Below are 115343 nucleotides of genomic sequence, written 5' to 3' on the forward strand. Positions count from 1 at the left end.
ACCGTCCAGGGTCGCAAAGAGCGCCAGGTGCAGGGTGCCCGGGTCTTGATGCAGGTAGTCGGCGCTATCGGGGTCGGTGCCCTCGATGTAGTAATAGATATCCAGACGATAGGTCTGGCCCAGCGCCAGCGTGGTGAGCGAGTTTTGCGGGCGCTCGGCCGTCTCGCCGGCGTCCAGGGTAAAGGCGGCCGGGTCCTGCGTCACGTTGGCACCGCAAGCGAGCTGGCCGTTTTGCCAGCCCAGCAGCATGCCATCGGCGTAGCCCGCCAGGCCCGCAGGCGCGGTCGTGGGATGCTCGCCGCGATGGCCGCTGTCGGAACTGTCGAGCTCAAAGATGTTGGCGGCAAGCACCTGGCTGCCGCTCGAGATCTTAATGCCTACGCGGGCTGCACGCAGCAGCTCGGCGTTGGCGTCCTGCGGGACCAGCGGTTCGGCCAGATACAAGCTGACCTTACCCTTTACTTTGCTGGCGCCCGTGCCCGTAATGGTGGGACGCAGGTCGATCCAGCCGTGATAGTAGGTGGAGCCGTTGTCTTTTGCCTGCTCAAATACCGTGGCATCGCCGGCCGAATTGTTTTGCGCGCAGGCAGCAAAGCCGTTGAGGTCAAAGGTCGAGACCGGGTAGAGCGTCGCGGCCCCGCTCGCGGTGGAGGCCAGAGACGCATCGCCCTGCTGCGACCAGCTGCCGCGATCGGCATCGCCCAACTCCAGCGCCAGCTTGGACGTGTCGCTGTGCACGCTCACCGAGTTGGTGTTGACCTTCATGTTGCTGGTAAACCAGGCGTAGGTCGCGGCGCCCAAAGTGGCGGCGAGCGCCACCATAACGAGTGCGATGTAGGCACGCGCGCGGCGGGCGTAGCGGCGGGCGACGGCGCCCTCAGGGCGTGTGCGCTCGGCGACCGCGCTGGAGGGGACCGCGGGGCTCGTGCCCTCGGTTTTGGTCTCGCGGCTATCTGCTGGCATGTGCTGCTTATCTTCCATGACGATTCGCCCCCTTATGCCTTGGCCGCGGCAAAAGCAAGCTGCAGCACCACATCGCGGGCCTGGGCCTCGTCGATGCAATTGGCGTCGCAGCCTTCCATGTACACAACGTAGCGAACGCTTGCCACCTCGTTGGCGGCCAGCGTGCAGATGGGCGTGACGCCTGCGCGCGCCGTGGGCGTGTCGCCGGTGCCGTCCATGCTGTAGGCGCTTATGGCGCGTGCGGGATCGGCGGTGTAGATCCAGCCCGAGGCGCCGGCTGCCGCAACCACGCCGTCTTGCGCGGTGGTGCGCCTACTGGTGGCGCCTGCGGTGTTGCCCAGGTCATCGCAGGTAAAGATATGCGTCTGCGTGCCCGACTGGGTCGTAATGACCAGACCCAGGCGCAGCGCGGCCAGCAGCTGCGGATCGCTCGTCACGCTCATCTGGCCCTGATACAGGTACACGTTGAGCGCGCTATCGCTGCCCTTAAGGTACAGCGTGCCCGAAAGGGCGTAGTCGTCCAGCTGCGCGGTGCAGTCGGCGTAGTCGGTCGTAACGCCGGCGGCGTTTTGGAACGTGCCGCGCCAAAAGCGGGAAAGGTCTGCCGTCGAGATGGGATAGAGTGTCTTGTCGGCGGCGGCAAGCGTTGCCGTCGTGTCCCAGGGCCCGTTGGCCGAAAGGCCAATCTGCAGGTCGGAGCCCTCGTCGCTTACCGTGTGCGCCACGGGCGTCACGTTGGTATAGCGCGAGTTGCTAAACCAAGCGTAAGTGGCCGCGCTCAGGGCTGCCACCAGCACCAACATCCATGCAGCCGCAGCAACCATGCGACGGCGCGAGTTTAGGATGTCTTTGATGTTCGAAGCACTCATGTCCAGCCCCCTTACGAACGCTTGCCGGCAAAGCGCAGCGCCAGCGATTGCAGGCTGGTGGCGGCCAGGTTGTTGGTGCAGTCGGGGTCACAGCCTTCCAGCCACACGTACACATCCACGCGCACGGGCGTGCTGCGGTTGGCGCCCTCGGCAGCGGCGGGCAGGCTGCAGATCTTGGTCGTGGCCTCCTTGAGGCTCACGACACCGGTGTCTTCGTTATAGTCGCAGAAGTTAGCGCTGGTCAGCTGGTCAAAATGAACCGTGGCGCCATCGGAGCGGGTGCTGTCGAGCACCAGGTGGTTCTGCTCGCTCTCGCCGGCATCCTTGCCGTCGAGCGTGTTGTAGCGCGCCTGGGGATTGTGCTCGCCCGAGACCTCAAAGACGTACTGGCCCGTCACGGTATCGCCCTGCCCTGACGCATAGGTAACCAGTCCCACGCGCAGGGCGGTGGAGATGGGGTTTGCCGGATCCTGCTCGGTAAAGTCGATGCCCGACAGGTACACGTCGGTCGCGGCCGAGTTGGTGGCCAGGTACAGGGAAGTCTTGTAGTAGTCGGAATGCTCGGCGGCACCAAACATGTTGGCAAAGAGCGAGTCCTGGGTGGTTCCACCGGTAAAGCCCGTTACCTTTTGAAAGCCGTTGAGCACGTTGTCGGTCGAGACGGGATCGAGCAGACCCGTAAAGCTCAGGCCGGCGTTGGTTTTGTATTCGCCGTCGTACTCGTTGGAGATAAGGAAGGTCACGCCCGTGCCCGCCGCCATCTTGACGTCGGTTATGTGGCGGTTGGCGTTATAGATGTACCAGGCATACGTTACGGCTCCGGCAGCAGCAAGCGCCACCAGCAACGTGGCGAGCATGCGATTGAACTGTTTTTGCAGCGAACGCGCGTCCGACATGCCCCTCCCCCAGATGCCGTGTTGTAAACCGCCTGGACATCATTTGCCCATAATGGAGTTATTTTACGCGAACGTGCAGTTCATCGGGGGTACAAACGCGACTTTTCGTGTGCTGTTCGCGCCGCATCGAGACGGAGAGGGTCGCAAATCGCCGCTTTTTAAAAAATAGTTCTTGCCACTGGGTGGGAGCTCCGTTATATTATTCCGTGCGCACTCGCGCACCCTTGATCGGGCGTTTAGCTCAGGGGGAGAGCGCTTCCCTGACACGGAAGAGGTCAGAAGTTCAAATCTTCTAACGCCCACCAAATGTTCGCAGCTCAGAGGCTTCGCCTCTGAGCTGTTTTGTTTTACGGCGACCAAGCCCAGAGGATGCCACGGCACCCAAAGCGCCCAAACAGCCCCGGTGATTGCCCCGATCAGGCGCGGTTGGGTCTCGCAGCCATATATAAATAACCCCCTATAAAGTGAGGTTTAATACTTTTCCCGAGAAGTGAACGAGCTTATTTGGACCCCCGGAGCATCCACACTTTTTGACGTTAAAACCGCAGGATTCCAGCAGCAAAACCGCAGGAAACAAGCCCCTAAAAGTGTCGATGTTTCGGGGGTCCATTCTGACTCGTTCACTTCTCGGGAAAAGTATTAAACCTGGATATATGGCCGCTAATTCTAACCCCCTGTTACCGCCCCTACCAATACTGATGCGCATCGATAACGGCTTGCCAGAGCCAAAATCGCTTCGTTTCGGCACGCGCATGGGCAAAATATCGCTGCTCTGCACTCATCGCCTTGTTAAAGATGGGGCGCTTATTCCGATGCAGCTTCCGTCGGATGCGTTCGCACAGCCGAACGAGCTTGTCGTAGTCATTTGCTTGGTCGGTTGTCACCGTAAAATACGCTACTCCCTCAAGCAGTTCCAACTCGTTGCGGCGCTCGGCATCCTTGTGGATCTTCTCGCGGCCGTCATGAATGGCATCGCTGTCGTAGTCGACCATCGCGGTCAGCACCTCTGGCAGCAGCCCGGCCTTTACTTTATCCCTGCCCACCTCGACTTTAGCCGTAAGCGTAATGTCGGGCGTGCGCTCCAACACGCGCAGTTTGCGCTCGCGCCCATCGTTGAGTCCATCGCGAATGAAAGCCTTCTTGTTGAGCTCGGCCTTGCCCAATGCATACCCGCCGTAGCGCGCAGGCAGCGACATAAACATGCACAGCCCCGACTCCCTCGGAGAGCGCGATCCCTCGATCACATACGCAAGCAGCGCCTTTGCCTTCGCGAGACCCCTTACCTTTGGGGACGCCTCGATATACGCCGCAATGAGCTCCTTCGTCGTGAGCCTGCCATCGCGCATGCCCCCATCCCTGCTTGTCACCCCACCGGGAGCAAGGTTATCCAACCGGTAGTTCGATGTCACGGCATAGCCGGCATAGATGGCCTCGGCCGCAGAGCTGTCGTGCGCAACCTGCACAAACGCCAGCTCGGGGGAGCACACATACGCATCCAGGCCGCCCATCCAGTGGCCCAGCGAGATAAACGAGCCCGCCGGGAGCTCGTTGGTGCACAGGTGCGTCTTAACATGCTTGCTCTGCCGACGGTCGGCACGCGATGGCACCAGCAAATCCAGCGTTTGGGTCCCCAGATCATAGCGATCGATAAAGTCCTGCGCCTCTTGGTCCAACAGCGCACAGGCACCTGCAATCGACACGACCTCTGGTTCCGAATCCCCAAAACGAGGGTTCGGCAGGTGCGCCAAAAGCGCCAACGCAGCGTTATGTGAAACGATAAAGTAACCCATGGCGCGAAGATAGCACGCGCGTCGGCGGCCGCTGGCGGTCCTGGCGAGTTTTCGGCAAACGACCAGCAGTTTTTTGCCGCGGCGCAACCAAAGTGTTCATTCGTCGACGTCTAGCTGCAAATCCGTCAAGCTCTTGGCAAGGTTGCCGCTCAACTGACCAAAATCTGACCATTTGCTTGCCCATTTGCTTGACGGCGCGCCCTCGCCAAAATGCTCCGCGACTTCTCGGGCGGTCGAAGTGCTCGTATAGCGACCACACACCCGTCGCTGGGGTATCCTTGGAGCACATGCACCACAAGCCGCACAAAGGAGCCGCCATGCGCACCGAGCTCGATGTTCCCTTTTCGCACAAAGACGAGGCCAAGGCCCTGGGCGCCAAGTGGGACCGGGTCAAGAAGATCTGGTACGTGCCCGACGGCGTCAACCCCGAGCCCTTTGCCGCGTGGCTGCCCGGCGTGGATCGCTCCGACCCCAGCGCGCCCTACATCTATCTGGTGCTGGGCAAGCGCGAATGTTGGAAGTGCCACGAGCAGACGGCGGTCGCGGCCTTTGGCATTCCGTATCGGGCGGCCGATGGCTCGGGCAGCAAGGCTGCGTCCAGCACCGCGCCCTCCATAGACGGCACGGGTCACATCGCGATCGACACCGCCCACGCCAACGCCATAGCCATCGTCCCCGCGCTGGGCTGCGTGCCGGCCGAGATCCGCGACTACCTGCGCGAGCGCTGCGGCTACAAGCCCACAACGTCGCGCACCACTAAGACCGTATCGCTCGTCAGCACCTGCACCGGCTGCGGCGCGCTGCAAGGCAGCCATTACCTGTTCGAGGAGCCCACGTCGCCGTTTGCGCTCACGGCCATCAACAAGCTGCCCGCGCTGGAGTTCGTGCGCGTGGATGTCGCCGGCGTCTACGGCATCCCCACCAGTCAGAGCAACTTTGACCAGGCGCTCTTCACCTGGGCACGCGACCACCACACCCAGTTCCACAGGAGCCTGTTCGAGGGAATTTACCTGTAAGGCAAAACTCGAAAATCGAGTCCAGATATCCTCGGAAATCGAGTATGCGCAGGTGGCTGAGTTGCCTGAGCACCCGACGGCTTCGCTCGAGCGTGGATAATCTCCCGTTTTTGACAGCTTTTCAGCCCAAAATCGTCCGATAATCCACGCTCAATTTTCAATCGTCCAAAAGTCCTCGCTCATCAGCAGGCAACTAGACATCCGCCTCGTCATAAGTAATGGTGCATCCGCAGGTTGGGCATTGTTGAGGATAGACTGGAAGGCGCAGGCCTGTTCGAGCCCGCAGCTCGGTAGCGTGTTTGTCGCGGGCGTCGATGAAGCTGATGTCTAGGCATGGGAGGTCTGCGCCACAGCGAGGGCAAGGCAAGCAGATTTGACAGCAAGTGGCCTCAACGAGCGGGAACAGGCTCCGGTCCATTAACGCTCGCGGTAAGTTTCCATATGCGCCGCGCGCGATATCGCTTCGCCATCCCATGGCCCCCCCCTTCCCGTTTTAACCGTTGAGGAGAGGATGGCAGGATCGCGCGGATTCGGGTGGCGGTCCGCTGCGATCCGATCAATCGACATGATCAGAGCAGTAGACGGTGGCTCGGTTAATACAAAGCGACCTTCTCCGCCCGACGTCGCGATTCCGAGAAATCGAACTCGGCGCGGTGGGCTTCGAGGAATCGGGCATTGGGGCGCAGGCGATGCTCATCCGGCTCGCGCAATACCGACCCTGCAAACGCGGCATAGTCCGTATGCTGCAGAAGGTACGACCCGCAAAGCTGATAATCGCCGCGCACCAACTCAAACGAAACCAGATGAGCGTCGAAGAGCGAGTGCAGATCGCGGCGCAGCAGGATACCGTTGCTGACAACCTGAGATTTGGGACCCGAGTAATTCTCGATATGTGCAGCTTCGAGCGCTTCGTTGACGTTGCAACCCGAGACGGCGCATCGACCGGTATAGGCCTCAAAGAGCTGAGTGCGAAAGCGCTGCTGGCCGATTCGCTCGCGACGCAGCGCGTAGCGAACCTTTTCATCGTCGCTCGCCGAAGTGCCGGAAAACTCCGCCGAGATCGGAGCCTCCTTCATGTAGCTCATATCGGGGAAGAAACGCGCGTCGGGTCCACCCTTATGGACGGGGCCATGCAGCACAAACCAGCTATTCTCGGGCTCGTAACGCTCAACGAACGCTAGGCCCAGCACCTTGTAGCCAGCGCTCGTTGCAAAGAACACGCCAACGGGAACGCCGCATTCCATGCAGTTGATCATCTTTTGGTTGTAGTCCTGGTCGCGCCAGTTTTCGACCGAAGCACTTTGCGACGAGTACTTGAGCACCCACGTGCCGTCCTCAAGATAGAGCGGCGGAACATCGGGGTAGGCGCCGCGCTTGGAATTGTGCACCGAAAGGGCAAAGGTCTTCTCGCGCGGATGCTTAACGCGCCCGCGACCAGGCCAAAAGATGCCCGAATCGCGCGACACCGGAAAGAGTTCGGAATCAATCGTCAGACGGAAGGGATATTGAGGGCTATCGGCATTGGTGCGATGCGGAAGCTTGTCCCACAGGCCGCCACGCCGCTCCTCGCGCAAAAACCACTCCCAGGCCTGGACATATTCGGACGGCACAAAGCCGCAAGCGCGGTCGAAACTCGGCCGAGCAATCAGCGGAACACTAGAAGCGATGCCGTCCATAAGGAACCTCCAGAAAGAACAGTTCCCCATATTATCGCCTACGCGACGATCGCGCCGCACGAAAAGGGCCCACTTCCTTCGAAGCGGGCCCTTAGGACAGACCTAATTTATGAATTAAATCCAACTCAATTCTATTTACCGTCCGGCACGATGCCAACCAGGCTGACCGTTACGTCGAAGGTCGGAGCAGTGGTGTTCTTGTCCTGCTGGACCAGTTTTGACAGTCGGAGTCGATGCCTTCCATCCAGATGATGATCTTCATGTTCGTGCCGTTAACGAAAGCCGTAGCTTTATTGCGAATTCGTGCCAACCATTCGCAGGGTTACGTCGTAGGAAAGACCCTCGTCGACAGCACTCGCAGCCGTATTAACGCAATCGGCGTCGGTGCCCTCGAGCCAAATATAGACCTTCAAAATTACGCCATTGTAGTCAACATGCGTGGCAAGCGCCGCTGGATTATCCACGGGTGCATCGAAGTTTTTGCCGTTTTTTGTCGCAGCCCAGTTACCGCCATTTTGGTCAACATACGTCGTGCCGAACAAATGCTTATACGTTACAACCTTTGTACTCGAAGCGTCAGCAACCGCCGTCCAACCCGCGATGCCATTCTGCCTCGAGTACGCATCGTTGCCCGACCCGGCAGGCTCGCTTGGAGCATAGACAACTTTCAACGTCTCGTTGCCCTGAGCGTCAACCGTCGAAATGCCAATGCGCATGCTGCGCGCAACCTTATCGCTCAGCGGCTGCCCATTCGAGGTTACGGAAACAGCACCCTCATCCGCCGAACCGTCCAAATACACATCGGCAATACCCGTGTCACGCACGGTGTAAACCGTATAGGTGCTTACGTTATATGCGTAAAAGGTCTTGCCGCCTACGGCATATTGGCCCGTTGCCGCGTCGAGCCCATTGGCGAGCTGGTACGACGTAACCAAGGCTCCATCGCCCCACGACGCGGGAACGAACCACGTTTTGGCGTCATCGGTCGAGGAAGGGCTGATTTCATGGGCGGTCGTACTATCGAACGCAACCGTGTCGTTGTCTTTGCCGTGATCGGGCGTTGTGCCCGCAACAATTTGCAGCGTCATGCCATTGGCCATGGCCGTCACGGTTGCCGTTCTGGCGGAGACGGTGTTATTGAATGCGAACCACGCATATGTTGCCGAGCCTAAAGCAACGCACGCCATGATCACCGAAATGGCGGCGACGGCTAACTGTTTTCTGAGTTGCTTCACGCGCGATGACATACGAAGTTGTTTCCTTGTTGCAATTCGGTCGATAAGACTAACGGGGCGCAGCGCCTTGCGCCGAACCCCGTTATTAAGCAAATGCTTCAATATGGCTTATGCCCCAGCAGAAACCGTCGTAGGCTGAGTGGCGCTGAACTGAATCGTAACGCCAACGGAGTCGAGAATCTTTTCCAGATTAGCAGTGGTCACGGCGGCATCATTGCCGTCGTAGTAGACGTACACGCTCACATGGGTATCGGCATCTTTGGCAACCTTGGCGGCAAGAGCCTTATCGGTAGTGCCCTCGAGCTTCTTTCCGTCAGGACTCCAAACTTGCCAGTTATCAGGACCAACGACAAGAACGCGAATTGCATCCTTCAAGCCCTTATCGGCACCCGTAGTAACATCAATCTTATCAATCTTAAGGTCGCTAAGATCGACGCCAGCAGAGCTGATGCTGTAATTATTCGCTTCGCCTACAGCATATTTATCCGTCACAGCCTTAGCGGCATCGCCAACTTCGGTGTAGTCACCTTTCTTGGCGCCATTGGTCGTCGTGGTGCCATATGCAGTCACGAACTTCGGGGCCGGAGCTGTGGCGCCATCGGATTGAACCTCGGCAGGGTAAAGAGCAACCTCAGAATCGGTCCAGTCAACGTTATTGGTCGTCGTAGTGCCGATTGCAGACTTCTTGTATTCGATGCTCATGAACGCCGTATTGGACTGCGCCTTCACGCCCGTCGTTTTAGCGGTAACCGTGTTGTTGCTCACAAACCATGCGAAGGTGGCGGAGCCGAGGGCTACGGCTGCCACGAGGACCATGGCGATGGCGGCGCCCATCTGCTTTTTTAATGCCTTGGTATCCATGCGGACCCCTTTCTTTCCCCATTCATCCCAGATGACCCTCGAGAAGCCCGGAAGGGGAGCCCGCGCTTTCGTGTTGGATGTTGCTTGCCCATCCTTTAGACATGGAATTGAGAATACCATAATTCTTACGATTTCCTTATGAGTTTTCGGCAGCCTACATTCCGGCAGATTCATAGGTCTACCTCTGGTTATATGCGGTGCTATATGAACATCGTTTACCTTATTTGACCTCTCTCCCGCGCAGTCATAAGCCCCTCTTAAGCCTTGCAACCGCAGCGCCATGCCAACGCACACATTCACCCTCCACCGAGCTTTGCCCCTAGCCCTTCCCCACTCGCTATACTGGTGCAGAACGTGTATTTTTGCCTGCTTGTGCGGGCTATTTGCCGGGAGGACTCTATGGCTGCCGCCAATCAACCCAAGGGAAGCGTTTCTACCGGATCGATCAAGCCGGTGACGCGCAAGGCCGTTCGTTGCCAGCGCGAAGTCGCCTGGCTGGTCACGCAAGCGGCCGGTAAGCTCGTCGCCACCACCGACGACGTCAACGCGCCCACGCCCAGCTTTGTGCTGGCCGCGGCGCTGTCGTTCGCCCGTGAACAGGAGCAGGCCGCACGTGACCGTGGCGCCGTGATCGACTACGACGCCGTCATGGGCCCCGACCTCGCGAGCTTTTGCGCAGCCGCGGGGCTACCCGCGGCACCCAACGCGCTTTCTGACACGGGCTACATGTTCACCCTCTCGGGCGCAGACCTCATCCGCGACCTTTATGCCTACTGTAATGACCTGGACGAACGCATGGGAGACGCGGCGCAGGTCAAACCGGGTTACGCGATCAAGCTCGCGCTACGGTTGTTCTTGCTGGACGGCGCCGCTGGCGACGTCGCCTCCTCCAAAGACAACGCCTCCGCATAACAAAAGCGCCGGGCCGGGAAATCACTCCCGGCCCGGCGCTTGTTCGTTCTACTTGTCGCCATCTTTCACGGGCGAGTTCTTTTGGTTGCGACGGTTACTCCAAGTCACGTTGTGTTCCTTGTAGTAATCGGGCGCCTCGTTGCCGCTCGCGCTAATGGGGTCGCTGCCGGTCAGGGTATCGGCAATATCCTGCACGAACTTAACGAACAGGCTCGAGTCATCGGTCTCGGACGAATCAAAATCAAAACCGAACTCCACAGCGCCGCCGATGATCTTGTCCACGCACTCCGGGTCGTCGCCGTCCAGCCAAATGACCACGGTGTACTTGTCCACATCGCCCACGCGGAAGTTGTTGTGGCTGATGGTGGTCACCACGTCTTTGGACGCAAACGGCTCGGTGTTGGGCTCGGGGTTACCGTCGGCCGCGGCGGCCGCGTAGGTGGTGGGCTCGCCGTTACGATACACCCTCACGCGCGCCGCCTTCTCCACGCCCTTGCTGGCGCTAACCACCTTGAGCTTGGCGCTGTAGCCCAGATCGGTCTTGCCGGCGTTGCGGATATAGAAGGTGTACGCCACGTAGTTCTTGCCGTTGTGGCTGCCGTCGATGTCGTCCAAGTTGTCGGGCAGGTCTTCGGCAGCGATATTGGTGCCATTGTCCAAGGCGTCGGCGGCCAGGCGCGCGGTGGCGTTGTTAAAGTCACCGTTGTCGGCGATGGCCACGCCGCGGCGGAACAGCTCCAGACGGTTGAGGTTGATGGTGAAGTTACCCATGTTTTCCTGCATAAACGACAGGGCGAACAGCACGCCGAAGGCAAGCGCCAGCACCACAAGGGCCTTTTGCAGCTTGTCCATACGCAGCAGTGCCGCGCCGATGCGTTCCATGCGGCGCTTGGGCATATACATGGACACAACCGCGTCGGGGTCGATGTCGTCAAGGTCCTGGTCGGCCAGCGCCTGCTCCAGCTCCTCGATGCGCACCACGCCGCGCAGGTCGCGCTTGGGCTTGCGTTTGGGCTTGCCGAAGCGCTTGCGCGGGGCGGGATCGGTGCTGGGGGTGTCCTCGGGCTGACCCTCGGTCAAATCCTCAGCCATGCCCTCGGCATGATTCTCGGCTATACCCTCGGGCAAATCCTCGGCAGTTTGATCTTTGTTGTCGTTACGCTTGAACAGTGCCATGGCGATCAGATCTTATATTTGGTGCGAATGTAGCCGACGTATTCTTTGACGAGCTCGCGCTCCATGTCGTCGGCGTAGCGAAACTGCAGGCCGCAGACGTTGCGGTACAGGCTGCCCTTGGGCGCGCGGCGCACCCAGCACACGATGCCCAGCTGCTCGGGCAGCTCGTGGCGCTCGCCCTGCAGGCGGATCGTGGGCATTTGCACGGCCAGGGCCTCGCCCACATCGGGATAATCGTTGAGGTAGACGGCCAGGCCGCCGGCCGAGACGTCGATGGTCATGGCGTCCTCGGGCTCGGGGGTCGGCGCGTTGTCGCGCTGGTAGGTCAGGCGCATGGCGACCTTAAAACGCTCGTCGCGGCGCTTGACAAAGGTGCGCTGCTCGGCGACTTTGCGCATTTTCCAGTAGGTGCGGATGCCCTTTTTCTCGACCGACTCGGGGTAGCCGGCGAGCACGAACGTCTCCTCGCCCACTTTGTATTGCAGCAGCAGCTTTTGGTTTTCGTCCATGATGAGCGGCTTGCCGGCGAGCATGGGCGCGCTCATAAGAAAGTACGCGTCGTCCAGGTTCTCTTTGTACGTGGCGAGCATGTTGAAGTCGGTTTTTTGGCCCATGGGCACGTCGAATGCCACCTGAAGCTTGGTCCCCGGCGTTATCTGTTGCTCTGCCATGTTGTCTCCCCCAGTCGCGGGCGCCGATATCATCGTCGTGCGCGATGCACATTGGGCTATTGTACCTGCTTTGCTGGAGGTTTCGGTGGGCAGTACGCGAAATGGCGGGATGCAGGGCGCGGGTGAACGTGCAGCTGCTCCGCGCGCGGCATCAATCTGACAGCGATGCATGTCCCCGACAGGCCGTCTGTCTATCTCTCAGCCATCTCTCATTTATCTCTCAGCTTAGAGATGAGTGAGAGATGAGAGACAAAAATGCCGTTATCGGTTCAAGCAAATCACGTTCGCGCAGGTAAACTCATGTATACCGGAACTTTGACTCGATCCCCTAGCCACCTTGCAGCATTGTTATCTCTCATATTTATCTCTCGTCTTTCTGTTATCTCTCGTATTAGTGACGAATGAGAGATGAGAGATGCGTGAGTGATGGACGAGTGTGATTTTTTGGACGGTCGGAAAATCCCTCAAATAAAAAACGGGGCCGGCCTTACGCCGAGCCCCGTTTTCAAACGGTCAGTTAGTTATCCAACGCGCGAGCATAGCAGTCAACATTACGCCGCCGCGAACACTCCCAAGCCCGTTCCGATGATGCAGATTGCGAAGATGCCCAAGATGATCCAAATGGTCTTGACGCCCTTTTTATAGAGGGCAACGCAAGCGAACGTTGCCAGCAAGGGCAGCAGACCGGGGAAGATCGAATCGAACAGATCCTGCAGGACAATCTCCGAACCACCCACGTCAAAGGTCAAAGCCGTGGACAGCGAGACCTGTGCCGCAATCATGGCGCCGATAACGGTCATTCCGAGAACACCGGCAGCATGCGTCATGCGAGACATAAGGTTGCTCTCTTCGGACTGCTGTAAAAACTTGGTTCCCAAGTCGTAACCCAGATGGGCGGCGACGATACGCGTTGCAAAGTTAATCACGGAGTAGATGAGCGCGTACACGATTGGGCCGAGCGGGTTGCCCGTCGAAGCGATGCCAATACCAATGCCGGCGGCAACCACGCGGAACGTACCCCAGTAGAACGAATCGCCGATGCCGGAAAGCGGTCCCATAAGGCCGACCTTCATGGCGTTAATCGAGGACGTGTCGAAGTTCTTATCGGCAGCCGCCTGCTCTTCCATCGAAACCGTTAGGCCGGCTACAAACGGAAGCACATGAGGCGTGATGTTAAAGAACTCGGTATGGCGATCGAGCGCCGCATAGTAATCGTCGTCGTTGGGATAGATCTTTCGCAGGGGCTTCTGAATGGTGTACATGAAGCCCATTGCCATCATCTTGTCGTACGACTGCGAGCACTGGCTCGTAAACTGGCGAAGGAACATGCTCCGATACATATCGGGAGTCATAATCGCGTCCTTCTTGGCCTCTTTGAGGTCGGTGTTCTGGATAGCCATTAGAAGTCCTCCTCTTCATCTGCAGCAACCGTCTGCGGACCGGACGAGCCCTCGCGGAAGGCCAGGAGCAGCGCGACGCAAATGGCAGCTGCGGCGACGCCGACCACGTCCATCTTGAGGTAGATGACCATAATGAAGCCCAGGAACAGCCAGGGAAGGAGCTTGTTATCGCCCATGGTCCTGATAAGAAGAGCGAAGCCGATGCAGACCATGACGCCGGACGCAACGTTGAGGCCGTCCATCACAAACTGCGGAATCGCGTTGAGCGCATTGTTGATAAGGTCGGCACCAAAGAACAGCGAGCCAAACACCAGCAGTGCAGACGGAATGCCAATCGACAGCGGCACGATGGTCAGATGGTACAGATTCGCCTTGGCAAGATCGCGATTTGCCAGAGCGGTCTCAATCTTCTTGCAGGCAAAGGCACCCGGAACGGCGTAGCAGAAGTTGCGCCACACCTGAAGGAAGACGGAGACGGGAAGGGCGAGCGCGACGGCAGTTGCCGTGCCCGTACCCGTAATGACGGCAAACGCGCAGCCAAGCACGCCGGAGGCATAGACCTCGGGAGGAACCGCCGCGCCGACCATGATGGCGCCCATGAACATGGACTCCAAAGCAGCGCCGACGATAACGCCCTGCTGGACATCGCCAAGGATCAAGCCGACAAACAGGCTCGTAAACAGCGGACGACCAAGCATCGTAATGCCAAATAATTGCTCGTCCATGGACGCAATAAATGCGACCAGTGCAACTAGAAGATACTGGACAACCATTTCGATCAACCCCAGAAACAGGTCTGCAGGCGAGGCATTCTGCGCAGCTCGCCTGCAGACAACCGCAGCAATTTGAGAGGATTAGTAGTTCATCTGGTGATAGTAACGACGCGTGGTGAGCGGGTGGTTACGGACGTGCTCGAGATGGCAGCTCAGACGCTCGGTGATGGTGTAGGTGACCATCGGGGAGACGATCTTGCGGAACTCGGGGTCGCTGAACGGCAGCTCGACCTCGGCGGTGTCAAACTTGTTCACGCGGACGTTGACGCCCTTCTCGTCGGCGAGCATGTGAGTGAAGTTGTCCACGCGGTCCATGAGCTTACGGGTGTCGTCCTCGCCGTAGAGCATGATGAGGCTCGTGCCTTCCTCGCACAGCTCGATGGTGCCGTGGAAGAACTCGGCGGCGTGGATGGACTTGGTCTTGATCCACTGCATCTCCTCGAGGATGCACATGGCGTAGTCGTAGGCCTCACCCCAGAGCATGCCGGAGCCAATCACCATGTGGTAATCGGTGTCCTTGAAGTCCTCGGCCATGGCGGCGCAGCGCTCGTCCTGAGCGTCCTTGGCCTTGATGAGGTACGGAGCGATGTTGCCGAACTCTTCCATGAAGGTGTCGTACTTGGGGAAGGCGCCGGCGTTCTTGAGGAAGCGGGCGACCAGCGTGATCTGGTAGGTGTAGATGGCCTCGCACAGAACGTCGTCCTCGGCGAAGCTGAAGAACTTGTAATCGGCGTACTCGGTGGCCGGGGTGTTGTCGTTGGAGACATACATCAGCGTGCGGGCGCCCTGCTCCTGGCAGAACTTGGCAGCCTCAATGATCTCGGGGGTGGTGCCGGTACGGGTGGAGAAGACGCAGACAGAATCCTTGTTGAAGGTCTTGGGCGGGCAGGCGAGGAACTCTGCGGCGATCTCGCAGTGGACATCGACGTCGGCCGTGGTGGTCTCGACCCAATACTTCATCGGGAGCGTGTGGGCCCAGGTGCCGCCGCAGCCGATGAAGAAGATGTTGGAATAACCCTGCTCGCAGACCTCGTCCACGGCAGCCTCAATCTGAGGACGGAGAGCGAGGGCATCGCTCACAACCTTCTCGTAACGAGGCTCATCGAAATTGAACATCCCTTACTCCTAACTCACTTGGATGAACCCTTCATTCATCCCATGACGTTATAATACTTTATATAACTAACTATGCAAGAACTATTTCAGATTTTTTTGATTTTTCTTTAATAAAAAGCCCGCCGATCAAATGATCGACGGGCATAGGCATAGAGCATTGGTTCAATAAATGCCGAGCATCAACGTGTTTCCGGCTAGAAAACGTCCTTGGCAAACACCTTAGCGTCATTGGGAACCTGACGGATTTCGATGGCCACGCCATCGCCCAGGAGCTCTTGGATATGCTCGGCATCTTTCTCGGTCGCAAAGATCGCAGGGGTCGGATGAAGCGTGGTCTCAGGGGTCTTTCGGGTTCCGCCCAGATTGATCTCTTTGATGTCTTTGCAACCCTTAGCGAGACGATAGACATCTTCAATCGTCTCAGTGATGATAAACAGCGAATACTTGTCGGTAACGCCGCTGTTGAGCGCCTCGATAGCAGCGTCAACATCCTTGATGACGAGTTTAACGCCGTTGGGGCGGGCGAGCCTCAAGGCCGCCTTCCTCATGTCGTCTTTTGCCACAGCATCGCTGGCAAGCAAGATGCAATCTACATCCAAAGCGTGAGTCCAGGACATGGCAACTTGGCCGTGAATCAGTCGGTAATCAACTCTCGTAAGCTTAATCATCGTTATCATCTCCGCACGTGATAAAGGGAATGACAGGTGTGGCCCCTAGCTAGGGCTCGAACCAGAACTAACTAGAACTCTTCTTCCTCGGCGCCGGCAAGCATGTCCGCCGCCTCGCAAAGCTGAATAAACGAACGCGATCCCTCGACCGCGGCTTTGGCCTTGTTCGCATCCAGGGAGTCCAGCTGTGTAACCATTTCCACCAGCAGCGGCAAGTTCATTCCAGCGATTAACGTAAACGATCCGTCGGTCTGCCTCTGAATGAATTCGTTGTTTACAGAGCCGCCAAAGATGTCAGTCACGACAAACCAAGAGTCGGCAGGGTCCCTCGTCTCCATCCATGCATCAATCAACGCCGCGACGTCCCTTGAATCGTCATCGACATAGGCGCACAGGCACTCGATTCGGTCGTTGGTGCCCATCAGAATCTCCAGAGAGCTTTTCATGCCTTGGGCGAGATAACCATGACTCGCTAGCAATATCTTATTCATAGTTCTCCAATACCAATAGGACGTACTATATTGTCATAACAAAGTATATTAGCAATCTACCCTACGTGGTGTGTCTATTTTCCAAATCCGCGAACGGTAACAATTGGTCGGTAAATCGACCAATCTACCGCTAATTTACAGATAGAACTTCAGTCGCTCGGTGCAGTACACCTGACGGGAGATGAAAAGCGGCTCGCCACTTGGGGCATAACGTCTATCGACAAACAGAAGCAGCGAAGAGCCCAGCTCCACGTTAAGGTATGCCGCCTCGAGCTCGCTCGCATAGCAGACCTCGAGCGTACGCGTGTTGGGACCCATCTTGATCCCCTGGCGATCGAGTACCGCCATCAGCGAATCATCGAGGGACTCATGCTCCAAAAAAGAAAGCGCAGCGGAATAGCTATTGGTTTCCAGCATCGTGGGCTTGCCATCCACAAGGCGCAGACGACGGCTACGCAATACCTTTTGGGTATCGTCTACGCCCAGGAACTTCGCGTCTCGCAGACTTGGGAAGTCCCAGCCCATTTCGAGAACCCTGGTAGACGCCTGTTTGCCCGCAAGCTGGCACGAATGGGTAAAGCTCTCACGGTCGTCCGCGGCATACATCTGCGTGTCCGACGAAACGAACGTGCCCTTGCCGCGGGCCCTCTCAACAAGCCCAGCATCTTCCATTTCTTTAATTGCGGAGCGAACCGTTATTCGGCTCACGCCAAATTGCTCGATAAGCTCCGCCTCGGTCGGAAGCTTATCTCCCGGGCGGTACGTGCCGTTGGCGATTGAATCAGAAAGCGCACGAACAATCTGTTTGTACAGGGGGATAACGCTATTTGCCTCAACCATATCAACCATACCTTTACAAGAAATCAGCAGTTTATAGATAGATGACTTATATTGTATTAGAACTTTTTAGGAGTCCATATATTTCCTAAATGATTCGGTAAACGGGGTGTTATTTCACTTTAGCGGGATGCAGCGGCTACCCGCGGCATTCGCCGTCAACCCAGTTAGGCTAGTCCACCCACATCGTCTTCAGTTCGATGCAGAGCCGCGGCCCCATATGGGTATACTCTCGGGGATTCGACTCGATTCGCCCCCGTTGGGGCGCCAAAGGAGACTGCATATGCCCACTACCTCAACCGACCCGCGCGCCGCTGCCGCCGCGCTGCTGGTGCCCGGTACCACCTGCCATGGTTTTGCCGTCGAGCGCTGCGAGACCGTGCCCGAGCTCGACTCGGACGCTTACGTGCTGCGCCATACCACCTCGGGCGCTCGCCTGCTGCACCTGGCGTGCAACGACGAAAACAAGGCCTTTGCCATTGGCTTTAAGACGCCGCCGGCCGATTCCACCGGCGTGTTCCATATTCTTGAGCACTCGGTGCTGTGCGGATCGGCCAAGTTCCCCGTCAAGGAGCCGTTCGTGGACCTGATCAAGAGCTCCATGCAGACGTTCCTCAATGCTATGACCTACCCCGACAAGACCATCTACCCCGTTGCCACTACCAATGAACAGGACCTGTACAACCTGATGGACGTGTACCTGGACGCGGTGTTCAACCCGGCCATCTATACCAAGCCCACCATTTTTGAGCAGGAGGGCTGGCACTACGAGCTGGACCTGCCGGAGGGCGCTGGCGGCGACGGCAGCGCCGCCAGCCTGCGCGAGGGCACGCTGCGCTATAACGGTGTAGTGTTCAACGAGATGAAGGGCGCGCTGTCCGACCCCATGAGCGTGCTGGACGACGCCGTCAACGCCGCGCTCTACCCCGACACCGCCTATGCGCACGAGAGCGGCGGCGATCCGCGCGCGATTCCCGCGCTCACCTACGAGCAGTTCCTGGATACGCACGCGCGCCACTACAATCCTTCCAACTCTTATATAACGCTCTACGGCGACCTAGATGTGGACCGCGCGCTGGCGTTTTTGGACGAGCGTTATCTGTCGCAGCCGAGCGCTGCGAGCCGCCGCATGGACGCTGCCGTTGCCGCCGGCGAGGACCCGTCCGCGCTGGCACCCAATCCGCTGGGCGTGCAGACGCCCGTGACCTGCGAGTACAAGCGCGTCGAGATGGCCACCACGCCCGAGAACGCCCTGGTGGGCCTGGGCCTTGTGCTGGGCAGCGCACTCGACCGCAAGCGCACGATCGCGGCGGATATCCTGTTCGAGGCACTGCTGGGCTCCAACGAAGCACCGGTTAAGAAGGCCATTCTGGCCGCCGGCCTGGGCGGCAACGTGGTGAGCTACACCGCGGCCGAGTGCCTGCAGCCCTACGAGCTCATCATGCTGCAAAACGCGCAGCCCGGCGTGGCGCGCGAGCTGCGCCGCGTGTTCCAGGACGCCTGCCGCGACCTGTGTGAGCACGGCGTTCCGCGCGAGCGCCTGGAAGCTATCATCAGCAACAACGAATACGACCTGCGCCAGCGCGACTACGGTATCGCCGACGGCGTGGCCATTGCGTGCGACGCGCTGAGCACGTGGCTCTACGATGACGACGCCGCGACGCTGGCACTCAAGTATGGCCCGGTGTACAAGGAGCTGCGCGGCGAGCTGGAAGGCAGCTACTTTGAGGACCTTCTGCGCGAGCTCGTGCTGGAGAACGACCACATGGCGCTGGTCGAGCTGGTTCCGGTGGACGCCGCTGAGGGTTCGGAGGGCGCCGAAGCTGCCGAGCTGGCAGCCAAGCGCGACGCCATGACCGATGCCGAGCTGGCCGACGTGGTCGAGCGCACGGCTGCGCTGCGTGCCGCGCAGGAGGCCGAGGACACGCCCGAGGACAAGGCCACGCTGCCGCGCCTGCGCGTGTCCGACATTGGCGAGGCGCGCCCCGAGCCGCCGCTGGTCGTAGACACGACCGCGCCCATCCCCTGCCTGCGCCACGGCATCCCCACCAACCGCCTGGCCTACGCCATGCAGTATTTCGACCTGAGCTGCGTCGCATTTGAGGACCTGCCCTATGTGACGCTGCTCTGCCGCCTGCTCAAACAGCTGCCCACGAGCGAGCACTCGGCCGAGGAACTCGACAATCTGCTCGCCGGCAAGCTGGGCTTTTTGAGCTTTACGACCGAGGTCATGACACAGCCCGACGTGGACGGCGTGCGCCCTTATCTGCTGGTGAGCGCCGGCGCCCTGTCCGAGAAGATCGATGCGCTGGCGAGCCTGCCGCGCGAGGTGTGGTCGAGCACGCTGTTGCTCGATGCTGACGCCGACCGCGTGCGCGACGTGCTCACGCAGATTCGCATTGGGCTTGAGCAAGGCTTTATCAACAACGGACACTCGGCGGCACTCGGCCGCGCGATGAGCTACACCTCGCCTTCGGCCGTGGTGCGCGAACAGCTCTCGGGCGTGGACTTCTACCTGTTCCTGCGCGATCTGCTCGAGCACTTTGACGAGCAACTGGACAATCTGCGCGCCAAGCTTGCCGAGCTGGCAGACCGCATCTTTGTGGCCGACGGCTGCCTGGCGAGCTTTACCGGCAGCGATGAGGACTTTGACGCGTACTGGGATGCCGCGGGCGACCTGGGGCTTGGCGCAGGCGACGGCGCTGGCAGCGGCACGCTCGTGGTACCGGAGCCGCGCGACCGTCGCGAGGCTTTCGTTATCCCCAGCGACATCTGCTTTGCGGCAAGCGCGTGCGACCCGCGTCGCCTGGGCATCAACGTGACGGGCGCTTGGGCGGTTGCCGCCAACGCGCTCTCCTACGACTACCTGTGGAACGAAATCCGTGTGAAGGGCGGTGCGTACGGCTGCGGATTCCGCGCGGCCGGCGAGCGTCAGGCGGCGTTCTACACCTACCGCGACCCGGCGGTCGATCCTTCGATTGAGCGCGTGGAACGCGCCGGTGCATGGCTCGGCAGCTTTGAGCCCGACGAGGCCGCCTTTGAGGGCTTTATCGTGAGCTGCGTGAGCGGCATGGACGCGCCCGTGAAGCCGTACGCGCTCACCAAGCGCCGCAACACGACCTACCTGGCTGGACTCGATCCGCATGCCCGCGAGGAGCGCCGCGCCCAGATGCTCGCCGCCACACCCGGTGAGCTGCGCTCGCTCGGCGCCGACGTGACGCGCATCGCAGCCGCGTCGCCCACCTGCGTCTTTGGCGGCCGCGACGTCATCGCCAAGAGCAACGCCGGCTTTAACGTCGTCGACCTGCTGGGCTAACCACAAAGGTAGATTTTTGGGACATGCCTAAAATCTACCTTTTCTTTTTCCGCCGCTTGGGCGGGCCAGCTCAGACCGTCCCACCAGTTTTGTCTCGATCTGTAACAGCTAGGCGGCAATATCGGCTCCAGATGTTACAGATCGAGACGTTTCCGAATGGCGCTGGCTCTTTGTCTCAATCTGTAACAGCTAGGCCCATTTATGCCGAGTTACTGTTACAGATCGAGATAAACCGCCGCAGACACCCGCCCTTCAGCAAAAACCACCCAAAGGTGTCTGTCCCTTTGGGTGGTTTGCGAGTGGGCCGCTACTTGATAAACGGGTTCAGCCAGGCCTCTAACGGATTGAGCTCGTACATGGTTGCAAAGCGCTCACGACCATAATCGGAGTCGTTGTTCCAGCTACCCTGGTCGACGTCGTACTCTGCATCCAGACGAATCCACTCCTCCGGCTTGTTCTTCTCGTGCTTGTTGCAGAAGTAGCGCTGGTACTCGACCTCGTGCTCAAACTCAAACTCGGCATCCGAACCGCGGCCGGCATACTCGTCGACCGACGTCAGGTTGCCGTGGTCGTCGTAATAGAACTCCGCATAGCCGCCGCGCTCGGAATCGATCCTGTCGAGCTTTCCGTCGCTGTACGAATAATCCACCGCGGCATACGAGTTCAGCGAGCCGTAATCGTTGCCGTGCGAGTCATAGGCCACAGGCGAGATACGCGAAATGTTGCCGTCCTTGTCATACTCGTAGCCCGCGGTGATCGTCCACCTGGTGCCCACGGTGTCGCCCTGACAGTCCAGCGTAAAGGACGTCACGCGATCCTTGTCGTATCCGTACGAATACACGACCGTCCGAGGATTGGCCGGGCTGGTATCGGTGTTGGTCACCATGTTGCCGTCCTGGTAGACATACGTGCTCGCGCTCTCGCCGTAACCCGCATGGGTCGTCTTGTTGATCAGGTTTCCGTCCGCGTCGTAGGTAAACGTCGTGGTGCTCGACGAATCGCTCATGTCGGCATCGCAGTCGATGCGCGTGACGTTACCGTCGGCGTCGTACGTAAACGTGTTGACGTTCACGTAACTGCCCGCCAGATCTTCCTCAATCTCCGAGATACGATGCGACTCATCGTGCTCGACGCTGTAGCTTACGCCGCCACCTTGCTTGACGGCAGACGTGAAGCCCGTGACGTAGCCGTTTTCATCGCGCTCGATCTCGTAGATATCGCCGTACTGGTCCGATTTATCGGTGCCTTCGTAGGACACCGGCAGCCACAGTTCGTCAAGCTGTGTGTCCTTAATGCCGCTGACCTTCGTATCCTGCGGCAGTGCCAGTGTGGCGAGCTTCTTTTTACCCGAAAGATCAACGTTTTTGAGCTCCCCGGCATTTGAAAGGTCAAGCTTCTCGATGTTGTCGCAACCGTCCAGGTTAACGACGGTGACGTTACTCGCCGAGTTAAGCTCGACGGTTTTAAGGTCTCCGCAGCCCGAAAGGTCCAGGTTGACGAGTTTATCCCCACCGTATTCCACACTGGTAACGTTGGGGAACACCTTGCCCAGGCCCTGCGTCGACGCGACGCCGTCCAGCTCGACCGACGTCACCGCCTTGGCCTCGTCGCGCGAGATGCGGCCGTCACCGTTAGTGTCGTACTTGGTCGAGACAAGCGCACGCATGCCGCTGTCCGGGAAGGTTTTCTCGTCGATAGGCGTGGTCGCGATCTGGGTGAAGTAGAACAGCGCTCCCCCGCCGACACCCGCCGCCACGGCAAGCACCGCGGCAAGGGCGATGAGGGGCTTCTTGGAACGCTTGCGCCGCGCGGGCTGCTGCACGGGCACGTATTGCCCAGGAGCGGGCGCAGCAGGCTGGGGTTGCTGCGTGGCCGCGACCTGGTCAGGTGCTACGGGCGCACCGCATACGGGGCAAAAGAGGACGTCGTCGACAAGCGGCGTGCCACACGAGCGACAAAACATGGCGGGCTCCTTTCGATTCATTCCTTCTACGATGAAGGTACACCCAAAGCCGCAGCCCTTGTTGCGCAACATTCAGCCCAAACCGCCGCAAAGGGGCGCAGTTCACAGGTGCCTTTGTGGTGGTTCGAACACTTGTTCATACGTACACATGTTCTATAGTAGAGATGCTTGCATCGGACCTAAATTGCAACTAGGATATAGTTGCAGAATGTGAGGCGGGATGACTCGGCCCGATAAACTCATCGCCCAACTGCTTAGCTGCCCTTCGACGTATCGGTATACCGATTTTTTAAAAGTCATGGCTTCATATGGCTTTGAAATGGACAACAAAGGCAAGACATCCGGATCGCGCGTTCGCTTCTACAGGCCATCAGATGGCAGGATGTTCGTAATGCACGCGCCACATCCATCTGGCGAATTGACAGCGGGGACTATTCGAAACATCGTTCGATTTCTGCAAGATGTCGGAGGTAGTCATGAGTAACGTTTTGGCATACAAGGGCTATTTCGCCCCCGTTGAGTTCGATGTCGAACAGCATGTGCTAACAGGTATGGTCACCGGCATTAGGGACGCAATCGTATTTGAAGGCTCTACGGTTAAAGAAGTGGAGCAATGCTTCCACGACGCCGTCGACGATTACCTTGAGTTTTGCGCCGAGAAGGGCAAGGAACCCGAGCGGGCTTTTAAGGGGTCGTTCAACGTAAGAACGGGCTCTGAGCTCCACAAGCAAGCGGCGCTGGCGGCGGCAAAGAAGGGTGAGTCACTCAATAAGTTTGTGACTGAAGCAATTGCTGCGGCGTTATAGCATTAACGCCTAGGCCCAAACAACCACAAAGGGCGCAGTTCGCAGGCATATTTGCGGTGGCTTTACTGCTCATATCGCGTTTGCCCAGATAAAAGCTGCCAAAATAAACCTGTCCCTTTTTGGTAGATTTGGGAGATGAGGCTGGGATGGATAAAGCTGAGCTGCGGCGGGCGGTGATTGCCCGGCGCGATGCTATTGATTTGGATGTTCGGGCAGCGAAGTCTGCTGTTGTATGCGCGCGGCTTGTTGAGCTGTTGGATCGCTTGGATGCCGCGGCGCCACACACCGTTGCTGTCTATGCTGCGATGGGTTCCGAGGTCGACCCAGCCGCGTTTGTCGCTGCGGCCGCCAAACGCGGCTGGCGCGTGGCCTATCCGTGCATGCTCTCGGCAAGCGACGCCGCCGCATGCGGCCAGCGCATGTGCATGCGGGCAGTCTCTGCCGGCGATGCGTCCGAGGCCCCGTTTATCGCCCACCCTACGCGGGCCTTCGCAGCCACGGACGTCGACAGCGGCCACTTCCCCATCGTGCCCGCCAAGGCCCTCGACATGATTATCGTGCCGCTCGTGGCTTTCGACCGCACCGGCGCGCGCCTGGGCTACGGCGGCGGCTGTTACGACCGCTACCTGCCCACGCTTTCGGCAACATGCCAGGTCGTCGGCATCGCCTTTGACGAGCAACGCGTCGACCACGTTCCCACCGATGCGCACGACCTGCCGCTGTCCCACATCGTCAGCGCCTAGCCGCCGCTGTATCGCACCCGCAAGATGAGCGTGGAAAATCTCCCACTTTGAGCCCCCTTACGAGCTAAAAACGGGAGATTATCCACGCTCATTCAACAAGCGTCCGAAAATCCACGCTCGTCCGTCCGATTTTCCACGCTTGTGCAGCCAAACGCTCTGCAACTGCCTCAGCACGCACGCGGCACGCCGGCGACCTTGAGCTTGCGATCGAACTTTGTCGGATCCCTTAGATCATCCCAGCACAAGCGCACGATCTTGCAGTTATCAAGCAGCGAAAGCCTCGACTCGCGCTGGCGCTCATCGAACTGCGTCTTCGCGAGCTTGCCCTCCTCCGCTGCCTTCTCGCTTTTAACAAATCCGTCGAACTCCCCGATAATCAGCCGGTCGCCCACGCGCCACAAGTAGTCGACGCGATACGGTCGTCCCGGCTCAACCGGGTCGAACAGCTCAACTTGCAACTCCGGCGTCTGCCAGCCGCGCTCGATCATCAGGGCACGCGCCTTGGACTCGCCGCCACTTTCCGACAGCCCATCGGCACATCGTGCAACCCTGCGCGCCGTCACAACACCGCGACGATTCAGGCCAAGCTTGTCGACAGTCTCAACGAGATGCTCCTTCGACAAAAGTTGCTCATGGAGCGCCGAATCCGCGATGATCAGTCCCTCGACAAACGATGCATCGACCAAGCAATCCGTAATCGTTTGATCGATATCGGTTACGGCGATATCCATCTGGGTGGCCCGTGTTTGACGAGCATAGCGATGACGAATGACCTGAGAGCCCGGCGTCGTCGATTGGGCCGGCATCGCGGCGATATGGATGTGCGTCAAATTGGCATGCGAAACCGAAAGGCCATAGATAACAGCCGCCGTATAGGAGCAAAATGTCCAGTCGGGGTGCTTTTGCGCAAGCGCCCGCACCCGATGCAGATAACGCTGCCGAAACTTGAGCTCGGACCAGTATTCCGGACGCGCATACAGCCCCGGCATGACCGCTTCGAGACTTCCCGCCTCCGCCCGCCGCTGAATCTGCTTTGCCTCCGCCGCCGTGCGCGCGTACACGCAGCTCATCTGCTGTTCGCATGCTTTAATGTGACTTGCAAGCCTTTGATTCGCCGTCATGTTTCCCATGTCGCCTCCCAAATCTTGGAACGGCGCAAACGTACCAGACGGTTTCATGCGAAGTCTGACCAAATACCGTCCAGGCGCTGACCAAATGCTTGACGGTTTTGGACGTTTTAGGCTGATGTCTTATATCTGCAGGTAGGGCGGTTGTCGAGAGGTCCCTGTCTCCACATTTTGAGGCCTTGGTCCATCGGATTATCAGAAAGAAAAACCCGTCGAGATTCAAGACTACGCCAAATGCGACTTTGCCTCTGCACGCACCGTCGCTTAGCCGAGCCATCGGCATCTACATGCCTAAAAAATGAGCGTGGATAATCTCCCGTTTTGAGCCTAGTTTCAAGCCAAAAGTGGGAGATTATCCACGCTCGTCACGCCGCCGGCACAGCAGCAGCCGTAGCCTAGTGCTCCTCGCCGGCGCGGGCCAGGTCGTAGGGTGTGGTCTGGTAGACGTAGTAGTTGAGCCAATTGGTGTAGAACAGCTGAGCCTGGCTGCGCCAGACGTTACGCGGCTCGGCGGTGGGGTCGTCGTTCGGGAAGTAATGCGCCGGCACCTGAGGGTTGAGGCCGCGCTTAACGTCGCGCTCGTACTCCAGACGCAACGTGTCGGTATCGTACTCGGGATGGCCAAAGACAAAGAAGCGACGGCTGTCGGTCGACTTGACAATGTACAGGCCTACCTCGTCGGACACGGCCACGACTTCAAGCTGCGGCTCGGCCTCCACGTCCTCGCGACGCACATCGGTGTTGCGCGAATGCACGGCATAGAAACGGTCATCGAAGCCGCGGACCAGCGGGCTTTGCGGCTTCACCAGATAATGCTCGAACACGCCGCTCGCCTTTGCCGGCAGGTCGTATTTCTGAATACCGTAATGATGATACAAGCCGGCCTGTGCGCCCCAACAAATATGCAACGTAGAGTGCACGTGCGTGGTGGACCAATCCATGATCTGGCAGAGCTCGGGCCAGTAGTCGACCTCCTCGAACGGCATCTGCTCCACCGGCGCGCCCGTGATGATCAGGCCGTCGTAGTGGATGTCGCGGATGTCGTCGAACGTGCGGTAAAACGTCTCCAGGTGGCCGGCGCTCACGTGCGTGGCCTCGTGCGTTTTGGTGCGCAGCAGGTCCACCTCCACCTGCAGCGGCGTGTTGGAGAGCTTGCGCATGATCTGCGTCTCGGTGGCGATCTTGGTGGGCATGAGGTTGAGGATGAGCACGCGCAGCGGACGGATGTCCTGGTGCAGCGCGCGGTACTCGGTCATGACAAAGATGTTCTCGCTCTCGAGCTGCGCGGCGGCAGGGAGGGCGTCGGGAATGCGAATGGGCATGGATGCTCCTTACGAGTCAGTTGCAGCTATGGTACAACGAGCAGCCCTATCCGCGCGAGCACATCGCCCAGCGATGCCGTCAGCGGCCCAAATCACCCCAAAAGTAGAGATTAAGGCATGTCCCAAAAATCTGCGGCGCTTTATCCTAGCAAAGTGGTAGCAGGACGCTACAATGGTTCGACGCGAAAAACTCGGCCGAAAGGATACATATATGTACCAGACGCGTAAGATCGGTGTGGTCGGCCAGGGCCACGTAGGAGCACATGTCGCCAACAGCCTGCTCATGCAGGGCATTGCCGACGAGCTGTACCTGTGCGATATCAACGAGGCCAAGGTGACGTCCGAGGTCCAGGACCTGCGCGACTCCCTTTCGTTTGTCCCGTACAACACCAAGATCGTCAACTGCTACGACCACTACGAGGAGCTGGCCTGCTGCGACGTCATCGTCAACGCCGCCGGTAAGGTCGCGCTGGCCGCTGGCAACCGCGACGGCGAGCTGTTCTTTACCACCGACGCCGCCCGCTCCTTTGCCAAGCGCATCGTCGACGCCGGCTTCGACGGCATCTTCGTGAGCATCTCCAACCCCTGCGACGTCGTGTGCACCGAGCTGTGGCACCTGACCGGCTACGATCCCAAGAAGATCATCGGCTCGGGCTGCGGTCTGGACTCCGCCCGCCTGCGCACCGAGATCTCCAAGAAGGTCGGTGTGAGCCCCAAGTCCATCGACGCCTACATGATCGGCGAGCATGGCTTTAGCCAGCTGGCCGCCTTTAAGGCCGCAACCATCGCCGGCAAGAGCCTCAACGAGCTTCAGGCCGAAAACCCCGACAAGTACGCCTTTGACCACATGGAGGTCGAGGAGCTCGCGCGCAAGGGCGGCTATGTGACCTACCAGGGCAAGCAGTGCGCCGAGTACGCCGTCGCCAACTCCGCTGCGCGTGTCTGCGCCGCCGTGCTGCACAACGAGCATGCCGTGCTTTCGGCCTCCACGCTCATGACCGGCCAGTATGGCGAGGAGGGCATCTTCACCTCCCTGCCGTGCGTGATCGGCGCCGAGGGCGTCGAGGAGGTCTACACGCTCGACCTTTCCGAGCACGAGCTCGAGGGCTTCCACAAGAGCTGCCAGCACATTCGCGACAACATCGCCCAGCTCGACTGGTGGGATGCCGAGGCCTACGACGCAAAGTAGTTCGCCGGTTGACGCGGCAACTCGCTCATAACGGACGCAATGCAGGGCGGGCCGTGCCGGAAATCCCCGGCACGGCCCGCTTTTTTGGCTCACGCGACACGCTCGCAGATTCAGGTCTAATACTTTTCCCGCAAAGTGAGCGAGCAAAATCGGACCCCCGAAGCATCGACACTTTTCAGCTGCTATTTCCTGCGGTTTCATCGAGATTTTCCTGCGGTTTTGGCGCCAAAAAGTGCGGATGCTTCAGGGGTCCAAAATAGGTCGTTCACTTCTGGGGAAAGTATTTGACTTCGTTATCAGACAGCTGGGACGGGGTGCCGCGACGCAAACGGGACCCTCGTTTGGTGAAGGCCCCGTCGTAAAAGATTGCTTTCCCAGCTACTTAGTACTGCTCGATGCCCATGTAGCGACGAACCTCGGGGCTGTGGTCGAACACCTTGCCGCGAGCGGCGCGCAGCTCGCGGCTCATCGCGTAGAAGAAGATCGGCTCTAGGAACGAACGCACGCTGGCGGGCACCTCACCCACGCCGTACTCGAGCGCATCGAGCACCATGACCGTATCGGTATGCGTGTTGAGGAATGCGAGCGCCCGCTCCTCCATGGGGCGACACTCGCCCGATCCGAGCTGTACAAAGTAGAACACGCCGGGCTCGGTGGCTTCGAACGGGCCGTGGAAGTACTCGCCGGAGTGGATGTAGCAGCAGTGCTGCCACTGCATCTCCATGAGCGAGCAGATGGCCATGGCGTAGGTCTGGCTAAAGTTGGGGCCGGATCCCAGGATGTAGAAGAACTCGTGCTGCTGGCAGAGCTCGGCAAAGCGATCGCCCAGCTCGGCATTAACCTTCTCGCGGGCAGCGGGCAACAGCGCATCCATCTGCTTAAGGCCGGCGTACATATCGGCGAGCGCCTCGTAACCCTCCTGCTGGTGGAGCAGTTCGGCGGCGATCAGAGCGCCGATGCCCTGCGGCACCTCGGCCTGCGACACGCCCTCGCCCCAAGGGTAGACCCAGGTGGTCCACTTGCCGTTATCAATCTTGGAGCCCTCGCAGTCTGTCATGGCCACGACCTCGGCGCCGGCTGCCAGCGCCATCTCGCAACCGTCGACGACCTCCTGCGTATTGCCGCTGTGGCTGCAGGCGATGACGAGTGACTTCGGCCCTAGGCTCTTGGGGGCCATCAGGCAAAACTCGCGCGCTGTGTAGACCGTCGAGGTAAACGTGGTGGCCTCGCGCTTGAGCAGTTCGTTAGCCGGCATGAGGTCGATCATCGAACCGCCGCAGGCGATCCAAAAGACATTCTCGACCTTGCCCTTGCGCTCGATGATTTCCTGAATCAGATCGTGTGCGTTCACGGTGACGCTCCTCCTTGTGTGGCGGCTTTGGACGACGGCAGCTCGTACCTGCAGTCGTTCTATGTTGTTCTATTTATAGCATGCAAGCAGGTGCCCGTGAAGTCATTTCAGCAAATTTGTTCTATGTTGTTCTATCTATGGACGTTAGATGTCGAACACGTAGCGCGAGCCCACGATCTTTTGGCGCCCGAGCAGCAGGGGCCGCCCGTCCGCATCGGTAAAGTACGCCTCCATATAGAAGAGCGGCTCGCCGACCGGCACCTCCAGCAGCGGGGCCGCCTGGGCATCCGCCAGCGCAATCTCCACGGTGCAGGGGTCGGACTTGAGCGGCGCGCGGCCCGAATGCTCGGCAACGAGTGCAAAGATCGAGTTATCGGCAAGGTCCTCGTCGGCAAGCGTCTGCAGGTAGGGATGGTCGGCCAGCACAAAAGAGTTGTTCTCGAGCATGACGGGCACGCCATCTGCCGTGCGCACGCGCTCGACTACGATGAGCTCGCAGCCGGGCTCCACGCCAAAGAACGCCGCGTCCTCGCGCGTCGCCGCGACCACCGTGCGCGACACCAGGCGCGCTCCGGCAACCATGTCGTTGGCAGCGCAACCCTCGGAAAAGCTCTGAACGTCACCCTTCTGGCGAATCTTGCGCTTGAGCTTGGGAGCGCACACAAAAGTGCCCCTCCCCTGTTGGCGGTTGAGATACCCCGCGCGCGACAGCTCCTCGATGGCGCGGCGCACGGTGATGCGCCCCACGCCGTAAGACTTCGCGAGCTCCATCTCGGAAGGAATGCGCGAGCCGGCCGCATACACGCCGCGCGCGATCTCGCCCTTCAGGTCGTCCATGACCTGCTGGTACAGCGGTACGGCGGATACGCCAGCGCGGTCGGTTTTATCGTCGGTTGCCATCGTTACGCTCCATCCCGCGCATGCTCGGACTCAAACTCTTCAATCGCCGCCATAAACTGCTCGCCAAAGGCATCGGCCTTTTTCTCGCCGATGCCGTTGACCTGAATCAGCTCGTCGCGCGTTTGCGGGCGCAGGCGGCACAGGCCGCGCAGGGCCTTGTCGGAAAAGACCATGTACGGCGCCATCTCGAGCTCGGTCGAGATCTCCTTGCGCAGGGTACGCAGGCGCTCGAACAGCTCGGCATCGTCGCCCACGCGCGGGCGCTGATCCAGCTCGGCCTCCTCGCGCAGCAGATCCACCGCACGGCGAGCACGGGCCGAGGCCTTGCGCTTGGACGCGCGACGCTTAACGGTAAAGGCAAACGCCTCGTCCTCGACCTCGCCGGCACGCGGACCCAGGCCCACGACCGGGTACTGCCCCTGCGAGGTGGCCAAATAACCGCGGCCGCACAGCTGGCCGATGATGTCCTTGATGCGGCCGACCGATTCGCTCGACAGCCCACCATAGCCGCGGTCCTCGTCCAGATGCATCTGGCGAATGCGCTCGGTGTTGCCGCCGTGAAGCACATCGGCGATGAGCGACTTGCCAAAGCGCATGGGGCGCGTGGCCACATAGCGCACGGCGGCGCGAGCCATACCGGTGACGTCCTCGACCTCGAACTGCGTGAGGCAGTTGCTGCAGTTGCCACAGCCCTCGGCCTCATCCGCGGCGGCGCCGCCCACGGCCGTATGCTCGGCCGCGGCCTCGTCGCCAAAGTAGCGCAGCATGTATTCGCGTAGGCAGCCGGTGGTGTTGCAATAGCCTTCCATCTGACTGAGCAGGCGATATCGGTTCTGGAGCGCCCACGCGCGCTGCTCGTCGTCGAGCGTCTCGTCGGCCGCATCGCCGCGGTCGATCAAAAAGCGGCGCATGCGAAAATCGTTGCCGTTCCACAGCAGGTGGCAGCTGGCCGGATCGCCATCGCGGCCGGCGCGGCCCGCCTCCTGGTAGTAGGCCTCGATGCTCTCGGGCACGTTGTTATGGATGACGTAGCGCACGTTGGGCTTGTCGATGCCCATGCCAAAGGCGTTGGTGGCAACCATCACCTGAATATCGTCGTCGATAAAGGCGCGCTGGCTTTGGCGGCGGGCGTCATTACCCATGCCGGCATGGTAGCGGCCAACGCGAATGCCGCTGGGACCCAACGCCTCAGCAAGCTCTCCTGCCAGCGCATCAACCGTCTTGCGAGTCGAGCAATACACGATGCCGCTCTCGCTCGAATGCGCGATCACATAGTCGCGCACCCACGCGGTCTTAGCCTTGTCGCCCATCTCCTCGCAGCCAAAGTAGAGGTTCTTGCGATCGAAGCCCGTCACCACCGTCGCCGGGTTTTGCAGGCCGAGCATCTGCTGAATGTCCGCACGCACGCGCTCAGTCGCTGTAGCGGTAAAGGCCGCCACGATGGGGCGCTGCGGCAGGGAATCGATAAACTCGCGAATCTGCAGGTAGGCGGGGCGGAAATCCTGACCCCATTGGCTCACACAGTGGGCCTCGTCAATGGCCACGAGCGGAACGCCGATGCCGCCTTCGGCCGCAGCTTCCTGCGCAAAGGCCAGAAAACGCGGCTCGAGCAGGCGCTCAGGTGCCACATACATAAGCTGGTAGCGACCCTCGCGCGCCCGCTTGCGCACGGTATTTTGCTGAGCCGGCGTAAGGCTGGAGTTGAGATAGCTGGGGCGCGCGCCCGCCGCAAGCAGTGCGCGGGTCTGGTCCTCCATAAGCGACAGCAGCGGACTCACCACAAAGGTGATGCCGGGCAGCATGAGCGCAGGCACCTGGTAGCAAATGGACTTGCCGGCGCCCGTGGGCATAACGCCCAGCGCGTCGCGGCCGGCAAGGATCGCATCGACCATGCGGTCCTGCCCCGGGCGAAACGAGGTGTAGCCAAAATAGGCGCCGAGCGTGTCGAGCGCCATCTGCTGCATGCTATCGGTCATGGTTTCCTAACGTCCAAGTCATCTGCCGCCGATTATACGCCGCCACGCGGACCGCTGCCGTACGGCTGTCAGCCACGCTCATTCTGCGGGTAGTCATTGGGGACGTTCTTGAATGACTAGTCGTTTAAGAACGTCCCCAACGGCTAAGCTCTTGACAGGCGTGGAAACGTCTCAGGTTGAGCATAAGTCAGCGAAAACGCCCCTAAGCGAGCAAGGTGACGTGAAAGAGGAGGGAAGCGTACTTCGGTACGCGACCGACGATTGAACGTCAGATTGCCGCTTAGGGGCGTTTGCAGCGTCGACCGGTCCGCCGTTCGCTAGAACGGCGGAACCAAGGGCGCAGCGTCGGCCCGTTGCGCGGTTTGGAAAACCGCGCAACTAGAGCTACATGACCATAACGTAGCGCGATCCCACGTAGTACTGCTTACCCATCAGGACCGGCTCGCCATTGGGTCCGATAAAGCCGGCGCGCAGGTTGAGCAGCGGATCGTGCGGAGCAATGCCCAGCTCAGCCGCCTGCTCGGCGTTGGCGCGAACGGCTTCGACCGTACGGTAACCAACCGAGACAATCGGCGTTCCGCCAACACGCTCGACCTCGGCAAAAATCGACTTGTCCTCAAGATCGGCCGTCAACAGCTCACGGTAGGCGTCAAACGGCACAAAGATGTTCTCTTCAAAGATGGGCTCGCCGTCGGCAGTACGCACGCGCTTGATGTGCAGCAGCAGCGCATCCTTCTGCAGGCCAAAGAACTCCATCTCGTTTTGGCGCGCCGGCACAATCTGGCGATCGATTACGTGCGCACCGGCCTTCATGCCGTTGCCGGCACACAGCGCGGTAAACGTCTGCAGCGTCGAGGCGTGAAATTGGCGATTGATGTGCGGCGTGGAAACAAAGGTGCCACGGCCCTGCTGCTTAACCAGGTAGCCATCGGAGCACAGCTCCTCGACGGCGCGACGCACCGTAATTCGGCTCACCTCGTACTGCTCGGCTAGCTCGAGCTCGGACGGAATACGCTCCTTGGGTGCATAAACACCTTTCTCGATCGCATCCTTGATCTCGTCGTAAATCTGCTGGTAAAGCGGTGCATTTTTGGGTGCAGGCATATCTAATCACTCTTATCGAAATATTGAAATAACTAATACGTATATAACGTCTAGTTTCATGTTACCTCATAATGATAAAACGATACACCGCATACAGCAAATCCTTACCTGCCGTCGTCCTGTTGCAGGCTGTCCTGATCGATGAGGCGCGCCTGCCTGCTGGCCATGCGCGCGGGCTTGTCGGGATCGGGCACGGCCGTGGGCATGGGCTCGTCGACATGACCGCCCCACCAGCCGCCCACAAAGTTGAGCGTATGGAACACATTGATCACGGCGCCGGGATCAATGTCGCACACCAGCTTGATAATGTCCTGGCTCTCGTAGGTCGAGACAACGGCATGCAGCAGGTACATCTTCTCGCGGCTGTATCCGCCAATGACCTCGGCACAGCTAATGCCATGCTGAAAATGGTCAACATAGGCGGTCATGACCTCGTCGGCCTTGCGCGTCGTGATCTGCAGCGTCACGCGATCGTAGCGACGATAGAAGCTGTCGATGGTCTTGGTCGAAATAAACTGGAACACGATGGAGTACGCCGCGTTGTCCCAGCCAAACATAAAGCCAAAGATCGCCAGGATAAAGCAGTTGAAACCAAAGATAACGCCCCAGATGGTCTTGCCCGTGTGGTTGGAAACCCACAGCGCGATAAAGTCGGTGCCGCCGGTGGATGCGCCGGACTTAAGCGCGATGGCAGCGCCCAGACCCGAGACCACGCCACCAAAAATGATGAGCATGATCTTGTCGCCCAAAAACGGCGCGAAGTGAAAGACGTTGAGGAACAGCGACGAGAGCATGACCTGCATCATCGAGAAGATGACGAAGCGCTTGCTAATGCCGCTCCAGCACAGGAGCGCCACGGGGATGTTGAGCGCGAGCATGCCGAGCGAGATGTCGATGTGAACGCCGCCGAGCGAGGTGACGCGATCGAGCAGGACCGCGACGCCGGTGAGGCCGCTCGGAAGCAGGTCGGCGGGGCGAATGAACGCCTGAATCAGAAATGTCTGGAGAACGGCGGAGATGGTGACCGCCACGGCAGTAATGGCGCGGCGGACGATGGTGAGACGGCCGAGCACGAGCACGCGGTCCGTGAGCTGATCGATGGCGTTCGCCACGTAGGCTCCTTTCGAAGGCAGATGTAATTGTGGGGCATGCCGGCGATTGTAGCATGGAGCGCGAGAGGGCGCTTCAATTCACCCTCTCTCGACAACCAAAACGAGCCAGCAGCTCCCCAACCAAAGAGCCAAATTCTAAGTGAGTAGACTTTTCGCGATCTACCAAGCGCACTCAAAACAGCCACCTCTCCGACCTGCGGTTTTACTAAGGCAGATACGCTTTGTGCTCGGCATGTGCCAAAAAGTCTACTCACTTAGTCCGAGTCGAAGCCAAACGGATCTAAATCGAAGCCAAAATGAGCCAATCCACCGCAAGAGACGTGTGAATCCGCACTTCTTGCGGCGAATTGACGCTACAAAGCGGTCAGAATGTCGGCGAGGTTGTCGATGACGGCGTCGGCTCCCGTTTGGTCCAGGTTAACGCCCTCGTGCGGACGCAGTGCCAGGACGCGCGCGCCGGAGCGCTTGCCGGCCTCGATGCCCAAAGGCGAGTCCTCGATAACCAGGCACTCGGTAGGCTCCACACCCAGCGCCTCCATGGCACGCAGGTAGATCTCGGGGTCGGGCTTAAATGCACTGCACTCGTGACCGCTGATGGTGTAGTCCAGCACGTCGGTGATACCGGCAATCTCCACCAGCTCGTCAATGAGCTCGCGATAGGACGAGCTCGCGATGGCACACTTGACGCCGCGCTCGTGCAGCTCACGCATCACCGGCTCCGTCTGCTCGTTGAGTAGCTCGGCATACGGAACGGGATGGTCCGGGCTGTAGACCTGCTTGTACTCCACGCGCAGGCGCTCGCGCAGCTCAACATCGTCGGGCACCAGCGCCTCCCAAATGGCGGGCTCGTTAGACCCCGAAAGATCGGGGATCTCGTCAAAGTGGAACCCCTTCTCTTCCATAAACGCCACGCGACGACGGTTGTAGAACCACTCGGTATCGACCAGCACGCCGTCCATATCAAACAGCACTGCCTTGATCATACGCATCTCCTCCCACCTGCCAAAAAGGGACAGGTTTATTTTGGTAGGTTTTATCTGGGGTTTTATGACGCAACGGACACGCCCCCAAAGCAAAAAGGGGACGGGGCGCAAACCCCATCCCCTCTCAATCAACCCGTAAGGTCTACTTACTTGTGATTAGTAGGAAAGCTTCCACATGTAGCGACGCATGGTCAGCGGGTGCTGACGGGCCTCGGCGATCTGGTTGCCGTACTCGCGCATAACGGCGAGGTGCAGCAGCGGGTTGAAGTAGGTGACGACGCTTGCCGGCACGGCGTCGGCCAGACCGTAGTCCTTGGAGTCGATCAGAGCGACCTTGGCGCCCATGCGCTTAAGGAAGGTGAGGGCGCGGGCGTCCATCGGACGGGTGGCACCATCGGACATGAAGAAGACGTAGGGCTTACCCTCGGTGGAAACCTCGAACGGGCCGTGGAAGTACTCGCCGGTGTTGTAGGCGGCGGCGTCGATCCACTGCATCTCGGTGAACAGGAAGGCGGCGTGAGAATAAGCCATCTTCTCGGAGGCACCAGAGGCCATGAAGTAGATCATCTTGTCGTCCTTGAAGTCCTGGGCGAACTGCTTGGCGAGGCCCTTGGCGGACTGAGCGGCGTTCTCGCAGAGCTCGAAGACGTTGGTGAGGCCGGTGATCATGTCCTCGTAGTGGTCATAGCCCTCGGTCTGCTGAAGGATCTCGAGAGCAAGAGCGATGGCGTAGCCGGGCTTCTCGCACTTGGCAGCGTAGTTGGCGTGGAAGCCGTGAACGATGACGTGGTCGGCGTCGACGGTCAGAGCGGAGCCAGCCTTGTTGGTGAGGGAGACGACCGGGCAGTTGTGCTTCTTGGCGGTCTTGTTGGCCTCGACGGTCTCGGGCGTGGAGCCACCGAGGGAGCAGGTGATCACGAAGGTGTGCTCGTTGACCCAGGAAGGCGTGTCGTAGTTGAACTCGTTAGCGGTGAAGATCTGAACGTTCAGCTTGTCCGTGTTGTTGGCCAGGAAGTACTTGGCGGGGTAAAGGTCGGACATGGAAGCGCCGCAGCCGACGAAGGCGACGCTGTGGATCTCGTGGTTGGACAGGACGTCAGCGACGATCTGCTTAGGGAGGTTAAGGTCGATCTCGTACATCTGACACATTCCTTTCGATTTTTGCGGCGCCACATTGCCGGGCGCTCGCAGGGTTACCGTGATTTGGACCGAGTCGCCGGCCCGTTGAGGATGTGACAAAGGAACTGTCCCTTTGACACATTTAGGGATGGAAGCCTGCCTGGGGTATGGGATGCCAGGCAGGCCCCCGGGGGAAAGCGATTAGGCGCTTGGTCGCGACTAGGCCAGGATGCCGGCCGCGGAGAGGGCGATGCCGCCCACGATGGCGATCACGAGAAGCCAACCGGTGTTGACGTTCTTCTTGATGAGCCAGTACATAAGGCCGGTGAGGCCAAGGGAAATCATCTGGGGCATCATGCCGTCCAGGATGTCCTGGATCACGACGGTGCCCTCAGCGAACTGCAGCGGGGTGGTGGCGCCGATCAGCGTAGCGATCATGCCGCCCACGGACATAAGACCCACGATGCCGCAGACATACATGAGCTTCTCCATGAGGTCGCCGCCCTGAAGCTTGCTCAGGTACTCGTGTCCGCCCTGATAGCCCATCTTGGCTGCGAACCAAGTGATCAGCACAGAGGGGACGATGGAGATGAGCATAGCCAGGATCGGGCCCATGATGGAGCCCTGCTGAGCCAGCTGAACGCCCAGGCCAAAGGCGATAACGCGGATGGTGCCCTGGAAGAAGGAGTCACCGATGCCGGAAAGCGGACCCATGAGGGAGGTCTTGACCGCGTTGATCGAATCGGGATCGAAGTTCTCGGGATCCTTGGCGTACTCCTCCTCCATGGAGGCGGAGAGGCCCAGGATGAAAGCGCTCGTCTGCGGGGTGCAGTTGTAGAACGCCATGTGACGGTGGTAAGCCTCTTTCTTAGCAGCGAGCTGCCTGGGGTCGGACTCATCCGGATAGAGGCGATCGAGCGTGGGAACCATGCCGTAGAGGAAGCCCATGTTCATCTGACGCTCGTAGTTCCAAGAGGCCTGGATGGCCCAGGAGCGCCAGAAGAACTGGCTGACCTTCTTGTTCAGGGACACGTCCTTGGTTGCGGTTGCCATAGTGTGTTCCTCCTTAGTCTTCGTCGTCTTCGAGCGGATCGTAGTCGGAATCGACACCGGCGGCTGCATGGGAACCGTTGAACTTGAAGCCCATGAAGACGACAGCCAGGCACACACCGATCAGAGCGACCGCGATGACGGACAGGTTGAGGTAAGCGGCGAGCAGGAAACCGATGAACAGGAACGGAGTCATACCCTTCTTGATCATCATGGTGAGCAGCAGGGCCAAGCCGTAGGCGGTCATGATCTTGGTCGAAACGTTAAGACCAGTGGACAGCCACTCGGGAACCATGTTGACGATGGCCTGAACCAGGTCGGTGCCAACAAAGACGGCGAGGAAGATCGGCAGGAAGTACATGACGGCGTACAGACCGGAGCCGGCGCAGATGTGCATACGGTAGGCGGTCTTGAACTTTCCGTTATCGATCGCGTTATCTGCCACATGGGTGAGGGCGGCGATGATGGAACGGAACACGATGCCGAGGAGCTGACCCAGGACGGCGACCGGGATGGCGATCGTCATGGCGGTCTCGGCGGAAGCATCGGTCAGGCATGCGAAGGCAGCGGCCACGATGCCGCCCAGGACCATATCGGGCGGAACGGCGGCGCCGACCTGCACCAGGCCCATGGACACGAGCTCGACGGCGGCACCGACGGCAAGGCCGGTGGGCACATCGCCCAGCAGCAGACCGACGAGCGTAGCGCCAACGAGGGGCTGCTCGAAGTTAAGACGACCGAGCAGGCGGGAGTCCCACATGCAGAACACGCCGACGAGGCCGACGAGCACCGCACTGATGAACGTATTCATACCCTTCTCCTTTCAGTCAGGCAAAAGCCTGGTTGATTACAGCTTGGCGTCGATGTCGACGCTCTGATACGTAGGGGTCTGCTGGACATAGAGCTTGATGCCCATGTCGAGCAGCTGGTTGACGTCGGCCTTCTGGGTGGCGTCGAGGAAGACGGAGCTGTCCTTGCCGCCAATCTGATCGGCACCGTCGTGGTTGGCGGTGGCGCCCAGGTTGATGGCGTCGAGCTTGTAGCCCTGGCAGAACTGCAGCATCTCGGCCGTGTTGCCAAAGACGAACATGACGCGCTCACCGAGGGTGTTGAGCTTGTCCATCTTGGCGAGGGCACGCTCGACGGTGAAGACGTTCAGGCGCACGCCCTGGGGCTTGGCCAGCTTAAGAGCGCCCTTCTTGATGTCATCGTTGGCGGCAGCGTTGTCGACGACGATGATGCGCTCGGCCTGAACCTTGGTGGTCCAGGTAAAGACGACCTGGCCGTGCAGCAGACGGTAGTCAAGACGTGCGAGGACGATCTTGGCGGGACCGGAGCTGTGACGGGATGCCTTGGCCTTCTTGGCGGGAGCCGCGGCGGCCTCGACCGGTGCGTTGGGGTTGGTCAGACCGGTGCGGGCCTCGTTGATGAGGGCTGCGAGCTCGGCACCCTTGACGGGGGCGGGGCTCATGGCAAGCGTGAGCGCCAGCGGGATGTTGAAACCGCTGACAACCGTGAACTTCGTGCCGTTCTTGGAAAGCTCGACCATGCTGTTGTTAACCGAGCTGCCGAGCATATCGGTCAGCACATAGACGGTGTCGTCCGCGTTGAACGTGGCGATCATGGCGTCCACCTTATTGGTGATGGGCTCCTTGTCGTCACGAGCAAGCGACACGACGTGGACGTTCGACACGTCGCCGAGAACCATCTCGAGCGTGTCTTTGGCGCCTGCGGCCAGGCCGCCATGAGATGCGAGAATGATCTGATTCATCTTGCCTCCTCCTTTTCGTTATGGTCATTATAACGTCTTATACGTTGCGGATATTGATAATTAGTATATAAACCGTTCGCGGGTGAAAAACGACCGTTGGCGGGTTTAACGCAATCGAAACGATGGTCTTGGGTAGGCCGGCGCTGGCTGGATAACCCCAGGTCGGACGCCGCGCGCAACCCCCTATCGCACGAAGTACCAGGGGCTTTCCTGCACGGTGGGCTCCAGCGCAATGCCCGTGCGCTCGCGGAAGAGATCCATGTCCTGCGATTTCTCCGTCCACCACGCGTTGGGCTTAAAGGTCATGCTCTCAACGACATGACCGACAAACACACTGTTGCGCAGCTTGGAAAAGTCGGTGTTCATAATCACGATGGACGCGAGCACCAAAACGATGCCCAGAACTTTGATCGCGCCGGCGGGCTCGGCGTAGACACCAATGCCCAGCAGTACGGTGACGACTGTCTCGAATGACATTACGACGGGAACTTTCGACGTCTCGAGCCCCATGGACAGACCCTGCATATATAAGATGTAAGCCACAGCTGTGGGGATGAGTCCAAAGCCAAGGAACAGCAGCAGCAGCTGTGGCGACATTGCCGCGGCGACATCCGGCCACGGAGCCGCGATAGCTGCCATAACCGCACCGCCAAAAACAAAGCCCCAAAACGTGACAGCCAGCGGGTGGACCGTCTTGGTTGCTATCCGGCTAAACACCGCGAGCGACGCACCACAAAGGCCTGCAATCACGCCCGACGTGACGCCCCAAACCGAAAAATGAAAACCGGAAAGGTCGCCATTGGTCACCGCAAGCACGCAGCCAACGATGTTAAAAGCGATGGCAACGAGCTTGTTGGGAGTCACATCCTCGCGATAAAGTACGCGACCGAGCATGACGCCAAACACCGGCGAGGTGTAAAGCAGCACCGAGGCCGTGGACATGCCCACCTCGCCCATGCACTCGTAATAAAGCGTGTTAGCGGTGGCGAGGCCGATAATGCCAAGAAGCGCACAAGGAACAAGCTCTTTAGGACTTGCCTTGAACAGTGCCAGGGGACCCGATGCCTTTCCCTCACGAGCACCTCCCTGGCAACCCATGAATGCCAAGACCGGAGCCATTAAGACAGCACCCGATAACAGGCGAAAGGCCGCCATGCTCTGAGACGAAACACCCAGGGCCGATATTCCGTTAACAAAGATTCCGATGGTGCCCCACATAAGCGCGGCGATCAGCACCAGCACATAGCCCAGATTGCTTTTCTTCAACGCAGCCTCCTCGGTATTGTTTCCAATATGTTTCACACTACGTTATAGTCGTTATATACATTTTTCAAGGCACAAATCGGCGAGCGGAAAAGTGATCCGTTTTCCTCCGTCCCCAGTGGATTACTGGGCGGTTGCGGTGAAATAGTTCCTAAATAGAGGCTTCAAACCCCCAAACAGGAACTATTCCACCGCAACTTATGAGGACATCGAGCTGTTAGGCCGCTCTATCCCCTAGTAGTCCAGCTTCCACATGTAGCGGCGCGTCATGTAGTCCTTGTGGGTGACGGCGGAGAGCGCGCGCATATACACGTTGTTGAGGATCGGGGCAAAGATCAGGTGGTTGAAGTACTCGCTCACGCTGTCCTTGATGTCGTTGAGGCCGAGCTCCTTGGCGTCGAGCTGATAGACGCGCTCGCCACCGTACTGGTTGACGAAGCGGATACCGCGCTCGTCGTTGCAGCGGCTGCGGCCGACGCTGATGAGCTGGAACAGCGAGGTGCGCTTGTCCAGGATCTCGAAGGGGCCGTGGAAGAAGTCACAGGTGTTGATGGTGCAGGAGTCGATCTGCAGCATCTCCTGCACGTTGCAGATGCTAAAGACGTAGGCGGCACCAAAGAGCGGACCCTGAGCCATCACGTTGATGCAGGGCTTGTCGGCGTTTTGCTCGGCCCACTTGGCGGCGAGCGGACGGGTGTACTCGACGGCCTTGCGATAGATGGGGTCAACCAGGTCGAAGGCGGCCATAGCGGTCTCATACTCGGCATAGCCCTCGGTCTGCTGCGTAAGCTCCATGGCGATCATGGTCACGACGGCGGAGTTGGTACGGCCCATGCAAGACTCGTCGACGGCCAGGCTGTCATACTGAATCTTGTAGTCGCAGACCTCAGTGAGGCCAGACTCGTCAACATAGATGGCGATGGTGCTGGCGCCGTGGTCCTTGGCGACCTGGGCGGCGGCGATGGTCTCCTTGGTGCCGCGCATGGACACGACGACGGCCAGGGTGTTCTCGTTGACGTAGGCAGGGGTTGCGTGCACGAACTCGTTGCTGGTGTAGCTGGAGCTCACGACCTGCGTAGCCTCGTGCTCCATAAAGTACTGAGCAGGATAGTTGCCGCCGTTGGATCCGCCGGCGCCAATCCACACGACGCGCCTGATGCCGCCCTTGTCTGCCTTGTCAGCCAAAACCTGGGAGACGACATCCTTAACCTGTTCCTGAGTAGTCATCGTGCATCAGCCTTTCTTCTCGTTTGATGCTCTTGATGGCATACAAGTTACATACATGTTTTGGTTATGTCGACTAGTTGTATGCTATATTTGTCTTAGATATTTTGCTGATGTGGTTTTCGATAACTAGCTACCAGCGGTTTTGTTGTTGTATTAAATACATGTTTGATTAGACTCGAATACAAGTTAGATACAGGTTGATCGCATGAATGCTTCGTCTAAAAAGAAACTGGCCCAATACGAGCGCTTGGCGGGCATGCTGCGTGACCGCATCGCCGCCGGCACCTACGCACGCGAAGACAAGCTGCCGTCCGAGATGGAACTCATGGACGAATCGGGTCTGTCGCGCAGCACCGTGCGCCACGCCCTTAAGGTGCTCGTTGATGAGGGCCTGGTGCGCACCGAGCGCGGGCGTGGCGCCTTTGTGGCCGACACGCCCGCGCTCCACGAGAACAACCTGATGTTTTCGAGCTATACCAAGCAGGTCGAAGGCCAGGGCATGAAGCCCACCACGCGCACCGTGGACTCGGGCTTTGCCAAGGCGGCCGGCAGCATAGCTAAGTTCTTTGACGCCGCCGTGGGCAGCAAGCTCGTCAAACTTGTCCGTCTGCGTTATCTGGACGATGCGCCGCTGTGCCTGGAGACCACCTATCTGCCGCCAAGCTTTGAGGCACTCATCGACCGCGATATCAACGGTTCGCTCTACGCCACGCTGCGCCAAGAATTCCATCGCGCGCCGGCACAGGGGCATAAGACCTTTGAGGTGTGCTATGCCTCGCAAAACGAAGCGTTTTTGCTCAACGTTGAGCGCGGGCAGGCGCTGATTCTGATCACCGACTACGTCTACGACACCGACGGTCGCCCGCTCCATGTCTCCAAGCGCATCCAACGTACCGACCGCGCCAAATACACCGAGCCCATCGGCTAACCGGCCAAAAAGGGACAGGTTTATTTTGGTAGGTTTTATCTGGGGTTTTATTATATCCGCAGGTCAATCGCCTTGGTCATACACACCCAAAACAAAAGCCGCCGCGAAGGTATCCGCATCCTTCGCAGCGGCTTGCAACGTTTGCCCAGATAAAACCTGCCAAAATAAACCTGTCCCTAAATGGTAGGTTTGGGGAGGTCGGGGAACCAGGTTGGCTTGGGTTGGTTGGGCGTGCGCTCGGCTAGGACCAGCTCCATCCAACACATGTCGTACCAGCGACCGAACTTTTGAGCGCAACGGTCGAAGGCACCCACCAGGCGATACCCCATATGGGCATGGAAATCCTGGCTGTTGTGCGTCAGGTACTCGTCGTCCTTATCGTGCGGCACGGCAATGAGCGCGCACATGTTGGTGATGCCCATCGCGACCAGGCATTGCTTGAGCGCATCGTGCAGCTTGCGGCCCAGCCCGCCGTGGCGCACGTCGCGCGCCAGGTAGATCGACGTCTCGACCGACCAGTCGTAGGCCTCGCGGCTGTTAAGCGGACTCACATAGGCATAGCCTACCGGACGCCCGTCCAGCTCCATCACCAGGTACGGATAGCGCTTGAGCGTGCGCTCGATGCGCCCGGCGAACTCCTCAACGCTCGGCACCTCGTATTCGCAGGTTATCGCCGTCTCGCGCACATACGGCTCGTAAATGGCAAGCAACGCCGGCGCATCATCGGGCGTCGCCAGGCGAATCGTCGGCTTGGACATCTCGGTCATACAACCCTTCTCCCTCAAAAACAAAGGCCGCCTTGCGCCAAACCCAGCGCAAGGCGGCCCCTCGTCATTACATCAGGCTACAGGACAGCCGCCAACGCGTCGATGTCCTCCTGCGTCGTGGCCCAGCTGGTGCAAAAGCGCACCACCGTGTGGGTCTCGTCGTACTTTTCCCAATACTCGATCGAGGCATGCTCGCGAATGCGGGCCATGTCCTCGTTGGGCAAAATCACAAACTGCTGGTTGGTGGGCGTCTCCAAGAAGAACTGGTAACCGCGCCCGTGCAACACACGACGCAGCGCCTGCGCGGTCTCGATCGCCTGGCGACCGATCTCAAAATACAGGCCGTCGGTAAAGAGCGCCTCAAACTGCACACCCGTCAGGCGGCCTTTGGCGAGCAGTGCGCCATGCTGCTTAATACGCGGAATGGGATGCGCCGGAGCGTGCATGCCGCAAAACACCACGGCCTCGCCGCAAAGCGCGCCGCACTTGGTGCCACCGATGTAGAACACGTCGCACAGCTGCGCCAGCTCGGGCAGGGTAATGTCGCACCCATCGGCCGCCAGCGCATAGGCCAAGCGCGCACCATCCACAAACAGCGGAATCTGGCGCTTCTGGCACACCGCATGAATCGCCGCGAGCTCGGCCTTGGAGTACAGCGTGCCGTACTCGGTCGACATGCTCACATACACGGCGCCCGGAAACACCGTGTGTTCGTAGCTCTCGTTTTCGTAGAACACCTGGATATAGTTCTCGAGATCCTCGGCATGCATCTTGCCCTCGTAGCCGGGGATGGTGAGCACCTTGTGGCCGCCAAACTCGATGGCACCCGCCTCGTGGCAGGCGACATGGCCGGTCTCGGCGGCAACAACGCCCTCGTAGGGCGCAAGCAGCATGTCAATCACCGTCGCGTTGGCCTGTGTGCCGCCCACCAGGAAAAATACATCGGCATCAGGAGCCTGGCAGGCCTCACGGATAAGCTGCTTGGCACGCTCGGTGTGTGCATCGGTACCGTAGCCGGGCTGCGGCTCCATATTGGTGTCGACGAGCGCCTGCAGCACTGCCGGATGTGCGCCGTGGGAATAGTCATTGTTGAACGCGAGCATGATAATCCTCTCTAGCCGGGCACGAGCCCGATGATTCAGATGGGGCTATTGTACGCCGCCCGGATAGGCAATGCGCGCGGCAAGGCACTCAAGCGCCAGCACCAGGGCAAAGCCGCAGCTCACGTCACTCAAAAAGTGCGCGCCGATCACGATGCGACCAAAGGCGACGAGCGCCGCGACCACAGCCGCCGCCCAAAAGATCACGCGGCGACGCGAAGGTTTTTCCTTAAAGGCTGCCGCGGGAAGCCCGGCGAGCATAAGGCCGATCGCCGCATGCGCGGTGTGCCCGCTCGCGAACGACTTGAACCCGTCCTTGATCACGCCGGCGGCGATATAGGTCCACTTGTCGGGATTGCCGATTACCCACCACGGCTGAAAATTGAGCCCCGGCGTGACCTCGATCACGCGCATGCGCGGGCGCGACCACAGCGGCTTGACGATCACGTTGAGGATAATGGCCTGAGCGACCCACACGGCAAGTACCATCAACGCCCAGCGCGTGAGCTCGTCGGGCGCGGTGTCGCGCGTAAGGCGATAGGCAATAACGTTAACCGCAATGACCAGCACAAACGTCAGCACCAGCTGAAACGCGATGAGCTTGCCGCCGACGCGCAGCGATCCGATAATCTCGTAGCCGACCAGACCCACGTTGATCAAAACGCCCAGCGCAGCGAGCCATTTGCTCCCCCTGGAATCGGGGCGTGCCGAGCGCACGAGCATAACGCCTGCGATGCTCGCCGTCAGCTCGAACGGCAGCTCGCCGGCCGCCTCGACAAAGCGACCGTACATGCTGCCGATGTTGAACAGCGCGCTCGAAATCTGATAGTCGAAGAAACTGCCCACGCCCAGACAAAGACACAGGACAACCGCGATAATGGCGACGTCTTTCTTATAGATGTATCCGAACATGCTTTCCTTTCGATGGAACCAGAGTGCCCAAATGGGGCGTTTGCAGCGTCGACCCGTTAGTCGTCGTCGCTCGCACCCAACTGCTGCAACAGCATGAGTGCCGCGGCCACGGGGCCGGTACCGTCGTTGGCGTCGAGACCGCGACCCAGGCCGCTGCCCGCGCCGGCGCCCGCCTTGTAGGGCACCGACAGTTTGCGGCTCTTGGGGAAGCTCACCGCGCCATAGCGGGTCTTTAGCTCAAAGGCCACCTTCTTGGGCACGTCGACGCCCAAAAACGTGATGCGACCGCCGCTGAGCGTGACGCTCTCGAGCCCCAGGCGCTCGCCGCGAATGCGGATTCGTGCGCGATTGAACAGGTTGAGTCCTGCCAACGGCAGCTCGCCATGCGCGGCCTCGGTCTCTTCCTGCACCTCATCGATGCTCTCCAGGTCCTCGGCCGCTGCGAGCCTGCGGTACACGAGCACGCGCTGATCCACCGCCGGCAGGTACTCCTCGGACAAGAAGTAGTCGGCCGGCAGGTTAATGCCCACGCTTGCCGCCTCCACGCCGGCATCGTCATCGCCGCGCGCCTCGGCTACCGCCTGGCCCAGCATCTGCGTAAACAGGTCAAAGCCCACGCTCGACAGGTTGCCGTGCTGCTCGGCGCCCATAAGCGAGCCGGCACCACGGATCTCCAGGTCGCGCATGGCGATGCGCATGCCGCTGCCCAGGTCCTGGAACTCGGAAAGTGCGGTCAGGCGCGCTGTCGCCTCCTCGGTGAGTGGTAGCTCGCCCGGGAACATAAAGTACGCGTAGGCCTGCGTGGAAGAACGGCCCACACGGCCCTTGAGCTGGTAGAGCTGCGCCAGGCCCAGACGCTGCGAATCCTCGATGATCAGCGTGTTGGCGGTCGCGTTGTCGATGCCGCTCTCCACGATGGTCGTGGCGATGAGCACGTCGATCTTTTTGGTCGCAAACTCGATCATCACGTCCTCGACCTCGCGCGGGCTCATCTTGCCGTGCGCCACGCCCACGCGCGCCTCGGGCGCGGCCTCGTGCACGCGCGCCACGGCGTCGTCGATGGTCTTGACGCGGTTGGACACGTAATACACCTGACCGCCGCGGCCCACCTCCAGGCGAATCGCCGCGCTCACCACATCGGGGTCGTACTCCCCCACGTGCACGATCACGGGACGACGCCCAGTCGGCGGCGTCGTGATCAGGCTCATGTCGCGCACGCCGCTCGTGGCCATCTGCATGGTTCGCGGAATAGGCGTTGCCGAAAGCGTGAGCACGTCAATCTGCTCGCGCAGGTTCTTGAGCTGCTCCTTGTGCTGCACGCCAAAGCGCTGCTCCTCGTCGATGATCACCAGGCCCAGGTTCTTGGGGTTCACGTCGGCCGAAAGCAGACGATGCGTGCCGATGAGCACGTCGATCGTGCCCTCGGCAAACGCCTTGAGCGCGCGCTTTTGCTGCGCCGGGGTGCGGAAGCGGCTGAGCACTTCGACCTCGAGGCCAAACGGGGCAAAGCGCTCAAAGAACGTCTCGTAGTGCTGCTGGGCCAGAATGGTCGTGGGGCAGAGCACCATGACTTGGCGGCCGGAGTCCACGCACTTAAACGCCGCGCGCAGGGCAACCTCGGTCTTGCCAAAACCCACGTCGCCGCACAGCAGGCGGTCCATGGGCTTGGGTGCCTCCATATCGGCCTTAATGTCGGCGATGGCCTCCAGCTGGTCGCGCGTCTCGTCGTAAGGAAAGCTCTCCTCCATCTCGATCTGCTCGGGCGTGTCAGGCGGGCAGGCGATACCCGCGATTGATGAGCGGCGCGTATACAGGTCGACCAGGTCAAACGCCAGCTTTTTGGCGTTCTTGCGCGCCTTGTTGGTGGCACGCGTCCAGTCGGCGGTGTTGAGTCTGGTCAGACGCGGCTTGTCGCCGTCGGGGCCAACATAGCGCGTGATGCGGTCGACCTGCTCCAACGGCACGTAGAGCTTGTCGCCGTCGGCATATTCCAGCAAAAAGTAGTCGCGTTCCTTGCCGCCCACTTCCTGGCGCGCGATCTCGCTAAAGAGCGCGATACCGTGGGTAGCGTGCACCACGTAGTCGCCCGGCTTAAACGGGAACGTGATCTGCGTAATGTCCACCTTGCGGCGGCTGCGCGCGCGGTTGGCGTCCATGCGGGCGTTGAGGTCGGCGATCGAGAACACGGCCAAATTGGCATCGGGCACCACCACGCCCTGCGGCAGGGCAGCGTCCACAAAGGTCACGCGTCCGCGCGAGATGGTGGGCACGGCGGCGCCGGCGGCAGCCTGGGCCGCACCCGCCTCGAGCGAGCGGGCGTTGAGCGCGTCGGCGCGGCGCTCACGAATTGAGGCATGGGCCTGTTGGCGGGCAGCACGGTCGGCAGAATCCGCCGCCGCCACGCGCACGCGGTCGCCGATAACGCCGGCGTTTTCGGGGGCGGCCGTCAGCGACTCCTCAAAGGTGATGCCCTCGTCGCCAAAGGTGAGCTCCATCGACTCGCGCGCACCGCGGTCGGGAATGGCAAACACGCAGGCATAGCGCTTGCCCACGACCTCCTGAATGCGCGTCATAAAGCGATTGTCCGAGCCCGCAATGGCCGGCTGCTCAATCTTGAGCTCGGCTGTAACCGCACCGCCGGCACGAATCAGGCTCACGTAGTTCAGGCGCTGCTGAGCACCAAAGTCGAGCTGTTGGGCGCGCACATACAGACCCTCCAGACGGTCAATCCCCGCCTCGCCGGCACGGGCCTCGATATCCTCGTAGGCGCGCAGGCAGTCATCGAACAGCGAGCGCGGCTCGGACAGGACCACAAGCGCCTTGCCGCTCACGTGCGCCAACGGGCTCACGGTCTGGCCGTACATCACCGGCAAAAAGCGGTCGAGCTCGGGCGTGACGATGCGCGCGTCCACCATCTCGAGCAGCGCCGCCAGCTTGCTGTCGTCCTGGCTGGCGCGGTAGAGCGCCACATGCATGTTGTGGACGGCCTCGTCGGTGAGCGCCAGCTCGCGGCAGGGGAAGATCTCAATGCTGTCCTCGTTGCCGATAGTTTGGCCCGTGGAGCTCACCATGCGGCGGATGCGGTCGATCTCGTCGCCAAAGAACTCAATGCGCACGGGTGCTTTTTCCTGCGCGGGGAACACCTCGACGGTATCGCCGTGCACACGGAACAGGCCGGGCGCGTCGGCGGCACCTGCATTGGTGTAGCCCATGCCCACCAGGCGCTGCGGCACCTCGTCGAAGGGAATCTCCTCGCCCACCGCAAAGGTGGTGGACTCCCAATAGCGGCTCTCGACCGGCGGCACGCAACGCAGTAGCGCGCGGGCCGAGGCGACCATGATGCAGTTATCGCCGCGCACGATGCGCCCTAAAGCCTCGCAGCGTTGGGCCACCTCGGCGTCGTCGGGCGCCTGCTCACGCCATGGATAGTCTTTGCGCTCGGGAAAGCGGCACACATGCGCCAGACCCACATAGGCGGCCAGGCTGCGCGCGGCGCGATCGGCCGCGTCCTCGCCGCTCACGATGTAGACCGTGGGACGCGGACGGCGCGCAAACTGAGCTGCCGCCATGAGCGTGCGGCCCGACTGCGACACGGCCAGCGTCACGTCCTCGCCGGCATCGAGTCCGGCCTCGACGGTCTGCAGCGCCTCGGCAGTGTAGAGCTGCGCGGCTATACGGTGAATGAGCATGCTGTTCCTCCGGCATCGCAACGCCAAAAGCCCGCCGGGGCAAGCTCGGCGGGTCGTACGTCAAATACATTGTCTGTCATGGTAGCGCATGGAGAGGACTCCGGCTCAAGGGCAAACCCAGCCCCGCAAAAAACGCCAGACGAAGATGCGTTCCGCCCTACCCCGCCACGCGCACGCTGGGGCACAAATCTGCCAGCGGACACTCGTCACACTTGGGTTTGCGGGCGTCGCAGATCTCGCGACCAAAGGTGATCCACTGATGGTTGACCGACTCCCAATACTCGTGCGGCAAAATCTTGAGCAGATCCTGCTCGGTCTTGAGCGGTTCCTTGGCATGCGTCTTGGGACTCAGCATCAGGCGGTGCGCAATGCGGTTGACGTGCGTGTCCACCGCAATACCCTCCACGATGCCATACCCCACGTTGAGCACGATGTTCGCCGTCTTGCGTCCCACGCCCGGCAGCTTCACGAGTTCCTTCATGTCGGCCGGCACCTCGCCGTCATAGTCGGCGACGATCATCTGCGCGGCCTCGACGGCATGCTTGGCTTTGCTCTTGTAGAAGCCGAGCGACTTGATGGTGTCTGCCACGTCAGCTACGCTCGCCCCGGCCATGGCCTCGGGCGTGGGCCACTGGGCAAACAGCCGCGGCGTCACTTTGTTGACCTGCGCATCGGTCGTTTGCGCCGAAAGCAGCACCGCGATCAGCAGGCGGAAGGGATTCTCGTGGTCCAAAAAGCACTCGACCGGGCCATAGCGACGGTTGAGGCGCTCACACACCTCGATGGCGCGCTCGCGCTTGGCGGCATTGGTCTCGCGTGGCATAACGACTCCTCGGCTCAACGGCACAATAAACTTATGGGCACAATTGTCCCACGTCCGAGACGTTTACGCCTCCAAGAATGCGCCGGTCTGACGGCTCCACAGGCTCGCGTACTCGCCGCCCGCCTCGACGAGCTGCACATGCGTGCCGTCCTCGACGATCTCGCCATCCGCCAGTACCACGATGCGGTCGAGCGCCGCCACGGTGGACAGGCGATGCGCCACCACAATGGAGGTGCGGCCGCGCATCAGGTTCTCGAGAGCTTCCTGCACCAGCGCCTCGGACTCGCTGTCCAGGGCAGAGGTCGCCTCGTCGAGCACCAGAATCGGCGCGTCGGTGAGAATCGCGCGGGCGATGGCCACGCGCTGACGCTGGCCGCCCGAGAGCTTGACGCCGCGCTCGCCCACCATGGTGTCAAAGCCACGAGGCAAGCGGTCGATAAACTCCAGGGCGTTGGCCAGGCGCGCAGCCTCGCGAATCTGCTCATCAGTGGCGTTGGGACGACCGTAGGCAATGTTTTCTCGAATGGAGCGGTGGAACAGCAGCGCTTCCTGCGGCACGTAGGCAACCTGGCGACGCAGGCTCTGCTGCGTGCAGTGCGAGACATCCTGACCGTCCACGAGCACGCGGCCGCCCTGAACATCGTCCAGACGCAGCAGCAGCTTGGTGAGCGTCGTCTTACCCGAGCCCGATTTGCCCACCAGGCCCACGCGCTGGCCCGCCGCCACATGAAGTGTCAGGTCATCGAACACGTTCTCGCCCGCCGCAGCGTCACGGTACGCAAAGCTCAGGTGCTCAAAATCAATCCCGCCCTCGGTCACTTTGAGCTCAGGGGCGTCCGGGTCGTCTGCCACCAAACGCGGCTCGTCCAGCACGCGCGTCATCTCGGCCGCATCGCCCAAAGCGCGGTTGATGCGCTGCATCATGGAACTCACGTAGTTCAGGCGCATGGTGAGGTTATAGGTGTAGGTAAAGATCATGACGAGCGAGCCGGCCGAGATGCCAAACCACGCGTTGCCACCCGCCACGAACACACTCACCACGGCCATGGTGATGACGATAAGGCCCGAGGTCGTAAAGTTGCGCTGCATCATGGCGTGCATCGAGACCGTCTCGGCATCGCGCGCGGCGCGGTCGGCGGTGTCGAACAGATCGCGTTCAAAGTCCTCGCGCCCGCAGGTCTTGACGGCCAAGATGTTCGTGACCGCGTCGGAGAGCACGCCCGAGAGCTTGTTCTGCGCGGCGGACGTCGCGGCCGAAAGCGGCATGATGCGCTTGTACATAAGCCAGACAAACGCGATGTAGACGACCATGATGCACACCAGGATCACGGTAAATGCGGGCACCACCGGGGCGAGTGCGGCCACGGTACAGATGACCGAGGTGATGGTGGGGATGAGCGAATACACCGTCACGTCCACCAGACCCGTGTAGCCGCTCATAAAACGGCTCGTCTGGCTCACGAGCGATCCGCCAAAGCGGCTGGTGTGGAATGTCATGGATTGATTGGAGAGCGTGTCAAAGCACAGGCGCGCCAGGTGATAGTTGCCCGCAATCTCGAGCTTGTAGACGGTGTAGTCCTGTAGCTTGGAGAGGATCTGACCCACCAGGTTAACGAGTACGAGCGCCAGAATGTAAGGGCCAAAGACCTCAAACACCTGGTCGCCCGCCACGGGGCCGGCTTGGACGCGGTCGACGATGAGGGCCATAACGTAGGTGTTGGCAAACGTGAGCAAAAAGATGTAACCCGCCGACGAGAACACCGAGAGAAAGACAATCAGCGGCTGTGTGCGCGTGACACCCCAAAACCGCTGCAGCGTGCGGCGCACGGTGGAGCGGCTGAGCGGACTGGTGCTTCTCTGAGACATGGGCTTCCTTTCGCATCTGATAGGGCGAAACGCCATTGTTGCACATTGAAGCGCACTTCAGGCAAGCGCGATGCGAAAAGCGCCCGCGCCGTGCTTGCGCAGGCGCCCCGCCGTCAGATGCAGCTAGTCCTCGTCTTTTTGGTCTGCGGGCAGGTCTGCGGACTCCAAGCCCAAAATCGCGTCGGCCTCCCGCGCGTCTTCCAGCGCGTCGATATCCTTGAGCTTGCGCTCCATAACGTTGGTGCGCGTGGTGATGATGCCCTCGACCGTTTTGCCCGCGGTCTCAATCTGCTGTTGGGCGCGACGCAGCGCCGCCTGATAGCGCGGCAGCTCGGCCTTGACGGCGGAAAGCACGCGCAGCACGTCGTCGGTACGTTTTTGCAGCCTAAACGTCTGGTAGCTCATCTGCAGGCTGTTGAGGATAGCCGCCATGGTGCTGGGGCCGGCAACGTTGACGTGATAGTCGCGGCCCAGGGTCTCGATAAGCCCAGGGCGGCTGACGACCTCGGCATACAGGCCCTCAAACGGAACGAACAGAACGCCAAAGTTGGTGGTCGCGGGCACGCTCAGGTACTTTTCGCAGATGTCCTTGGCCTCGCGTTTGACCATCGCATCGAGCGTCTTGCGCGCAGCGGCGACGGCCTCCGCGTCGCCCGACTCCTGGGCGTCGAGCAGATGCTCGTACGCATCACCCGGGAATTTGGAGTCAATCGGCAGCAGCACGGGGTCGCCCTCGTCTACCGGCAGCTTGACGGCAAACTCAACGCGCTCCGAGGCGCCGGGCTTGGTGGCGACGTTTTCCAGATACTGGTCGGGCGTAAGGATGTCCGCCAGGATCGCGCCCAGCTGCACCTCGCCCAAAATGCCGCGCGCCTTGACATTGCCCAGCACGCGTTTAAGGTCGCCCACGCCGGTGGCGATAGATTGCATATCGCCCAGGCCCTTGTACACGGCCTCGAGCTGGTCGCTTACCTGCTTAAACGATGCAGACAGGCGGTCGTTGAGCGTGCGGGAGAGTTTCTCGTCCACCGTTGCGCGCATCTGATCGAGCTGCACGCTGTTGTCCTTGCGGATGGCGCCCAGTTGGGCATCGACCGTCTCGCGCACCTTGTCCAAGCGGTGCTCGATGCCTTCGCGGTTGACACCGAGCTGCTGGACCGTCTCGCGGCGCAAGTCGTCCATGCGGTCGCCAGCCTGCGAGAACTCGCGCGCGACGGTCAGGTAACGCTGCTGCTCTACAGCGGCATCGGTCATCTGCTGCTGCGCAATGGCGTTTGCCGTACGGCGGGTTTCGGCCAGCGCGACGTTGAGGGCATCGAGCGTGCTGTTGGCCTGCTCGAGCGCCGCGAGCGTCTCCGCGTCGTTGCCGCCACGCTCCCGCAGCTCGGCACGAAGGCCTTTAAGCTGCAGGGCGCAAACCACAGCAACTCCCACCGCCACCAAGGCAATCACAACAAGCGCAATATCAATAGCAGACATAGACTTCCGCCCAACAAACCCAATCGATTATCAATCAAAACCGCGATCAATCTTACCCCGCCACACGCACCGGGCGCCCAGCCTCTTCTTGGGCGCTTCTCTCCTCCGCATATTCCATAATGCGGCGCGCTGTCTTCCTGCTCACTTTTGAGTCATCGCCGGCCAAGTATGCGTATACGTTTCCCTTATTCAGATTCAAATCGCGGCAGAGACCGTAGCGCGTTACGCCCGATTCCCCTAGCGCCCCCAATGTTCTTTTTCGCATCAGGGCGTTGATCCTTCTGTCCGCCACTGGCTTTTCCTTCACCGCTCTATACGCACGCCAAACGTTGGCATAACGGTTAGGGAGCTCACTTTTGGCGCATAGAGACGCCATGCCACCCGCTTGATCGTACAAGGACAAAACGCCTCGGTAATCCTCTTCCATCCACGAGCCCTCGGATAAACCCAGAACGTATTCGGCTTTTCCTTGCGCCAAAGCGAGCAAAAACAGAGGCTCCGCCACGCGCGGCGCAACCGTCGTCGCCTGCTCAACCAGTTTTCTAAAACTCAGCGACTGCTGTCCGGATAGCTCCCGGCAATAGCCTTTCAAAAATCCCTCAAAAGTCAGATTCAACCGAGCACCTCCTTTTTGTATTGCCTGTATGCGCAGACCATCTCTTGATAACTCCGCTCCGAAGGCGACGACGCCAGCGCCTCTCCATCGTCGAATATAAGCCGCTCGAGCAGATCCCAATCAAGTCGGTCGATAAATGTTCGACTATGGAGGTCGACGATGTCGTTCGGACGATAGGCATAAAGCTTCATCACCGCCAGATCCTCCAAAGATGGCGTAAAGTACCTGATAAAATGCGCCCCGATCTCCAATGGGATCAGTCGATCTTCGTAATTGAATGGCATCTGGTTGCAATATGCCACTACCATGCCATTCACCTCGGGGTATCGAGCTATGATCTCGCGGAGGCACCTGTCTGCCTCAAACACATCAATGTCATGTGTAACCGACCGATTCGTCACATCGTTTAGCATGAAGGCGCTTCCTCCCACCAATACAACGCTCGGCCTATCGTCTCTTGGACCTATTTCCAGCTCCGCCTCTTCGTCAATATCCAAAAGAGTCTGCTCTAAATCCTGCTTATACATAGCAAATCCTAATATTATTCATCTTCAATAATACTATTCAGTCGCACGACAGGACCCACAGGATGCAAGGATTCCACTCGTGGCGATAATCCCTACACCCTAGAAGTCCCAATGCGACAAACGCTAGCTCTCCCAGCCGGCGCGGATGGTTGTTATGACGTCACCTAGGCGCTGACCCAGGGCCGCTAGATGCTGGAGCACCTCATTGGGCGTGGCACCGTTGAGGATGCACGTGAGGCTATATGACGCCAGAAAGATGGCCGCAAGCCCCAACGGGATGAGCACGATCATCGCCAACGTACGCAGGCGCTGGGCCCAGCGACGGCGACGCGCACGATGCTTGTCGAACGCGAGCTCCTGCGCATATGAATCTTGCTGTACGGAATAGGCCTCTGGCGCCGATTCACACCCGGGCACAGCTGCAGGTACAGCAGCGGGCACGACATTTTGCGCAAAGGGCTGGGCTGCCGCCCCTTGCATTTGCATCTCCATGAGTCGTTGCTGCTGACGCAGCATGCGCTCAGCTTGTCGCTGCGGAATCTCAAGAAACAGATCCATGCTGGCCTCCAAAATCGGAGCATTCGACGCTTACGACCAGCATCCCGCACCGCCATGACCGCGACAACGCAATCGCCGGCAATAGCCACAAAGTTTCTTTTGCTCAAAAGCTGTCGAAAAGCTCAACAACTCCCCTACCAGCACTTTCTCTGAGCTTTTTTCGCCAGCAATCTTTTGGCCTTCCACTCTTACGCCAACTGACCAAAATCTAACCAATAGCTTGACGAAAATTGTGGAGACCGGGACCCCACAAAAACGTGCCGTCCCAAAAAGGGGCGGCACACAACCTTTAATATCAGCTTTTCTGTAGCGAGCACGCGACGACCGGGAGCCGGAGCGCAGGGCGGGGAAATACCTTTGCCTCGCGCGACTCTGCGAAGCCGTGAGCGAGAGGGAAAGGTATTTCCCCGCCCTGCGCTCCGCAGCAGCCAGCGCCAAGCGCTAGTAGTTCACCACCTGCTCCTCAAAGTACGCCTTGGGGTGGTTACACACCGGGCACACCTCAGGTGCCTCGGCACCAACGTGCAGATGTCCGCAGTTCAGGCACTTCCACACCTTCACGCCCTCACGCTCAAACACCTCGCCCGACTCGATGCGCTCGACGAGCTTGTTGTAGCGCTCCTCGTGGGCCTTCTCGACGGCGGCGACACCACGGAACTTTGCGGCAATCTCGGTAAAGCCCTCTTCCTCGGCGGTCTTGGCAAACTCGTCGTACATCGTGGTCCACTCGTAGTTCTCACCCGCGGCGGCATCGCGCAGATTGTCCAGGGTATCGGGGACGGCGCCATCGTGCAGATACTTAAACCACAGTTTGGCGTGCTCGGACTCGTTGCCAGCCGTCTCGGCAAAGATGTTCGAGATCTGAACGTAGCCGTCCTTCTTTGCCTTGGAGGCATAGTAGCGATACTTGGTGTGTGCCTGGGACTCACCGGCAAAAGCGGTCTCGAGGTTCTTCTTGGTTTGGGAATTCTCAAAATCCATAGGTGTACTTCCCTTCAACGCATGCCGCCCGTAGGCTTCGAGCGGCCTCGTCTTTAGGATGCCCTCATGTCGGAAATCTAAACCTTACAATCCTGTTCTTCAGATTTGCACGGGCTAGATGCTCAGCCAGCGATCGCCCTCGGCTCGGCAAAAGCCCTCACGCTCCAGGTCGGCCAGAATGCCCGCGACAAGCTCGCGCTCGACCGGCCCGCGCCCAGCCGCCGCTTCCATATCGTTAACGCCCACCACGGCATCAGCAAGCATAATCCCCGCCGGTTGGCCATCGCGCGCTGCCAGCAACATGCGCACGATATGCGCGCGCTTTTGGCGACGTGAGCCCTCAAACTTTGATTGACGGCTATAGCCCGCCGAGCGCCTGGACGGATTGGGCAACGTCTTTTTTAGATATGCGCCGTAATCCAGCAACGCGTAATACCACGCGCGTGGCGTGTCGGCATCATCGAGCGGCACGGCAAAGGGAGCGATCTCGTCGGTCGCCGCACCGGGGACCGCCGGACAGGCCGCCTGAATCAGCGGCACCAGCTCGCGGTCGGGAACAGCCGGTACATCGGGAAAGAAGTGATGCAGAAAGACCGTGCGCACGTTGGTCTCCAGATACACGCCTGGAAGGTCAAACGCAAACGACCGGATACCTTGCGCCGTTGCCGGGCCAATACCAGGCAGAGCGACCAAGTCACGCGTCTCACGCGGAAACTCACCGTCCCAGTCCTCCACAACGCGCTGAGCGGCCTTGTGGAGCGCCAGAGCGCGTCGGTTGTAGCCCATGCCCTGCCAAGCGTCCAAAACATCGGAAGGCGCGGCTTGGGCAAGCGCCTGCACGGTCGGAAAGCGATCGAGCCACGCCGGCATACGCGTCTCCACGCGTGGCACCTGTGTTTGCTGCAACATGACCTCAGAAAGCCAAATGATGTACGGATCGCGCGTGCGGCGCCACGGAAGGTCGCGATAGCGCAGGACCCCTTCCGAACGAATCATCGAACGAAAGGGGTCCTGAATCATATCTATGCTCCTTATGCGGCGCTATTCCTCCCGGCATGTATACGCACAGGTGGCGTACTCGGGAAACGCTTCGCGGTCGGCGAACTTGGGATCGACGGCCGGGAACTGGCGGTGAGCGACGATGTCGCCGAGCGAAACGGAATCGAGGTAGTCGCGCATCAACGCTTGAGCTCCGGCCCACAGGGGATGATAGCAGCACGTGCCCATGCGCGCACAGTCGCCATCGGGTGCGGTGCAATCATTCATAACCATAGGGCCCTGAACGGCCTCGACGACCTGACGAATGGTGACGTCGTCCGGACTGACCTTGAGACGCATGCCACCGTGGACGCCACGCAGGCTCTCCACAATACCGGCCTGGACCAAACCGTGCTGAATCGAGCGGGCAAACGAATACGGAACATTGACCTCTTCGGCAGCGGTGCGAACAGAAAGCAAACGCTCCGGATCCTCGGCAAGCATCGCCAGCATACGAAGGGCGTAATCAGTCTTCCTCGATATGTCCATTTTTCCCCTTTCAAGGAATACGAACAGCTCGAACGAGCTCCGGGGCCGAGCTTGTGTCGAGACGCTAAATGACCGCTAGGACATCCAAATGGTAAATCGGATATCCACTGAGTGCCGCGCTTGGAGCGAAATGCATCAGATGCGGCCTACAGTGCAATTTAGTATAACCTAACCCCCTGTCTCGTTGAACAGGTGTTGCGCAACAAAGCTGTTGTTTAGACAGATATGCTTATTAGATTTTACTTGCGTTCCCGAAGGGGCGGGGATTCTGGGCGAAGATGCGCCAGGGCGATCGTTCTATCGAAACAAAGTGCATCAAACGCAAAAAGCCACGTCCGAAGACGTGGCTTTAATTGCGTTGGCGGGAAGTACGGGGCTCGAACCCGCGACCTCCGACGTGACAGGCCGGCGCTCTAACCAAACTGAGCTAACTCCCCAGGCAGTCGTTCGCGTTTGTTTCCGCTCGCGTGCGCTGCGGGGATTAGTATACACAGAAGTCTGTCCGGCGCGCAACAACTTTTTTGAAAAAATTTTTGGGGCCATCCGGGAGGGTCTCCGGGGCTGGGGGCGGGGGTTAAGTTTGCTGCTCTACAGTCCTGCGCAAGACGGAAAGCACATTAAGTGCTTTCCTTTGCGTGCGGAACTCGCGACAAACTTAACCCCCGCCCGCAGCCCCGGAGACCCTCCCTGCCGTCACTTTGTTCGAGTCGTTGTTGTTCCTCGCCGCTTCGCGGCTCGGCGGCCCCGTTCTCCGCGGCGGGGTTTGTCTAAGGATCTTGCTGAAGCTCTGCCTTTGGCTCAAATGAAAACGGGGGACGCATCTGCATCCCCCGTTTTTGTTGCGGTTAGTCCAAGTCAATAAACTTGGTACTTATGACATGGCCGTCTTTGACGAGCATTCTGGCCATGGTGGGGCCTCGGGTGCCTCTGGGGTAGCTGGCGCTGCCCGGGTTGAGGACTAGGCAGCGGCCCACTTGGGCTTCTTTGGTTACGTGGGTGTGGCCGTTGATGGCTACGTCTACGGATCCCACCGGAAGGTCTTCGCGGTAATGGGCTACGGCGAATTTGAGGCCTTCGTAGGTAAAGAGCGCAAGACGGTCTACATCGGGGCCGTAGTCGCGGTAGTAATCGTTGTTGCCCAATACGGCCCGCACAGGGGCGATGGTGCACAGGTGCTCGTAGTCCATCTCTGACGTGAGGTCGCCGGCGTGGATGATCAGGTCTGCGCCCTCAAGCTCATCCAAGAGCGCAGGCGATAAATAGCCGTGGGTGTCCGAGATGATGTCGATACGCTTGGCGCTTGCACTGTTCATGGGATCCCTTCCGCAAAAAACGATTCGGCAGATACATACAAAAAAGGCCCCACGGCTCCGCAGACGATGGGTCTACAGGGCTGCGGGGCCAGTGTGCTAGAGACTCAGGGCCTTCTTGAGCGGCACGACGCGGCGGCGCGAAACCGGCACGCGTTCGTCGACGCCCGTAATGCCCAGCTGGATGGCGCCCGAGGGCACCGTCTCGACGTCCGTAACGCACGCCAAGTTGACGATATAGCGGCGGTGAACACGGAAGAAGCCAAAGTCGCAGAGCTTGGCCTCAAACTGCGCCAGCGAGGTCGTCGACAAAAAACGATCATCGACGGTATAGATGCAGGAGTAATCGTCCTTGGCCATGATAAAGCGAATGTCGTCCACGGGAATGAGCACCTTGCGGCCGCCCTTTTCCACCGGGATACGCTCGATGGTCACCTTGCTGTCCGTAACCGGCTTGGCGCGTTGCATGACCTTCTCGATCGCGCGATCCAACCGAGCTTCCTCAACCGGCTTCATCAGATAATCGACGGCATCCACGTCGAATGCCTCGACCGCATGGTCACTATACGCAGTCACAAACACGATCGCCGGCGGATTTTTGAGCTTATGCAGCGCCTCGGCAAGTTGCAGGCCCGAGGCACCGGGCATCGAGATATCGAGAAACACGACATCCACGCGACTTTCCATAAGCATCTCGATGGCGGAGCGGACGCTCGACGCCTCCGTGATCGTGCCGATCTTGCCCGTTTGCTCGAGCAGGAAGCGAAGCTCCGAGCGAGCCGGCGCCTCATCATCCACAATCATCGCACGCAGCATAGGGATAAAACCTTTCGTCAACTAACTACGCCGGGCATCCGTCGCATGACGTTGAGCCCGTAGCCTTTTATTTTACTCTTGAATGTCAAAGATGCTCTCTGACAAATCAAGATGAAGGAGCACTTTGGTGCCCTTGCCCGGCGCCGATTCGACACGCGTATAGGAGTGCGGCCCATAAAAGCGATGGATGCGCTCCGAAATATTGTGCATGGCCACACCGGCGCCGCCACCCTGGGGAGAGCTGGCGTCGGGACGGGCAGAGCGCTCGTCAAACAGTCTGGCGGCGGTACCCTCATCCATGCCCACGCCATTATCGGCCACGGCAATCAAGATTGCATCCTCGCCGTCTTGGTGAACGGTCACGTCGATCCTCAGGGCGTCGTCATCGCCCATACCATGACGTACGGCGTTCTCGACAATCGGCTGGATCACGAACGCCGGCACCAGCGTATCTTCCACGTCCTCGGACACATCGAACGTCGCAAGCACGCGGTCCTCGCCAAAGCGGGCCTTCTCAAAGGTAAGGTAGCGCTTGGTCTGTGCGACCTCGCGCGAGACCGGAATAAGCGATCCCGAGTTGTCGAGCGTGGCACGATAGAACGATGAGAACTCACGAAGCAGTTCGCGGGCCCGCAGCGGGTCGGTGCGCGTAAACGATGCAATGGTGTTCAGCGTGTTGAACAGGAAGTGCGGGTTAATCTGCGCCTGCAGCGCACGCACCTCGGCGCGCGCCGTGAGCTCCTTTTGCACCTCGAGCTCGTGGATGGCGAGCTGTGTGGACAAGATCTCGGCAAAGCCCGAGGCAAGCGCGTACTGGGTACGGTCGACGGCGCGCGGGGTCTTGTAGTAGAACTTGAGCGTACCGACGGTACGATCGCCCACCTTGATGGGGGCGATAATGCCGGCGGGGACTTGGTTGTGCGAGCCGTCCGAGCCCACGACATCCACCATACGGTTGAACGACTGCACGATGCCATGTTCGATAACGTAGCGTGTGGCAAGCGTGTGGATGGGAGTATCGGGCAGCAGTTTTTCCTCAAACTCGCCCGCGCAGGCAAGCACGTTGTCCTCGTCGGTGATGGCCACCGTCATGGCGCGCGTCTCGGGCAAAATGCGCCGGCACACCAAACGCGCCGACTCCTGCGTCAGACCGCCCTTAATGTCCTCGAGCATGGCCGAGGCCACCGAGAGCGTCTCCTCGGTGTACTGGGAGCGCACCGAATCGGGATTGAGCGTCAAAAAGATAAAGATGCACAGAAAGATGCACAGCAGCGCGCAGGCAATCACCGTGGCGATCGGCTCGATACCGGTCACCAAGGCGAAAATAAAGTACACCAGCACGCAAATGGCGCAGGCGACGGCAATGATGCGAAAGATTGATATTGAACTATCGCGCTGGGCGCGGCGGTCGATCATTCGGCCCCCTCCAGAATACTGATCAGTTGTGCGTCACGCCAAAGCCCGTCCATGATCTTGGGCCAAAAGCTCTGGAAACGCAGATAGCTTGCAGCGTTTTGGCGCGCATAGGCCTTTGCCTCGTCGATACCATGGCGCCAGATGCGCAGGTAGCCCTCATGCTCGCGGGTAAACACGCTGCGGACCATAGCGGTCTTGCGCACGCGGTCGTCGAGCTCGCGCGAAATCCACGGGCCCGGGTAGGGCATGAGCGATGCCGCCGTAACGGGGATGAGCTCCTTTTGATGCGCGGCGAACGTCAACTTGGCCCGTTCGTAGTACCAACGGTATACATCCTGCATAAAGCGCGGTGAGCGCTTTTCGGACTCCGGAGGCAGATGGCGCACGGTCCACTCGTTATCAAACCACACGTCGTAGCCAAACATACGCATGTTAAAGAGGTAATCCAAGTCCTCGCCGCGGGTGATAAACGGGTCAAAGGCCACACGCGTAAAGGCGCGGGCGTGCAGGGCCATCAGGCCGCCGCACACGTAGTTGGAGCGCGAGATGCGGGTGCCCGAGAGCGCCTTTTTCATCCAACGGTTGAACTCGATGCGCTTGGTCCACCAACGATGGCAGATGCCCGCCTTGTCCGTGGGAGCCAGCGGCGAGCCGTCGCGATCGTAGAAATAGCCGCTCTTGACCAAGATCGGCAGGCCCTGACGCGTCTGCTGACCCAGCGCGTAGGTCGCGCGCTTCATAAAGTCGGCATCGATGACAGTCTCATCGTCATCCAAAAAGATAACCGCGTCATGCCCCAGCACAGCGGCAACAGCTAGCCCCATGTTGCGGATGGCACCGTAGCCTCGCAGGCTCACGCACTCGCCCGAACCCTTAGGCGCGATCTGAGCAACCCGGTCTGCGATGCGCGAGGCCTGGGTGTTGGTGACAACGGTGACCTTGAGCGTGGGATGCGCGTCGACAATCTCGTGCACGCGCAGCGACACATCGGCTGTGGCAGAAACGGGACAGACCACCAAAAGGATGATGCGCGGGATGTCACGTACCTGCTCAAGCGAGGCCAGGCAGCGGTCGAGTTCGGGATTGTCGGCGTTGAGTCGCGTCGAATGGTCATAGGTGCCAGGGGCGTTTGCGCAAGCGTCATCGCCCGCCCAATACGTTGGAATCACGACCGTGGCGTTCATGCCTTACCCTCCCTGCAACACAAAAACGGGACGCCGCCAAACACAGGCGACGCCCCGCGACCTAGCTGATTCCATCATACCCACTTGGGCAAATCATTGCTCGCAAGTCGCAATGTTTATTGCGGATAACCCCAAAAGAGTACCGTGGACAGGCACAATAGCCGCTCGCTCCTATGCGGCATGCTCTGCCGCCCGAGTCATGCGGGACAGGCGGACCAGCAGCATAAAGCCAACGACCAGCAGCACACCAATGGAAAGGACGCCCAGCGACGGGTTGCCGGTCAGCGAGGTGACGACCGACACCAGGAAGGTGCCCATAACGCTTGCATAACGACCAAAGATGTCAAAGAAGCCGTAGTACTCGTTGGACTTTTCCTTGGGAATAATGCGGCCAAAGTAGCTACGGCTGAGCGCCTGCACGCCGCCCTGGAACAGGCCGACCAAAATGGCAAGCACCCAGAATTCAAAGGCGGTCTTGAGGAAGAACGCGGCAAAGAGCACGATGCCCATATAGGCGGCGACTGCCACCAAGATCATGTTGAGCGTGCCCACGCGGCCGGCGAGCTTGCCGTAAATGATGGCAGACGGAAAAGCAACAAACTGCGTGACGAGCAGCGCCAGGACCAGCTGCGTCGAATCGATGCCCAAGGCCGATCCGTAACTGGTGGCCATAGAAATGACCGTGTGCACACCGTCGATATAGAAGAAGAACGCGATCATGTAGACCAGCACGGTCTTGTTGTGGGCGATCTCGCGCATGGTGTGTCCGACCTCGGAGAACACACCGCCCACGATGTGGCCGATGGTGTCCTCGGGACCGCGCTCGCGACCGTACTTTTGCTTATAGGTGCGAATGAGCGGCAGGGTAAAGATGAGCCACCAGGCACCAGTGATGATAAACGACAGACGCGTTGCCAGCATGGTGGGGACGCCAAGAGCGGGGCCACCCATGATGAGCGCAAGGCAGATGACGAACGGCACGGTGGAACCGATGTAGCCCCAGGCATAGCCCGAGCTGGACACGGCGTCCATGCGCTCGTCGGTGGTAATGTCGGGCAGCATGGCGTCGTAGAACGTCATAGAAGAGTTAAGGCCGATGGTGCACAGCACGTACACGGTCAAAAATGCCATGGCGGACATTGGGATAGCCTGCGCCAGGCAGAGCACCAGGCCCGTGAGGAAGAAGCCCAAGAAGAACTTGATCTTGTTGCCGGCGTAGTCGGCAAGCGCGCCCAGAATGGGCATGAGCATGGCGATGACCAGCGAGGCGATCGTCTGCGCATTGCCCCAGGCGACCACCAGGTCTGCCGAGGAAGCACCGGTATTGATGGCGTTAAAGTAGATGGGCACCACCGAGGTATTGAGCAGCACGAGGGCCGAGTTTCCCACATCGTACATAACCCAGTTACGCTCGAGCTTGGTGTATTTCATGGACAGGGCCCCTTCGTATTCGCCCGATATGCAGTTAGTTCATCGTACCCCAATTGTCCAGAGGCGCCGGTAAGGATTCGGCAAAGGGGGCACGCACGAGCCCTACTCCTCGCGGTCGAACTCCTCGTCGGCGCCGAGCACGCGACCGCTGTAATTGACATGGTTGGTCACGGCTTCCATATCGCCGGTCTCGATAAAGCGGGCGACCGTGCACTCGTAATCGACCAGCGCGCGGTCAAAGACCTCGGGGAAACTCTCGGTCGAGACTTCATCAGTAAAGGGGTTCTTCCATGCCAAGTGGCCCAGGTTGCCGGTACGCTCGGGCAGCTCGGTCGTCACGCGGTGCGCAAGGCCGTCGAGCAGCGAATAATCGTGCACCAAGCCCTCGAGCAGGGCAATCGCGCGCGTCTTGGCCGAACCAGCCGGCTCGATAGTACGGTAGAGCAGCTGCATGTCGGCTACGGCGCCGGCGTACTCCCCCGCCGGAATGTCAATGCCGTACACGCGTCCGGCAACATAGCTCATCAGCACGCCGGCCACGCGATTGATGCGATCGGTGGTGACGATCTCGCCCGCCGGCGGGTAATCGTCGACCGTAGCGCCATCGCGTTTAAGCTGCAGCATCAGTACATCCAGGTCGCTCTCGATCACGGCATGGACCTGACTGCTCGAATCCTCAAGCTCTGAATCGGACTCCACGATGCCAAACTGCTGCTCATAGACAAAGGGGTGAGCGTTGCGGTCGAGCACGTAATGAGACAGCAGGCCCAGCGCAAAGGCACGACCCAAGCTGGCATCGCGCGGCAGCAGATGCGACACGCCGTCGCGCAGGCACGCGAACTGGCGAGACATGCGCGACCGATGCATGACCTGCGCCAGCAGCGTGCAGTCGGAAACACGCGGTGTCAGAATGTGAAAGAAAAACGGGTCGGGGCCTTGGTTGCCCAAGATAAAGGCAATGCGCTCTTCATCGGACGTGATGACGCCCTGCGGAAGACGGTCGATGCTTTCCTCGCCAAACAGATGATGGGTGATAAGCGCGGGCATAATGATCCTTTCGATTTCATTCGATGCCACCCATTATGCCCACCGCGCGCCCATGCCAAACCTGCGATGGTAAACGACAGCACGCAAGCCTCTTACGCAAGCCCCAGGTGCGACTTGACCTCGGCGGCACGACGACGGGACACCGGTACCGTCGAGTTCACGCGGTCGAGCCTGAGCTCCATCAACCCCGTGGAGCCAATCTCAACATTGTGCACGTCTTCCAAATTGACCAGGTAGCTGCGATGAACGCGAATAAAGCCCTCGGAGTCCAAGCGACGCTCGAGCGAAGAGATCGACTCATTGATCAGGTACGTTCCCTCGGCGCAGATGGCGTTGCAAAAATCGGCGCGCGCCTCAAAGTAGCAAACGTCTGCGGCGGGAATGAACACCTTTTTGCCCCCGCGGTCCACCGTCAGACGCAAAGGCTGGCGCGGAGCGTGGATAACACGACGGACGCCCAAGGCCGCCTCGATCTTGTCGAGTGCCTTTGACAGGCGTGCGTCCTCAACCGGCTTGACGACATAATCGACGGCATCGAGGTTATAGGCATCAGCCGCATACTCGGCAAATGCCGTCACAAACACCACGACCGGCGGCGTCTTTAGGTTCTGCAGCGTCTCGGCAAGCTCAATTCCCGAGCGACCGGGCATGGTAATGTCTAAAAACAACACGTCGGGCTTGTTCGACAGAATCGACTCCACGGCTTCGGTGACATTGCCCGCCTCGGCAATATGACCCACACGCGTATCCTTTTCCAATAGATAGCGTAGCTCAGCCCTAATAGGAGGCTCGTCATCAACCACCAAGATGTTCCATCCCTCGGACATATGCGCTTCCCCTCTTTTTTCTCTCAATCCAACCGCGCGCTACACCTTCATCGGCGCCGGCTCATGCGGCTCGCCGTTCAGCTCGACGATGACCTGCGTTCCCACGCCCTCCTGGGACTTCACGCGCATGCCAGAATCTTCCCCGTAAAAGAAATGGATGCGCTGAAGCACGTTGAAGAGCGCCAGGCCGCAGCCTCGTTTGATGGAGCCGTCGGCGGTAATGCTCTCGGGCTCCTCTCGGCGATGCTGCTCAAACAGGTGCGCGCAGACTTCTTCGCTCATACCGATGCCGTCATCTTCGACGATGATCTCCAGACCGTCATCGGTCTCAAAAGCCCTAACACGAATAGAAAGCGGCTCGGTCTCGCGCTGCGCATGCTTGATGCAGTTTTCGAGCAGCGGCTGCAAGATAAACGGCGGCACCATGCTGTCGCGCACCTCAAAGTCGATATCGACCGAGACGCGCAGACGGCCGTCGCCATACCGGGCCTGCATAAGGTTGATGTAACGAGTGCCCTGTTCCACCTCGTGCTCGAGCGTTGTGAGGGTATCGGAATCGGACAGTGTCTGACGGTAGTAATTGGAAAAGTCGATGAGCAGCGACCTGGCCTTGTCCGGCTCGGTACGTACGAGCGACACAATGGTGCTGATGGTGTTAAACAGAAAATGAGGATCGACCTGCGATTGCAAGGCGCGCAGCTCCACGCGGGCCGTAAGCTCGTCCTGGCGCTCGAGCTCAAAGCTCGCAAGCTGCGTGGAAATGAGGTCGGCAAAGCCCGAGGCGAGCGCCGTCTGGCGCATATCGATGCTGCTCAGACGGGGATAATACAGCTCGAGCGTGCCCACGCAATGCCCGCGCACGGTAAGCGGTGCGACAATACCGGCGCGCAGGCGCGGAAAGTAGCCACCTGTCTCGGTCGAGGCATCGCGCGAGAAAACGCTTTGCTCACCGCTGTTGATCACATTGAGCGTGGTCCGCAGCACCACCGGGGTGCCCGCGGGGCATTTTGCCGAGTCCTCGCCCCAGCTTGCCAACACCTGCTTGCCGTCGGTAAAGCAGATGGCAGAGGCGATGGTTTCGGACAGGATGATCTTAGAGGCGCCCAGGGCAGCTTCGGGCGTAAGGCCGCGCGACGTGTAGGCGAATATTTTCGACGCGATGGCGAGCGTGCGGTCGGTAGCGCTCGATGTGAGGTCGTCGGGAACGACAAAGACGTACGAGAAGAAGAAGCACAGCATGACCAAGCCGGCAATGACGACAACGGCCGGAACGGGATTGGGATTATCGGTTAGATCCCAGATGAGCAGCAGGATAAGCAGCGGAACGACAATACCGAGCAAGATGGCTTGAACCACATGCTGAGCGGTACGAAAGACCTTGGTAGAGTTGTAGCTCTTGCCCAGAATCAGCCTATTGAGATCCACCGTCATCTCCTTCTTACTGACGCACCCCATAGCAATAAAGAGGGCCGCAAGCGACCCTCTCCATTGCATTATGCAATCAAAAACTGTGTTTTACATCCAGCCATCGACAAACGGTATCTTAGGCGCTGTATTTGTTGGCCTCGCCAAAGGTGCCAGCCTCGACGATCCAGCCGTCCTTCATGATGACGTCCATGTTGTCGGTGTTGAGCACGTGGATGTCGGCGGCGACGTCACCGTTGACGACCAGCAGGTCGGCGCACTTGCCGGCCTCGATGGAACCGGTCTCGTCCTCGATGTGGCACATCTTGGCACCGTTGAGGGTGGCACAGGTGATGGTCTCGACCGGGGTGAAGCCGATCTTGTCGACGAACTCGTACATCTCCTCGATAGAGCAGGTGCCGTACGGGGTGACGAAGGAGAAGGAGTCGGAGCCGATCGTCATGACGACGCCGCGCTTCTTGGCCTCGCGCAGGCAGTCGTAGTTGCGCTGCAGCTCCTTCTCGACCAGGGTGCCCTCGTACTTGTCGTGCAGCTCGGGGACGTAGACGGGCGGATAGGTGGCGTACCAAGTGGGCAGGAAGGCGATCGTCGGGGTGAAGAAGGTGCCCTGCTCGGCCATGAGGTCCATGGTGCGCTCATCGATATCGAAGCCGTGAATCAACTGCTCGCAGCCAAAGCGAACGGAATCGTAGGCAGCGGCGTGGTTGTTGTAGCAGTGGCTCCACACGGGGATGCCGACCATCTTTGCCTCTTCGACCACGGCCTGGATCTCCTCGGAGCAGTAGTGCTGGTCGCGGCCGGAGTCCCAGCGCCAGATGCCGCCACCGGTAGCCCAGATCTTGATGGCATCGGGGTTCTCGCGCAGGCGACGACGGACGGCCTTACGCAGATCCCAAGGACCGTCGACCTGATCGCCCCAGGGGTGCGATTCCTTGTTGAGCTCCTGGCTGCAGTGGTGGGAGTCGCCGTGGCCGGCAACGCGGCAGAAGCCAAGGCCGGTTGCCAGAACGCGCGGGCCCTTGAAGACGCCCTTGTCGATGCAGTCGCGGATCTGGATACCAAAGCGACCGATCTCGCAGACGGTGGTGAGACCGTGGGTGAGGCAGTCGTAGGCCTGCTTGACGGCGACGGCCTGCTTCTCGAGGAGCGGCTGCATGACCCAGTCGGTGTCATCGTCGGTCAGGTTGCCCGAGAAGTGCAGGTGGGTGTCGATCAGGCCGGGAAGGACGGTCTTGCCGGCGGCGTCGATAACCTCAACGCCCTCGGGAAGGTCCTGCATGACACCGGCGTACTCGATCTTGCCATTGTCGTCGACGAGAACGAGGGAGTTCTCGACCGGCTCGGCACCGGTACCGTCGATGAGCTTGCCGCCAACGATTGCATACTTAGTGGACATGGTTCCTCCTTATGGATCCATATAGTGGGCGAGGCCGCGTTGGGTTAAGGCCTCACAAAACTACCCAAGTGGTGCCGGGTTCGGTGCGCGGGAGAGAGGGCCCCGCGCACCCGATCCGCCCCGGCTAGGCGTTATTTTTTGCGGGAATTGGTGAAGGCCATGAGGCCCAGGCCAACAGCCAGCCAGCCGATCACGATGCTCCACTCCACCATGTTGAGGGAGGCGGGAGAGAACGGGATCACGAGCAGGCCAATGATGGTGCCGCAGGCAACGATAGCGAGGCTGATGCCAAACTTGCCGCCGGGCACCTCGTAGGGACGAGGCAGGTCGGGCTCGGTGAAGCGCATACGCAGGCAAGCGAGGGCGACCATGCCGCAGGAGAAGATGAAGGCGAGGGCCGACACGTTGGTCAGAGGGATGAGCATGTTCTTGCCCAGGAACGGACCGACGACGGTGATGACGCCCAGAACGACGCAGGCGAGCTTGGGAGCGCCGGACTTGGGATCGACCTCGGCGAACTTCTCGGGCAGCTGACCCTTGCGGCCCATGGCGAGCATGATGCGGCTCGTGGCGCCGTAGAAGGAGTTCATCGGGCCCATGGGTCCAAGCGTGGCGATGACGAGCATGGCCAGGTACAGGAGCATGTTGATGCCCTTGAGGCAGGCAAGCGCGGGAACCGGGCTCTTAACAAACTCATGCCAGTCGAGGATGGTGCCGAACGAGTAGATGCAGACCATGTAGAAGCCGCCGGCGGCCAGCAGAGCCAAGGAGATGATCTTACCGAACTTGTTCCAGTTGAGGCCCTCGGCTGCTTCCTCAGCCTGCTGAGGAATGGTGTCGAAGCCGGCGTAGAAGAACGGGGTCAGAACCAGGACCGAAACGATGCCTGCGAACAGGCTGGTGCCCTCGGTAGCGGGCTTGCCGCCGCCAGCACCGGTGACCTGGGAGAACACGGGCATGGCGTTGTCCGGCGAGCCGGTGAACAGCGAGACGCCCATGGCGAGCAGCATGCCGCAGAGCAGGGCCTTGGTCAGGAAGGCCTGCAGCTTGGCGGCCGAGCTGGCACCGCGGAAGTTGAGGAAGATGACGTAGGTTGCAAAGCCGAGCGCGATTAGCGTCGGGAACAGGTAAACGTCGGCGCCCAGGATGGTGTAGAGCTTGACGGCGCGCAGCCACTCAAGGCCGGGCAGGCTGCCGAACATCTCGGACACGAGGGTCGAGATGGCGATGGCCTCCCACGGGCACAGGATGCCGTTGCCCAGGGCCAGGAGCCAGCCGGTGATGTAGCTCATCGTACGGCCAAAGCTACGATCGACATACTCGACGATGCCGCCCGAGATGGGGATAGCAGCCGTGAGCTCACCGAAAACAGCTCCGACGGGCACGAGGAAGATTGCACCCAAGAGGAATGCGATCATAGCGGGAACGGGACCGCCGCCCACGACCATCCAGTCGCCGACCTGCAGAACCCAACCGGTACCGATGATGGCACCGAAACCGATGGTGAAGAAGTTCCAGAGCGAAAGCGTTTTCTTCATGCCGCCGTTGTCCTCGACTGCAACTTCTGCGTTCTTGTCCGCCATTGTTCCCCTCCTTTCCTTTTTGACGCCCCCTGGCGTCACCCCTTGCGCGGTCCGTTTTGCCGCGCGCTTTTATTCCATGGCTTTAAGATACGGCCTTGGCACAGCAGCGCCGCTTGTGGCTCGACCGAAGGCAGAACTGCAAAACGAGCGGCGCCGTTTTTGGGACGAACGGCGGAAGACGTCATTCGTCTTGGACGCTTTCATCTTGTCTGCTTTTGAATACCTGTTGCCGTGACGCTTGGCGCGCGGCGCGGCAACGTTCATACCATTTGTCAGGCTTTTGGCGCACATACCCATGTGTCGCGCCTCTTTTTATGTAGGATAGACAAGTTACACATGAGGCAAGGTGATTCGAATGGCATATGGATACAATGACGGCGACCAACGGCCACAAAGCGTGCGCCTTGCCGGCCGCACCACGCCAACGCCCAGAAGCACCTCCGACAACGACAACCCGCAGCGCCCCCAAGAGCAGCTCGGGGCTTCTTCGCTGCAACAAAGCCGTACCGTGCAGCAGTCAGACCGCATGAGTACGAGCACACGCCAACGCCAGACCGACACATCGCAGCCACGCCGCTACGATCGCCGTAAGACCGACTACTACGTTAAGCGCTCCTTTTCGCGATCTCAACGCGATCGCGGCAATTCCGCCCCTCACCCCGCGTCGCATACCACAAGCCACACGCTTCCGGCCCGCCGCCTACGCCTTGCGTTTTGCTCCATCGCCGCCTGCCTCGTCTTTGTGTTTTTGGGATCCTGTATCTCTCACGGATCAGCCGGTCTCGAGCCCACTGCCGAGGACAAGCTGCTTAAAGCTCCCGTCGCACCCGGTTACTCCTTTGCGTTCTCGACCCCACGCTCGCAGTGGAGTGCCGGCACCATGCCCCACATCTACCAAATTTACCCCGCATGGTCGGAGCTGCCCTATGCCGGTGGCACTATTCGCGAAAACGCTTGCGGTCCCACTTGCCTCACCATGGTCTATATCTTTAAGACCGGCCACACCGATAAGACGCCGGTCGATATATGCGCACTGGCCGAAGCCGGCAACTACGCCCCCACTGGTGCCACCGAGTGGTCGTTTATGACAGGCGGTGCGTGGCAGCTGGGGCTCAACGGAACACAGCTCTATAACAATCGCGAATCGATTACCCAAGCACTTCGCTCGGGTGCGCCCGTCATCGCCGCAGTGCGCCCCGGCACGTTTACCAACGTAGGCCACTATATCGTGCTCTACGGCATCGACGATGCCAACCAGATTGGCGTCTACGATCCCAACTCGGCCAGCCGCAGCGCCCGTCGCTGGGGCGTCGTAGAGGTCCTCAACGAAGTCGAAGCCATGTGGGCCTACTACTAGTCGTTTAAGAATGTCCCCAATGACTAGGTGAATAGCAAAAGCCCCGCAGTCGGAGCGGACCGCGGGGCTCATGAAGAGAGGCTAGTTTGTGGGCGCTTTGCCTGGCGCCCACGAGAGAGGCAACAGAGTAGAGACTACTCGTGGATGCGGGTACCGGAGAGGCCGGCCATGGTCTCGGCGGCCTTGTCCAGAGCGCCAATGATGCAGGTGCGGCCCTTGCGGGAACGGGCGAACTTGATGGCAGCACGGACCTTGGGCTCCATGGAACCCTTGCCGAACTGACCCTCGTCGGCCAGACGCTCGGCCTCGTCGGCGGTGAGGTCCTCGAGCTCCTCCTGGTTGGGCTTGCCAAAGTTGATGGCGACATGCTCAACGGCGGTCAGCAGGAACAGAACGTCGGCGTCGCAGTCCTCGGCCAGCAGCTCGCCGCCCAGGTCCTTGTCGATAACGGCGGGAACGCCCTTGTAGCAGCCCTTGTTCTCGTAGTCGCGGACGACGGGGATGCCGCCGCCACCGCAGGCGATGACGATGAACTCGTTGTCGAGCAGGTTGAGGATGGAGTCAGCCTCGACGATCTTCTTGGGATCGGGGGAAGCGACGACGCGACGCCAGCCGCGGCCGGAATCCTCGACGAAGACCTTGGAGGGATCCTCGGCCATGAACTCCTTGGCCTGCTCCTCGGTGTAGAAGGGGCCGATCGGCTTGGTCGGGTTCTTGAACGCGGGATCGTCCGGGTCGCACTCGATCTGGGTGACGACGGTGGCGGCGTGCCAACGCTTATAGCGCTTGTGCATCTCGCGGCCGATGCCCTGCTGCAGGTGATAGCCAATGTAGCCCTGGGACATGGCGCCGCACTCGGGCAGCGGCATCTCGGGGGTGCCGATGGCATCGTGGGCAGCGGCGAAGGCGTTCTGGATCATGCCGACCTGCGGGCCGTTGCCGTGGGTGATGATGATCTCGTTGCCCTGCTCGATAAGACCAAGGAGAGCGTGGGCGGTGTTGCTCACGGCCTCGATCTGCTCGACGGGGTTGTTGCCGAGGGCGTTGCCGCCGAGGGCGACGACAATACGATCGGGCTTGCCAAGAGGCTTAGACATTGCTGGAATCCTTTCTGTAAAAGGCCTACAACCCATTAATAACCCGCGTCCGTGCGATACGCGAGTTTATTAAGGTTTATATTCTCTTTATCGCTCATTTTATTCATTTTGAAAATACCTAAGCGGCGAACGGTCGATTTTACCCGCTCAGCGTAAAGAAGCCCAGTTCAGGCATATCTACGCCATTTACGTGCAACTTTATTTAAATAGAGCAGGGATTAGACCAGATTATGCAAACTATATCTTTGCTAAACACAAAACGGACAGCGCAATATCTTACTCGCACTATACGCGATTCTATACATTAATTTGACGAGTATGCACCCCTGCAAAAACATGGGGCTTTTCATCCAACATAAGGGATAGCCGATCGCGCTTCACCCCGCGGCAAGCGACTGCGAGTTCGCAGTATGGAACTTTACCGTCGGCTTCTGCATGAACGCTACCGACGCCCTTTCGCTCCTGCGCGCCCAAGCAGCCGAGAACGCTAACGGCGCCACTGTCAACCTGGCCACCCTCAACAACGGCGCCGCCAGCCTTTTCGCAAAGTACCGTGCTGGCTCGCTGGCTTTGAGGCCTAAGTGAGCTTTGCTATTTGCCAATTTTTGTATGATTTGGGTCAAATCTATCTGCCAATTTTTGTATGATTAGGGTCAAATCTATTTGCCAATTTTTGTCATTGAGGGGTTTTAATGCTACGCCGTAAGGTCACTGACAGGCTTTTGAGCTGGAAGAACAAATCCAATAAAGCGTTGCTTGTTACTGGCGCGCGTCAGATTGGCAAGAGCTATGCAATTCGCGCGTTTGGAAAGAGCAACTACGCTTCGTATTATGAGGTCAATCTGCTACTCGATGCCGAGGCAAGAGACGTACTTGTTGGCGCTAAGAACTCCATTGACTTCATCAACCGTGTGGCCCTTCTTGCGGATGCACCGCTTGTTGAAGGAGACACGCTTATCTTCGTCGATGAGATTCAGGAGTATCCGCAGATCGTTACACTTATGAAGGCGCTGGTCGAGGACGGGCGCTTTAGCTATGTCTTCTCGGGGTCTATGCTTGGGACTGAGTTTAAGGGGATCTCTTCTTTCCCGGTGGGGTATGTCGAGCACATTGTTATGCGGCCAATGGATTTTGAAGAGTTTTGTTGGGCAAACAGCATCAGTGAGAATGTGCTTGCAGACATCCGCAGCTGCCTTGTCGAGAGGCGTCCCGTCGAAAACTATATTCATGAGGCGATGCTCAAAAACTTTAGAGTTTATATCGTTTGCGGCGGCATGCCGGAGGTCGTACAGAACTATATCGATTCGGGTTATTCACTCGTGAGGACGCGTGAGCTTCAAATTCAGCTGGTCGATCAGTACAAAAGCGATATCTCTAAATATGCATCGACTCGAGCGTTTAACGTTCGGTCGATTTTCGAGCAAATTCCCGTTCAGCTTGAGGCGGAGTCTCATCGCTTTGTTGTTTCGTCTCTGGGTGAGGGAGCTCGCCTTCAAAAATACGAGCAGGATTTCCTATGGCTGGTGAACGCGGGCGTCGGTTTGATGGTCGCCCAGGTGACGGAGGCCCGGAGTCCTCTTAAGAGGACAGAGAAGGCGACCGCCTTTAAACTATACGAGTCCGATACAGGTATGCTCGCATCGCGGTATCCCGGCAGCACGGCACGCGCCGTCTACCTTGACATGAAAACCCCCAACCTCGGCGGCCTCTATGAGAACGTGGTCGCACAGGAACTCGTTGCCCTCGGAGCAGATACGTGGTACTACCAAACGCGTGAGGTCGGTGAAGTCGACTTTGTAATCGAAGGTGCCCGCGGGCATGTTGTCCCAATCGAAGTCAAATCGGGCAAGAAAGTTCGAGCACATGCAGCCCTCGACCGTTTGATGAGTGTGGGCGAGTACAAAATTCCCGAGGCCGTTGTGCTGAGCCACGAAAACCTTTGCAAAGAGGGCAAGATCCTTTACGTTCCAATCTATATGACATTCTGTCTCGATGAGTTTATGGAAAAGGACGACCCCAACAACGATTTCTCGTTTGCACCCATATCTCTCTAGGTCATCTGAGTCCGCAACCAGGTCCCCCTCTATGCCCAAAGCAGCGCGTGGTTTCGCGGCAAAGCCGCGAAACAGCGACCGGGATAAAAGGCCCCACCAACCACGCCCCTCGTTCAGCCCCACAATCCGAGGACGTAGTCGTAGCAGGATCTGAGGTCTAACCTTCGCGGACACTCCGCAGGACGAAAGAACCCCCGCCGCACGTAGTGCGCAGCGGGGGTTCTTTCATGTCCGAGGACGTCCGCGAAGGTTAGCCCTCAGATCCTGCGGTGGGAGACCTAGGCCTCGTTGTACACCGTCTTGAGCTTCAGCAGGTGAGCGTAGCGATCCATAGCGGCCTGCTCGTTCTCCTTGAAGAGCTCCTCAGCGCGCTCGGGGAAGGAACGCGTCAACGAAGCGTAACGGGCCTCATTCATCAGGAACTCCTGATAACCGCCCGCGGGCTCCTTGGAATCGAGCGAGAACTTCTTGCCGGCAGCAGCCTCGGGGTTGAAGCGGAAGAGGTTCCAGTAACCGCACTCGACAGCCTTCTTCATCTCGGCCTGGCAGTTCTGCATGCCGCCCTTCTTGATGGAGTGCATCTCGCAGGGGCTGTAGCCGATGATGAGGGACGGGCCGTCGTAGGCCTCGGCCTCGTGGATGGCCTTGAGGGTCTGAGCCGGGTTGGCGCCCATGGCAACCTGTGCCACGTAGACGTAGCCGTAGCTCATGGCAATCTCGGCCAGGGACTTCTTCTTGGTCACCTTACCGGCAGCGGCGAACTGAGCAACCTGGCCCAGGTTCGAGGCCTTGGAGGCCTGACCGCCGGTGTTGGAGTAAACCTCGGTGTCGAAGACAAAGACGTTGACATTGTGGCCGGAAGCCAGGACGTGATCCAGGCCACCGAAGCCGATGTCGTAGGCCCAACCGTCGCCGCCGAAGATCCAGAAGGACTTCTTGGTGAGGTAAGCCTTGTCGGCGAGGATTGCCTTGGAAGCCTCGCAGCCGCACTTCTCGAGCTCGGCAACGTAGGCAGCGGCAGCGGTCTTGGAGGCCTCGGCGTCGTTGACAGAGTCAATCCAAGCCTGGCCGGCAGCCTTGAGCTCGTCGGACGGACCATCGGCGGCGATGATCTCCTGGGTGGCGGCAATCAGCTTGTGCTGGACAGCCTCATAGCCCACGGCCATGCCCAGACCGTGCTCGGCATTGTCCTCGAACAGGGAGTTGTTCCACGCCGGGCCGTGACCGTCCTTGTCCTTGCAGTAAGGAGCGGTGGCAGCGGGGTTGCCCCAAATGGAGGAGCAGCCGGTGGCGTTGGAGATGAACATGCGGTCGCCGGCGACCTGGGTCACCAGACGTGCATAGGCGGTCTCGGCACAGCCGGCGCAGGAGCCAGAGAACTCCAGGTAGGGCTGCTTAAACTGGCTGCCCTTAACGTTGGCCGCGATGAGCTCCTTCTTCTCGGAGACGTTCTCGACCATGTAGTCCCAAACGGGCTGCTGGTCCATCTCCTGCTCGGTGGGAACCATCTCGAGGGCACCCTTGGGGCAGACCTTGACGCAGTTGGTGCAGCCCATGCAGTCGAGCGGGGACACGGCCATGGTAAACTTCATGCCCTTGGCCTTGGGGCCCATAGCGTCGAGCGTGCGGGTAGCCTCGGGCGCGGCGGCAGCCTCGTCCTCGGTCATCGCGAACGGACGGATGGTGGCATGCGGGCACACATAGGCGCACTGGTTGCACTGGATGCACTTGGTCTCGTCCCAATGAGGAACGACCACGGCGACGCCGCGCTTCTCGTATGCGGAGGCGCCCAGCTCAAACTGGCCGTCGGCACAATCGACGAAGGCGGAAACAGGCAGGCTGTCGCCATCCATGCGATCGATGGGCTCGAGCAGGTTCTTGACCTGCTGGGCGATGGCGGACTTGGTCTCCTCGGAGAGCTCGATGGGGGCAGCATCCTCGGCAGTTGCCCAGTCGGCCGGAACCTCGAACTTACGGAAGGCGGTAGCGCCGGCATCGATAGCCTTGTGGTTGGCGTCGACGATGGCCTGGCCCTTCTTCATGTAGGACTTGGTAGCCGCGTCCTTCATGTACTGCAGGGCGTCCTCGGCGGGCAGGACCTTGGCCAGCGCGAAGAAGGCGGACTGGAGCACCGTGTTGGTGCGCTTGCCCATGCCGACCTTGGCGGCCAGGTCGATAGCGTCGATCAGGTAGACGTTGACGTTGTTGTTCGCAATGTAGCGCTTGGCCACAGCGGGCATGTGCTCGGCGAACTCCTCGTCGCTCCACTGGCAGTTGACCAGGAAGGTACCGCCCGGCTTGACGTCGCGGACCATCTTGAAGCCCTTGACGATATAGCTGGGGTTGTGGCAAGCGACAAAGTCGGCCTTGGTCACGTAGTACGGCGAACGGATCGGGGAATCACCAAAGCGCAGGTGCGAGACGGTGACGCCGCCGGTCTTCTTGGAGTCGTACTGGAAGTAGGCCTGGACGTACTTGTCGGTGTGGTCGCCGATGATCTTGATCGAGTTCTTGTTGGCGCCGACGGTACCGTCGCCACCCAGACCCCAGAACTTGCACTCGATGGTGCCGGGGGCTGCGGTGTTGGGCGCATCCTCGGCCTCGGGCAGGCTCAGGTTGGTCACGTCATCGACGATGCCGATGGTGAACTCGCGCTTGGGCTCGTCCTTCTTGAGCTCCTCGAAGACAGCGAACGCGGACGCGGGAGGCGTGTCCTTGCTGCCCAGGCCGTAACGGCCGCCGACGACCTTGATACCCGTCTTGCCGGCCTCGTAGAGAGCGGAGACGACGTCCTGGTAGAGCGGCTCGCCGATGGAACCCGGCTCCTTGGTGCGGTCCATGACGGCAATCTTTTTGACGGTCTCGGGGAGAACGTCGACAAAGTGCTTGATGGAGAACGGACGGAACAGGCGAACCTTGACCAGGCCGACCTTCTCGCCGTGAGCGTTGAGGTAGTCGATGACTTCCTCGAGCACGTCGCAGAAGGAGCCCATGCACACGACGACGCGATCAGCATCGGGAGCGCCGTAGTAGTTGAACAGGCCGTAATCGGTGCCGAGCTTCTCGTTGATCTTCTTCATGTAGCCCTCGACGACGGCGGGAAGCTCGTCGTAGACCTTGTTGCAGGCCTCACGGTTCTGGAAGAAGATATCGCCGTTCTCGTGGCTGCCGCGGGTGTGCGGGTGCTCAGGGTTGAGCGCGTGGTCGCGGAAAGCCTGGACGGCGTCCATGTCGCACATCTCGGCCAGATCCTTGTAGTCCCACATGGCGACCTTCTGGATCTCGTGGCTGGTGCGGAAGCCGTCGAAGAAGTTAAGGAACGGGGTCTTACCCTCGATGGCGGCAAGGTGAGCCACCGGCGAGAGGTCCATGACCTCCTGGACGTTGCCCTCGGCGAGCATGGCGAAACCGGTCTGGCGGCAGGCCATGACGTCGGAGTGATCGCCAAAGATGTTCAGGGCGTGGGAAGCGACGCAACGCGCGGAGACGTGGAAGACGCCCGGGAGCTGCTCGCCCGCGATCTTGTACATGTTCGGGATCATCAGGAGCAGACCCTGAGAAGCCGTGTAGGTGGTGGTCAGAGCACCGGCGCCCAGCGAACCGTGAACGGTACCGGCTGCACCTGCCTCGGACTCCATCTCGACGACCTTGACCGGGGTGCCGAAGATATTCTTGCGACCCTGGGCCGCCCACTGGTCGACATGGTCGGCCATCGGGCTGGACGGCGTAATGGGATAGATTCCCGCTACCTCGGTGTACGCATACGAAACATATGCGGCCGCCTCGTTGCCGTCCATAGACTTAAACTTACGCGCCATATACCCCTCTCCTCTCATATAGGTATACAGGCCCCGGCGATCGCCGGGATGTTGGCGTGATGGGATTTTCGCTGTTGCTTCCAATCATCTGGCAGGCAGGCTCAGCAGCAGGCACATGGCGTGGAGAGAAGGCATGCCGAGGCGAGGAGGGCTGCACGCGCTCCACAAGCCCAGCTACCCGTCTTGCACATGACCGAGCGCCGCAAAGGCCGCATGCCGGATGCTCCCGGGCACGCCCCGGCGATGGGAAGCGCCCGCAACGGAAATCCGCATGCGGGTTTATTGTACCCCGCCGTCAAGTGTAATTTCGGCAAATATAGGCGGGCGGTAAAGGTTTACCTTGGGTGACCATCAAGGGCAAAATTGATCCTTCCGTCGCCGAGGGACCAAATGGCAGCTGCGGTGAAATAGGAACTGTTTTTGCCGGCCGTAGCCTTAAACAGCCCCTATTTCACCGCAACTTATTTAGGAGATGAGTCAGAGGGCGCCGAGGAGGATGGCGTAGGTTGTGGATTCTCCGAGCTTGAGCTCGTCACCGGGGTTGAGCTGGGCGGAGCGGCCGGGCTCGACCTGGGTGCAGACGTTCGTCGCGTCGTTTACCACCACGGTTCCGTTGGTGGACGACAGGTCCTCAACGTACCAGACATTTTGGTCATCGCACCACACGTGGGCATGGCGAGCCGAAACGTCATCGCCCACATCGGTGATGCCGCCCTCCCCCGTTGCCAGCGCGCCGATCTCGACGCCTTCCTCACTCGGCTGAATCCAGCGCGGGACGCTCACCGCGTAGCCGTTTTGCACGCGCAGCAGTCCCAGCGGATGCGCCGGCGCGACCTCGTGCTCGCCCGACTTGGAACCAAGGCGGGCGTGAGAGCAAACGGCATAGGGAACGAATCTTGCGGATGTACTCCTCGACGTCAGGCAGGTAAGCCCCACGAAGTCACCGGGGAGGCCCAAGCGGCCCGGCACCACTTCCAGATTCTGACCAGGGCGAGTCGTTCGCCGGTGGCTGAAGGCTCGCTCCCACCCAAAAGGGGAGATTCGCGTTGTTCCCCAATCGCTCTCGCATCTTTCATTTTGCTCGAGGTGGGCTATAAAAACTTTCCTGGTGAAAGGCGGCGATTGGTTTCCTTTCTTTCTAGAGGAGCGCGCCTGTAATCTGTTTTCATCCTAAATCAAGTTGAGATCGGACCTTCCAGAGGCAAGTCGACTCAAACTGCGAGGCTCCATGTTGGAATAAAGAGCGCTGTCGAAGTGCCAACAACACAAAGCTTGCCAGTCTCAAATAGAACCTTTTGGGAGTCCGATTGGGCCGCACACCGAATCCCCGCTGGTGGTTTTTTATAGCTGCGTAACAATAAACAAGGTTAGTGCCAGTCCAGCATGAAATTGAGGAACGTATGCATTTTTTCTCAGTAAGTGATCGTCGTTACTGCTTCGATGAGGTCACTCGCAATTGCTTTCAGGTTGACCAAGCATCAGAAGATGCGCTTCGCATATTTGAAGCATCGGGAAGAACGGTCAACTCGAAGTTGCTAACAAAGTCACTTGCTGCGAAAGGCTACGACCAAACGACCATAGCAGAACTTGAAGACGACATTGATGAGTATCAACGATTGTCTGAGCGGACTTTCTTAACAAAAGACACGCCTCGAAAACTTAGATCCATCGAACTCCACGTTTCACATGCATGCAACCTTGGTTGTAGTTACTGTTTTGCCGGTAAAGGAGATTATGGAACGTCTCCTCTGCTGATGACAGACGAGATAGCCTTCAAGGCGGTCGACTACCTCGTCGCAAGTTCATCGGAAAACGAAACGCTTGCAATCGTCTTTTTTGGTGGGGAACCCATGATTAACGAGCCGCTGATATGGAAAACGGTCGACTATTCAAAAAGAATATACCCCAATAGAAACTTTACCTATTCTATTACGACCAACGGAACGCTTTTGAATGACACTGCTGTGAATTCTTTCAAGGAGCACGGGTTTTCTGTTCTGATTAGTCTCGATGGTACAGGATGCAAGCACGATGCATCGCGCCCGTACAAGACGGGAGGCGGCTCTTTCTCCGATATCGACAAAAACGTTCGTCGTTTTTCCGAGTCGTTCCCCTTCGGCGCAAGAGCGACCTTAACAAATAATAACTGTAACCTTGTTGAAGACTATCTTCAGTTTAAAGAGATGGGCTTCAGAAGGATTTACTTCTCGCCCGTGAGCTCATTCGATGAGAATATCAAACTCGACGAACACTCATTAAACAAAATCAGGGCGGGCCTAATAGATTTGGCGGATCAATATCTCAAACAGATTGATCAAGGGGAAAAGCCCTTGTTTAGAACATTGAAAACTGCAGTTGATTTGATTATGAGCAACAGGATCGCCTTTGTCGGATGCGGGGCTGGCAGGCGTTTTATTTCCGTGACTCCCGAAGGGGACGTATACCCCTGTCACAGGTTTGTCGGGATGATGCGATTCAAAATGGGCAACATCGTCACCGGAATTGACGAAACTAGGTATATTGAAAACTGGAGTCAGGGTGTCGAAAAAAGAATTGACTGTACGGACTGTTGGGCTCGGTCTTTCTGTGGTGGGGGCTGTAGCTGGGAGGCTGCAGACGAGCACGGCTACTTGCCCAAGAGTCTACACCCTGCATCATGTGAATATAGAAAAATGTGCTACGAGATGGCTTTTGACCTTATTTCCCGCCACTCATCTTCGCAGGAGAAAAATCAACGAGAAGCTACTGTATCGGAATAAGCGGTTCAGCGCATTGCTGTCACCATTGTGGAGGTGTTCGTTCTTCTGATTACCGTCTGCGAAGCTTATTGCTACGTTCGCCGAAACCATTCTAGAAATATGGTGAACTAGACATCTTGGTTTGTTATACACAATATTGAGGTTTTTCTGCACTCAAAGGGAGGTAGTCGTGAAGCATATTCATCCGATTAATCCAGGAAGTGGCGACGAGGCAGGCGTGAAGCCGATGTCTTTTGACTGCCTCTTGGGCATTACTGACATCTGTACTGTTTATGATAAAGCAGATGGCTGTGGTGCATACGATTACTGCGACTATGACATGGATGGCGGCAGCATCTGCGTTGTAGATCACTGTGGCATTGATCAAACGTAGTCTCTAATTGGATTAAGGTGAGGAGCTGTTATGAAGCATATCCATCCTGTTGGTTCAAATGAACATACTCCCGTTGAGCCTTGTTGTCTTGGAGTTGATATATGCAATTTTTACGACATCGCCGAGTGCCCTGTTGCGGATTGGTGCTATGTCGATAAAGAATCAAGCTGTGTTTTGCCAGCAGATTGGTGCGATCCAGTTGACGAGTAGTTTTTGTGTCTAGGAACTATTTGGTCCAATTCAAAATAAGATGGGGACAAATACCAAAATCTCGTGTCTGGGAGGAGTTATGCCATTATTGCAAGGTCTCGTTGGATTAACCTTTGTACTTGCTTTATATCTGGCACCTTTTTTATTGTTATTCTTCATTATCCGATTCTTTCTTCGGAAAAAATAGGAGCATCACGCAAACATTAGCGAAGCTTTCTTCCAATATGAGCCGAGCATTGGCAAGTGGAATAAGAAGCCCGACCGTTCGTCACATGAAAGTGATCGGACGGGCCTCTCAATTTAACCCGGGCCGCCACCCATAGCGGCTTTCCGGGCGTATTTTCGGTGCAAAGCAATCGTCAGTTTAATCCTATGCGTCGATACCGCATTTCATTTGTTCGGCTCGTATTCTACGGCCTTGTAACCCTCGCACTCTCCGGCAAACGGATTGAACACGAAGGCAGAGATGATGTGTGCGTGGACATCGAGGCTGCTGTAGGCAACATACTGGGGCATGGACCCCCGCTGCGCGTGGCATGCGGCCCGGCATATTCATTGCCGTCCAACCCCGTGTAGTTGCAGCAAAGGGTGGAACCTCAATGCTCAGCTCATGTTGTCCGTGGGACACGAGAATTGTAAGTACACTTTGGTGTGATTCTCACGATGATACTGAGCCACCTGGAATAAGATACGTCGCGACAACACTTCGCTTCACCTCTGTCTCGACAAGACAACGTAGACTAAAGTTTCCTTTAGTAAGAGAATGAGAACTATATCTGAAAGCGTTGCGATGGCGTGAAGGCACCGAGTCCGAACCGACTGAATGCTACGTGCATCTGCATCGCTTTTTTGTTATCTCTGTCAGTTGGGTAGCACTACACTTGTCAGCATTTACCCCGGTACATGCTGCCTAAATCCACTACCCCTTCTACCGCGCCGACCATCTCGTCATCGTGAGAGACAATGATGATCAGCTGGCTTTGCTTGTTGCGCTTAACATAGGCCGCAAGCTCGGCGCGGCTTACAGCGTCTAACCCAGTCGTGGGCTCGTCGAGTACCAAAACTGACGACTTGCGTGAAATCGCCGACCATAAGTACACTCGGCGCAGCTCACCGCCCGAAAGCGCGGAGCAACGTTTCCCGAGCAACTCCTTCACGCTGTTTTCCAGCGAAAGTAGGCCATCTACACCCCGGTGATAGGAAGAAAAGGGCGTGTCGAAATACTCTAACAGCTCTTTCACCGTTTCGTCCGGCGCGAAGCACGACTGTGGGCAGCACGATATCTCTCTCGCACGTATGTAATCCAAGTCGCATTCTTCGATTGGCACGCCGTTGTATTTTACTTTGCCTTTCGATGAGTATAGCCCGAGCATCAAGTAAAGAAGTGACGTCTTGCCTCTTCCGTTTTCCCCAACTATGCAATATGTACCAGGACCGGAAAACTTGAAAGAAAACCCGCCGAGGACCTCTCGGACAGATCCGTCTGGAAGGGCAACCGAGAATTCCAAATCAGATACCGAAATGTCATTTATTTCATCGAGTTTAGCTAAATCGGTCCGATTCCACCCCGATCTCTCCTTTTCTCTCGTCGCGATAGCCGTCCTATCCCATGATGCTTTGGCATCTTGATAGGATTTGAACAATGACATCATACTTTTCAAAGTCTTAAAGAGAACCGCGAAGTATGTACCGATGATAGTGTACTCGCCTATTGACATAGTTCCGTTAATGATTCGTACTCCGGAAACAACAAGTATCACCGCTTGAAACAACGCTGCGAAAAGACCATCGAGCGATGTCAGAGAATATGATAGCTTTCCGGAGCGCAAAACTTTGGGAAAATAGCTCTTAAACCCAGCGTCGAGCGCTTGTTCGCTCTTGCCGTACGAAGATGTCAGTTGAATGTTGAGAATCTGATTAAGCTGCGATGCAATTGCGGCGTAAAAGGCGCTGTCCGCCTCTTTCTTCTCATACGTGACCCTATACAAAAGTTTCCTCAACCCAGTAATTACACAGAAATACACGATGAGGAGAATGATGGAAAACACCGCGAGAGTTGAATCAATTGACCATATGATAAGCAATACGATGGGAATGGCTACAATGGACAGCGGCGCACTGATAAAATTCGCCAAAACGAAGGATGAGACCACGCTGGAGTCGGAAATAATCCGTTGCGTTGTATAGGCTGGATCGATGGTCCGACTCACCAAGTAATCGTCTCTTTCAAAACGCAAGACGGCCTCCCTGAGAAGATCAAAGGAAAGTCTCGTGGTTATGCGAATGGAAAGTGTTCCTGCAAAATAAGTAAAGAGGGTGGAGAAAACTCCTATTGACGCAACCAGGAGCGCGAAGAGTACGGCGTCTCTTTCGCTGCGGTTACCGAGAAGAAAATCTAAGAATTTCCCGTTCACGTATGGCATGGCATAGGAGAGAGCGGTTCCAATCACCGTGATAGCAATGAAGACGAAAGCCCCTTTTGCTCTGATGAACCTCGAGAGAACGCATCGAATCAAGGAAGGCCCCAATCTACCCGCCACAAAACATCAATCACTGATACCTTACACCTCAACACAACAGGAGCGAAGATTTGCCAATGAGACTGCTTTAAGATTGCCTTGGGCCAATACGATCTCAAGCTCTTCCTACAAGAGAGTCGGAATCGGACATCTCCTCCGACGAACCTGGCAATCGGGCGGTTGAAATATCTTTTTCAACCGCCCGATTGCCACAATAGATTTGAGCATCCGCCCACAAACGTCCGCGTTTTATACCCATCAAATCCTTTGCCTTTTGTCGTCTAGACTAGAAAAATCGCTCGAAATAACGCAACCGGCCTGCTCGCTTGAAGAAACCTAAGCCCGTAACGTAGATGTGCAAACTTCCGAAACGCCTTGCGCGGCATAGTGCGTATAAACTTCGTCAACCGCCTCAGAAATATCTGAGTATCGCGCCGGGTCAAAAGCATACGATGTCGCAGCTATACCCTGCACCCATTCGGAACGCGGATTAATTGAATAGCCACACAGCATCATCATACATGCATCTAGACCTGATTTCCCAAGTATCCGACGTATTGATGAGAGCATCGCGGGTCGCCCCCGCACCATCGTCGTCACCCCTATTAGCAGTATTTACCGTTTTTCTCTAAATGCGTATCGCCACCCTTAAGAATACGAAGTGTTTTATCCAGACCCGATTGTCCTCCATCTCAAACGAAGGGATAAGGAATCTCATCCGGAATCGGCAGTAACGGAGGATTCACAACGACAAGCGAAAAACATGAGTCATCTCTCAGAGGGGAGTAAAGGCTCCCCTCAAGCACCCTAGTTTCGTCATCCAAAGAGTTGATGGCAGTGTTTTTCTTACAAAGGTCGACAACAAAAGGGTTGATTTCTACAGATGTTACATCCATGCCACAGTTGGTAAGTATCAGGCCCTGTATTCTGGGGCCAGAACACAAATCGAGAGCCTTCCGTGCGCTCTGCGGTGTAAGGCGCCAATCTCAGCAAATCTGTCCCACAATACTGCGCTGAAGAACAACACGGAACCCCTGAGCCAAACTCCCCTATACCTTATTAAGGCTAAGACAGGCAAGTTCACGCACCCGGCATATTCCAGAATAACATCCTATTGTTTTAGATGCTCTACAAGCATGAACAGCCGCGAATCGGAAAGATCTTCTAGTTTCGCCCCGACTGACCGCCAAGGGCCAAAATGGCCTCTCCATCCCCAGGCGACCGGCTCTGGCGCGCCGAGGAGTGTCCCCAAGTGCCGGCAGAAAAGGAACGTCCTTAACTGCCGGCTAGAGGGCACCGAAGAGGATGGCATAGGTAGTGGATTCGCCGAGCTTGAGCTCGTCGCCGGGATTGAGCTGGGCGGAACGGCCGGGCTCGACCTGAATGCAAACGCGCGTGGCCCCGTTTACCACCACGGTTCCGTTGGTGGACGACAAGTCCTCGACGTGCCAGATATTTTGAGCATCGCACCAGATATGGGCATGGCGGGCCGAGACATCGTCGCCGACGTCGGTAATATCGCCCTCACCAGTGGCCAGCGCGCCAATCTCAACACCCTGCTCACTCGGCTGAATCCAGCGCGGGGCGCTCACGACAAAACTGTTTTGCACGCGCAGCAAGCCCAAAGGGTGCGCCGGGGCGGGTTCGCGTTCGCCCGCAGTCAGCGACATGCCAAGCGAACGCGGCGTGGATGTGCCTCCGCCACAGGTCGCGTGTGCGTAGTCGATGGCATAGTTCACCGAGGACCGCACATCCGCCGAACAACCGACGGCGACAAACAGCACCAGCACGGCCTCGGCGCGCTCGGCGGGCATGAGTTCCGCCGCCTGGGACAGGCGATCGAGCGCGTTGCGATAGAGATTCGTGTCCTGGTGGCACTCTTCGAGCGCGCGTACCATCGGTTCACCTGCAGGACCGCACACCATATTGATCACAGCCGTGGAGTCCATGGGATTGCGCTGGCGCAGGGCCAGTTGCGACATAATACGCGCAGCCGAGGTACCGTATTCGGCAAAGTAGCGCTGCTGAAGCGTGCCGACCGGCGCGCGAACGATAAAGCGGGAAACCCAAGAGCGATCGGCGGCTCGGCTCTGCGGGCTGCGGCCGTCGGCGAGCGGACGGGACGAAAGCACCAAGCCGCACAGCTCGATATGGCTCAGATGCGCTGCGCGCTTAAAGATGTCAAACATGGCCCCGCATGGGGTGAGCTCAACTTGAGATGCCATGACCTAGGCCTCCTTGGTCGTAGAAATAGAATCGGACGATACTTCGACAGGTCCGCCAAAAGTACGGACAGCTGCGGCTCCACCGGCAAGCGGAGTCGCCATCTGGGCTTTTGTGCGTCGCGGTGCCGAAACGGGAAGTTCAAAGGCAAAGCCCATCACAAGCAAAAACCACGTAAGCGTATAGGTTGCAACCAGAGCGGCAACAAGGCCGCCCATCACGGCGCGTTGGGAAAATACGCTACATGCAGCCACAACCAGCACCGGAACCTCGCAGGCAGAAAGCGCAAGCACACCCTGCAGGAAGCCCGAGCGCCGATCGCGCGCAAGTGCCCCCGCGGCAACGCCGGCTATGCCTGGCAGCGCCAACGCCAGTGCGGCAATAATACCCGGTAGCGACCCAGACCACACGAGCGATCCCAAAGTCGCCGTCACGCGAGCGCCCGACGCCAGCAGCGCGGCCGAAACCACGACCACAGCCCAAACCACGCCACAGACGACCGTCGCGCCGACCATCAGCGCGCGACGAACCGCGCGGCCAGACGCATCCATGGGGCACGGCGTGAGCGGCTCGCCGCGGAGCGAACGACCGACATTTTGCGCATAGTGGTCACAAAACGCCGAGAGCGCCGCCTCGACCGCCGCCGGCTCGGGACGATCTTTTTGATGGCTGGACAGACAGGCCATCACCACGTCGAACAGCTGGGCATCGACAAACGCCAGCGCATCGCGTAGCTCCTCGGAATCCGGCTCAAGCCCCAGCTGCTGGGCCTGCTCGGCCGCAGCGAGCGCCACATCGGGCTCACGACGAAGCAGCTGAGTCAAATCGCAACCGGGCGCATGGGCACCAATGGGATAGTCGGGCAGCGTGTCCATCTTGAGACGGTAGGGGCTGGCGATGTCGCGCGTCTTTTTGCGCGAACCCGAGGTGCCCGAAGTGCTCGGCGCGGCTTCGTATGGCGCGGCGCCGGCAATGAGCTCGTAAACCGTGCTTGCTGCGGCATAGACGTCGATCGCCGGCGACATACGCAAAGCGCGCAGGTCGGGAATATCGTCGGTGAGCATCTCGGGCGGGGCATAGGCAACCGTCGCGCGACGCAGCGTGGCATAGCGCTCCGTAAACGACGCCTTGCCGCCGGTACCGGCCACGGCCGACGCAGGCTCAAGCGCCAGCGACGAGCCAAAGTCGATCAGGCACAGGTCAAAGGTGCCCTCGGCAAGCTGCCGGTCAAGCGGTAGACGCGCCGTACGCACCATAATATTAGCGGGCGAGATATCGCGATGGACAAAGCCCTCGCCCACCAGGCTCATACGGCAGAGCAGATCGAACAGGTCGCGACCCAGACGCGCCGCCACAAGCGGCGATAGGCGGCCGGCATCGTCCACGGCAAAGCGCGAGCGCAAGCGGGCGAGCGTCTCGCCCTCGACCCATTCCATGACAATTGCAGGCACACCGTCGACCTCGCCCCAGCCATAGAGGCGGGGAAAGCCCTTAAGGCCCGAAAGGGCGCGATGGCATTCGTATTCCTCGCGAAACGCCGCTTTGAACTTGGCGACCAGCGCCTCATGGGCGGCGGCATCGTCAAACTCATCGCACGTTGGCAAGATGAGCTGCTTGAGTGCCACGGCCTCGCCTTGGGCGTTGACGGCACGCGTCACGCGGCCGATACCGCCACGGCGCATGGTGGCATCGTCGGCAAACAGTATCGTAAAACGACGCAGATAGGCAGGCAGTTCGTCCTGACCGAGCGCAATGGCCGGCTCAAACCCGTCGACACGCGCCAGGCGCAGGCCGACCATGGGATCGCGACCGAGCGATTGTGGTGTGGTGGATGCAAGATCGGTCATCATAGGGCAAGCGCCGCCACGTTATTGTTGAAGTTACCGAGCGCGACGTCATCATCGCCGTAATGGCCGACCCATTGACATAGGTTGGTGTAACAGCCCCACAGATTGGCATACTGCTGATACCACTTTGACCGGGGCGAGAATGTCTGACGACCGAACTCGGCTCGAATGACAAACATCTCCCCGACCAGGCTGTCGCACGGCCTGGGATCTCCCGTAGAGTTATAGGTCGAGACCACGTCATTGGCACGAGAAACATAGCCGTCGAGCATGTTGTACTTGGTCACAAGCCAGCTGTGAATGCTCTCTTCCTCAGCAGCGGAAAGGCCACCGGAGTTTGCATCGTTGTCAGTGTTGCCGCCCGTCGAGCCGCCGTTTCCAGACCCTCCGGCAGAGGAACCCGACCCAGAGCCACCGCCCGAACTCGACGAATCCGAGCCGGAGCCAGAAGTATCCGAGCTACCGGGCTTTCCGGACTGCTGGGCGTCCTGCTCCTTCTGCTGCTCGACCTTATTCACCGTTGCCGCCACGCTATTGTTGGACAACCGATCGATGATCTTGGTGTTGGTGAGCACGATGGTTTTGCCATTGGCAAGCGTGACTTCGTTGTCCGGGGCCTCGGCGCCGTCCGCGTCGCCGGTGCCAAACACAATATGCGCGACCACACTTGCCCAAGCATATCCAGTCGTGGTCCCCAGGTCACTTTTGACCTCATGCCCCACGCGCGGTTCGCGTGCGGCATGTGCCTGCATCATGGACGGCACGGTCATGCCATAGGCAGAAACGCCAGCTATGACCAGCACCAGCGAGCAAGACAGCAGTGCGTACGCCCGCGGCGCCAAGCCCGGTCGGCGTCGCATGCGCACCGCGGCGCCGCGCTTTGTCTGAGTGCCACCGGGCCGCATGCGTTCTCCTCCAACAAAAACACGCCGCTCGGGAGCGGCGCATTCATTCGAATCCATATTTGAGTGTATCAGCGAACCCAAAAGGTTGCGCAACGAATGGGCAAATTAAGGATGCGAGTGGAAGCATCCATGCGATAAGCGGATACAAAGCATCTTTGTTGCACAACAAACTTACAGTCGCACGGGGAAATTATGGCTACCCCGTGCGTCGCGATGAAGACATACGGCAGGAGCAGGCTCGCCACCTAAATCGTGCGACGGGCCTCGATGGCGCGCCCAAGCGTAAGCTCGTCGGCATACTCCAGGTCGCCGCCCACGGGAAGGCCGCTCGCCAGACGCGATACCTCAACGCCCAGCGGCTTGATAGTGCGGGCCAGGTAGCTCGCCGTGGTCTCGCCCTCGATATTGGGGTTGGTGGCGATGATGACCTCGTGGATGTCCTCGTGGCCCAAGCGTGCCAGCAGCTCACGAATGTGCAACTGCTCGGGACCAATCTTGTCCATGGGACTGATCACGCCGCCCAATACGTGGTAGAGACCGTGGTAGCTGCCCGTGCGCTCAATCGCCTGGACATCGCGCGGCTCGCCCACCACGCAAATGCGAGTGGTATCGCGCATCGAATCCTGGCAGATGGAGCACTCGTCGGCCGTGGCGTAGTTAAAGCAGCGGCTGCAAAAGTGAACCTCCTGCTTAACCTCCAGGATAGCCTCGGCCAGGCGGCGCGCCTCCTCGGCATCGGCCTCGAGCAGGTAATAGGCGATGCGCTGGGCCGACTTGGGACCAATGCCCGGCAGACGGCCCAGCTCATCGAGCAATTTTTGCAGACTATGGTTGGCACTCATATATATGCGTGTCTTAGAACGGCATGCCCGGGATGTTGAGGCCGCCGGTGATGGCGCCCATCTGCTTGTTGGCGAGCTCGTTGACACCGCGGACGGCCTCGTTGACGGCAGCCATGATCATGTCCTGCAGCATATCGACGTCCTCGGGATCGAGGGCATCGGGGTCGATGGTGAGGTTGACGAGCTCCATCTCGCCGTTAACGGTCACCTTGACCATGCCGCCGCCGGCAGAGGCGTCGACGGTCTGGGACTTAAGGTTTTCCTGCGCGGCGGCAAGCTGCTCCTGCATCTTGCGAGCCTGCTTCATCATTTGCTGCATGTTCATACCGGCCATGATGGCTCCTTTACGTGCGGCCGCGCGACAAGCTGCAAGGGCAGCCGGAGCGCGACGGGACTTTCAAACTCAAAAATCGTACCACGGCGCGGGGCAAGCAAGCGGGGCGGACACGCTACCTCAGTCGATATACATGTCCTTGAGCGTGACGCACGCCCAAGATTATGCAAGGTCGAATTATGCAAGGTTGCATAATTATCTCAAGCTACATCTAGCAGAGCTGGAACCAGGCAGTTTATGCGTAGGGCTACAAGGCTACATGGCAAAATGCCGAGCCGCTGCTCGAGGCGGCACGCATGGCGGCTGGGTATAATTTGATTGTCATAGATGACGATTTGGAGGTGCCCTCGTGAATGTCCCAGCCGTACTCCAAAACATCCGCTCAAAACACCCCGTTGCATATGTGGTTCTCTATCTCTTTGTCGTCTGGGTATTACTGGTTATCATCACCCATGCCATAGCTTTTGGAGCAGAACTGCTGATAGCCAGCTCGGACCAGCCCGTCGTCAAATGGGAGACGACCGATGAATGCACCGACGGAACCCGAACCATTTACTACAACAGCCCGTCCCCCTACCAAGAGTTCAAGGTCAAGATAAAGGACTCCAAGATTGTCGGTGCCGAACCAGGCGCTTTCTTGACAATCGGAGCAACCCTCGACGCCGAGCAAGTCGAGTACACGGACAGCCGCGCGACGTATCGTGTCGACCTCAGCACCCTAGGCCGACCGTCACGCATCTGCCTGCTCGAATGCGAGACACGCGGCACCACGCTACACATGTACGAAATACAGATGCGCCCGGACAAAAGAAAGTGATGTACGGCCCGAGTCGAAACAGACTAGGCATAGACTCGTCCGCCTTCGTAGGCAAAACGCAGGATGAGCGGGGCATTGTTGCGCACGAAATCATCGAGTTCTTTGAGGTTCGCTTCGCTAAAGCCCTCGTGTGACACCCAATTGAATGCCGGCAAGATACACTCCGCCGTGTCAAAACCCCAATCGCGCGGGCGCTCCACAACAACCTTCACCGTGTTGTCCTCCCGGACTTCGGAATACGAAACCTGCGTATCGTCCTCAAGGCGGACATATTCCCACATCATAAGCTCGCTCCGTTCAAAGGGTTCTCTTCTTGAGCAGTATACCCGCCTGCGCAGCTACTCCACCGGCTTGAAGATGGTGGACTGGCCGAAAACGCTGCGGATGAGGGCTTTGGCCTCGTCCTCGGTCTGCGGGATGTTCGGGGCTGCGCCCTGATGGCCGAAGGGGCTGCCCGCACCGGGGTTGGACTCCCAGGGAGCCGCGGGGGCGTCGTCGCTTGTGGGGGCCGCGGATGCCGCCGCGGCGGGCTTGGGCGCGGACGCCGCACCCGGCACGTCGAACGGAGGAAGATCGTCCCCGCTCGCATCGCCGGCAAAGCCGCCGACCATAGCGTCGTCGTAGGGCACCTGCTCGGATTCCCACGGCGCGGGCTGCGCGACAGGCTGAGCCTTGGGGGCAGCCGAGCGCTCGAGCGCACGGGGTGCGGGCTCGGTCGGAAGCTTACCCGTGGCAGGAGCGCCGGCGGGGTTGTCGGAGCGTAGCCAGGGGGCTTTGCCCAGGTCAGACGACTTGGGCGCGGGCGAGACGGGCTTGAACGCGGGGACCGGAGCAGCCGGTTTGGACGCCGCGGGCTTAGGCGCCGACGGGGTCGATGCCGCTACCGGCGCCGCTTGCTGCTGCGGCGCGCTGGCACTCGAGGACACAGGGGCCGCCGAGGACACGGGTTGCGGGTCCGCAGATGCCGCAGCCCGTGCAGATGGAGAATGCTCCTCATGTTGAGGAGCCGGCGTGCCACCCCCACCCAGGACATAGTCGACGGTACGACGACCGAAGACCGCGCAGACCGTCGGCAGGACCACCGACTGCGTATCGGCGCGACCGAGCATCTTAATGGCAAAAGTCGAACCCGCGGGGAACGAGACCGTGAGCTTGGAGCCGTCGTCGGCCGTGGCGCGGGCGTTGAGCAAAAGCCCTGCGTAGGAAGCCTGGCGCGCCTTGACACGCTCGACAACCTCGGCCCATTTGCGCTGCAGCTCTCCGGCATCCTCGACCGCGGGCGTCTCGGCAGCACCGGCGGCGGCAACCTGGACGGCATTGTTGGACTGGGGCTTAGGTGCCGGAACGGTGGCAGGCGCGGGGGCCGGAGCCGCAACGGGTTGAGGTGCAGGCGTTACAGGTTTGGGCGCCGGCGCAGGAGCCGCGGACTTGGGCGCAGGCTGGGCAGCCGGAGCGGCAGCACCACGGTCCCAAGGCATACCGCCCTGGCGCGCGGACGTAGCAGCAGGGGCAGCGGATGCCGCCGGAGCAGCAGCACGGACGCCCGAAATTAGCGTCGGCTGCTGGGCAGCAGCGGGTACGGATGCTGCAGGCGCGGCGGCCTGAGCAGCAGCCACGCTCGCCGGAACGGCGGCGTTGGCAACCATGGCCTCCAAGCGAGCTACGCGCTCAGCCAAAGCTTCAATCGTCAAATCGGCCTCGGGACGTGCCAGACGCGTGCAGGCAATCTCGAGCACCAGGCGCACGTCGCTCGCGCCCCTCATCTCCAGTGCGGCATCGTCGAGCACTGTCAGCACACGGGCCAGGCGGTCGGCAGGATGCTCGCCAAAGGCAGCGGCCTCGGCAGCAAGTGCCTCGGCCTGCTCGGAGCCACCCTCAAACAGCTCGGCACGGGCACCGGCAACGCAGGCAACGTACACGTCACGCACATGCGCCACCAGGTCACGCGTCAGCTCCAGCAGGTCGTTTCCTTCCTCGACCTGCGCGCGAATAAGCCCATACAGCTCGGCAACATCACGATCGGCAATGGCGCGGGAAAACTCGCCCAGAATCTGGTCCGAAACCTCGCCCAAAAGCGAGCGGGCATCGTCCGCATGCACAGCGCCGTTGCCAAAAACGCTCAGCTGCTCCAGCGTGGACAACGCGTCGCGCATGCCGCCCTTTGCATGGCGCGCCACGATGGCCAGCGCCTCGTCGTCGTAATCGAATCCCTCCTGCTCGCACACGTAGGACAGTCGATGCGCAATATCCTCGTTGCCGATGCGATGGAAATCGAAACGCTGGCAGCGTGAGAGGATGGTCTCCAGAATCTTTTGCGGGTCGGTGGTGCACAGCACAAAGATCACGTGTGCCGGCGGCTCCTCAAGCGTCTTGAGCAGCGCGTTGAACGCCGCCGTCGTGAGCATGTGGACCTCGTCGATGATATAGATCTTGTACTTGCCGCGCACCGGGGCAAAGTTGACGGAGTTGATGATCTCCTCGCGCACGTTGTCCACGCCGGTACGGCTTGCGGCATCGAGCTCGTAGACATCGGGGTGGTTGCCCTCGGCAATGAGCTCGCACTCCTCGCAAGTACCGTCGGGCATGCAGCCGCTTGCACCCTCGGCGCGCGCCGCCTCGGCATTGCGGCACAGCAGCGCCTTGGCCAGAATGCGCGCCATGGTGGTCTTGCCCGTGCCGCGCGGTCCGCAGAACAGGTAGGCGTGGGACAGGCGCCCCTCGGTGATGGCGTGCTCGAGCGTCGAGACGATATGCTGCTGGCCCACCACGGAGTCGAAGGTGAGCGGGCGATACTTTCGGTACAACGATTCCATGGGTGCTCCCCCGGGTATACTGAGTCTTGTTGCCGCGGCGGCCATGCGGTCGCACGGCATACTGCATTCCATAATAACCCGTACGGCGAGTCCGCCGCGATAGGAGTCCAAAGAGCATGGCAGACGCAGAGAGCAACCTCATTCCCTCCGAAGCAGCCGACCAGGTCGAGGTCGCGCTCGAGGCGCAGGCCGCGGCCGATGACGGCATTCTGTACCTCAACGAGTATCAGTACGAAAACGACCTCGTCACCGACTTCGCCCGCCTGGTCGCCTCGCCCAGGCGCCGTGGCTCCCTGTACGTCGCCGCCGCGATTGCCGTGCTCATCGGCATCGGCATGCTGGTGGCCGGCGGCAGCTGGATCAAGTTCGGCGTCGTGCTGATCGTGTTCGGCGCCTTTTTGGCCTGGTGGAGCAAAAATCTGCACCATACGCTCGCGCGCGACTTTATCGAAGCCGTCGAGGCAGACGAGTCCATGGGCGGCCGCTACCGCCGCGTCGCCGCCAACGAGGACGGCCTGATGGTCTGGGGCAAGAGCGGCAAGTCGCAGTTCTTCCCGTTTGAGAAGCTCGACCACGTGCTCGACGGCGAGCGCATCTTTGTGGCCATGTTCGCCGACCAGGGCGTGACGATCCCCAAGGACACCTTTGTTCGCGGCGATGCCGAGCAGTTTGGCCCCTTCCTCAAGGCGCGCATCAACAAAAAACTCCGCATCGAGACCAAACGCAAGAAGATGAAGGCCGAGAAGGCCGCAGCCGAAGCCAAGCAGGGCGACAAGCCCCAGGAGACCAAGGGCAAGCAGCGCAAGCAGAAGAAGAACAAGAAGAAGCGCTAAGACCAAACCAGACAGGCAGCCTCGCATCCCGCTATCCTCGCCATCTGCCCGAGCGTGCTACACTAGCAGCATCTATGCCACCGCGAACGGCTCGGCCCCGCGCCCGCCGCTCGCAAACGAACTTTAAACGCACGAGGGTTGGCCATGCCGCTTTTCTCGCAACATACCGCCCGGTTCTCGCCGGACGTTCCTTTGGAGGGCACCAGCTCTCGCGAGCTGCTCAAGCGGTACCAGCCGCTCGAGACACTTGCGACCGGCGGTTTTGGCTCCATCGAGATCTGCCGCGACACGCACCTGCGCCGCCGCGTCGCCATTAAACGCATCCCCCTTATCAACGGTGCCGGCATGCCCGCTAGCGACATCATGGATGTCCTGCGCGAGGCGCACACTGCCGCCATGCTTCAACATCCCAACATCGTGCAGGTTATCGACTTTACGCACGACACAGCCTATGCCTACCTGGTTATGGAATATGTCGATGGCATGTCGCTGGCCGAGTTTTTGCACCGCGCGGACGGCCACTCACTTACCTTTGACGAGGCCGCGGCCATTGCCGATGCCCTGGGCCAGGCGCTCACCTTCGCCCACAGTAATGGCGTACTCCACCTGGACATTAAGCCCGCCAACGTGCTCATCGACCACTCGGGCAATGTAAAGCTCACCGACTTTGGCATGGCGCGGCTGTCGTCCGCCGGTGGCTTTGGCGGCTCACGCGGCGGCACCATCGGCTACATGCCGCCCGAGCAGCTCGATATCGAGACCGGCACGGTCGACGAGCGCGCCGATGTCTTTGCCCTCGCCTGTGTGATCTACGAGGGCCTGTGCGGCAGCGCTCCTTTTATGGCGGCCACGCCCGCCGACTCGCTCGGCCGCATCATCGGCGGCGCCACCTATCCCAGCGAGCTGATACCACACTTTCCCCCGGGAGCCGAGGCCGCGCTCATGAGCGCGCTCTCCCCCATGCCGCAGGACCGCCCCAACAGCATCGAGGCATTTTGCGACCAGCTCCTTGCCGGTCTGGGCAGCGTGCGCGAAGGCCGTCGCAGCCTGGAGCAAATGGTTGGCGAACTTTCGGATGACGAGCAGGAGCTCGACGATATCGAGCCGTCGCACTACGAGGACGACGCCATCGAAGTCGACCCCGCACTCGGCTGGGCAGGCACGCGCTGGAGCCATGCGCGCGACTACGCCATGCACGCTATCTCGGCGCTAACGTGCGGCGCCTTTAGCTTTTTGCTGATGCAGACGGCCGGCGTCGCGGCGCTTCCCGGCCTGGTCATTGCGGCTATCGCGATCGGAGCGGCGGCCGGCCTGGCCCCCCAGATTGGCTCGGCCATCTCGGCTGTGGGCTTTTTGGTGCTCATGGCAAACGCCACCATGCAGGCACAGGGCGTCCTGTCGATGTTGCCCGTCGCGGTGATCTTTGCCGCCGCCATGTCCGGTTGGTGGATCGCCTGGGGTCGCACCGAGGCTGCCGCGAGCGCCGCACTCACCTGTGCACTCGCGCTTGGCTGTCTGACCGGCAATACCTTCCTGGCAGCTGGGGTCACCGCCGGCGTCGCGTCATTTTGGCTCGGCCCGGCAAGCGCCGCCGCGGCAACGGGCATGGGCGCACTTTTTGCCCGTCTGGCCACGGTCGCGCTTTCAGCCGGAGGCGTGCTGGGGCTCGGTAACGTTGCCGCAGCGCTGGGAGACCCACTCCTTTGGGCTGCCTTTGTGCTGGTAGCGGCAACTGCCGCGGCGTCATCTGCGCTGCTCAACGCCCATGCCAAGCGTGCCGATCAGGGCTCAAACCTTGCCGTAATCGCCGCCATCGCTGTCGCCGGCATCGGCTGCGCAGCGGCGTCCTGTCTTGCACACCATATGGAAATTGCCAGCCTTGCAGCCGCGGTCGTCGCCAAGGCGGCGGTTGCGGGAACCCTATCCTCTATAATCGTTGGGATATGCCTATATTTGCTCGGATACCAAAGAACCTATACGGAGAGTGATCTTTCGTGAACTTCCTGAACATCTTCGAGGACCACGTGGCCGGCATCTTCGGTGCCACCCGTGCCCCGTTCTCCTTTAAGAAGCTTGCCAAGCAGGCCGCTCGCGACATGGAGGATCAGACTCTGGTGATCAACGGCGTCAACACGGCGCCGGCACTCTATACCATCCTGATCGCCGCCGACGACGATCCCATGCTCGCCCCGTTCTACCCCGAGCTTTCGCGCGAGGTCCGCGAGTTTGTGAAGGCGCAGGCCGAAAAGCGCCGCTATGTCTTTGTCGGCGAGCCCCTCGTGCGCTTTATGATCGATCCGCAGCTGCGCGCCGGCAAGTTCTCGGTCTTTGCCGAGAACGTCGATGCCCCCACGCTCGGCCGCCTGTACGAAGAAGAGCGCGCCTATCAAAACGGTCTGGGCCAAAACAACTCCGCGGCAAGCCGTGCCGCCAGCGCCCCGCGCGCCGGCCAGCAGCAGTTTGCTGCCCCGCAGCCGCAGCGCCCCGCCGCCATGCCCCAGCAGCAGCCGACGCCTCGCGCCGCCGCTCCTGACCCGCTTGCCGTAGCAGATCCCTTCGCGCCTAGCGTCCCCGACCCCGCCGCTCCTATCCCGGTGCCGCAGACCGTCTCGCGCGACGCGCTTGCCGGCATGGGCGGAGCCGCCGCGACCGGTGCCGCCGTGGGCCTAGGCGCCGCAGCCGGCATCGCCTCCAACATGGCGAGCACTCGCGCCCCGCAGCGCCCGCTCGCCCAGCTCGTCGACGTCGTGAGCGGCGAGAGCCATAGCATCACCTCCGCACAGGTGACTATCGGTCGCGAGCGCTCAGTTTCCGATATTGCCCTGCGCGACCCCAACGTGTCGCGCCGCCACGCCCAGCTCACCTTTACGGGCTCGGATTGGTCGATCGAGGACCTCAATTCCACCAACGGCACGCTCGTCAACAACCGCCGCATTACGCGCTGCCCGCTGCGCAACGGCGATCTGCTGACGTTTGGCCTGAGCACCTTTGAATTTAGGGGATAGTCTCTTATGAACATCGATATCGTCCTTTTTGCAGGCCGCATCGTCCTGGTCGCCCTGCTCTATATCTTCCTGTTCGCCGTCATGAAGACCGGCGTGGGACTTGTGCGCGGGCAGCGTCGCGACTCGGCTATCTGGACGATCGATGTGGACAAGGGTCCGCGCGGTATCCGCGGCATCCACGTAGACATGCTCGGCCCCGTCATCGTCGGTCGCTCGCCATCTTCGGACATCTGCATCAACGAACCGTTCGTCTCGGCCTCGCATGCGCGCTTTTCGCTGCAGGGCCCGGCGCTCATCATCGAGGACCTCAACTCGCTTAACGGCACGCTCGTCAACGGCCGCCAGCTCGTGGAGCCCGCAACGCTGCGCGAGGGTGACGAGGTCCAGATTGGCGACGTGGTCATGAAGGTGAACCGTCGATGATCGACGAGGAGAACAAGTCCGCAACCATGCCCGAGACGCCGACTGCCCCCGCAGCTGCGCCGGCCCATGCCGCTCCGGCGCGCCCTGCGACCGTGAAGCCCGAGGACACCGTGTTCTCCCTGCCTCTTTCGCATGTAACTCAAGAATATCCGGCACTCGTCGATGACGAGGATGCCGACACCGAGCAGCTCGACGCCCCCATCGGGGCGCACGCTGCCGAGCCGCCCGCGGAACCGGAGACAACGCCCGCACCGGCTCACTTTGCCGAGCCCGTCGCCGAGGCGATGAACGAGAGCGCTGCCGTGTTTGCAGCCCCCGAGCCTGCCGCGCCGGTATTCCCCGTCGCCCCGGCAAGCGAGGCGGCACCCGCGTCCGCAACGCCTGTCGAAGTTGAGCGGCCCGTTGCCGCGCCCGCCGCAGCTCCCGAGCCCTCTGCTCAACCCCAGAGCACGCCCGCGCCGTCGCACTTTGCGACGCCCGAGCCGACGGCTGTCGAGCCGCAGCAGGACGGCGATCCCGCCGACCGCGTAACCGAAGATCTCAACCTTCCGGACATCTCCGACGCCAAGTCGGGCAACGATGCCGACACCGTCTCCCCCGGCGACACCGCCGAGATCGATGTCGCCGCCGTGGAGGCAAAGCTCAAAGATCCCGGCTCGACCATGAGCTTTGAGCCGCTGACCGACGAGCGCATCGAGACCGACTCGACCTACGACGCCGGCACCACCACGCAGCTTATGTGGGGCGCCCGCTCCGACGTCGGATGTGTACGCCCGCACAATGAGGACTCCTATCTGGTGCAGTCGCCGCTCTTTTGCGTGTGCGACGGCATGGGAGGACACGCCGCCGGCGAGGTGGCATCCTCCATCGCCGTCGAGACCATCGCCAAGACGGCGCCGCAGTCCGCCGACGCCGCGCGCCTGGCCGCAGCCGTCGAGGCCGCCAACGCCGCCGTGATCGAGGCCGCCCTCAACGGCCTGGGCAAACCCGGCATGGGATGCACGGCCACCTGCGCCTACATCGAAAACGACACGCTCGCCATCGCCCACGTGGGCGACTCGCGCGCCTACCTGCTCCACGAGGGTACGCTCATCCGCGTGACCCGCGACCACTCCTACGTGGAGGAGCTCGTGGATGCCGGCGAGATTACGGCCGACGAGGCCCGCGTCCACCCCAACCGCTCGGTCATCACCCGCGCGCTGGGCTCGGATCCCGCCATGTATGCCGACCACTTTACCCTGCACATCGAGGAAGGCGACCGCCTGATTCTGTGCTCCGACGGTCTTTCGAGCATGATTCCCGATAGCGATATCGAGAATATCGCTACGCAGTCCTCGACCGCACAGATCTGTGTCGACAACCTGGTGGACGCGGCGCTCGCCGCCGGAGGCCACGACAATGTGACCGTGGTGGTCGTCGACCTGGTCGACGACGGCGTCATGCGCGAGGCAAAACGCGTCCGACGCCGCAATGTCACCATCGCCGCCATCTTGGCCCTTGTCTTTGTGCTGGTAGCAGGCATCTGGGCATACACGGGCATCACCGGCTCCTATTACTTGGGAACCTACCACGGCAATGTCGCCGTCTGGCGCGGCCTGCCCGGCAAGACACTCGGGGTCGAGCTCCACTGGCTCGAGAGCGAAACCAGCATCAAACTGTCCGACCTGCCCGAAGACACGCAAAACCGCCTGAAGGCAGGCATTACGCAAACGAGTGTCGACGATGCGCAGGACACCATTTCCAAGTACCGCCATCAGATTGACGAGGAGCAGACCCGTCAGGTGATTGACGCGCAAACGATTCGCGACAACACCGATCAGAAATCCACCTCCGAGTCAGATTCCGAGAAAACCGCCGAACAGTCAGCCGAGGCCGAAGCCTCCGATAAGAATTAGAAAGGGAGTGCCGCTTATGAGTCGCCGCAACACCGAACTGCTCTTGCTCATCGCCTCGGCGTTCCCCGTCATCCTGCTCTATGCGATGTACGTGCTCACCGCGGGTGCCACGATTTCCTTTGAGACGCTCGCCGTGCCGATCGGCCTCTTTGCCGCCTTCGCCGCGGCGCATATCGCCGTGCGCATCCTGGCGCCCGGCGCCGACCCCGCCATCCTGCCCATCGTCTTTGTGCTCTCGGGCATCGGCATCACATTCGTGACGCGCCTAGCCCCCGACCTCGCCATCTCGCAGCTCATCATCTTGTTTGTCTCGGTGGCGCTCATGGTGGGAACGCTCGCGCTGGTCAAGAACCTCGACGTGGTCATGCGCTACAAGTACACCTTTGGCATTATCGGCATCATCCTGCTGATGCTGCCGATCTTTATCGGCACCACGATTTCGGGCTCCAAGCTGTGGATTCGCATCGCGGGCTTCACCATCCAGCCCGGCGAGTTCGCCAAGGTCTTCATCGTCCTGTTCCTGGCAGGCTATCTGGCCGAGAACCGCGAGCTGCTCTCCATCTCCAACCGCAAGGTCCTGGGCCTCAAGATTCCGCGCTTCCGCCTGCTGCTGCCGCTGTTTGCCGTGTGGGGCGTGTGCCTGCTCATCGTCGTCTTCGAACGCGACCTGGGCTCGGCCGTCCTGTTCTACACCATCTTTTTGCTGATGCTCTATGTTGCCACGGGACGCTTTTCGTACGTCATCATCGGCCTTGCGCTGCTGGCCGTTGGAGCCGTGGGCGCCTACAAGTTCCTGTCGCACGTGCAGGTGCGTTTCCAGATCTGGGCCGATCCGTTTAAGGACGCCCAGGGCCAGGGCTACCAGATCGTACAGTCACTTTACTCGCTGGCTGACGGCGGCCTGGTTGGCGTCGGCATTGGCAACGGCATGGCAAACAACATCCCCGTCGTCGAGTCTGACTTTATCTTCTCGGCCATCGGCGAGGAAATGGGCCTTTTGGGCGGCGGCGCCGTGCTCATCCTGTTTATGCTTTTTGCCGTGCGCGGCCTCACCACGGCAGCCCGCGCCAAGTCCGACCTTGCCGCCTTTAGCGCGACCGGCCTTACGGCGGCCATCAGCTTCCAGGCATTCTTAATCGTTGGCGGCGTAACCCGCCTAATCCCGCTGACCGGCGTCACCCTGCCCTTTATGAGCCAGGGCGGCTCCTCGCTGTTGGCGAGTTTTATCATCGTCGCGCTGCTGCTGCGCGCCGGCGATGAGGCAACCGGACGCGAAGCCGAGCTCACCGGCACCGGCACCATGGCCGCCATCACCGATGACCAGGTCGCATCCGCCGCCGCCCCGACCGGCACACGTTTTGCCAGCGCATCTTCCTACGGCCACGGCAACCACTCCGCGGGTTCTCGCATGCGTCGTCGCCTGCTCGACACGCCTGAGTCCGGCGTGCTCGGCCGCGTGGCACTTGCCAACCGTCTGACTCGTGCCGTGTTTGCCTTTACGGCGCTGTTCGCCATCCTTATCGGCAACCTCACCTATGTCCAGGTCATCAAGGCGAAGGACTACCAGGACATGCCGACCAACAACCACACCATCGCCCGCTCCAAGTACATCCAGCGCGGCTCCATCATCACGTCCGACGGCGTGACACTAGCCGAGTCGCTGCAGCAGGAGGACGGCACCTACGCCCGTTCCTACCCCAACGGCAACATGGCCGCGCACGTGGTGGGCTACGTGAGCCAGCAATACGGCACCGCCGGCATCGAGAGCGTCATGAACGATACGCTCACCGGCTCCAAGGATTACTCCAGCTGGAACAACGCCATCGCGTCGCTCGCGGGGCAGACCCAGCCGGGCAATACCGCCAAGCTCACCATCGACTCGCGCATCCAGACGGCTGCCGAGCAGGCGCTCAAGGGCTTTAAGGGCGCTGTGGTGGTCATGGATCCGCGCACCGGTGCGGTCCTTGCGTGCGCGAGCTCGCCCACCTACGACAACACCAACATCGATGCGCTGCTCCAGTCGGGCGGCGGCGAGGACGGCTCCATGTACGACCGCGCCATGGACGCGCTCTACACCCCGGGCTCGACCTTTAAGGTCGTCACACTCTCCGCGGCGCTCGAAACCGGCACCGCCAGCCTTACCAGCACGTACCAGGCGCCCGGCTCCATGGATATTGGCAACGCGCCGGTCACCAACTCTGCCAACGAGAGCTACGGCACCATCAGCCTGCAGCAGGCCTTCGCCGTGTCGTCCAACGTCGTCTTTGGCCAGGTGGCAAATGAGGTCGGCGCCAGCTCGCTCGTCCAGTTTGCCAACGCCTTTGGCTACGGTCAAAAGCTCGGTCAGGATCTGACCACCGCGGCTTCCATCATGGCCGACCCGTCGCTTATGACCGAGTGGGAGACCGCTTGGGCAGGCGCCGGCCAGCCCGTCGGCATGGACCACACGCCTGGCCCGCAGACCACCGTTATGCAGAATTGCGTGATCGCTGCAGCTATCGCCAACAGCGGCGTGGTCATGGACCCGTTCTTTGTTTCCCAGATACTCGCCCCGGACGGAACCGTTGTTAAGACCACGCAGTCCCGCTCGCTGGGCCAGGCCGTCAGCTCTGCCACGGCCGACCAGGTCAAGCAGGCCATGCTCGCCGTCGTCCAGTCCGGTACCGGCACCGATGCCCAGATTCCGGGCGTCAAGGTTGCCGGCAAGACGGGTTCGGCCGAGACCGGCGGCACCAACGTCAACTCTATGTTTGTTGGCTTTGCACCTTACGATTCACCCACGGTTGCCATCTCGGTGGCCCTGGAGGATTTCGACAAACACGACGTCGAGGCGGCCAAGATTGCCGGCATCGTCCTGACCGCGGCGCTCGCCGCACAGGGAGCGTGATGCCCGTGATCAAAGCGGATACTTGGGGCGCGCCGCGGCCGATGAGCTAGCGGCAACGCGCCACACGGCCCCAGCGGCCACACATTTGGTACTACACACATCGTTGAGCGAATAGTTATGTTAGGAGCAGGAATGGAACAGAGGGTCCTCGGGGGAAGATACCTCCTCAAGGATAAGGTGGGAACGGGCGGTATGGCGACCGTCTTCCGTGCACAGGATCAGGTCCTCGACCGCACGGTTGCCGTCAAGATCATGCTGCCGCAGTATGCCGGCGACGCCACCTTCGCCGCCCGCTTTAAGCAGGAGGCCCAGGCAGCTGCCGGCCTGTCCTCCCCCTATATCGTGGGCGTCTACGACTGGGGCAAGGACGGCGACACCTATTACATCGTCATGGAGTACTTGCGCGGTACCGACCTTAAGAGCGGCATCAAGAGCCACGGCGCCCTCGATCCCAAGAAGGTCGCGCAGATCGGCTCGCAGATCAGCTCCGCGCTTTCGGTCGCACACAAGCACGAGATCATCCACCGCGACATTAAGCCGCAAAACATCATGGTGCTGCCCGACGGCAACATCAAGGTCATGGATTTTGGCATCGCACGCGCCAAGAACAGCCACCTCACGCAAGATAACAACGTGCTGGGCACCGCCCACTATGTAAGCCCCGAGCAGACCCGCGGCCAGGACCTCGGCCCCACCTCGGATATCTACTCGCTGGGTGTCGTCATGTACGAGTGCGCCACCGGCCGCGTTCCCTTTGACGGCGACGACGTCATCTCGGTCGCGCTCAAGCAGGTCAACGAGCTCCCCATCCCGCCGAGCCAGATCAACTCCGGCGTCGATGCCGACCTGGAGCGCATCATCCTCAAGTGCATGGAGAAGGACCCGGCAAACCGCTTCCAGACGGCCGACGAGCTGCGCCAGGTGCTCAACAGCTACCTGTCCGGCCGTGCCGTCAACGTCTCGGAGCCCACGCGCATCATCGGTGCCGCCGGCGACCTGGGTGCCACCAAGACCCGCGAGCTTTCCGACTCAACGCGCGCTATGGTTCGTCCCGTCTCGGGTGTGAGCGGTCAGAACACCGCCCGTAGCGCTGTCTCGGGCTCCACGGGCTCCTACGAGGTCGAGAAGCCTAAGTCCAACAAGAACAAGATCATTGCCGCCGTAATTGCCGCTGTCGCCGTGATTGGCGTTGTAGTGGCCTTTGCCACGGGCATGTTCAGCGGTGAACAGGTCACGGTGCCCGACGTGCTGGGCAAGGACCAGGAAACCGCTATTGAGCAGATCAAGGAAGCCGGCCTTGAGGTTGGCACCGTCGACCAGAGCTACAACGACGATGTCGACGAGGGAAAGGTCGCCGAGCAGACCCCCAACGGTAACACCAAGAAGGCCAAGGGCACGAGGGTGAACCTGGTAATCTCCAAGGGCCCTAAGCCCTCCGAAAAGGTTGAGGTTCCGCAGCTCGTCGGCCTGACCAAGGACCAGGCCGAGGCCGCACTGGCAAGCGTGGGCCTGAAGGGCAGCGCTTCGGAGGAAGCCAATGAGGCCGAAGAGGGCCAGGTCTTTGAGCAGAGCACCGTTGCCGGCAAGGAGGTCGAGAAGGGCACGACTATCTCGTACAAGGTCTCCAGCGGCCCGGACACCACCTCGGTGCCCGATCTGACCGACATGACCGAGGCCCAGGCGCGCAACGCTCTCGACATGGCTGGCTTTGGCGTCGATGTGAGCTACCAGGAAAACGACTCGGTTACCGAGGGCACCGTAATTAGCTGGAACCCCAGCGGCAAGCAGAAGCCCGGTGCCACGATCACCGTCGTCATCGCCAAGAAGTCCGGCAAGGCCAGCGTCCCGGGCAACCTGTACGGCAAGAGCATCTCCGCCGCCGTCACCGCGCTCAACAACGCCGGTTTCTACAACATCGGCTTCTGTGACCAGAACGGCAACCCTGTGAGCGGCAACGAGAATGCTACCGTTACGGGCGTCTCCCCCACCGGTAAGCAATCCACCGACACCACGATCACGCTGACGGTTTCCATCTCCGGTTCCGGCTCCGGCAACGACTCCGAGTCTAGCAACTAACGCAGATCGCTTGTTGCTCCGGGCGGTTTAGACCGCAAACACATTCGCTCAGAAGCGCCCGCTTGCTCCCCCAGCAAGCGGGCGCTTTTCTTTTGACGTGGGATTGCCGCCCATGGATGAACGTGGCTTTAGACCAGAAGAGCCCGGCACCGTGGCGGTACCGGGCTCGTCAAATCTCTGGTGCCCCCGGGCGGATTCGAAAACTCCCCCCGCGGGGAAATGAGTGACGCGGGTGTCGACGGTCCGAATCCTGCCCTTAGACCAGAAGAGCCCGGCACCGTGGCGGTACCGGGCTCGTCAAATCTCTGGTGCCCCCGGGCGGATTCGAAAACTCCCCCCGCGGGGAAATGAGTGACGCGGGTGTCGACGGTCCGAATCCTGCCCTTAGACCAGAAGAGCCCGGCACCGTGGCGGTACCGGGCTCGTCAAATCTCTGGTGCCCCCGGGCGGATTCGAAAACTCCCCCCGCGGGGAAATGAGTGACGCGGGTGTCGACGGTCCGAATCCTGCCCTTAGACCAGAAGAGCCCGGCACCGTGGCGGTACCGGGCTCGTCAAATCTCTGGTGCCCCCGGGCGGATTCGAAAACTCCCCCCGCGGGGAAATGAGTGACGCGGGTGTCGACGGTCCGAATCCTGCCCTTAGACCAGAAGAGCCCGGCACCGTGGCGGTACCGGGCTCGTCAAATCTCTGGTGCCCCCGGGCGGATTCGAAAACTCCCCCCGCGGGGAAATGAGTGACGCGGGTGTCGACGGTCCGAATCCTGCCCTTAGACCAGAAGAGCCCGGCACCGTGGCGGTACCGGGCTCGTCAAATCTCTGGTGCCCCCGGGCGGATTCGAAAACTCCCCCCGCGGGGAAATGAGTGACGCGGGTGTCGACGGTCCGAATCCTGCCCTTAGACCAGAAGAGCCCGGCACCGTGGCGGTACCGGGCTCGTCAAATCTCTGGTGCCCCCGGGCGGATTCGAACCGTCGACACCCGCTTTAGGAGATATGATTTAATGCTACCCCCTACTATTCATCAAGCATCATTGAACACCATATAACCGCAGATAAACATAGCAGTTTGTGTCTTTTACCTCCGGTAGCTGCGCCTACGCTTTTACAAACATATTACTAACAGCTTTAGCTAAACTGCACTCAATGAATTGTTGAAAACTATTCAAAGAAACGGAGTGCAAAGATGTCAGAACAGCCACTAATTAGCGGAAGAGGCACGTGTTGGAAAGACAAGAGATCACCTAACACCTATCGCTATTATTTTTCCCTTGGAGTCAAGGACCCGAAGACAGGGCGCTACAAACGATCCCCAACTTATACGGTTCGCTGCAAGACTAAAACAGAAGCTAAGGCTGCAATGCAGGCCAAGCTGGCTGAAATCAACTCCTCTGGCACGATCACTAAAACTAAAAAGCCCACTTTGCTTGCGTCCTACTGCTGGGCCTTTCATGAAAATAGGAACACCGAGCTTGCGCCAACGAGCTATGAAAGAGAAGCGTACGATTGCAGGCATATCGAAGACCTATTCGGTGCGTTTCAGACAATTGAGGGGCTAACTCCCGATCTAATCGAAGAAGCATATGCCGAAGCTCGTCGTACGGGAAAATACAAACCATCAGAGCTTGTACGAATCAATTCGAAACTGCGTCAGATTCTGTCGAATGCAGTCGCAAAGAGAATAATTGACCGAAACCCCTGCGCTACCGTTCATGTTCGCAGACCACGCAACAAAAGAGAATCACTGACAATCGACCAAGTAGCTACCCTATGCACACATCTTCAACACATTGAGCTCACCGCCGAAGCTGTTGGTACGCTAGTACTAGTGTATACGGGTATGCGGAAAGGCGAGATGCTGGGCCTCGAATGGCGCGATTGGGACCCTGCCAATAAAACCTTGAAAATTGACAGGCAGTACACCAACGACCATGAACTGAGGGCACCCAAGTCACAAGAAAGCCAACGCAAAATCCCCGTTGGAGAAACCTTGGCCGAACGTCTTCAATCATGGTCAGCCATACAAAAAGAGCTCCTGGCCTCTCTGGGGCTGTCCCAGACTGGCAGCACTCCCATCATTAGCGATATTGCTGTCGAGCAAGGGGTCCCTACTGTCTGTCACATGAAAAACTACATCTTCAACCATTGGTTTCGCGATTTCGCAGTTAGCTGCAATCTTGGAATCTATGAGCCGAACAATTCGACTGGCGGAAAACTATATAAGGGCATCTGCCCGCATCAGCTCAGGCATTGCGTAAGCACTTTTATGCTGGCGAACGGATCGGACGTTAGAAGCGTGCAAGGTATTCTTGGCCACGCGGACCCCAATATCACGCTCAAAACGTATACAAGCCTCGTTCAACAATCAGAAATAAAAGCGGTTAAAGGCTACGAAGACTTCATCAACGCCTATATACAGAGAAGCGAGAAATAGCATGTTTTTCATTCATCGTTTTATTCATAATATTACGGTACTATAATACCGTTTCCGCAGGTAGATGCTTTATTTGATTGACAACTAATGAGTTTTAATACATGCTAAAGCTGTCAGATGGCTGCGCATGTAGTCATAGAAACCGGCCCCCCAAGTGCTTATGAACCTGGTAAGTCTTACAAGCACAGGGAGGGCCCTCATTGAAAGGATAGCTCATCATGGCTACACCAAAGATTAGCACTCAGGCGTCCACACCGACTTTCCCCACTGGTGCCGCTCAGTGCGATCGGTTGCTCCGCGTTAACGATATCCGCGAACTCACTGGCTGGAGCGAAAACACCGCGCGCAAGTTTATGCGCGAGTCCGGCAAGCTCATCCAAATCCATCGCTCGAATTACATGTTTGAAAGCTCGTTCTACGAACTTTTCAAGCAGCTTGAAGGTCGTACCGCCCACCTTGACTAGGCGGTAAACATGAGCGAGCTACCGTCGATTTCCGACAGATATTCCGATGATGTTACTGAGCAACGAGAGATTAGAAGGAAAATGGATAACGCGAATTTTATTTCAGTGCCCGACTGGGCGTGTTGTGCCACCACTGTCGCTGCCGAGCGCCTCATCCTCGGCCTAGTATGGAAGCTTGGAAATCCTTCCAAAAACAAACGAGCCATGGGCTTTTACGCAAAAAGCAAATGGATTGAGGAGCGCTACCACCTGAGTAAGAACACGATCTCCCGGGCCTATACCTCTTTGAAGGAAAAGGGGTTTATTCAAAAAGCGGGCGATGGCAGCTGGATGCTTAATTACGCTACAATCTACCGCGCCGCGATTGAAAACGCTTGGGAGCCCCCGAAATCATAAGTCCACAGACCGACTATCGACGTGGGCCTCTGTCAAACAACCGAGTTAAAAACCACTGAGCTAGAATCCGCTTCAACAGAAGAGGATTCTGGCTCAAATGATATCCGACCGTTCGCGCAGCGATGTCTACCGCAATCTGGTAAGAATCGAGGACGGAGAAACCGTCATCGAGGTCGTGAAGGTCGGTAATCGCCGGGCGTCTATAAGAGCATGCCGCGGATGTAAAATGAAACAGGGTCGAACCGAAACAGTTCCCGGACAATTGGCGTCCGGCCAGACACTTCGATTCGACCCTTTTTCATGCCCGCATCTAAAACAATCCCATAATCATTCTCGACATCTTTAACGCCATCACTCTCCCGCCACCAACACGTCGTAGGTGCCATTTTCAACGAATCGATATGGCCGTCCATTCATGGTCTTTAAGGCGCGTGATACCATGAAAACGTGCGGTATTTCTCCAACCGAAAACCTGCGTGAATGCATGACTTGAGACGCCTTTTAGAACTCACCAAGCGCAGGACAAACACAACTCAACAGCGGCCGCGTATTTGTTCCCAGCCGTACGGCATGGCGGAGCCATGCCCATTGTTGATTGGAGTGCCGCACGATGACAGACAACCCAAACGAGAGAAAAATCAGCGAGACGCCCGGCGTGAAGTCCGTCCTCGATGAGGCCGCCGAGCGGATCGAGGCGACATGGCGGGAGAAGCTGCTGCGCGAGACGGGCAGCCTCATGACCGAGAACGCACTGCTCATGGCCCAGGTGGATGAATTCAGCCGCAAGCTCGTCGAGGCGACGGATCGGAACGAAAGACTTGAGGCCGACTGCAATGAGCGGATTGCCTTTATAGAGGAGAAGTTCGAGCTCGATACCGCGAGCCTCGAGCTCGAGAACAACGAGCTCCACGCCGCAAGCGTCAGGTACTCCTCCCGTGCTAAGGAGCTCGACAGGCAGGTCGTTCAGCTCCGCGCCGAGGCTGAAGCCATGGCCGATGAGATCGAGCGCCTGCGCGTCGAGCGTGACGCCGCGTTGAAAGCCCAGGCCGAGCTGAGCGATGCGCTCCTGGCCCAGCACGACCTGATGGCCGCGGTAGCCGCCCTCAAGGACCGCCTCGCCGCCTCCGAGCAGCGGGCAGCCGCGGCCGAGGCCAAGGTCGAGGCCATGACCCAGATGAAGGATGAGTAGGTCGCATAGCATCTAATTTTCTAGAAACCCTCTAGAGCATTTCTAGGGGGTTTCTAGAACTGAGAACCGGGCGCAGCACTTTCGATCGGCACGATGTCTCGATAGACCAGGCGATGCCTGTCGTCGCGCCATTCGTCGCCGTGGTAATGCCCGAAGAGCCAGATGCGATAGTCGAGCCGCCCGTCGAGCTCGCCCAGGAAAGTTTGCAGCGTATCCCCGCCGCACTCACGTCCGCGCTCGCGGCACAGCTCTCTAGCCAGGGCAGCAGGAGCCTCGTGACTCACCACGTAGTCGACCCTCCAGGCTACGCGGTTGAGCGAGGCGCGGCAGTGGTCCATCTCTTCCTCGCTCGGCATCTCCTCGGGCCACCAGCTCCTCCCCTCCTTGCGATACTGCCTGTCGTTGCTCGCGGCGCCGCCCATGGCAAGGACTGTGAACCCGTCGATATCGAACACCTCTCCGCGCATCAGGTGCAGTACGTGCGGTCGCGCCTCATGGACGAGGCCGCCGTTCCACTCCCGCACCGGCAGTTCTGCCAGCATCCGGTGGTTCTCGTGGTTGCCGTCTACGAAACACGTGGTCCATGGTTTTGACTCAAACCAATCGAGCCAATACCTCTCAGCATTCGAGCCGTCCCAGACAAAGCCGAAGTCGCCGGCCACGATCACCGCGTCATCGCGCGTCAGGGTCCGGCCCAGCGGCCAATTTTTGAATGCAAACCGGCTGGACCCGTACTCGGCCCTGCCGTGCACGTCGCCTGTCACATAGACCGTCATCGGTACGCACCCCACGGCAGGAGTTTGTCCCCGAGTCTCACGATTCGGTCATACAGCACCGTGTGCCGTTCGTCCGGGTTGCCGTCTCGGTGAAAATGGCCGTAATACCAGTGCTTATAGTCCAGGCGGTCCTCGAGCTCATCGAGGAATCCGGTCAGCCGGTCCACATCAGGGCGTTCCCAGCCTGGGTCCGGGTAGAGCGTCGGCGAGAGCATACGCGTGGCGCAGGTATGGGTGATGACGCAGTCGACCTTCCAGCCGACCTCGTCGAGCTTTGCCCGCGCGGCATCGAATTCGCACTCATCCGGGAGCTCCTGAGGCCACCAACTGGAATACGGCACGCGGTATTCCCTGTCCACGCTCGTGGCACCGCCCATGGTGAAGATTGTCGAACCGTCGAGCTCAAAGACCTCGCCGCGCGTCAGGCGCCGAATGGGCGAGGTGTCCGACAGGCGCTGCGTCAGCCCGCCGTGCCACGGTTCCATGGGACGCTCCTCCCAGTGGTCGAAGCGCTCGTGGTTGCCGTCGACGAACAGTGCCGTGTAGGGGCGCGACTCCAGCCAGGCGATGTCGGCGCATTCCTCGGCAGAAAAGTCCCACGGAAAGCCAAAGTCACCGGCAACGATGAGACAGTCGTCGCTGGTAAGACTATCGCCAAGCTCCCAGTCGCGGAGCTTTTGCATGTCGAGCCCACCGTGGATGTCGCCCGTCACATAGACCGTCATCGGATCACCTCTTCCCTCTTGTACGCCGCCAGCTCGCGCTCGACCTGTCTGTCGCCGGTCTCGTTGACCCACCAGGGCCATTTCACCCGGCCGCACGGCTCGTCGACTCCGGCGAACCATTCCCTCAGCTCATCGAGGCTCACCGGGGAGTGCCCGTTGGCATCGCAACCGACGTCGTAGCGCAGAAGGCCCTGCTTGCGGTTGAACTCGTTGTACGCGCCGCCGCTGCTGTGGATGTGCCCGTGGAGGTGCCACGATCCATGGTTCATGCCCTGCCAGTCGGCCATGGGGTAATGGCTCAGGACGATCTTCTGCCCGTCGATCTTGAGCACGCAGATCGGCGGCTCCACGGTGAAGGCGCCCGTGACCGCCGGCTGGGTCCAGTCCTTGTCGTGGTTTCCCGGGACGAGGTGGATGCGCCTGCAGGCGATCTGCTTGCGCAGCCCGTAGGCGTCCTGGGCGGTCATCTTGAATGAGAAATCCCCCAGGATGTAGAGCTCGTCGTCCACGGCAACCTTGCCGTTGATGTTGTCGACGATGGCGTCGTTCATCTGCCAAATCGTCTCCCACGGGCGGTCGGTGAACTTCAGCACGTTCTCATGCCCGAAGTGGGTGTCGCTGGTAAACCAGATCATATTTATGTCTCCTTCTGTCGCTAAAAAACGTTCTCCTTCGAGGTCAGGAGACGTTTTATGAGCGACATGAGGTGCATATCCCTCATGTTTCAAGCTCCAATCTGCCGGATTTGCCCAACTATATAAGTTTACGCCCACGCGCGAGCAGGATTTGATTTTTGAAATATGGACGAATTCCTCGTCAGGAGGGTAAAATGGTGCCGACGGCAGCCCAAGTTGTAGAGAGCTGGGCAGAGCCGTTGCTTAATGAAGTTGGGTCATCGTCTTAGCGACGGTGGCCTTTCTTTTTGGGCTTCGAACCCTGCTTGAGTGCCTTGGAAAGGCCGACAAGGGCCGTGAGGAGCGAGACCATAGCGGTCAGGAGCTTCACGAGCTCGGTGAAATCGGTCATGGGCATCACCTCCCATCAAATGGAGGGCTCTGCCCGGCACGAGGGCTGCCGACAGCAAGGACGATTCTATCAGAGCGGCTGACCCCCGCCGATCAGTTCATACTCCCCATCCTCACCGAATTGCGAGTATGGCAGAATCGGCACTGGATGGCAGCGCGCTAGGGCACCGACGATAGGCTTTCCAAAACTAGCGAGGCGCGTCGCCGCGATCGTAATCGCCTCGGTCGACCGCACGATCGACCTGCGGCGAGATGTCGCCGTTGCCACCATGGGCTCGTCCTGCGGCGCGAACGCGGTCATCGCCAGCATCGGGAACGGCGCCGGCGTAACGGTTGCGAATCTCCCTTGCGTAACCGCGCCGGGCAAGAAGCTCATCACGAACCGCCGGATCCTCGAGCAGATCTTCATCGCACTTCGGTGCGATGAACTTAGGAAAGAGATTGTAGGCGACGCCCTTGCTCGCCTTTGCCTGCTCGACCCACGCCGAATACGCCTTCTTAAGCCGTTGAATGTAAATCTCGCAACGCCTCTCATAAGGAAGGGCTCGCTCGGCCTCCAGCACGTTATTTTTGAAGGCCGCCTCAAGTTGCTTGACCGCAAACCTCCCGTCAAGACGAGTCAGGTTGAAAGTGCACTTCGGGTTGCCGGCCTCCTTGATATCGAGATCTGTCGCATAGACTCGATTGTTCTTGATGAAAATGTCTACGCCCCATGAGGCAAGTAACTTTTTAAACTGCTCCATATTCTTCGGATGACCTTCGTTGATTGCAAGATGGATCAACTCGCGCAGATTGTTTTTATAACTGTACTCTCCCCGCTCAACGATTTTCTTTTCAGTGTCGCGCGGCTGTCGGTCTCGAATCTTCGAGTTCTTCTTTCCCTTTTCGAGCTGAGCGAGATTCCAGGCCTCGTCCATTTCACGAACCCACGCAGCGCGTTCGTACTTTCCGCGACGCCCGCCCGTCTCGCAACGCTTACCCGTCAAAAGATCCGTGCGGTTAATCGCCATATGAACCGCGTAGCGTTTTCCCGCCTTATCGCTTTCCTCATGCAACGCGACAATCACTTGTTGATGCGGGTAGTGTTTCGCAAGCCATTGCTCCGCGTAGGCCATACACGCATCGGGGGTCATCTTGCCTCCGTTGCAGCTGCACTCCTCGGGCAGAAACGCGAGAATCTGATGAAGCATCGTTATGTTCTTCGCGCCGGCACGCGCGGGCCTGTCGTGATGGAACATCTTCCGCGTCATAGCCATTTCGGAAAACCAGTGCTTTCCGTTCGCGAGGTTCCAGCCGCCGCGGGCCAAAGCATTCTTTCCGTTAATGTACTTGCGCAGGTGCTTCGCGTAGCGCTCGGACGAAACACCTTTCTGCTTAACGACGGTCATCGAGCTCACCGCCATCGGTGAAATAGCGCTGTTCGAGCTCTTCGATGAAGAGAGTGACTTTACGGGCATTTTGGTAAACCTTTTCAAGCGTTCGGAAAACAGCTTTCTCGTTGTACGCAGGAAGCCCCTGGGCGTTCACGAAGTACATCAGCTGATTGAGGTTTGTTCCTTCCTTCAAAAGCTCGTGATAGATCTTGTCGATCGACGCCCGATCGACATCGATTTTCTTAACATTCCCTTTGAGCAGTACGCGACGTGCGTACGAACTGACAGTCATATCAAGGGAATCAGCATTGCTTTCAATTTTCTTTTTTTCTTCCGGCGAGACCCGGACGTGAATGTCATCGGTTCGGAATTTCTGGTCAGCGATTTCCGAAAAACCAAAATCGATATCGAGATCGTCGGCATTGCACAAAACGAAGCGGATGAGTTCCGCCTCGCTCATCTCATGTCGCTTTGCGATTGCAGCGATGGCTTTCTTCTCGTCATTTGAAAGAGACGCCTTGACGGTGTGTGGGCGGAGCCTGCTCATGATTCCTCCTCGGAAAACGAATCAGCGATCGGAGAGGCCTCCGATCAAAACCTGCTATGCGATTCGCTTTCCTTTTGATGAGGAACGGCTGGCGTCGTTCCAAAAATGAAGAATCGACTTCGCGATTCTTTATCGCGAAGTTTCAACTTCACAACAACCTTATCGCCGTAGCAGGCGATAAGCAAGGTCTGTGGCGTGGTGTTTTTGGGGTCCGGATGGACCCACAAAAACACCACCCACAGTCATCTTGCAATCGCCTGCTACGGCGATTGGGCGGAGCGTAGCGTAGACACGAAATGAGAGGCCTCGTTTCGAGCGAAAGGCTTCGCGGTGTCGTAGTGTCAGCGAAGACCGTGAGCGGAAGCGAATTTTTAACGCGAAGGATGCTGAGTGTTAGAGATTCGCTGTAGCGAGAGCGGAGCGGTAATGCGAATGCGAGGGATGCCGAGTGTTTGCATTACCGCGCAGCGGAATCCGGGCGAGGGCTGGAGCAAGTTGATGGAAGACCTTACCGATTTGCGGAAGGTTTTGCCCGAAGCATCCGGCACCGCCGGATTCTTTTGGAACGGTCTCTCGTTTGATTGCTTTCCTATCGTTTGCTCCCAGACTGGGCGTCTAAAAAAGGCGGCCGAACCGGCCGCCCACAAATAAATAAACATTCACCGAATGGAAGAGAAGAGGAACGATGCACATTACTCCCAGTGGCCGGCGACGTCGACAACCCAATGTTGTCCCGTAGCCTGCTGTTCATAATGCCCCTGATCTTCAGAGGTGGTATACGAATCATTGATTGCAGAAGCTCCATTAGGGTGTTGTGCATCACCGTAGGTAGAGATAACATGATTGTCCATTTCGGCTGCTGAGTTAAACGTCGCATGGCATACAGAGCACATCCAACGTTCATGGCGCGTATACACTACATTCGGTACCCAGACCTGGCTGTAATCTGTCTCCCAGTGGCCCTGCTCGGCAACCCACTTCTTCTGGCTGCCGCCGTTGGAAGAGGAATTGTTGCTGCCGGAACTCTGCGAATTGCCGGAATTCTGCTTGGACTGGGAGGAATCGCCCTTGCTGTCCGACTTCGAAGAATCGGAAGACTTGTTATCCTCCTTCTTGGAGTCATCGGACTGCTCGTCCTTGCTGTCGGATTCTTTCTTCTCCTCGTTCTTGGTTCCAGAGGTTTGCGTCGCCTTTTCTTCGCTTGGCTTCTTTTTGTCTTTATTCTTTACCGCTGTGGCGGCCCTTTCCGTAGAGCCGCTTCCTTGCTTTGCAACGCTGGCACATCCAAGTTGAGGTGCCGAAAGGCACACCAGAAGCGCAACGATAATAGCCCTTGTTCTCACACCGATCTCCCTGCCCATGAAACCGGGCGTTGGACACCAGCCGATATCCAACGCCCGGCTCGCTTTTACATCTGCTCGCGGCGCTTCTTCCGGTCGAGGAAGACGCC

Annotated in this window: 101 protein-coding genes, 2 tRNA genes and 1 pseudogene (2 of these 104 only partly in view); 27 read left to right on the forward strand and 77 right to left on the reverse strand. The window is 59.5% G+C overall.

Features of this window, described 5'->3' with window-relative positions; translation table 11 throughout:
* The 3 genes in view from DW136_RS00690 to DW136_RS00700 are tightly spaced (at most 14 nt apart) and all read right to left on the reverse strand, a layout consistent with a single transcriptional unit that may run on beyond the window.
* Positions 1-981, reverse strand: the 5' portion of a protein-coding gene (locus DW136_RS00690) for a hypothetical protein (protein WP_118288857.1). It extends 9 nt beyond the left edge of the window; 981 of the gene's 990 nt are visible here — the first part of the coding sequence; it begins with the start codon at positions 979-981; its stop codon lies off the left edge, out of view.
* Positions 982-995: 14 nt separating this feature from the next.
* Positions 996-1832 (reverse strand): hypothetical protein, encoded by an 837-nt coding sequence (locus DW136_RS00695; RefSeq protein WP_118288858.1) that lies wholly within the window; start codon positions 1830-1832, stop codon positions 996-998.
* An 11-nt stretch (positions 1833-1843) separates the two neighbouring features.
* On the reverse strand, positions 1844-2728 hold the full coding sequence (locus DW136_RS00700) for a hypothetical protein (protein ID WP_118288859.1): 885 nt from the start codon (positions 2726-2728) through the stop codon (positions 1844-1846).
* A gap of 230 nt (positions 2729-2958) precedes the next feature.
* On the opposite strand from DW136_RS00700, the gene DW136_RS00705 reads away from it, so the two are divergent.
* A tRNA-Val gene (locus tag DW136_RS00705) sits at positions 2959-3033 on the forward strand.
* Positions 3034-3414: 381 nt separating this feature from the next.
* Here DW136_RS00705 and DW136_RS00710 read toward each other — a convergent pair.
* Complete coding sequence (locus DW136_RS00710; RefSeq protein ID WP_147351623.1) at positions 3415-4428, reverse strand: hypothetical protein; 1014 nt, start codon at positions 4426-4428, stop codon at positions 3415-3417.
* Between the two features lie 407 nt (positions 4429-4835).
* Here DW136_RS00710 and DW136_RS00715 point away from each other — a divergent pair, with 407 nt between their 5' ends.
* Positions 4836-5534 (forward strand): DUF5710 domain-containing protein, encoded by a 699-nt coding sequence (locus DW136_RS00715; protein ID WP_118288861.1) that lies wholly within the window; start codon positions 4836-4838, stop codon positions 5532-5534.
* 593 nt (positions 5535-6127) lie between these two features.
* Here the strand turns inward: DW136_RS00715 and DW136_RS00720 are convergent.
* The 3 genes from DW136_RS00720 to DW136_RS00730 all read right to left on the reverse strand — a co-directional run bounded on the left by DW136_RS00720 (position 6128) and on the right by DW136_RS00730 (position 9306).
* Positions 6128-7210: an HNH endonuclease gene (locus tag DW136_RS00720; protein WP_233546504.1), complete on the reverse strand. Its 1083-nt coding sequence runs from the start codon at positions 7208-7210 to the stop codon at positions 6128-6130.
* Positions 7211-7500: 290 nt separating this feature from the next.
* A complete protein-coding gene (locus tag DW136_RS00725) occupies positions 7501-8457 on the reverse strand; it encodes a hypothetical protein (protein ID WP_118288863.1) in 957 nt (318 codons plus the stop codon).
* 96 nt (positions 8458-8553) lie between these two features.
* Positions 8554-9306 carry a hypothetical protein gene (locus tag DW136_RS00730; protein ID WP_118288864.1) on the reverse strand — a complete coding sequence of 251 codons (753 nt, stop codon included), beginning with the start codon at positions 9304-9306 and terminating at the stop codon, positions 8554-8556.
* Positions 9307-9705: 399 nt separating this feature from the next.
* Here DW136_RS00730 and DW136_RS00735 point away from each other — a divergent pair, with 399 nt between their 5' ends.
* Positions 9706-10218, forward strand: coding sequence for a hypothetical protein (locus DW136_RS00735; RefSeq protein WP_118288865.1), 513 nt, complete (start codon positions 9706-9708; stop codon positions 10216-10218).
* A gap of 48 nt (positions 10219-10266) precedes the next feature.
* On the opposite strand, the gene DW136_RS00740 is transcribed toward DW136_RS00735, so the two are convergent.
* The 8 genes from DW136_RS00740 to DW136_RS00775 all read right to left on the reverse strand — a co-directional run bounded on the left by DW136_RS00740 (position 10267) and on the right by DW136_RS00775 (position 17353).
* Positions 10267-11394: a hypothetical protein gene (locus DW136_RS00740; protein ID WP_118288866.1), complete on the reverse strand. Its 1128-nt coding sequence runs from the start codon at positions 11392-11394 to the stop codon at positions 10267-10269.
* 5 nt (positions 11395-11399) lie between these two features.
* Positions 11400-12065, reverse strand: coding sequence for a PilZ domain-containing protein (locus DW136_RS00745; RefSeq protein WP_158571414.1), 666 nt, complete (start codon positions 12063-12065; stop codon positions 11400-11402).
* A gap of 551 nt (positions 12066-12616) precedes the next feature.
* On the reverse strand, positions 12617-13465 hold the full coding sequence (locus DW136_RS00750; RefSeq protein WP_192924133.1) for a PTS system mannose/fructose/sorbose family transporter subunit IID: 849 nt from the start codon (positions 13463-13465) through the stop codon (positions 12617-12619).
* Positions 13465-14238 (reverse strand): PTS sugar transporter subunit IIC, encoded by a 774-nt coding sequence (locus DW136_RS00755; RefSeq protein WP_117563725.1) that lies wholly within the window; start codon positions 14236-14238, stop codon positions 13465-13467. The genes DW136_RS00750 and DW136_RS00755 overlap by 1 nt, the downstream gene beginning before the upstream one ends.
* A gap of 81 nt (positions 14239-14319) precedes the next feature.
* The gene (locus DW136_RS00760) at positions 14320-15354 is read right to left on the reverse strand and encodes an SIS domain-containing protein (protein ID WP_117640663.1); all 1035 of its coding nucleotides are present in this window, start codon (positions 15352-15354) and stop codon (positions 14320-14322) included.
* A 194-nt stretch (positions 15355-15548) separates the two neighbouring features.
* A complete protein-coding gene (locus tag DW136_RS00765; protein WP_117634363.1) occupies positions 15549-16022 on the reverse strand; it encodes a PTS sugar transporter subunit IIB in 474 nt (157 codons plus the stop codon).
* A 71-nt stretch (positions 16023-16093) separates the two neighbouring features.
* Positions 16094-16513, reverse strand: coding sequence for a PTS sugar transporter subunit IIA (locus DW136_RS00770; RefSeq protein WP_118288868.1), 420 nt, complete (start codon positions 16511-16513; stop codon positions 16094-16096).
* A 135-nt stretch (positions 16514-16648) separates the two neighbouring features.
* Positions 16649-17353, reverse strand: a complete 705-nt coding sequence (locus tag DW136_RS00775; protein ID WP_118288869.1) for a GntR family transcriptional regulator — start codon at positions 17351-17353, stop codon at positions 16649-16651.
* Between the two features lie 280 nt (positions 17354-17633).
* On the opposite strand from DW136_RS00775, the gene DW136_RS00780 reads away from it, so the two are divergent.
* On the forward strand, positions 17634-20666 hold the full coding sequence (locus DW136_RS00780; protein ID WP_118288870.1) for an insulinase family protein: 3033 nt from the start codon (positions 17634-17636) through the stop codon (positions 20664-20666).
* Positions 20667-20973: 307 nt separating this feature from the next.
* Here DW136_RS00780 and DW136_RS00785 read toward each other — a convergent pair whose 3' ends face one another.
* Positions 20974-22629, reverse strand: coding sequence for a zinc-ribbon domain-containing protein (locus DW136_RS00785; RefSeq protein ID WP_158556506.1), 1656 nt, complete (start codon positions 22627-22629; stop codon positions 20974-20976).
* A gap of 220 nt (positions 22630-22849) precedes the next feature.
* Between DW136_RS00785 and DW136_RS10250 the strand changes: the two genes are divergently transcribed.
* The 3 genes from DW136_RS10250 (at position 22850) to DW136_RS00800 (ending at position 24178) form a co-directional block, all read left to right on the forward strand.
* Positions 22850-23113, forward strand: coding sequence for a type II toxin-antitoxin system HicA family toxin (locus DW136_RS10250; protein WP_117583841.1), 264 nt, complete (start codon positions 22850-22852; stop codon positions 23111-23113).
* On the forward strand, positions 23106-23435 hold the full coding sequence (locus tag DW136_RS00795) for a type II toxin-antitoxin system HicB family antitoxin (protein WP_117583842.1): 330 nt from the start codon (positions 23106-23108) through the stop codon (positions 23433-23435). Before DW136_RS10250 ends, DW136_RS00795 begins: the two co-directional genes overlap by 8 nt.
* 146 nt (positions 23436-23581) lie before the next feature.
* Positions 23582-24178 (forward strand): 5-formyltetrahydrofolate cyclo-ligase, encoded by a 597-nt coding sequence (locus DW136_RS00800; protein WP_117583843.1) that lies wholly within the window; start codon positions 23582-23584, stop codon positions 24176-24178.
* A gap of 167 nt (positions 24179-24345) precedes the next feature.
* Here the strand turns inward: DW136_RS00800 and DW136_RS00805 are convergent, their stop codons facing one another.
* Positions 24346-25308 (reverse strand): hypothetical protein, encoded by a 963-nt coding sequence (locus tag DW136_RS00805; RefSeq protein WP_117583844.1) that lies wholly within the window; start codon positions 25306-25308, stop codon positions 24346-24348.
* Positions 25309-25700: 392 nt separating this feature from the next.
* The gene (metA, locus tag DW136_RS00810; RefSeq protein ID WP_117583845.1) at positions 25701-26627 is read right to left on the reverse strand and encodes a homoserine O-succinyltransferase; all 927 of its coding nucleotides are present in this window, start codon (positions 26625-26627) and stop codon (positions 25701-25703) included.
* Positions 26628-26838: 211 nt separating this feature from the next.
* On the opposite strand from metA, the gene DW136_RS00815 reads away from it, so the two are divergent.
* Positions 26839-27816: an L-lactate dehydrogenase gene (locus DW136_RS00815; protein ID WP_118288871.1), complete on the forward strand. Its 978-nt coding sequence runs from the start codon at positions 26839-26841 to the stop codon at positions 27814-27816.
* Positions 27817-28198: 382 nt separating this feature from the next.
* On the opposite strand, the gene DW136_RS00820 is transcribed toward DW136_RS00815, so the two are convergent.
* The 12 genes from DW136_RS00820 to DW136_RS00875 form a co-directional block, all read right to left on the reverse strand.
* On the reverse strand, positions 28199-29167 hold the full coding sequence (locus DW136_RS00820; RefSeq protein WP_117583847.1) for an SIS domain-containing protein: 969 nt from the start codon (positions 29165-29167) through the stop codon (positions 28199-28201).
* A 144-nt stretch (positions 29168-29311) separates the two neighbouring features.
* On the reverse strand, positions 29312-30067 hold the full coding sequence (locus DW136_RS00825) for a GntR family transcriptional regulator (RefSeq protein WP_117583848.1): 756 nt from the start codon (positions 30065-30067) through the stop codon (positions 29312-29314).
* A gap of 2 nt (positions 30068-30069) precedes the next feature.
* Positions 30070-32043, reverse strand: a complete 1974-nt coding sequence (locus tag DW136_RS00830) for an ATP-dependent DNA helicase RecQ (RefSeq protein ID WP_117583849.1) — start codon at positions 32041-32043, stop codon at positions 30070-30072.
* A gap of 384 nt (positions 32044-32427) precedes the next feature.
* Positions 32428-33147, reverse strand: a complete 720-nt coding sequence (locus DW136_RS00835) for a GntR family transcriptional regulator (RefSeq protein WP_117583850.1) — start codon at positions 33145-33147, stop codon at positions 32428-32430.
* A gap of 104 nt (positions 33148-33251) precedes the next feature.
* Positions 33252-34259, reverse strand: a complete 1008-nt coding sequence (locus DW136_RS00840) for a YitT family protein (protein ID WP_117583851.1) — start codon at positions 34257-34259, stop codon at positions 33252-33254.
* 353 nt (positions 34260-34612) lie between these two features.
* A complete protein-coding gene (locus DW136_RS00845; RefSeq protein ID WP_158564546.1) occupies positions 34613-35242 on the reverse strand; it encodes an HAD family phosphatase in 630 nt (209 codons plus the stop codon).
* 156 nt (positions 35243-35398) lie between these two features.
* Entirely contained in the window at positions 35399-36382 is a 984-nt protein-coding gene (locus DW136_RS00850) for an SIS domain-containing protein (RefSeq protein ID WP_233503150.1), read from the reverse strand.
* 198 nt (positions 36383-36580) lie between these two features.
* Positions 36581-37414 carry a PTS system mannose/fructose/sorbose family transporter subunit IID gene (locus DW136_RS00855; protein WP_117646617.1) on the reverse strand — a complete coding sequence of 278 codons (834 nt, stop codon included), beginning with the start codon at positions 37412-37414 and terminating at the stop codon, positions 36581-36583.
* Positions 37415-37427: 13 nt separating this feature from the next.
* Positions 37428-38222: a PTS sugar transporter subunit IIC gene (locus DW136_RS00860; RefSeq protein WP_055310098.1), complete on the reverse strand. Its 795-nt coding sequence runs from the start codon at positions 38220-38222 to the stop codon at positions 37428-37430.
* 36 nt (positions 38223-38258) lie between these two features.
* Positions 38259-39182, reverse strand: coding sequence for a PTS mannose/fructose/sorbose transporter subunit IIAB (locus DW136_RS00865; RefSeq protein WP_118288872.1), 924 nt, complete (start codon positions 39180-39182; stop codon positions 38259-38261).
* 183 nt (positions 39183-39365) lie between these two features.
* Positions 39366-40448, reverse strand: coding sequence for a DMT family transporter (locus DW136_RS00870; RefSeq protein ID WP_118288873.1), 1083 nt, complete (start codon positions 40446-40448; stop codon positions 39366-39368).
* 231 nt (positions 40449-40679) lie between these two features.
* Positions 40680-41672, reverse strand: a complete 993-nt coding sequence (locus tag DW136_RS00875) for an SIS domain-containing protein (RefSeq protein WP_118288874.1) — start codon at positions 41670-41672, stop codon at positions 40680-40682.
* A 205-nt stretch (positions 41673-41877) separates the two neighbouring features.
* On the opposite strand from DW136_RS00875, the gene DW136_RS00880 reads away from it, so the two are divergent.
* Positions 41878-42600 carry a GntR family transcriptional regulator gene (locus DW136_RS00880; RefSeq protein ID WP_118288875.1) on the forward strand — a complete coding sequence of 241 codons (723 nt, stop codon included), beginning with the start codon at positions 41878-41880 and terminating at the stop codon, positions 42598-42600.
* A gap of 176 nt (positions 42601-42776) precedes the next feature.
* Here the strand turns inward: DW136_RS00880 and DW136_RS00885 are convergent, their stop codons facing one another.
* From DW136_RS00885 to DW136_RS09870, 25 genes are all read right to left on the reverse strand, one after another.
* Positions 42777-43367 (reverse strand): GNAT family N-acetyltransferase, encoded by a 591-nt coding sequence (locus tag DW136_RS00885; protein ID WP_118288876.1) that lies wholly within the window; start codon positions 43365-43367, stop codon positions 42777-42779.
* 77 nt (positions 43368-43444) lie between these two features.
* Positions 43445-44470 carry a low specificity L-threonine aldolase gene (locus DW136_RS00890; RefSeq protein WP_117786746.1) on the reverse strand — a complete coding sequence of 342 codons (1026 nt, stop codon included), beginning with the start codon at positions 44468-44470 and terminating at the stop codon, positions 43445-43447.
* Between the two features lie 45 nt (positions 44471-44515).
* A complete protein-coding gene (locus DW136_RS00895) occupies positions 44516-45379 on the reverse strand; it encodes a phosphatase PAP2 family protein (RefSeq protein ID WP_117637437.1) in 864 nt (287 codons plus the stop codon).
* 56 nt (positions 45380-45435) lie between these two features.
* Positions 45436-49068 (reverse strand): transcription-repair coupling factor, encoded by a 3633-nt coding sequence (mfd, locus tag DW136_RS00900; RefSeq protein ID WP_118288877.1) that lies wholly within the window; start codon positions 49066-49068, stop codon positions 45436-45438.
* Between the two features lie 157 nt (positions 49069-49225).
* The gene (gene nth, locus DW136_RS00905) at positions 49226-49891 is read right to left on the reverse strand and encodes an endonuclease III (protein ID WP_117800586.1); all 666 of its coding nucleotides are present in this window, start codon (positions 49889-49891) and stop codon (positions 49226-49228) included.
* Positions 49892-49954: 63 nt separating this feature from the next.
* Complete coding sequence (locus DW136_RS00910; RefSeq protein WP_118288878.1) at positions 49955-51757, reverse strand: ABC transporter ATP-binding protein; 1803 nt, start codon at positions 51755-51757, stop codon at positions 49955-49957.
* Between the two features lie 123 nt (positions 51758-51880).
* A complete protein-coding gene (rmuC, locus tag DW136_RS00915; protein ID WP_118288879.1) occupies positions 51881-53236 on the reverse strand; it encodes a DNA recombination protein RmuC in 1356 nt (451 codons plus the stop codon).
* Positions 53237-53288: 52 nt separating this feature from the next.
* Positions 53289-53852 carry a transcriptional regulator gene (locus DW136_RS00920; protein WP_118288880.1) on the reverse strand — a complete coding sequence of 188 codons (564 nt, stop codon included), beginning with the start codon at positions 53850-53852 and terminating at the stop codon, positions 53289-53291.
* On the reverse strand, positions 53849-54379 hold the full coding sequence (locus DW136_RS00925) for a DUF6036 family nucleotidyltransferase (protein ID WP_118288881.1): 531 nt from the start codon (positions 54377-54379) through the stop codon (positions 53849-53851). Before DW136_RS00925 ends, DW136_RS00920 begins: the two co-directional genes overlap by 4 nt.
* 123 nt (positions 54380-54502) lie before the next feature.
* Positions 54503-54937, reverse strand: a complete 435-nt coding sequence (locus DW136_RS00930) for a hypothetical protein (RefSeq protein WP_118288882.1) — start codon at positions 54935-54937, stop codon at positions 54503-54505.
* A gap of 441 nt (positions 54938-55378) precedes the next feature.
* On the reverse strand, positions 55379-55918 hold the full coding sequence (gene rbr, locus DW136_RS00935) for a rubrerythrin (RefSeq protein ID WP_118288883.1): 540 nt from the start codon (positions 55916-55918) through the stop codon (positions 55379-55381).
* Between the two features lie 114 nt (positions 55919-56032).
* On the reverse strand, positions 56033-56938 hold the full coding sequence (locus DW136_RS00940; protein WP_117817011.1) for an adenine glycosylase: 906 nt from the start codon (positions 56936-56938) through the stop codon (positions 56033-56035).
* Positions 56939-56959: 21 nt separating this feature from the next.
* On the reverse strand, positions 56960-57445 hold the full coding sequence (locus DW136_RS00945) for an Rrf2 family transcriptional regulator (protein ID WP_117564951.1): 486 nt from the start codon (positions 57443-57445) through the stop codon (positions 56960-56962).
* Positions 57446-57804: 359 nt separating this feature from the next.
* A tRNA-Asp gene (locus tag DW136_RS00950) sits at positions 57805-57882 on the reverse strand.
* A 408-nt stretch (positions 57883-58290) separates the two neighbouring features.
* Positions 58291-58758, reverse strand: a complete 468-nt coding sequence (locus tag DW136_RS00955; protein ID WP_117564950.1) for a YfcE family phosphodiesterase — start codon at positions 58756-58758, stop codon at positions 58291-58293.
* 96 nt (positions 58759-58854) lie between these two features.
* Entirely contained in the window at positions 58855-59571 is a 717-nt protein-coding gene (locus tag DW136_RS00960; protein ID WP_006235156.1) for a LytTR family DNA-binding domain-containing protein, read from the reverse strand.
* A 72-nt stretch (positions 59572-59643) separates the two neighbouring features.
* Entirely contained in the window at positions 59644-60987 is a 1344-nt protein-coding gene (locus tag DW136_RS00965) for a histidine kinase (protein ID WP_006235157.1), read from the reverse strand.
* On the reverse strand, positions 60984-62171 hold the full coding sequence (locus DW136_RS00970; protein WP_118288884.1) for a glycosyltransferase: 1188 nt from the start codon (positions 62169-62171) through the stop codon (positions 60984-60986). The genes DW136_RS00965 and DW136_RS00970 overlap by 4 nt, the downstream gene beginning before the upstream one ends.
* A 171-nt stretch (positions 62172-62342) precedes the next feature.
* Entirely contained in the window at positions 62343-63602 is a 1260-nt protein-coding gene (locus DW136_RS00975; protein WP_117767335.1) for an MFS transporter, read from the reverse strand.
* A 102-nt stretch (positions 63603-63704) separates the two neighbouring features.
* Positions 63705-64649, reverse strand: a complete 945-nt coding sequence (locus DW136_RS00980; protein ID WP_118288885.1) for a zinc dependent phospholipase C family protein — start codon at positions 64647-64649, stop codon at positions 63705-63707.
* Between the two features lie 92 nt (positions 64650-64741).
* On the reverse strand, positions 64742-65476 hold the full coding sequence (locus DW136_RS00985; RefSeq protein WP_117648125.1) for a LytTR family DNA-binding domain-containing protein: 735 nt from the start codon (positions 65474-65476) through the stop codon (positions 64742-64744).
* Positions 65477-65515: 39 nt separating this feature from the next.
* Complete coding sequence (locus DW136_RS00990; protein ID WP_233502905.1) at positions 65516-66907, reverse strand: sensor histidine kinase; 1392 nt, start codon at positions 66905-66907, stop codon at positions 65516-65518.
* Positions 66908-67019: 112 nt separating this feature from the next.
* Positions 67020-68297: an amidohydrolase family protein gene (locus DW136_RS00995; RefSeq protein ID WP_117634436.1), complete on the reverse strand. Its 1278-nt coding sequence runs from the start codon at positions 68295-68297 to the stop codon at positions 67020-67022.
* A 131-nt stretch (positions 68298-68428) separates the two neighbouring features.
* Positions 68429-69880: an APC family permease gene (locus DW136_RS01000; RefSeq protein ID WP_117634438.1), complete on the reverse strand. Its 1452-nt coding sequence runs from the start codon at positions 69878-69880 to the stop codon at positions 68429-68431.
* A 69-nt stretch (positions 69881-69949) separates the two neighbouring features.
* A complete protein-coding gene (locus DW136_RS09870; RefSeq protein WP_147351626.1) occupies positions 69950-70177 on the reverse strand; it encodes a hypothetical protein in 228 nt (75 codons plus the stop codon).
* Positions 70178-70235: 58 nt separating this feature from the next.
* Between DW136_RS09870 and DW136_RS10080 the strand changes: the two genes are divergently transcribed.
* Positions 70236-71237 (forward strand): C39 family peptidase, encoded by a 1002-nt coding sequence (locus tag DW136_RS10080; RefSeq protein ID WP_233546505.1) that lies wholly within the window; start codon positions 70236-70238, stop codon positions 71235-71237.
* 134 nt (positions 71238-71371) lie between these two features.
* Here DW136_RS10080 and arcC read toward each other — a convergent pair whose 3' ends face one another.
* Positions 71372-72334 (reverse strand): carbamate kinase, encoded by a 963-nt coding sequence (arcC, locus tag DW136_RS01010; RefSeq protein ID WP_006235166.1) that lies wholly within the window; start codon positions 72332-72334, stop codon positions 71372-71374.
* 435 nt (positions 72335-72769) lie between these two features.
* On the opposite strand from arcC, the gene DW136_RS09935 reads away from it, so the two are divergent.
* Both DW136_RS09935 and DW136_RS01015 read left to right on the forward strand, forming a co-directional pair.
* Positions 72770-72919, forward strand: a complete 150-nt coding sequence (locus DW136_RS09935; protein WP_158549138.1) for a hypothetical protein — start codon at positions 72770-72772, stop codon at positions 72917-72919.
* Positions 72920-73026: 107 nt separating this feature from the next.
* Complete coding sequence (locus tag DW136_RS01015; protein ID WP_118288886.1) at positions 73027-74388, forward strand: ATP-binding protein; 1362 nt, start codon at positions 73027-73029, stop codon at positions 74386-74388.
* A gap of 278 nt (positions 74389-74666) precedes the next feature.
* On the opposite strand, the gene nifJ is transcribed toward DW136_RS01015, so the two are convergent.
* Together nifJ and DW136_RS01025 are read right to left on the reverse strand one after the other, a co-directional pair.
* Positions 74667-78206 (reverse strand): pyruvate:ferredoxin (flavodoxin) oxidoreductase, encoded by a 3540-nt coding sequence (nifJ, locus tag DW136_RS01020; RefSeq protein WP_118288887.1) that lies wholly within the window; start codon positions 78204-78206, stop codon positions 74667-74669.
* A 477-nt stretch (positions 78207-78683) separates the two neighbouring features.
* Positions 78684-79175 (reverse strand): FHA domain-containing protein, encoded by a 492-nt coding sequence (locus DW136_RS01025; RefSeq protein ID WP_187365023.1) that lies wholly within the window; start codon positions 79173-79175, stop codon positions 78684-78686.
* 431 nt (positions 79176-79606) lie between these two features.
* On the opposite strand from DW136_RS01025, the gene DW136_RS01030 reads away from it, so the two are divergent.
* From DW136_RS01030 to DW136_RS09880, 3 genes are all read left to right on the forward strand, one after another.
* On the forward strand, positions 79607-80965 hold the full coding sequence (locus DW136_RS01030; RefSeq protein WP_082421808.1) for a radical SAM protein: 1359 nt from the start codon (positions 79607-79609) through the stop codon (positions 80963-80965).
* A gap of 169 nt (positions 80966-81134) precedes the next feature.
* The gene (locus tag DW136_RS09875) at positions 81135-81338 is read left to right on the forward strand and encodes a hypothetical protein (protein ID WP_124785779.1); all 204 of its coding nucleotides are present in this window, start codon (positions 81135-81137) and stop codon (positions 81336-81338) included.
* A 30-nt stretch (positions 81339-81368) separates the two neighbouring features.
* Complete coding sequence (locus DW136_RS09880) at positions 81369-81548, forward strand: hypothetical protein (RefSeq protein ID WP_128620790.1); 180 nt, start codon at positions 81369-81371, stop codon at positions 81546-81548.
* A 390-nt stretch (positions 81549-81938) separates the two neighbouring features.
* Here DW136_RS09880 and DW136_RS10200 read toward each other — a convergent pair whose 3' ends face one another.
* The 8 genes and pseudogenes from DW136_RS10200 to DW136_RS01065 all read right to left on the reverse strand — a co-directional run bounded on the left by DW136_RS10200 (position 81939) and on the right by DW136_RS01065 (position 90218).
* A complete protein-coding gene (locus DW136_RS10200; RefSeq protein ID WP_255413194.1) occupies positions 81939-82064 on the reverse strand; it encodes a hypothetical protein in 126 nt (41 codons plus the stop codon).
* A 368-nt stretch (positions 82065-82432) separates the two neighbouring features.
* Complete coding sequence (locus tag DW136_RS01035; protein ID WP_055310069.1) at positions 82433-84064, reverse strand: ABC transporter ATP-binding protein; 1632 nt, start codon at positions 84062-84064, stop codon at positions 82433-82435.
* 695 nt (positions 84065-84759) lie between these two features.
* Positions 84760-85026, reverse strand: a pseudogene (locus DW136_RS10255) (methyltransferase); the annotation flags it as partial.
* Positions 85027-85353: 327 nt separating this feature from the next.
* Positions 85354-86292 (reverse strand): FHA domain-containing protein, encoded by a 939-nt coding sequence (locus DW136_RS01045; protein WP_118270928.1) that lies wholly within the window; start codon positions 86290-86292, stop codon positions 85354-85356.
* Positions 86293-86295: 3 nt separating this feature from the next.
* Positions 86296-88140, reverse strand: coding sequence for a hypothetical protein (locus DW136_RS01050; protein WP_118288888.1), 1845 nt, complete (start codon positions 88138-88140; stop codon positions 86296-86298).
* Entirely contained in the window at positions 88137-89042 is a 906-nt protein-coding gene (locus tag DW136_RS01055) for a hypothetical protein (RefSeq protein WP_118288889.1), read from the reverse strand. The genes DW136_RS01050 and DW136_RS01055 overlap by 4 nt, the downstream gene beginning before the upstream one ends.
* A 245-nt stretch (positions 89043-89287) precedes the next feature.
* Positions 89288-89884, reverse strand: a complete 597-nt coding sequence (gene recR, locus DW136_RS01060; RefSeq protein ID WP_089573257.1) for a recombination mediator RecR — start codon at positions 89882-89884, stop codon at positions 89288-89290.
* A gap of 13 nt (positions 89885-89897) precedes the next feature.
* The gene (locus DW136_RS01065; RefSeq protein WP_006235174.1) at positions 89898-90218 is read right to left on the reverse strand and encodes a YbaB/EbfC family nucleoid-associated protein; all 321 of its coding nucleotides are present in this window, start codon (positions 90216-90218) and stop codon (positions 89898-89900) included.
* A 349-nt stretch (positions 90219-90567) separates the two neighbouring features.
* Between DW136_RS01065 and DW136_RS01070 the strand changes: the two genes are divergently transcribed.
* Positions 90568-91035, forward strand: coding sequence for a hypothetical protein (locus DW136_RS01070; protein ID WP_118288890.1), 468 nt, complete (start codon positions 90568-90570; stop codon positions 91033-91035).
* Positions 91036-91058: 23 nt separating this feature from the next.
* On the opposite strand, the gene DW136_RS01075 is transcribed toward DW136_RS01070, so the two are convergent.
* The gene (locus DW136_RS01075; RefSeq protein WP_117638144.1) at positions 91059-91319 is read right to left on the reverse strand and encodes a hypothetical protein; all 261 of its coding nucleotides are present in this window, start codon (positions 91317-91319) and stop codon (positions 91059-91061) included.
* A gap of 54 nt (positions 91320-91373) precedes the next feature.
* Complete coding sequence (dnaX, locus tag DW136_RS10230) at positions 91374-93848, reverse strand: DNA polymerase III subunit gamma/tau (RefSeq protein ID WP_158571415.1); 2475 nt, start codon at positions 93846-93848, stop codon at positions 91374-91376.
* A gap of 116 nt (positions 93849-93964) precedes the next feature.
* Here dnaX and DW136_RS01085 point away from each other — a divergent pair, with 116 nt between their 5' ends.
* The 10 genes from DW136_RS01085 (at position 93965) to DW136_RS01130 (ending at position 108258) form a co-directional block, all read left to right on the forward strand.
* Complete coding sequence (locus DW136_RS01085) at positions 93965-94681, forward strand: hypothetical protein (RefSeq protein ID WP_117716156.1); 717 nt, start codon at positions 93965-93967, stop codon at positions 94679-94681.
* A gap of 144 nt (positions 94682-94825) precedes the next feature.
* On the forward strand, positions 94826-96679 hold the full coding sequence (locus DW136_RS01090; RefSeq protein ID WP_118288892.1) for a serine/threonine-protein kinase: 1854 nt from the start codon (positions 94826-94828) through the stop codon (positions 96677-96679).
* On the forward strand, positions 96676-97686 hold the full coding sequence (locus DW136_RS01095; protein ID WP_117564937.1) for an FhaA domain-containing protein: 1011 nt from the start codon (positions 96676-96678) through the stop codon (positions 97684-97686). The genes DW136_RS01090 and DW136_RS01095 overlap by 4 nt, the downstream gene beginning before the upstream one ends.
* Positions 97687-97692: 6 nt before the next feature.
* Entirely contained in the window at positions 97693-98109 is a 417-nt protein-coding gene (locus tag DW136_RS01100) for an FHA domain-containing protein (protein WP_006235180.1), read from the forward strand.
* Positions 98106-100004 carry a Stp1/IreP family PP2C-type Ser/Thr phosphatase gene (locus DW136_RS01105; RefSeq protein ID WP_118288893.1) on the forward strand — a complete coding sequence of 633 codons (1899 nt, stop codon included), beginning with the start codon at positions 98106-98108 and terminating at the stop codon, positions 100002-100004. The genes DW136_RS01100 and DW136_RS01105 overlap by 4 nt, the downstream gene beginning before the upstream one ends.
* Positions 100005-100020: 16 nt before the next feature.
* On the forward strand, positions 100021-102891 hold the full coding sequence (locus DW136_RS01110) for an FtsW/RodA/SpoVE family cell cycle protein (RefSeq protein WP_118288894.1): 2871 nt from the start codon (positions 100021-100023) through the stop codon (positions 102889-102891).
* 132 nt (positions 102892-103023) lie between these two features.
* Positions 103024-104967, forward strand: a complete 1944-nt coding sequence (pknB, locus tag DW136_RS01115) for a Stk1 family PASTA domain-containing Ser/Thr kinase (RefSeq protein WP_118288895.1) — start codon at positions 103024-103026, stop codon at positions 104965-104967.
* A gap of 1183 nt (positions 104968-106150) precedes the next feature.
* Positions 106151-107398 (forward strand): tyrosine recombinase XerC, encoded by a 1248-nt coding sequence (gene xerC / locus DW136_RS01120; protein ID WP_118288896.1) that lies wholly within the window; start codon positions 106151-106153, stop codon positions 107396-107398.
* Between the two features lie 218 nt (positions 107399-107616).
* Complete coding sequence (locus tag DW136_RS01125) at positions 107617-107862, forward strand: hypothetical protein (protein WP_117640700.1); 246 nt, start codon at positions 107617-107619, stop codon at positions 107860-107862.
* Between the two features lie 9 nt (positions 107863-107871).
* Positions 107872-108258, forward strand: a complete 387-nt coding sequence (locus DW136_RS01130) for a hypothetical protein (protein ID WP_118288897.1) — start codon at positions 107872-107874, stop codon at positions 108256-108258.
* A 200-nt stretch (positions 108259-108458) separates the two neighbouring features.
* Here the strand turns inward: DW136_RS01130 and DW136_RS01135 are convergent, their stop codons facing one another.
* Positions 108459-108671, reverse strand: a complete 213-nt coding sequence (locus DW136_RS01135) for a hypothetical protein (RefSeq protein WP_118288898.1) — start codon at positions 108669-108671, stop codon at positions 108459-108461.
* Positions 108672-108868: 197 nt separating this feature from the next.
* Between DW136_RS01135 and DW136_RS01140 the strand changes: the two genes are divergently transcribed.
* A complete protein-coding gene (locus DW136_RS01140) occupies positions 108869-109447 on the forward strand; it encodes a hypothetical protein (RefSeq protein WP_118288899.1) in 579 nt (192 codons plus the stop codon).
* A 53-nt stretch (positions 109448-109500) separates the two neighbouring features.
* Here DW136_RS01140 and DW136_RS01145 read toward each other — a convergent pair whose 3' ends face one another.
* From DW136_RS01145 to DW136_RS01180, 8 genes are all read right to left on the reverse strand, one after another.
* Positions 109501-110223 (reverse strand): metallophosphoesterase, encoded by a 723-nt coding sequence (locus tag DW136_RS01145; protein ID WP_118288900.1) that lies wholly within the window; start codon positions 110221-110223, stop codon positions 109501-109503.
* Positions 110220-110948, reverse strand: a complete 729-nt coding sequence (locus DW136_RS01150; RefSeq protein WP_118288901.1) for a metallophosphoesterase — start codon at positions 110946-110948, stop codon at positions 110220-110222. Before DW136_RS01150 ends, DW136_RS01145 begins: the two co-directional genes overlap by 4 nt.
* The gene (locus DW136_RS01155; RefSeq protein WP_118288902.1) at positions 110945-111583 is read right to left on the reverse strand and encodes a hypothetical protein; all 639 of its coding nucleotides are present in this window, start codon (positions 111581-111583) and stop codon (positions 110945-110947) included. Before DW136_RS01155 ends, DW136_RS01150 begins: the two co-directional genes overlap by 4 nt.
* Positions 111584-111848: 265 nt before the next feature.
* The gene (locus DW136_RS10205; RefSeq protein ID WP_255413117.1) at positions 111849-111974 is read right to left on the reverse strand and encodes a hypothetical protein; all 126 of its coding nucleotides are present in this window, start codon (positions 111972-111974) and stop codon (positions 111849-111851) included.
* 187 nt (positions 111975-112161) lie between these two features.
* A complete protein-coding gene (locus DW136_RS01160; protein WP_158549371.1) occupies positions 112162-113361 on the reverse strand; it encodes a relaxase/mobilization nuclease domain-containing protein in 1200 nt (399 codons plus the stop codon).
* Positions 113348-113893: a hypothetical protein gene (locus tag DW136_RS01165; RefSeq protein WP_118288904.1), complete on the reverse strand. Its 546-nt coding sequence runs from the start codon at positions 113891-113893 to the stop codon at positions 113348-113350. Before DW136_RS01165 ends, DW136_RS01160 begins: the two co-directional genes overlap by 14 nt.
* A 692-nt stretch (positions 113894-114585) precedes the next feature.
* On the reverse strand, positions 114586-115287 hold the full coding sequence (locus DW136_RS01175; protein WP_233546506.1) for a hypothetical protein: 702 nt from the start codon (positions 115285-115287) through the stop codon (positions 114586-114588).
* A gap of 14 nt (positions 115288-115301) precedes the next feature.
* Positions 115302-115343: the 3' end of a hypothetical protein gene (locus DW136_RS01180; protein WP_118288905.1), read on the reverse strand. Its footprint extends 3324 nt past the window's final position; 42 of the gene's 3366 nt are visible here — the last part of the coding sequence; the start codon falls outside the window, past its right edge — the gene reads right to left on this strand; its stop codon occupies positions 115302-115304.

Source organism: Collinsella sp. AM12-1 (assembly GCF_003472325.1).
Lineage (GTDB): Bacteria > Actinomycetota > Coriobacteriia > Coriobacteriales > Coriobacteriaceae > Collinsella.

Bases quoted from the DNA above. Each gene is read 5' to 3' on its own strand.
- DW136_RS00955 (WP_117564950.1), bottom strand. From the start codon at position 58,758: ATGAACAGTGCAAGCGCCAAGCGTATCGACATCATCTCGGACACCCAC.
- DW136_RS01140 (WP_118288899.1), top strand. From the start codon at position 108,869: ATGACAGACAACCCAAACGAGAGAAAAATCAGCGAGACGCCCGGCGTG.
- DW136_RS01000 (WP_117634438.1), bottom strand. From the start codon at position 69,880: ATGGCGGACAAGAACGCAGAAGTTGCAGTCGAGGACAACGGCGGCATG.
- DW136_RS00865 (WP_118288872.1), bottom strand. From the start codon at position 39,182: ATGAATCAGATCATTCTCGCATCTCATGGCGGCCTGGCCGCAGGCGCC.
- DW136_RS00830 (WP_117583849.1), bottom strand. From the start codon at position 32,043: ATGACCGATAGCATGCAGCAGATGGCGCTCGACACGCTCGGCGCCTAT.
- DW136_RS10205 (WP_255413117.1), bottom strand. From the start codon at position 111,974: ATGACCGATTTCACCGAGCTCGTGAAGCTCCTGACCGCTATGGTCTCG.
- DW136_RS01015 (WP_118288886.1), top strand. From the start codon at position 73,027: ATGCTACGCCGTAAGGTCACTGACAGGCTTTTGAGCTGGAAGAACAAA.
- DW136_RS01110 (WP_118288894.1), top strand. From the start codon at position 100,021: ATGAGTCGCCGCAACACCGAACTGCTCTTGCTCATCGCCTCGGCGTTC.
- nth (WP_117800586.1), bottom strand. From the start codon at position 49,891: ATGCCACGCGAGACCAATGCCGCCAAGCGCGAGCGCGCCATCGAGGTG.
- DW136_RS09870 (WP_147351626.1), bottom strand. From the start codon at position 70,177: ATGGGTATGTGCGCCAAAAGCCTGACAAATGGTATGAACGTTGCCGCG.
- DW136_RS00895 (WP_117637437.1), bottom strand. From the start codon at position 45,379: ATGTTCGGATACATCTATAAGAAAGACGTCGCCATTATCGCGGTTGTC.
- rbr (WP_118288883.1), bottom strand. From the start codon at position 55,918: ATGGATTTTGAGAATTCCCAAACCAAGAAGAACCTCGAGACCGCTTTT.
- DW136_RS00725 (WP_118288863.1), bottom strand. From the start codon at position 8,457: ATGTCATCGCGCGTGAAGCAACTCAGAAAACAGTTAGCCGTCGCCGCC.
- DW136_RS00960 (WP_006235156.1), bottom strand. From the start codon at position 59,571: ATGCTGCGTGCGATGATTGTGGATGATGAGGCGCCGGCTCGCTCGGAG.
- DW136_RS00730 (WP_118288864.1), bottom strand. From the start codon at position 9,306: ATGGATACCAAGGCATTAAAAAAGCAGATGGGCGCCGCCATCGCCATG.
- DW136_RS00875 (WP_118288874.1), bottom strand. From the start codon at position 41,672: ATGACTACTCAGGAACAGGTTAAGGATGTCGTCTCCCAGGTTTTGGCT.
- DW136_RS10200 (WP_255413194.1), bottom strand. From the start codon at position 82,064: ATGCCCCAGTATGTTGCCTACAGCAGCCTCGATGTCCACGCACACATC.
- DW136_RS00980 (WP_118288885.1), bottom strand. From the start codon at position 64,649: ATGCCCGCGCTTATCACCCATCATCTGTTTGGCGAGGAAAGCATCGAC.
- DW136_RS00740 (WP_118288866.1), bottom strand. From the start codon at position 11,394: ATGGCACTGTTCAAGCGTAACGACAACAAAGATCAAACTGCCGAGGAT.
- metA (WP_117583845.1), bottom strand. From the start codon at position 26,627: ATGCCCATTCGCATTCCCGACGCCCTCCCTGCCGCCGCGCAGCTCGAG.
- DW136_RS01165 (WP_118288904.1), bottom strand. From the start codon at position 113,893: ATGAGCAGGCTCCGCCCACACACCGTCAAGGCGTCTCTTTCAAATGAC.
- DW136_RS09935 (WP_158549138.1), top strand. From the start codon at position 72,770: ATGAACGCTACCGACGCCCTTTCGCTCCTGCGCGCCCAAGCAGCCGAG.
- DW136_RS10250 (WP_117583841.1), top strand. From the start codon at position 22,850: ATGACTCGGCCCGATAAACTCATCGCCCAACTGCTTAGCTGCCCTTCG.
- DW136_RS09880 (WP_128620790.1), top strand. From the start codon at position 81,369: ATGAAGCATATCCATCCTGTTGGTTCAAATGAACATACTCCCGTTGAG.
- nifJ (WP_118288887.1), bottom strand. From the start codon at position 78,206: ATGGCGCGTAAGTTTAAGTCTATGGACGGCAACGAGGCGGCCGCATAT.
- DW136_RS00700 (WP_118288859.1), bottom strand. From the start codon at position 2,728: ATGTCGGACGCGCGTTCGCTGCAAAAACAGTTCAATCGCATGCTCGCC.
- DW136_RS00695 (WP_118288858.1), bottom strand. From the start codon at position 1,832: ATGAGTGCTTCGAACATCAAAGACATCCTAAACTCGCGCCGTCGCATG.
- DW136_RS00910 (WP_118288878.1), bottom strand. From the start codon at position 51,757: ATGTCTCAGAGAAGCACCAGTCCGCTCAGCCGCTCCACCGTGCGCCGC.
- DW136_RS00785 (WP_158556506.1), bottom strand. From the start codon at position 22,629: ATGTTTTGTCGCTCGTGTGGCACGCCGCTTGTCGACGACGTCCTCTTT.
- DW136_RS00760 (WP_117640663.1), bottom strand. From the start codon at position 15,354: ATGTTCAATTTCGATGAGCCTCGTTACGAGAAGGTTGTGAGCGATGCC.
- DW136_RS00825 (WP_117583848.1), bottom strand. From the start codon at position 30,067: ATGGCAACCGACGATAAAACCGACCGCGCTGGCGTATCCGCCGTACCG.
- DW136_RS01100 (WP_006235180.1), top strand. From the start codon at position 97,693: ATGAACATCGATATCGTCCTTTTTGCAGGCCGCATCGTCCTGGTCGCC.
- DW136_RS00880 (WP_118288875.1), top strand. From the start codon at position 41,878: ATGAATGCTTCGTCTAAAAAGAAACTGGCCCAATACGAGCGCTTGGCG.
- DW136_RS00805 (WP_117583844.1), bottom strand. From the start codon at position 25,308: ATGGGAAACATGACGGCGAATCAAAGGCTTGCAAGTCACATTAAAGCA.
- DW136_RS00965 (WP_006235157.1), bottom strand. From the start codon at position 60,987: ATGATCGACCGCCGCGCCCAGCGCGATAGTTCAATATCAATCTTTCGC.
- DW136_RS01030 (WP_082421808.1), top strand. From the start codon at position 79,607: ATGCATTTTTTCTCAGTAAGTGATCGTCGTTACTGCTTCGATGAGGTC.
- DW136_RS00775 (WP_118288869.1), bottom strand. From the start codon at position 17,353: ATGGTTGAGGCAAATAGCGTTATCCCCCTGTACAAACAGATTGTTCGT.
- DW136_RS00990 (WP_233502905.1), bottom strand. From the start codon at position 66,907: ATGACGGTGGATCTCAATAGGCTGATTCTGGGCAAGAGCTACAACTCT.
- DW136_RS00995 (WP_117634436.1), bottom strand. From the start codon at position 68,297: ATGTCCACTAAGTATGCAATCGTTGGCGGCAAGCTCATCGACGGTACC.
- DW136_RS01055 (WP_118288889.1), bottom strand. From the start codon at position 89,042: ATGCGGCCCGGTGGCACTCAGACAAAGCGCGGCGCCGCGGTGCGCATG.
- DW136_RS00845 (WP_158564546.1), bottom strand. From the start codon at position 35,242: ATGATCAAGGCAGTGCTGTTTGATATGGACGGCGTGCTGGTCGATACC.
- pknB (WP_118288895.1), top strand. From the start codon at position 103,024: ATGGAACAGAGGGTCCTCGGGGGAAGATACCTCCTCAAGGATAAGGTG.
- mfd (WP_118288877.1), bottom strand. From the start codon at position 49,068: ATGCTCATTCACCGTATAGCCGCGCAGCTCTACACTGCCGAGGCGCTG.
- DW136_RS01150 (WP_118288901.1), bottom strand. From the start codon at position 110,948: ATGACGGTCTATGTGACGGGCGACATCCACGGTGGGCTCGACATGCAA.
- DW136_RS00890 (WP_117786746.1), bottom strand. From the start codon at position 44,470: ATGCTCGCGTTCAACAATGACTATTCCCACGGCGCACATCCGGCAGTG.
- DW136_RS00885 (WP_118288876.1), bottom strand. From the start codon at position 43,367: ATGACCGAGATGTCCAAGCCGACGATTCGCCTGGCGACGCCCGATGAT.
- DW136_RS10080 (WP_233546505.1), top strand. From the start codon at position 70,236: ATGGCATATGGATACAATGACGGCGACCAACGGCCACAAAGCGTGCGC.
- recR (WP_089573257.1), bottom strand. From the start codon at position 89,884: ATGAGTGCCAACCATAGTCTGCAAAAATTGCTCGATGAGCTGGGCCGT.
- DW136_RS00735 (WP_118288865.1), top strand. From the start codon at position 9,706: ATGGCTGCCGCCAATCAACCCAAGGGAAGCGTTTCTACCGGATCGATC.
- DW136_RS01075 (WP_117638144.1), bottom strand. From the start codon at position 91,319: ATGATGTGGGAATATGTCCGCCTTGAGGACGATACGCAGGTTTCGTAT.
- DW136_RS01160 (WP_158549371.1), bottom strand. From the start codon at position 113,361: ATGACCGTCGTTAAGCAGAAAGGTGTTTCGTCCGAGCGCTACGCGAAG.
- DW136_RS00975 (WP_117767335.1), bottom strand. From the start codon at position 63,602: ATGAAATACACCAAGCTCGAGCGTAACTGGGTTATGTACGATGTGGGA.
- DW136_RS00800 (WP_117583843.1), top strand. From the start codon at position 23,582: ATGGATAAAGCTGAGCTGCGGCGGGCGGTGATTGCCCGGCGCGATGCT.
- DW136_RS00855 (WP_117646617.1), bottom strand. From the start codon at position 37,414: ATGGCAACCGCAACCAAGGACGTGTCCCTGAACAAGAAGGTCAGCCAG.
- DW136_RS00925 (WP_118288881.1), bottom strand. From the start codon at position 54,379: ATGTATAAGCAGGATTTAGAGCAGACTCTTTTGGATATTGACGAAGAG.
- DW136_RS00850 (WP_233503150.1), bottom strand. From the start codon at position 36,382: ATGTACGAGATCGACCTTAACCTCCCTAAGCAGATCGTCGCTGACGTC.
- DW136_RS00765 (WP_117634363.1), bottom strand. From the start codon at position 16,022: ATGATTAAGCTTACGAGAGTTGATTACCGACTGATTCACGGCCAAGTT.
- DW136_RS00720 (WP_233546504.1), bottom strand. From the start codon at position 7,210: ATGGACGGCATCGCTTCTAGTGTTCCGCTGATTGCTCGGCCGAGTTTC.
- rmuC (WP_118288879.1), bottom strand. From the start codon at position 53,236: ATGTCTGCTATTGATATTGCGCTTGTTGTGATTGCCTTGGTGGCGGTG.
- DW136_RS00930 (WP_118288882.1), bottom strand. From the start codon at position 54,937: ATGGATCTGTTTCTTGAGATTCCGCAGCGACAAGCTGAGCGCATGCTG.
- DW136_RS01050 (WP_118288888.1), bottom strand. From the start codon at position 88,140: ATGATGACCGATCTTGCATCCACCACACCACAATCGCTCGGTCGCGAT.
- DW136_RS01135 (WP_118288898.1), bottom strand. From the start codon at position 108,671: ATGGACGGCCATATCGATTCGTTGAAAATGGCACCTACGACGTGTTGG.
- DW136_RS01105 (WP_118288893.1), top strand. From the start codon at position 98,106: ATGATCGACGAGGAGAACAAGTCCGCAACCATGCCCGAGACGCCGACT.
- DW136_RS01085 (WP_117716156.1), top strand. From the start codon at position 93,965: ATGGCAGACGCAGAGAGCAACCTCATTCCCTCCGAAGCAGCCGACCAG.
- DW136_RS01090 (WP_118288892.1), top strand. From the start codon at position 94,826: ATGCCGCTTTTCTCGCAACATACCGCCCGGTTCTCGCCGGACGTTCCT.
- xerC (WP_118288896.1), top strand. From the start codon at position 106,151: ATGTCAGAACAGCCACTAATTAGCGGAAGAGGCACGTGTTGGAAAGAC.
- DW136_RS01065 (WP_006235174.1), bottom strand. From the start codon at position 90,218: ATGGCCGGTATGAACATGCAGCAAATGATGAAGCAGGCTCGCAAGATG.
- DW136_RS00755 (WP_117563725.1), bottom strand. From the start codon at position 14,238: ATGGTTGTCCAGTATCTTCTAGTTGCACTGGTCGCATTTATTGCGTCC.
- DW136_RS00835 (WP_117583850.1), bottom strand. From the start codon at position 33,147: ATGCCTGCACCCAAAAATGCACCGCTTTACCAGCAGATTTACGACGAG.
- DW136_RS01155 (WP_118288902.1), bottom strand. From the start codon at position 111,583: ATGATCTGGTTTACCAGCGACACCCACTTCGGGCATGAGAACGTGCTG.
- DW136_RS00770 (WP_118288868.1), bottom strand. From the start codon at position 16,513: ATGAATAAGATATTGCTAGCGAGTCATGGTTATCTCGCCCAAGGCATG.
- DW136_RS00815 (WP_118288871.1), top strand. From the start codon at position 26,839: ATGTACCAGACGCGTAAGATCGGTGTGGTCGGCCAGGGCCACGTAGGA.
- DW136_RS00985 (WP_117648125.1), bottom strand. From the start codon at position 65,476: ATGTCCGAGGGATGGAACATCTTGGTGGTTGATGACGAGCCTCCTATT.
- DW136_RS00715 (WP_118288861.1), top strand. From the start codon at position 4,836: ATGCGCACCGAGCTCGATGTTCCCTTTTCGCACAAAGACGAGGCCAAG.
- DW136_RS00860 (WP_055310098.1), bottom strand. From the start codon at position 38,222: ATGAATACGTTCATCAGTGCGGTGCTCGTCGGCCTCGTCGGCGTGTTC.
- DW136_RS00945 (WP_117564951.1), bottom strand. From the start codon at position 57,445: ATGGACATATCGAGGAAGACTGATTACGCCCTTCGTATGCTGGCGATG.
- DW136_RS01125 (WP_117640700.1), top strand. From the start codon at position 107,617: ATGGCTACACCAAAGATTAGCACTCAGGCGTCCACACCGACTTTCCCC.
- DW136_RS00940 (WP_117817011.1), bottom strand. From the start codon at position 56,938: ATGATTCAGGACCCCTTTCGTTCGATGATTCGTTCGGAAGGGGTCCTG.
- DW136_RS01045 (WP_118270928.1), bottom strand. From the start codon at position 86,292: ATGGCATCTCAAGTTGAGCTCACCCCATGCGGGGCCATGTTTGACATC.
- DW136_RS00795 (WP_117583842.1), top strand. From the start codon at position 23,106: ATGAGTAACGTTTTGGCATACAAGGGCTATTTCGCCCCCGTTGAGTTC.
- dnaX (WP_158571415.1), bottom strand. From the start codon at position 93,848: ATGGAATCGTTGTACCGAAAGTATCGCCCGCTCACCTTCGACTCCGTG.
- DW136_RS00750 (WP_192924133.1), bottom strand. From the start codon at position 13,465: ATGGCTATCCAGAACACCGACCTCAAAGAGGCCAAGAAGGACGCGATT.
- DW136_RS00745 (WP_158571414.1), bottom strand. From the start codon at position 12,065: ATGGCAGAGCAACAGATAACGCCGGGGACCAAGCTTCAGGTGGCATTC.
- DW136_RS01145 (WP_118288900.1), bottom strand. From the start codon at position 110,223: ATGACGGTCTATGTGACAGGCGACGTGCACGGCAGGGCCGAGTACGGG.
- DW136_RS00970 (WP_118288884.1), bottom strand. From the start codon at position 62,171: ATGAACGCCACGGTCGTGATTCCAACGTATTGGGCGGGCGATGACGCT.
- DW136_RS01130 (WP_118288897.1), top strand. From the start codon at position 107,872: ATGAGCGAGCTACCGTCGATTTCCGACAGATATTCCGATGATGTTACT.
- DW136_RS00780 (WP_118288870.1), top strand. From the start codon at position 17,634: ATGCCCACTACCTCAACCGACCCGCGCGCCGCTGCCGCCGCGCTGCTG.
- arcC (WP_006235166.1), bottom strand. From the start codon at position 72,334: ATGTCTAAGCCTCTTGGCAAGCCCGATCGTATTGTCGTCGCCCTCGGC.